The sequence below is a fragment of the Streptomyces sp. NBC_01306 genome, from assembly GCF_026340465.1.
Classification (GTDB): domain Bacteria; phylum Actinomycetota; class Actinomycetes; order Streptomycetales; family Streptomycetaceae; genus Streptomyces.
This window is the reverse complement of record NZ_JAPEPC010000003.1, coordinates 1-115,343: the sequence shown is the minus strand read 5'-3', so window position 1 is coordinate 115,343 and position 115,343 is coordinate 1. Positions and strand designations below refer to the sequence as shown.

Sequence of the window (115,343 nt, the reverse complement as noted above, 5' to 3'; positions counted from 1 at the left end):
TCTGTACGTGAAGAGCCCGGCCGCCCTTCAGGGCGAGGAAGGGCGGCCGGGCGGTCTGTGGGCGGTCCCCCGCCACACCGCGGCGGACACCGGGGCCCTCTCGCTCCCGCAGACCGCACCGGCCTCACCCGGATCGCCCGCAGCGGTTCCGGAGCGAATACGAATACTGCACACGGCGCCACGCGATGCGGTGGCCCTGGCGACTCCAGGCCTGGACTACGTTCAGCAGGCGAAGTCCACTGCCGACCCGACCTATTACCCCAAGGCCGAAGGCGTCCTCAAACGCTCACTGGCGAGCCAGAAGAAGGACAACTTCACCGCCATGGACGGGATGGCCGCACTCGAAGCCGGCCGCCACCGGTTCACGGATGCCCTGGGCTGGGCCAAGCAAGCCGTCACCGTCAACCCGTACAGCTCCCCGCTGTACGGGATGCTCGCCGACGCCTACACCCAGTTCGGCCGCTACTGGGAAGCCGCCGAAGCGACCCAGCGGATGGTCGACCTCAAGCCCGGAGCGCCCTCCCTCTCCCGTGCGTCGTACGTCGCCGAACTTCGGGGCGACGTCGCGACCGCCAGGATCGACACGCGACCGGGCCCTGAACGACTCCGCGGGCCCGGAGGACCAGGCGTTCGCCGACTACTACCTCGGCGAACTCGCCTTCAACAACGCAGACCCCGCCACCGAGCTGAAGGAAGCCGAGGCGGGTCTGCGGGTCGCGCCCTCCTACACCTCCCTGCTCCAGGCGAAAGCGGGGGCCGAGGCCGCGCTCGGCAGGACCGGTGCGGCCATCGCCGACCTCAACCGGAACCGTGCAGCGCGTCCTTCAACCCGAGTACATCCTCCAACTCGGTCAGCTCTACCAGTCCCTGGGACGCACTCACCAAGCAGGCCGACGAGCAGTACCGGATCTTCCGGGCCGAGCAGCAGCTCTTCACAACCAACGGCGTCGCCCTCGACTCCGACGCCGCCCTCTTCGAGGCCGACCACGGCGACCCGAAGCAAGCCCTAGCCATCGCCCGCAAGGGACTCAAGACCCTCCCCTTCCTGGAAATCCACGATGCACTCGCCTGGGCCCTGCACGTCAACGGCCGAGACCAGGAAGCACTCGACGAAGCCAACCAGGCACTCTCACCCGGAATGCGCAACGCCCTCTTCCACGCAAATCGATCCCGGTCGAAAGGCTGTCGTCCTAGCCCCCGACGTTGCAGCACCCGATGACGGGACGTTGGGGGGCCTCCAGCGGGTGAGGGCCAGGAAGTGCCGTTCGCCGATCGCCCACTTGGCGGGGACGGTATCCAGCCCGGAGGCTGATGGTGTGGGCCGCGGTGGTTCCTACCCGGGCCCACCAGAAGGGGGCACTGCGTCGTCCGCTTCCGTCGTGGAGCCGGCCCTGATCAACCCTTGGCATCCGGCCCGGCGGAGGACTTGGTGCCCTTCCTCCTCGCTCTCGTCGACCGTGGAATGGTCGAGGTCTGCCCATACATCCCTTGGACCACACCAGGCGGTACTGCCGGCTACCAGCCGGGCCCCCGATCCCACGCGAGGACCTCCCGGATGTGCTTGCCGCAGCCGAGGAATGTACTGGCGTAGAGCACTTGTTTTTCAGCTGCCGTATTCCTGGGCGAGAAGGTTCGTTGGCCCCTTCTGCGTGGCTCTGAGCCGTGGGAATTCGCTGGTCGAAACCGGGCCCGTACGGGATGCTGCACGCGTGAGCGAGCGAGAAGCCGCCGTTCGGGCTGTCGAAGAACAGCTGGAACGCGACTATCAGCAATGGCGGGCTGTGAGCACGGACGCGGTGAGGATGGCTGTGGTCCGTGTCAAGGAGCGAGCTGGTGTGGATCGTCTCCTGGCCGTCCGAGGAGTTCGCAAGCACTCGGAACTCGAAGTACCAGCTGGTCGGCAATGGGCCGTACCTGGTCGACCGCGTAGACGGGGGACTACACCAGATCGGCGTCGTCTCCGCGGTAACCGGGGAGTGGGAGAAGGACTACCGGGCCTGAATACGTGGGCTTCCGGTGCACACTGCAGTAGACGACCTGCACGATGCGCTCTGCGGAGTCGCCGCTACGCATGGACGCATGCACGCTGTGCGGACACTGCGCCAGAGGCTGCCAACGCTCTCGCCTGCAGAGGCCATCGAGTACGTGAGCGCCCTGCTGGACGGTGATGCGCCCGCGCGCCTCGTGGCCATCGCCACCAAGGAACTCGTGGAGCCTCTCAGCCCGGTACTTGCGGTGAAGACCACTTCGAGTGGAGCAGTGGTCCGAACCGGTCAGATACCCGACGGATGACGGGAAAGCCAGTCGGCGTGCCGATCGCGCACCCGGTCCCGTTCTGCGGACGTGGCGAGGAAGACGTCGGCGCCACCGTCGTAGGGGTGATGGATGCGCTGCATCCGGGTGTCGGTGATGAGAACGCCCGCCACCTTGTCGTCGGCGACGTCCCGGAGCGACTCGTCGATGCAGCCTGGCCGCCAGGACCGGCGGGCGGCGAAGAGGTGGCAGTACGTGCGGAACTCAGGGTGAGGATCGTCCTCCACCAGCAAGCTCTGCCAATAGCCCGTGATGGGTTGCGATGACGCAACCTCGGCTTCGGTCGTCCAGAGCGGAGTGATCACGTACACGTCCGCACCAGCGAACAATTCATCGAGGACGGTGTTGTAACGCTCCAGGACGATGGCGTACTCGCTCTCGTCGTCCGCGTACCGCTTCGACTCCGGCAGGCTGTGAAAACGTACCCAAACGTCCCGATACGGTTCTCGGAGCTTGTACCCAACCGGAGGGCAACTAGGCCAACGCCGCTGCCACAGCTCCGTCAAATCCGCCTGCCCGTCTCCAGACACCCGCCGCACTCGCCCCTCTCGCGTATGGACTTACCGACGACCACGATGCCGGAGCTCACCCCCGAGGGAAACCGACTTCTCAGCTGTCACTTCGCCGGCTGCTGATGCGGCCCGGTCCAGTCGCGCTTGACGAATTTCGTCCAGTCCGTCGCGCTGGGGCCGGTGAGGGCGGCGGACGAGGAGCGCAAGGAATGGGCTGGCCTCGTTTTGCACCGGCAAGGCAAGATCGGCCGTGTGATACGCCATCCCCAAGACGATGCCGAGTTGCTGGCCCTGGTGCGCCACTATGTCACGCCCGAGCGGCGCTACCTGAAGCTCGGCGGCAACTTGCTGCGCATGCAAAGTCCTGAGTACGACCGATTCATGCGAGACCTCCGTGAGGACGCGGGACTCATCACCTCAGATGAGATCGCCAAGCTTCTTGAGGGCGGCTGGCGCGAACGAAGAACTGCGGCTTGGCTCGTAGCTGTCTCCCGCCGGACCGAGTTCCGTGAGCGCCTCGGGGAACTCCTGCTGGCCAGCGAGGTCTGCTGTGCTGGGCTGGCCTATTGCGTGGCCTTGGCCAGTTTCGGAACGGCGGGCGACGCCGATCTGCTCGCCACCTACCTTGATCGCTACCTCCGTCGCCCTGACCTCGGATACGACCAAACCGTAGTCATGGGCGCTCTCCAGTTCATCGACCTGAACCTTGGAGGTGGTCAAGCCGACCGCTTCCGGGAACCGGGTGGCCTGTGGCAGCAGTGGCTCCAGGATGCACCTCACATGCAGGGCGACTCGGACCCCACCCCCTTCTACTTGAGTCTTATTCGCCGGCTTTGCGCGTTCGTCGACGAATGCGCCGAGGTGCTATGACCGCCCCCACCTCGTGGTGGCCACTCTCGACCATGGCCGCCGCCCGGGTAGCCACCGACCTCCCCAGGCCCTGGAAGAAGCCGACCGAGCCGAACAAACTGACACCCGCCCCGTCCGCAGAGGGTTCAGGAACCTACACGCGAAGACCGGCGCACCGAAACCGACCCGCTCCGGATCAGGCAGGCCGCCCGGCTCGAAGAACCGCCTCCCGGCCCTCCGCCACAACGTGGGCAGAGTCCTCGCCACCGGCGAGGCGTTCAACCGCCCTGCCCGCCATAAAGTCGGCACGAAACCGCGTCGAACTGCTCAGGCGTCCGATCGGTCGCCCCACACTGCTCGGGCAACATCTGCCGCATAAGGGCTGGTCACTCCCTCATCATCGCCAGCCGCTGCATCCTCCAGCAACTCCACGAGCGGACCGCGCAGTTCGATGCCAGCCCGGGGGCCCTGCCGCAACGACTCGACAGCGCGGTGGAGGAGCTCATCCAATTCCTCTTCGGACTCGGTGCGATGCGTCATGCCCCCGGAGTTCCAGTCTCACCAGACTGCACGCGAGCCTTAAATGAATTCCCAATCAGGAAATCAAGCGGCCGCCGTGAATGGTGGTGCGGCTTGATAGCACGCTCCGTCGCGGATCATGGCCCACAGAACATTGGCTCTGCGGCGGGCGAGCGAGAGCACGGCCTGCTTGTGTCATTTCCCTTCGGCGCGCTTGCGTTCGTAGTACGTCCGCGATGCGGGCACGAGATCGCAGGCTGGCCATGGACGAGGGGCAGAAGGCCCGCAGGAGGCCGCGGTGATAGCGGCTTGGTCGTCGCAACCGGCGACAGGCCGGCGAATGCCGCCAGCCGGTCGGGAGTGCCGAAGGCTTCCATATCTCCGCCGGTGGCAGCGCAGAAGGTGGCTCCGAGCATGGCGCCCATACCAGGCAGACTACGGGTCACCGGCCCTCGCACCACTGCAAGGCCGTCCATCGATGTGTCCGATGGCCCGCCTGGACGCGCAATCGCCGGTACCGGTGCCTTTACCTCGTCCTGCGCTCGTACGCGCCGCGACGAGGCAGCTGCAGAGGCAGAGTCAGAGTCAGAAGGGTGGCAGAAGGGTTCCTCGACGAGTGCGGTGATCAGCGGGCCACCGGGGCGGACGCGCGTGCCGGGCCGACTGCCCGCCCGGCACGCGCTACCGGCTCAGGAACAGCTGCAGTTGCAGCAGTTCGGCGGCGGAGCGCAGCAGAAGGACGCACTCGCTTCCGTCATGCCGTGACCCGCCGTCAGCGACTGGCTGTGCTCGTCCCCGGCCAGCGAGCCCAGGTCGAGGTCCAGTGCGAGGTCGGCGACCGCGGCAGCGAGCGACGGTGAACCGTTGCTGTTCTCGTTCATCAAAGCCCTCCTTTCGAACTAGTGGAGCATCAACAGACATGTTTGGGCGCCCAGTTCGGACACTAGCGTGACAGTTGGGAACTGTGAAGGGGATGGACTAGACCATTCGGCTCCGCTAGTGTCGGCCGCCCAGAGGCCGCGAGCACAGCTTCGTCCGGCGCTTTCACGCCTGTTCACGCCTGTTTCACGCCTGCGGAACCGCGTTCCCGCTGAGGAATCCCGATGGAGGTGGTCATGAAGCCGAGGCTGCTTCCCGACACCCGTCTGCTGCCCTCCGACCGGGGCGTGGTGATAAGTGGCCCCCAGCGCACAGCGGCCTTCGCACTGCCGGGAATCCACCCGTGGCTGGAGCGGCTGCGGCCGTTCCTGGACGGTCGTAGCAGCCTGGACCAGCTCACCTCCGACCTCCCGCCACAGGCCGCGCAGCATGTCCGCTCACTGGTGGAACTGCTGGCCCGGGAAGGGTTCGTACGCGATGCCACGGCGGATCTGCCACACGGGCTGAGCCCGCAGGTCCGTGCGCGCCACGCCGCACTGATCGACTTCATCGCGGCGCGCGCGGACTCGCCCGAGCACCGCTTCGAGCGGTATCGCGATTGCGCTCCCCTGGTGGTCGGCACCGGACGGATGGCAAGTGCGCTGGTCCTTGCCCTGCTCGCGTCGGGTGTGGCACATGTACGCCTGCGGCTGCGCACAGTGGAGGAGGGTTCCGGGGACCCGACAGATGTGGCACGGCTGCGCGAATGTGTCGCGCTGCTCCAGCAGGAGGGCGGGTGCTTCCGCTACCAGCAGCTGAGCGGAAACCTGTCCGGCCTGCCCGCGAACGCCGGCGTGGTGCTTCTCGGCTCTGACGCGTACGAGAGGGAGCCGGCGGACCAGGCCCGCGCGCTCGCGATACGTGCCGGGGTTCCGTACGGACAGGCGGTGGGACGGGGCGCACACATCGTCATCAGCACAGTGGGTGACCCCGGCGCCGCGCCAGAACCACCGGCCTCCTGCGTACCGCCCGGCAACGGGCGCGATCACCCCGCGGCGGGCGCCGCGTGTGCAGGGGATCCGGCTCGCGTGCGTGAGCCGAGTCCGTACCTCGGTGGCCCGGTCGCGGCCCTCGCCGCCAACCAGCTCTGTTTGCAACTGCTGTGCCGGACGGCCGGTCTGGACAACTCCGGCGGGGGCGCAGAACCGTCACCGGTGACCGATGCCGAGGTGCTGGACCTGACCACCGGCCGCTTTCTCGGCGCGGAGCCGGAATGACCGGCGGGATATCTCGCAGCCTCGCGGGCGAGAACCCGTTTCCCCTGGCGCTCTGGGCGGAGGCGGTCTACTCCCGCAGGGCCATCCCGGCCACCCTCGCCACGGGATCCCCTGCCCCGGGAACGGGCAGCGCGGAGCCCGGCCTCCTCCCCCACGGGCCGCGCCTTCCACTGGCGCCGCCACCGCTCCATCTGGCGCCCGCCCCCGGCTCCCCGGCCACCCTCGCCGACCCGGCCGTCCTCTCCGCGCTGCTGCACTACTCCTACGGTCTGCTCCAGCACGACCTGACCCCGGGCGGCTGGCCGCTTCACCGCGCGGTGGCCTCCGCACGGTGCCGCTACCCGAGCGAACTCACCCTGGTCTCCCCCACCGCGGCATTCCGGTTCGACCCTCTCCACCATCAACTGATCATGCAGAACGCATCAGTGACCAGCCGTCGGGCCGCTGATCCCGGGGCCTCCCGGTTCGCCGTGATCACCAGCCGGTTCGCCCGGACGGCGCGGCTCTACGGCGGCTACGCTCCGCGGCTGTGCGCCCAGGAGGCAGGAATGCTGCTGGGCGCGGTGCACCTGGTCGCCGCCGCACTCGGCCTGCGTACCCGGCCAGGACAGGACCAGGAGACACTGCACGGCCTCTGCACGAACCTGCTGCCCGCCGGGGCGGAACACCCCATGGGCTATCTGGAGATCCTGCGACCCGTGAAGCATCCGGGCGACCGGTCCTGGCCCCCGCCCGACCTGGCCTCCGTGCTCCGTGCCCGCCACTCCGGCGCCGCGCTGTTCGACCCGGAACCGGTGCTCTCCCCGAAAGCGCTGCTCACCGATCTCGGCGCCGCCCTCGCCGCGGCGCCGTTCACCGACTTCTCCTGCCACCTGCTGGTACAGCGTGTGACCGGCTTCTCCCCGGGCCACTACGTCCACAGCGACGGCCATCTGCGGCAGGTCAGCGACGGCGACCCGCAAACGTCGCTCGAACAGATCGGACAGACGGAGGGCCGGGTGTCGTTGAACTTCCGCTCGACTGCCTGTACCGCCTACATCGCCGTCCGGCGCGCCGCCGCCGTCGCGCGCTACGGCGCCGACGCCTTCCGCAGACTGCACCTGACCGCGGGCGCGGCGGCGCATCTGCTCTGCGTGGCCGCTGCCCGTCAGGGCCTGGCCGCGCGGGTCCACAACGGCTACGACGCCGCCGGTGCGGAACGCCTGCTCGGGCTGGCCCCGGGTGAGGAGACAGTGCTCTTCCAGGTGGCCATCGGCACGGCGCGGCCGGGCGCCGCCTTCCGCGTCCCGGTGGTGTTCTGATGAGCCGGAACACACCGCCCCCGACCGCGCCCCCCGCCGTCACCGCCCCCGTGGGCGTACGGATCGCCGGGCTGCCCACCACCGCGCTCGACGCCTCCCGCATCCCTCGCAGCACCGAACTCGCCCTGCGCGTCACGTCCTTGGACCAGCGGCTGGCCGACGACGCGGCGCAGCTCTGCGACGCGCTGTACGCCCTGATCGGCACAGCGCCCGCGCGCCCTTTCAAGGCCAGGCTGGTGGGCCTGCGCCGAGCCGTGCACCGGGGGGCCCGCATCAGCCCCCTGCTGGACGCGGCGGCCCCGCCGGAGGTGCTCGGCGGGGCGCTCACCGGGCGTCTCCACGCCCATGCCGCTCTGCGCCGTACCCGGGCCGGGCTTTTCGCGGAACTGGGGAACGTCCTGCCCGCGGAGACCCGTTCGGCGGCAGCGGCCCTTGACGCGCTCTTCCAGGACCCGGCGTTCGCCACCGGTCTCGACTACGCCAGTGCGGATCTGTACGAGGACCTGCTGCGCCGGGAGGCGCGCGACGCGGCCGGACGGCGGCCGCTGGACGGGGCAGCCGTCCGGCTCGCCAAGTACGCGGGCCGCGCGATGGCCAAGCCCAGCCCGTTGACGACCTTCGCCTCCAGCGGCTTCGGCCGGTGGGCGGCGGACGCCGGCTCCGGCGTACGCCTGGAGAGTTCCGGCCGGGCCTCTGTGGCAGAGGCGAGTCTGCTGCCGCTGTCGGGTATCGCCGCCGCTCTCGCCCACGTACCCGAGCTGGACGCGGCCGTCCGGCTGCGCGTCAACCCGTCGGCCACACCGGTGGCCTCGCCCGGGGGAGAGCGGTGGCTGTTCACCGTGCCGGGCCCGTCCGGCGAGGTGCGTGCCCTGCCCGCGACCCCGGCGCTGGCCGCGATCCTGGCGGCGGTCTGCGAGGCTGGCAGCCCCGAGCGGCTGCGTGCCCTGCTCCGCGCGCCCGGACCGGGGAGCACCACAACCGCCGACGCCGACGCTGTCGTCGCCCGGCTCGTCCGGACCGGCCTGCTGGAGATCCGCCTCGGCCCGCCCGACCAGGAGCTCGACGCCGCCACGCTCTGCGACTGGCTCGGGAGGCACCTGCCGGAGCCGCACGACGGCCACCGCCTCGCCCCGCTGCTCGCCGACCTGCGTGCCATCCGCGACCGGATCGACGCCGCCAGGACCGCCGGGCCCGGCTTGCACCGGGGCATCGCCGCCGCCCTGCAGCAGCACACCACGGCCGCCGCCCGACAGCTCGGACTGCTCGGCCGGAGCGAGCAGTTGGACCGCGGCCCGCTGTACTTCCACCACACGGTCGCCGTCGGCACGGCCGCCGTACTGGACCCGGCCGCCTGGCGGCCGGCTCTCTCCGACCTCGCTCACGTCCCCGCGCTGCTCGCCCCCTTCGACACCCTCGCACCGCCGCGCGAGGCACTGCGGGAGCACGCCGTGACCGCCTACGGCCCAGGATTCAAGCAGCCGTTCACCCGTTTCCTCCAGGACTTCGGCGCCTGGTGGTCCACAGCCGCGCCGCACGCTCCCACCGAGCGCGACGCCCGGCGGCAGGACGCACTGCGCCGCCTGATCGCCGGCACCCCGCCCGCGTCCGACGGCACCGTCCGTCTCGGCCCCCAGGCCGTCCGTGACCTCTGCGGCACCTGGCCCGACCCGGACACCTCCGGCGACCGCCATGCCTGCTACGTCCAGACGCTGCCCAACCCTGCCACCGGGCTCGGACTGGTACTCAACACGGTGACCTGCGGCCACGGCACCGGCCTGACCCGGATCGCCCGGCTGCTCGACACACCGGCCCCTTTCGGGGCAGCCCATGCGGGGCCTCCCGGCGACGGCCCCGCGGACACCCCCCTCTACGCCGAGTTCGACGCCGTCTTCAGCAGCGCTCTCAACCAGCGGGCACCTGCCACCCGTTACGCGATAGATCTGGACGGCGCCACCTCGCACCGGCCGCCCGAGCAACTGATCCGCCCCGCCGACCTGGACGTCGTGCACGACCGCCACACCCGTCGCCTCCACCTGGCCCACCGCACCACCGGCCGTGTCGTACGGCCGCTCCATCTGGGCCTGCTCGCCACACCGCTGCTGCCGCTGCCCGCCCGGCTGCTGGTGGAAGCATTCGGCCAGACCTCCTACGCCTTCTGGTCGGACTGGCCGCAGCTGTGGCGGCTGCTCCCGCCGGGGCGGACCGGCCCGCCCCTGCGCGACCCGGAGGCGGCGCCCGGACCGGGCTGGACGAAGATGCCCCGTCTCGCCCTCGGGGCCGTGGTGCTGCGCCGTGCGACCTGGTTCATCGACCCCGGCCGGGCACCCGCCCGCGCCGCCGGAGAGACGGACGCCGCCCACCTGGTCCGCGTGCACACCTGGCGCGCGGCGCTCGGCCTGCCGCAGCGCTGCTTCCTGCGCGTCCTCACCCCGCGCCCCGCCGACGGCTTCACCGGCCCCGCGCTGCACGACAAGGACCGCAAGCCGGTGTACGTCGATTTCGCCCACGCCCATCTGCTGCGGGTCTTCGAGCGGGCGGCGGCCACCGGCCGGCCACTGCTGCTCACAGAAGCCCTGCCCGACCTCCACGACGCACCGGCCCACCGGGACGGCCACCGCTACGCGGCCGAGTTCCTCATCGAGCTGCCCACCGCCCCGCTCCCTGCGGCGGACCGGCGGGAGCAGTCATGCTGACCCGTCCGCCCGGCGGCGTGCCGGGCCCGGAGCCGCAGGACCGCTGGGTCAGCGCCCATGTGTTCACCGGGCACCCGCTCGACCTGGTGGTGAGCACGCTGATCCCCGCGGCCGTCGCGGAACTGCGGCAACGCGGGCTGGCCGACCGCTTCTTCTTCCTCCGCCACTGGCACGGCGGCCCGCACCTGCGTCTGCGGGTCCGTCTCACCGCACCGGCGGCCGGGCCCGCGGTACGCACCGCGCTGAACGCACACGCCATAGCACTGTTCCGTACGCTGCCGCCCTCTCAGCCCATGCCCGCACACCAATACCGGGCACTGGCAGAGCAGTTGGCCGCCCTGGAACCGGACAGCGAGCCCGGGACCCTGGCCCCCAACGACAGTCTCGCCTTCCACCCCTACCGGCCGGAGCACGGCAAGTACGGCCATGGCGCCGCACTGCGGGCCGCGGAGGACGCGTTCGCCACCTGCAGCGAACTGGCCGTCGCCGCCGTACTGGCCGGCTGGAGCCCGGCACAGCGGACGGCGCACTGTTTCGCCCTGCTGGCCGGCACCCTGGACGCGGGTGCTCCGCCGGGGAAGCCGGCGCCGGAGGTGTTGGCCCAGTACAGGAACGGGCGTGCCGCCCTGCTCACCGTCGCCCGCGCCGCCCGCACAGCGCCACTGGCGGAAGCGGCACACCCGGCCCGCGCGGCAGCACAGTCGGCAGTGGCGGACCCGGCCGAGGCGGCCCCACTGGCGGAAGTCGCGCACCCGGCCAGGGCCGACCCGGTGAGCCGGTGGCTCGCGACCTGCCGCGGTGCCCAGCGACAGGCCGCCGCCCCTGCCCTGCTGGCCGGCCATCTGACCCACCTGGCCTGCAACCGTCTCGACGTACGGATCGGCCAGGAAGCCACCCTGCGGGCCCTGGCCCTGCTGGCCGTAGCGGAACTGACGGACGCGGAACTGACGGACACCGACCGGCCGCGTCCGGAAAGTGACCGGCCGCGCCGGCACAGCTCCCGGCGGCACCGGGGCAGCCAGGACCACGCCCCGCACGACGGCGCCGCCCCACCGTAAGGCCGTGGCCGCCCGCACCGAGAAGCACGGACAGCAGAGAACCGCAGAGAACCGCAGAGGAGGACTCCCGTGACAGCCATCCCGCAGCCGGAAGAGCCACAGTGGCGCGCGGCCCACATCGCCTACTTCGGCGACGACACCGACCAGCTGATCCTGCACGCCGTACGGCCGGTGATCGAGCGCTGCGCCGGTCACGTCGAATCGGCCTATGTGCTGCGGCACTGGCGCCGCGGCCCCCATCTGCGCCTGGTGGTCCGGGCCACCCCCGCCGTCTTCGCCGGGCTGGTGGAGCCCGCCGTCTGCGAACTGGTCGGCGGACATCTGCGGGCGCGGCCGTCCACCGCGGCCCCCCTCGAAGAGGCCGACCTGCTGCCCCTGCACCGCCGTCTCGCCGCAGCCGAACGGGAACCCGGCCCGCTGACCCCCTTCTACCGGGACAACTCGATCACCTGGGAGGAGCACGACCGCCGGATCGACGTGCTGGGCTGTCCGGTCGGCGCCGACGAACTGGCCCTCTTCTACCAGCGGACCAACAGCCTGCTGTTCGAGCACCTGGAATCCGTCGCCGCGGGACTGCCGCGCGAGACACTGGCCCTGCGCCTGATGCTCGCCACCGCGCACACACTCTGCCGGCACCCGCAGGACCCATCGATCCGTCGCGGGTTCGTCTCCTTCCGTTCGCACGCAGAGGGCTACCTGAGCACGGTCGGCCCCCAGGTGCGGGACGCCTTCGAGCAGCGGTACACGGCCAACAGCACAGTACTGACCGCGCAGGTGCGCGCCGTGGTCGCCGCCCTCGATTCCGGCGCGGCAGAGCCCGGGGCGCCGGACACCGGGAGATCGGAAACCGGGGCCGCGGCAGAGCCGGGCCCGGCGTCGGAACTGCACCGCTGGGTGGCCACGATCGATCCGCTGGGCACCCGCTGGACCGCTCTGTACGAGGCCGGCGAGATCCCGGAGACGGAGATCCCGGCCGACGAGGAGAACGGCATCGGCGAACTGCTCACGACCAGCCCGCTGCACCGGGCGATCAACGGCAGCGCCACGTACAAGCAGATGATGTACCGGGATCCGCGCTTCCTGCGCTACCGCCTGATGCTCAACTACACCTACCTCCACCTCTCCCGCCTCGGGCTGCCCGGCCTGACCCGCTATCTGCTCTGCCACCTCACGGCCAACGCGGTGGAGGAGGTCTACGGGGTCAGCGCGCTCGAACTGGTCCTGGCCACCGCCGCGAGCGCTCCCGCCACGCCGGAGAACGCGACCGCACCGGCACGGACACACCGATGAGGACCGCCCCGCCCGGTGCCTGCCCTGCGCACGCGGAGAACGCAGGAGCGGCAGCGCGCCGCTACCACGCACGGCACGGCGGTGTGCTGCCCACCATCGACCCGGCAGCGGGCAGCACCGCGCCCAAGCACCATCCGGGCGTGCCCGTCCTCCCCCTGCCGTTCCCGCCCACATTCCCTTCCCCTTGCGCCGACCACGGTCCGGCCGCCTTCCCGGAGTGTCTGGGCGCACTCCTCGCCCTGCTCAACGGCATCACCCGGGTCGACTGGACCGCCGCAGGCGTGGGTGCAGGCCGGCCAGTGCCGTCCGGAGGCGGCACCTACCCGGCCGAGGTGTACACGGCCACCGCCTCCGGCCTCTGCCACTACCTGCCGGCGGCTCACGCACTCGAACTCCTCTCCCCCGCCGACCTGCGCGACGACCTCACCCGCGCGCTGGACCGCCCGCCCCTCGAACAACCGCAATCAGTCCTGTTGATCACCAGCCGGCTGGACGCGAACCTGGCCCGCTACGGCCTCTTCGGCCACCGTCTGCAGGCACTCGACACCGGCGTACTGACCGGGCAGGCGCTCACCCTGCTGGAGTCGGCCGGTGCCGCACCAACGGCCCACACGCGCTTCACGGAGGAGGAACTGGGCCGCCTGCTCGGCCTCGACTCCGCAGCCGAGCGCGTCCATGCGGTCGTCACCGCCCGGACTCCGGGCGCGATCACGCCCGGCGCGCCGCTGCTGCGCCGCCGTACCGCCCGCTCCGGCTTCGAGCCGGTCCCCGTCCCGTCGGCCGCCCTGCGCGCGGTCCTGGAAGAGGCCGCCCGCCCGATCCCCCTGGACCATGCCGCCCCGGCCGACTGCGACCTCTACGTCGTCGCCCAGCGCGTCACCGGACTGGAGGCGGGCTGCTACCGGTACGACCCGCGCAGAGGCCGGCTCGTACCGGTCACCGGGGACCTCACGCCACGGGACCTGTTCCCGCCCGGCGGCCCCGGAGAACTGGCGGGCTTCGAAGCCGCCTGCGCCGTACTCGTGACCGGCGACTACGAGGCCGGCTACCCCGGACACGGCGACCACTGGTACCGGATGCTCAACCTGCGGGCGGGCGTCATCGGCCAGCGGATCGGCCTGGCCGCCGCGCGCGCCGGGCTCGGCGCCGGACTCCGCTGCGACGTCGACATCGCGGCCGCCGACACCGTACTGTCCACCCGCCCCGACCGGACCACGCTGCTCGCCGTGCTGCTGGGCCCAGAACGCGGCAGCGGGACACCGGCCTGTCATCTGCTCGGCAGGGAAGGCCCGTTGTGAACCAACCGGACCTCCCGACCGTACCGCCCCCTGCCCGGCCGAGGACACAGTGATCACCTCCGACTCCACACCTCTCCTGCGCCCCGACGTCTTCCTGACCCCGAGCGGCAACGGCACCGTCTATGTGCGCTCCAGCCGCGGCACCGACCTGATCGCCGCGCCCGGTATCGCCGGCTGGCTGGACCGGCTCACTCCGTTCCTGGACGGCACCCGCACCGTGGACCAGCTGCTCGACGGCCTCGACGCAGACCGCCGCACCGTGGTGCTGCGGATCCTCCAGCTCATCGACCGCCACGGCCTGTTGGCAGACCGGGCCACTCCCGGCCCGGACCAACCCGCCGCCGCCTACCCGCAGCTGCGTGCGCTGGTCCTCTGTGCCCCGGCCACGGTGGACGCACTGACGGACGCACTCCGTCTGACCGGGCTCTGCGCCATCACACCGGTGACCGACCACGCAGCAGCCCGGACCGCGGTGGCGGCCGGCGGCCACGACGCCATGCTGCTGCTCGCAGCCGGCGACGATCCGCAGTCCATCGCCCTGCTCGACGAGGAATGCCGCACCCACGGCCTGTGGTTCGCCGCGGCTGTCCGTGACACGCAGTCCTGGTGGCTTGGCCCCGGCCCGGAACGCACCGCAGGCGGCTGGCTCGGCGGCTGGCTGCGCGTACACGGCACACAGACCGCCCCGCGTATGCCCCAATACCCCAACGAAGCAGCCGACTTCGCCGCCACTCTGCTGGCACACCGCTTCCAGCAGGCCTTTCACGGCCCCTCCGCCGGCGCGGGCAACGAACCGGAACCGCTCGTCCGGCTGGACACCGCGACCCTGACCACCACCCGCCACCCCTACCGGCCACACCCCGCCACACTGCCCGCGACGCCGGAATCCGCGGCCCGGTTCCTCGCCGGGATCTCCGCGCTGCGCGACGGACAGACCGTCAGCCCCGGAGAATTCTCCCAGCGCGCCGCAGGCTGCATCGACCCGCGCAGCGGGCTGCTCGCACACCTGGAAGAAGGGGCCCTGCCACAGTTCCCCCGACACGCCTCCAGGGCCCTGGTCCGTGACCCGCACACCGGCCGGGCAACACACCCAGTCCACGCCACAGGCCCCGACTTCACCACCGCGCGCCTTCGCACCGCGCAACGTGCACTCGCGCTCTACGCACTGCTCGCCCTCGACCCTAGGCGGTTCGTCCCGGCCCCCAACGGACCCTCCCTGTGGGCCTGGTCTCCGGAACACGGCACGGCCCACCTGGTCCCGGCAACCTCCGTCACCGCGCTGGGCCCGCACGCACCCCGCGGTCTCGGCTCCGGCGCCACCTTCGAAGAAGCGGTGACAGCGGCGCTCCGCGACCTGCGCGGCCCCGCGCACGGCACACTGATCGTGCCGCTCGATCACGACCCGGCCGCCACCGGGATCCTGCCCTACCTCGTGAGAGCGGTGCGCTGCGATGACTGACGCCCCCCTGCCGGCCGCCACCCGGGTGCACCACGACGGCGGATTGCTCGGCCAGGCCCTCGCCCGCCGCACCGCCACCGCACCCCCACCACGGACCGGGACCCGGCTCCTGGCAGCCGACACACCCGACGCAGCATCAGAAACCGCGCGCGAACTCGCTACCGGCGGGCACTCGTTCCTGCTCGTCGTCGCAGAACTGGATCGCGTGGTCATCGGCCCGCTGGTCCGCCCCGGCACACCCGGCTGCCACCGCTGTCTCGCCACACGCCGCGCCGGAGCACGTACCGACGCGGCGGAAGAAGCAGCCCTGCGCACCGCCTACGGCAGCCGCCTCACCGGCACAGTCTCCCCGCTGCTCACCCCGATCGCCGCCGACCTCGCCGCGCACCTCGCGCTGAACCGGCTCAGCGCGGCGGCAGCCACCGAACAAGCCGTCACTATGGTCCGCCTCACCGACCTGGAAATCACCCGGCACCTCTATCTGCCCGACCCCCACTGCCACAACTGCGGCAACCTGCCCGACGACTCCCCCGCCCGCGCGACAATCCCACGCGTCCCCCGCCCCAAACCGGACCCCGAGATCCTGCGACTCCGGGACCTGCGCACCGAGCAGGCCGATCTGGAAGCCCGCTACGCCGACGACGAAACCGGCGTACTCAAGGGACTACGAACCCGCGGACTGCACACCCTGCCCTTCGCCGAAGCCAAAGTCGGCCCACCCGAGTCGGTCGACGGCGGTTACGGACGCGCACTCGACTTCCGCACCGCCAAAGTCACCGCAATCGCCGAAGCACTGGAACGGCTCGGCGGAGGCCGCCCAGGAGGACGGCGCACCGTCGTGCACGGCAGCCACCGCGAACTCACCACCCGCCACCCCGGCCGTGTACTGGACCCGGCAACCACCGGCAGCCACGAACCCCACCGCTACCAGGAACCCGGCTTCCCCTTCCAGCCCTACCACCCCGACCTCGTCCTGCCATGGGTCTGGGGCTACTCCCTCACCCGCGAACAACCGGTCCTGGTCCCCGAGAGCCTCGCGTACTACCGGCTCGGCCGCCACCACCCGCAGACCGCACGACCGTTCGTCTCCGAAATCTCCAACGGCTGCGCACTCGGCGGCTGCATCGAAGAGGCCGCCCTCTACGGCCTCCTGGAACTCGCCGAACGCGACGCATTCCTGCTCACCTGGTACGCCAGGATGCCCGCACCCGCACTCGACCTGCACACCGCGTCCGACCAGCGAATCGGCCTGCTCGCCGACCGGATCCAGGAACGCACCGGCTACCGCGTCGAAGTCTTCGACGTGACCGGCCCCGAAAGCATCCCCTGCTTCTGGGCCGCCGCCATCGACACACAACCACCCCCCACCCCCGGCACGGAACCCCCAACACCCCGCCCCAGTGTGCTGTGCGCCGGCGGCTCCGGACTCGACCCCGAACGAGGCATCTTCGGCGCACTGCACGAACTCGTCACCGCCATCGAGGCCTACCAGCTGATCTACCCACAACGCGCCAAGGACGCCGCCCGGATGCGCGAAGACCCCCACCACGTCCGCCTGATGGACGACCACGCACTGCTGTACTGCGACCCCGTCGCCGCCCACCGCCTCGACTTCCTCCTCAACCCCGACAACCGACCACCACACAAACGCCTGAACCTGCGCGAACTCGCGAAGCGTTACGCCTGGCCGCGCCACACCGACCTGCGTGCGGATCTCGATGAGTTGGTGGGCCGTTACGCCACGACCGGCCTCGAAACGGTCGTCATCGACCAGACCACCCCGGTCCACACCTCATCCGGGCTCTCCTGCGTCAAAGTCCTCGTCCCCGGCCTCCTCCCCATGACCTTCGGACACCACCTACGCCGCATCACCGGACTCAACCGGGCACTGACCGCCTCACACCACCTCGGCCACACCACCCGACCGCTCCGCCCAGAAGAACTCAACCCCCACCCCCACCCATTCCCCTGACCCAAGGGGCCCAGAAGCCCAGGGGCCCAGGACAACATCCACCCCAAAACCGGTGACCAGACAGGCCCACGTCCACTCAGGACCAATGCGTCAAATGGAACCGGACCAGTACCCCCACCCACGAGATATGGAACTCGAAGAGCTGACTCCGAATGCCGGACCGGACATGGCACTCCGTGACGACCTACGGGCGCAGCAGAACCGAAGACGCGGTTAGGCATGGAATCACGGGAAACCACCCCCACCCGCACAGGAAACAGACCGCACAGCCGTCGCGCGGCACCTCGGCCTTGAGACCATCCCCGCGGGCGCGGGGAGCAGACTGCGCGACCTACGGTTACGCCAGCATCAGCACTACCTCCCGACTAACCGCCGCGCACTCAACTTGCGGCCGAGACGGCCGGGCGTCGGCGGTCCTCGCGGGAGCAGATCCGCGCCAAGCGGGCTCCGCCGCCCCGCGCCACGATGGTTACCGCACCGGCACCTTCATGATCTCGAACGCGGTCTCCTCAGCTCTGGACGATGCCTCACTCGCGGCAGTCGCGCGCGCCGCCGACGAGTACGGTCTCCCCTGCGAAGAGTCTGCCCCGGCGGATATCCCGGGCTACCGGCCGCTGGACAACGACCGTGCCCTGCGCGCCTGGTACCTGCCCGAGAAGGGCTTCCCCGATGGACAGGCCTGGCTCGCAACCCTGGACACTGCCCCAGCCACGCAACCCAACACCACGCGGACGCCAGCCGGAACCCCCGCCGCACCCCGAGGCGGGGGCTGTCTCCTGAACACCCCCGAAGGCGCCACCACCGCTGCGGGCGCGGTGGTGGCCTCGGGTGCCTGGACCACCCCGATCCTCAAAGCCCTCAACCCGGAACTACCCGCCGTCCCGGCTCTCGCCACGGCCGACACCGTGCCGAGCGTGACCGACCCCGGGGCCCTGCATCACTCCTCGACACCACCCTGATGGACCGCGCTTACACCGGCATGCCTGACGGCTACGTTCCACCCCCGAGCCTTGCCCCCTCGCCTACGACAGCACCGGCCGGGCCCTCACCGGAGTGGCCGCCTCCCACCTCGCGCACCCATGACCCGGCTTGCGGAGAAGCCGTGGATCCCGCCGCGGTCAGGCGCAGGCCGGGCACAACCCACGGTAGGTGATCTCCACCGAGCCGACGGCGAACCCGAACCGCTCGGCCTCGGGCAGGTCACCGAGGGCATTGCCGGCCGGGTGGACGTCGCGGACCGTGCCGCAGCCGGAGCACACCAGGTGCTGATGGGGGCGGCGCGCGTTCGGGTCGTAGCGCTTGGCCCGGCCCACGGTGGAGACCTCCAGCACCTCGCCGAGCCCGACGAGTTCCCCCAGGGTGTTGTAGACGGTCGCGCGGGAGATCTCGGGAAGTCGCGCGGCGGCCCGCAGATGCACCTCGTCCGCCGTCAGGTGCACGTGGTCGCCGTCGAGGACCTCCGCGACGACACGGCGCTGCGAGGTCATCCGCCAGCCACGGCCCCGTAGACGTTGAAGGAGGTCGCTCATCTCGTTTCCTCTGCTCCGCTTCGCGGGGGACGGCCCCCGCGAAGGATCCGACGACGCAGCACCCCGGTCGTTATGGTTTTAGCGCACTTCTTGACTTGGACGAAGTCCATCGTAGGATCGATCCCGGCGACATCCAAGAGACAGGATGACTCCGGTACGGCAGCAGAGACACGTGACGGGACACCGCGGGTCGACCGCGCAGTGCCACCCGCCGGCCCAGCACCGTCCTCGTCGCACCGCCCGGGATCGTCCGGTCCGGTGGTCGTGAGGCGCCCCGGGCTGCCCGCGGTGAGGCCCTGGAACACAACGTGCCCCTTCTGCACGGCCCGAATCCTCCTCCCCCGTTCAGCGCCCCACGACCCGCCGGGTCCGGAAGGACTGCCCATGACCGAGAACCACGAGTCGCATGTCTTCGATCCGGTCACCCCGGATTCGCCCGAGACGGCCATCCCCGAGGTGCCCGAGGCGCAAGCGAGCGGCTGCCCCGTGGCCCACGGCCGCGCGGCGCACCCCACTCAGGGCGGCGGGAACCGCCAGTGGTGGCCGGACCGCCTCAACCTGAAGATCCTGGCCAAGAACCCCGCGGTGGCGAACCCGCTCGGTGCGGACTTCGACTACGCGGCCGCGTTCCAAGGGCTCGACCTGCCCACGGTGAAGCGGGACATCGCCGAAGTGCTCACCACGTCACAGGACTGGTGGCCGGCCGACTTCGGCAACTACGGGCCCCTGATGATCCGGATGGCCTGGCACAGCGCAGGCACGTATCGCATCAGTGACGGCCGGGGTGGCGCGGGCGCCGGTCAGCAACGCTTTGCCCCGCTGAACAGCTGGCCGGACAACGGCAACCTGGACAAGGCCCGCCGTCTGCTGTGGCCGGTCAAGAAGAAGTACGGTCAGGCGCTGTCCTGGGCCGACCTGCTGATCCTCACCGGCAACGTCGCGCTGGAGACCATGGGTCTCAAGACCTTCGGCTTCGCCGGTGGCCGCGAGGACGTCTGGGAGTCGGAGGAGGACGTCTACTGGGGCCCGGAGACCACCTGGCTCGACGACGAGCGCTACACCGGCGACCGTGAGCTGGAGAATCCGCTCGGCGCGGTCCAGATGGGCCTGATCTACGTCAATCCCGAGGGCCCCAACGGCAACCCGGACCCGATCGCCGCAGCCCGCGACATCCGCGAGACCTTCCGCCGGATGGCGATGAACGACGAGGAGACCGTCGCCCTCATCGCCGGTGGCCACACCTTCGGCAAGACGCACGGCGCGGGCCCGGCCGAGAGCGTCGGCGCGGACCCCGAGGGTGCCCCGCTGGAGGAGCAGGGCCTGGGCTGGCGCAACTCGTACGGGACGGGCAAGGGCGGGGACGCCATCACCAGCGGTCTGGAGGTGACCTGGACCAGCACCCCGACCAAGTGGGGCAACGAGTTCTTCCACAACCTCTTCGCCTACGAGTACGAGCTGACCAAGTCCCCGGCCGGTGCGCACCAGTGGGTCGCCAAGGACGCGGAAGCGACCATCCCGTACGCGCACGACGCGTCCAAGAAGCACAAGCCGCAGATGCTCACCACCGATCTGGCGCTGCGCTTCGACCCGGCCTACGAGCAGATCTCGCGCCGCTTCCATGAGAACCCGGACGTGTTCGCGGACGCCTTCGCGCGCGCCTGGTACAAGCTGACGCACCGCGACATGGGTCCGATCCAGCGCTACCTGGGCGCCGAGGTTCCCTCCGAGGTACTGCTGTGGCAGGACCCGCTGCCCGCGCGCACCGGTGAGCCGCTGGACGCCGCGGAGATCACCGCGCTCAAGGAGCAGGTACTCGCAACGGACCTGACGGTGGCGCAGCTGGTCTCGGCCGCCTGGGCCTCGGCCGCTTCATTCCGCGGCAGCGACAAGCGCGGCGGCGCCAACGGCGCCCGGATCCGCCTGGAGCCGCAGCGCGGCTGGGAGGCGAACGACCCGGACGAGCTGGCCCAGGTCCTGCGCGCTCTGGAAGGTGTCCAGGCATCCTTCAACGCCAAGGGCGGCAAGCAGGTCTCACTGGCCGACCTGATCGTCCTCGCGGGCAACGCGGCCGTCGAGCGGGCGGCCAAGGACGCAGGCGTCGAGGTACAGGTGCCGTTCACCGCGGGCCGGGTCGACGCCACTCAGGACCAGACGGACGTCGAGTCCTTCGCTGCCCTGGAACCCGTGTACGACGGCTTTCGCAACTACGCCGGCAAGGGCAGCCGTCTGCCCGCCGAGTATTTGCTCCTCGACCGGGCCAACCTGCTGACGCTGAGCGCCCCGGAGACCACCGTCCTGGTCGGTGGTCTGCGCGTGCTGGGCGCCAATACCGGCGGCTCGAAACACGGCATCCTCACCGACCGCCCGGGCACGCTGACCAACGACTTCTTCGTGAACCTGCTCGACCTGGGCATCACTTGGAAATCGACGTCTTCGGCGCAGGACGAGTTCGAGGCCCGCGACGCGACCGGCCGGGTCAAGTGGACCGGCACCCGCGCCGACCTGGTCTTCGGCTCCAACTCCGAACTCCGCGCCCTCGCGGAGGTCTACGCCGGCGACGACGCGCAGCAGAAGTTCGTGACGGACTTCGTCGCCGCCTGGGCCAAGGTCATGGACCTCGACCGCTTCGACCTGATCTGACCCCGGCGCACTCCAGTTGTGGGGTCGGTGCGCACACGCACCGACCCCACAGCACATCACAACAGCCCACCCTGCTCTCCCAAGGCAGCGGCCGAGCAGGCTCGCATGGCAGTCGGCCACCCGCGAGGGGAGAGCGACTCGCGGTCGAGGGCTACTTGCCGGCGGTCCGCCCGTAGAGATCGCCCTCGTAGTAGTCACTGGGGTCCGGGTTGTCATCCAGCTGCTTGTTGCGGACGAAGAACGCGCCCAGCTTCTTGAGCCACTGGTTCACCTCGCCGCTCCTGGTCTTCGCGGCCAGGTCAGCGGTGGAGAGGGTCTCCACATGAGAGGCGTCGGACTTGGCCTGGGCTTCGGTGACCTGGAGCATCTTGGCGGCGAGTGCGATGGACTCCTCCGGGTGTTGCTTGCGCCAGTCGTTGGCTTGCTGCAGCACCTTGATCACCTTGCTGTTCTTCGCCCCGGGCACTTTGTTGCCGGCGACGAACGCGGTGGGGAAGGCGTTCCCGGTGTCCTTGGTACTGGCTATCTCCTCAAGGCCCGGAACTTTCTTCTTGATGGTGTCGATGGCGGGGTAGAAGAAGCCGGCGCCGTCGATCTTTCCCGAGGAGAAGGCGGAGACGATGGTGGACGGGTCCATGTTGACCTTGTCGATGTCCTTCACGGTCATCCCGGCCTTCGCCAGGGCGATGTTGAGGATCATGTCGCCGGAGGTGCCCTCGGGTACGCCGACCCGCTTGCCCTTGAGGTCCTTCATGGACGTCATGCCGGGCTGGCCGATGACCCGGTCGGCGTACGTGAGGGTGTCGATGGCGATGACCTTGGCCTTGCCGGAGGCCGGCAGCCACATCGCGCCGGGCCCGATGTATCCGTAGTCGAGGTCACCGGCGCTCAGCGCCTGGACCTGCACCGGACCGTTGTTGAACGACTTCACGTGTGCGGTCAGGCCCGCCTTCTTCCACAGCCCCTGCTTGTCGGCGATCGCCAGCAGGCTGGCCCCGTTGTAGTCGCCGATGTAGCCGAACCGAACCGTGCTGTTGTTCTCGGAAGCGCTGTCGGAGCAGGCGCTGAGGGACAGCGAGAGCATGAACGCGAGGGGCAGCGCCGTGACGGCGCGCCTGATCGACTTTCTGGGCATGCGGAAATTTCCTCTCGGGGTGGTGCGCCGGTCGATTCTGCGAAGTTCCTGGTACGGAGGTTCAGGGCGCGGGCCCTGGGATGACGAGTCAGGCCGCCCGGGGCGGGGCTTCCTGGTGGTACACGGCGGTCCACACCCTGTTGCGGATATGCAGGAACTCCGGCGAGAGCCGGATTTCCTCGGTACGGGGATAGGGCAGATCCACGTCGATGACGCGATGGATGCGGCCGGGCCTTGCGGCCATGACGACGACCCGGCTGGCGAGGTAGACGGCCTCGTCCACGTCGTGGGTGATGAACAGCACGGTGCGCTTCTCCTGGCTCCAGGTCTGCAGCAGCTGGTCCTGCAGCTGCACCCGGGTCAGGGCATCGAGCGCCCCGAACGGCTCGTCCATCAGCAGCACTTGGGGATCGACCGCGTACGCACGGGCGATGGCACAGCGCTGTTTCATTCCTCCGGAGAGCGTCTTGGGCAGGGCCTCGGCGAACTCGTTCAGACCGACGAGGCTGATGGCCTGCTCGGTGCGCCGGTGCCGCTCGGCGGCGGGCACCGAGGCGATCTTGAGCCCGAACTCCACGTTCTGCCGTACGGTCAGCCAGGGGAAGAGGGCGTACTGCTGGAAGATCACCCCCCGCTCGGGGCCCGGCCCTGACACCGGGGTCCCGTCGACCAGGACACTGCCCGAGTCGGGCTCCTGCAGCCCTGCGGCCATGCTCATCAGGGTGGACTTGCCACAGCCGGACGGCCCCACGACTGTGACGAACTCCTGGTCCGCGATGTCCAGGCTCACCCCGCCGAGCGCGGTGAAGGACGCGCCCTTCAACGGGAAGGTCTTTACCACGTCACGGAAGGTGATCTTGCTGTTCATCGTCGCTCCTGCCAGCCGGTGAGACGTCGCTCGGCCAGCAGCAGCAGCCGGTCCATGACGAGCCCGAGTACGCCGATCGTGATCAGGGACACGAAGACCGCGTCCATGTCGAACCAGGTGGACGCCTTCTGCATCCGGTATCCCAACCCCTCTTGCGCGCCGATGAGTTCGGCGGCAACCACGGTGGCCCAGGACGCGCCGAGGCCGATCCGCATGCCGACCAGGATGAACGGAGTGGAGGCCGGGACGACCACCTTGGCGAAGATGGTGCGGTCCGAGGCGCCGAGCACCCGGGCCGCGTTGATGAGTGTCCTGTCGACGTCGATGACACCCTGGAAGGAGGAGAGGACGCAGGACATGAACGAGGCCAGGAAGATCACGGCGATCTTCGGCACCTCGCCGATTCCCAGCAGTACGACCGCCAGCGGAATGAGCGCGAGCGGCGGAATGGTGCGGAAGAACTGGATGTACGGCTCGATCAGGGCGCGCGCGATGGGGTACCAGCCCATGAGGAAGCCGACCGGGATGGCCACCGCCACGCCGAGGGCGTAGCCGAGGAAGACCCGGCGCAGGCTGGCGAACGTATCGGATGCGAGGGTGCCGTCGGAGATCATGGCGCCGGCCTTCTCCGCCACCCCCGTCGGCGCGGGCAGGTTCTCGACCAGCCCCAGGGCGGCCACGACGGCCCAGACGGCGATGCCTGCGGCCACCGCGACGACGTTGAGGAGCAGGGGCCGGTGCCGGGTACGGCGCGGCTGCTGCTGCGCTTCGGCGGCGGATTTCTCCGCAGGAGCGATCACAGCCATGAGTTCCTCGCTGGTGGCTTCACGCGTTCTCCTCGGGGACGGGCTGCGGGTAGTGGGAGAGCAGGGGGGATTCATGAAGAACGAGGGCGATGCCGCCCAGCGCGCTGCCCGCGTCGCCTAGCGTCGCGCGCCGTACGTCCACGTATGGGCGGGCCATCGGCATCAGGTGCTGCCGCAGGGCTCGTTCGACCGGCCCGAGCAGCGCGGGGCCTGCTTCCGCCAGCTCGCCGCCGATGACGATGACGCCCGGGCCGACGGCCTGGCAGACCGCGGCCAGCACCCCGCCGACGTCGTCGCCGACGCGCTCCAGCGCCTTCAGGGCGGACGGTTCGCCGGCAGCGGCGGCGTCGAGGAGCCCGGCGATGCCTTTGGCCCGGCCGCCGGCTTCGCGGTAGCGGTGCAGAACCGCGTCGAGCGAGGCACGGGTCTCCAGACACCCGGTCCCGCCGCAGTCGCACGGTCTGCCGGCCGGGTCCACGGTGATGTGCCCGAACTCGCCGGACAGGCCGTTGCGGCCGCGGTGCAGCGCGCCGCCCACGACCAGTCCGCCGCCGACGCCGTGTGACAACCGCAGGTAGAGCACGTCGCTGCTGTCCGCCGCCGCACCCCACACCGCCTCGGCGAGCGCCGCGAGGCGGGTGTTGTTGTCCAGGAGCACCGGCACACCGAACTGCTTGCGCAGCAGGTCCGGCAGGCCGTCGATGCCCTGCGCACGGGCGTTTCCGCTGCCGGGGTCGGTGATCGGTCCGACCACGCCGACGCCGATCGCGCTGAGTGCGTCGAGCTGGACGGTCGCCGACGCGGCGAGGAGACGTACGGCGATATCGACCCGTTCGGGCCAGGACAGGTCTGCGGCATGCGCCTCGCTCGCCGAACCAACCACCTCATGGGCGAAGTTGACGGCCGCGACGTGCACGGAGCGGCGCGCGAAGTCGATGCCGACCGCCTCCCCCGCCGCCGGGTTGAGGCTGAGTTTCTCGACCGGCCGCCCGCGCTTGCGAACCTCGACGTGTGGTGTGCCGGTGACCACGGAGCCATTGCCCACCAGCCCGGCGAGGATGTCGTGAAGCGTGGTGCGGGACAGCCCGCTGCGATCGCCCAACTCTGCGCGGCTCAAGGGGCCGTGCCTGCGGAGCAGCCCAAGAACCGCTTGCTCATGGCTGCGGCGCAGGCGCGTCAGCGGACCGTCGTGTTCGTGCATGCAGGACAGCATGTGAGTGCCGAGTATTTTCGTCAATAAGCCGAAACAAATTGTTCATATGAAGGCTATGTGTCAACAGCTGCCGCAACGGGTCCACCCTGACCTGCCGACATGTACGGTGCAGACGCGCCCGGCACCCCGCCGGGCGGCTTTTCGGCAACGCGAAACAGTAGATGCCTCCCTCGGCGGGGTCCCCCGTACGATTTGCGTCCACCCTCTTGACTTAAATCATCGCCGGGCCGGAACATGCGTCGCACGGCACCGTCGAGCACGCACCGGATGCCGAATCAGCCATCCCCAAGCGGAATCTGTCGAGGCGTCAAGGCGGCGTGCCCGAAATTCCGACGTCTCCGATGCGTCCGCCCGTCCCGGCCGACGCGCGAGCCGGACCGACCCGAAAGGCCCTCCGTGCGCCGCAACATGCTCTTCCTGATGACCGACCAACACCGGGTGGACACCCTGGGCGCGTACGGCAATCCGCACACGCGCACCCCGAACATCGACCGGCTCGCGGACGAGGGAACACGGTTCGACAGCTTCTACACTCCTACCGCGATCTGCACCCCGGCGCGCGCCAGCCTGCTCACCGGGGCGGCTCCGTTCCGGCACAAGCTGCTGGCCAACTACGAGCGTAACGTCGGCTATCTTGAGGATCTCTCCGACGGCCAGTTCACCTTCTCCGAGCAACTTCGTTCCGAGGGCTACAACCTGGGCCTGCTCGGCAAGTGGCACGGCGGCGTGCAGCGCACCGCCGCCGACTACGGCTTCGAGGGCCCCGACCTGGCCGGCTGGCACAACCCCGTGGACCACCCCGACTACCTCGCGTACCTGACGGAGAACGGCCTGCCCCCGTACCGCATTACGGATCCGGTGCGGGGCACCACGCCCAACGGCAGCCCGGGAAACCTCCTTGCCGCCCGCCTCCACCAGCCGGTCGAAGCCACCTTCGAGTACTACCTCGCCACGCGCACCATCGAGATGCTCCATCGCTTCGCCGCGCAGGAGGACCACGGTGACGGGGCGCCGTTCTTCCTGGCCACCCACTTCTTCGGCCCGCATCTGCCGTACATCCTCCCGGACGCGTACTACGACATGTACGACCCCGGGCTGGTCGAACTGCCCGCCTCCGTGGGCGAGACCTTCGCGGCGAAGCCGGCCGTCCAGCAGAACTACAGCAAGCTGTGGGCCTTCGACACCATGGCGCTGGAGGAGTCACGGAAGCTGGTCGCCGTCTACTGGGGCTACGTGACGCTCGTCGACGAGCAGATCGGGCGCATCCTCGACGCCATGCGCGAACTCGGGCTCGACGACCGGACAGCGGTCTTCTTCACCGCCGACCACGGCGAATTCACCGGCGCCCACCGGCTGCACGACAAGGGGCCGGCCATGTACGAGGACATCTACCGCATCCCCGGGCTGCTGAAGGTCCCAGGCGCCCCGCAGGGCCAGGTGCGCGACGAGTTCGTCTCCCTCACCGACTGCACCGCCACCATTCTCGACCTGGCGGGCAGCGCAACGGAGCCGGCCGTGGACAGCCGCAGCCTGCTGCCCCTCGTACGCGGTGAGCACCCGCAGTGGGACGAGCACCATCTCGCCGAGTTCCATGGTCACCACTTCCCGTACCCGCAGCGGATGTTGCGCACCAGAAGCCACAAGCTGGTGATCAACCCCGAGTCCTGCAACGAGCTGTACGACCTCGATGCCGACCCCGACGAGCTGCACAACCGCCACGACCACCCGGAACTACTCGGCGTACGCACGACACTGACCCGGCAGCTGTACGACCTGCTCCGCGAGCGTGGCGACAATTTCTACCACTGGATGACGCCGATGTACGACGTGGAGACGGACTACGACACCACGCTTTCCGCCTTCGAATCCGACGGGCCCGAAGCGCACTCCGGGGCCGGACAGTCATGAACCACATGCTGCCGACAGCACGCCGCAAGCCTTGACGACAAAGGGGACAGCCTGATGAAGAGATCCGAGAACGGAATGCACATCGGCCGACGGTCCGTACTGACCGGCATAGCCGGATCCATGGGAGTGGCCGCGCTGCCCACGGCCACTGCCGAGGCGCTGCCCGCGCAGACACAGGCGCACCCGACGTCTCACTACCCGCAGAACTGGCCCGAACCGGAGCCGTACGGACTCGCGGACGCCCGCCAGGACTTGTGGCCGCGGGAGGACAACTCCTTTGCCCTTCCCCTGGAACTCCGGCCCAGAGACAAGGAGTTGGGCCGCGTCTGGATGCGCGACGCCTACGTCAACTGCTTCGTCGTCGACGGCCGCGCGCTCTACGTCGCCACCGGCACCACCCGCGTGCCCGGCCTCGCCGTGGCCGGCCCCTGGAACGACGGCATCTTCGTGTGGACGGCACGGTCCCTGCACGGCCCTTGGCAACTGGCCGACACCACCGGCATCCGGCCCGGCGCCGAGCGCGGAAAGGTGTGGTCACCCGAGTTCGTCGGGGAGAACCGCCCCGGCCGCACGGTCGTCGCCCCGTGGCAGGAGTACTGGTACGACGACCAGTTCGGCAAGCGGGGTGAGGCGTGGGCGCCCGAACTGCACTACTTCCGCGGCAAGTGGTACCTCGTCGCGTGCATGGGCGACCACTCCCAGAAGGTCGGCTCATTCCTGCTGGTGAGCGACGGCGGAGTCGCGGGCCCGTACCGCCTCGCCGAAGGCAACCTCGAAAAGCCCTTCGGTGATTCGTTCATCGGCGGGCCCCCGTTCATCAAGCCCGGCGCGTACTACCACATCGACGGCAGCCTCTTCTCGGAAGGAGCCGACGCATGGCTGGTGCTGCACAACAACCTCTACGCCAAGTTCCGCGACGACATGGAGGACATCGTCCCGACGACGAACCTCCCGGCCTTCCAGCAGAAGCCGTACACACCGGAGCCGTACCTGGAGGGTGCCTACGTCTTCAAGCACGGCCGCAAGTACTACCTGGTCCAGGCCGCGTGGGACCGTACCTCGATCGATGCCTACGGCAGCCCCCGCTACACCTACGACGAGGCGGGCACCGGCCGGACGCAGTACCAGTACGACGCGATCGTCGCCGTCGCCGACCGTTTCGAAGGACCGTACTCCGAGCGCTGGACCGCGGGCGTGGGCGCTGGGCACAACAACTTCTTCACGGACCGCGACGGAGACCTGTGGGCGACCTTCTTCCGCAATCCGGCCGCCGGATACTGGGCCGACCCGTCCCGCACCGGCGATGCCGCGGTGGCCGGCGTCGTACGCCTGGAGTGGACCGGCCCGAAGGGCAACCGTCTGTACGTACGGCGCCGGAGCCAGGCAGCGCTTGAGAAGTAGTCACCGAGCACGCCGGCCACACGGTTGGGGTGGCCTCTGCCGCCAGGGGCAAGGTTCCCGGCACGGGAGTGTGCACCTATGGCTGCAGTGACCGCCGAGCAGGAGCACGTCGGCGCAGTTGCCGCACGGGTGGCTAGCGGCTCGTCTCGATTGCTTGGCTGGGTAATTGATCCGTCGAAGCCGAAGCGGCAGGCTGTCTTCGGGTCGTGATCATGGAGGTGGTTGTGGGGCATCGTCCGGAGGTGTTCGTCCGGCCAGTTGGTCTGGAGGAGGGCCGGCGGCTCCAGCGGATCAGTAGGACGGCGAAGGATGCGGTGAGGCTGCGGCGGGCGATCGTGGTGATGACGTCCGCTCAGGGCAAGTCGGCGCCGGACATCACCTCGTTGATGCAGGTCAGCGCCGGTTTTCGGCGGGTACGAGGGCTGGTCGCGCTCTCACCGGTGTGCAGCGGTGTACTCGTCACAGTGCCTCCCCGAGGCACTGTGGACCCGCCGGAACAGCCCGTGAACCCATCATAAGGACCGGCATGTCCGAAGAACTGGTAAGAGCCAGGCACTCCACGTCACCCGGAAGGAACCCCGCCCATGACCGTTCTCGCCTCCCCCATCCCCCGCTTCCACCTCGCCGTCCCGGTCGACGACCTGGCCGCCGCCCGCCGCTTCTACGGTGAGACGCTCGGCCTGGAGCAGGGCCGCAGCGCCGACACCTGGGTGGACTGGAATCTGCACGGCCACCAGTTCGTCACCCACCTCGCCCCGGCCCGCACCGAACAGATACACAACCCGGTCGACGGCCACGACGTCCCCGTACCGCACTTCGGGCTGATCCTGACCATCGACGCCTTTCACCGGCTCGCCGACCGGCTGCGCCTCGCGGACACGGAGTTCGTCATCGAGCCCTACGTACGCTTCGCAGGCGAACCCGGCGAGCAGTGGACGATGTTCCTGCTCGACCCGGCCGGCAACGCCCTGGAGTTCAAGGCGTTCGCCGACGACTCCCAGGTGTTCGCCGCCTGACATCTCCCGTGCGAGGTGAAGGGCTTCTGGAGGGGCTGCCCGCTGACCCATCGGGCAGCCCCTGTTCCATAGGTGGTCGCTCAGGAAAAGCCTGCTCGCCCCGCGGCCCACCTGCGGCGATCATGAAGAATCATCAGTTCGTCGAGGTCGCGCGCACTCTGGGGGTCGAGCTGTTGCCAGCCCGCGCAATGCGTCCGACCGACAAGGCGGCCTGCGCACGTGCCTTCGCCGGGATCCAGTCGTTGCTACTGGAACTCCTGCCCGATTTCTGCGGTGTTGATGTCGCGGACGGGGACCTGGACCCGCAGGGAGACGCTGTCTGGACGCTTACGGAGAGGGAGCACCTTCTGGCGACCTGGGTTGTCGCGGTGTGGCAGAACCGAAAAGTTGATCAGTATTCGCCTGCCTGGGACCCCGGTGGGCGGCACCACCCCCAACACGCTGTTCGCCGCCACGGCAGCCCGCGGTGGGAGCAGTCTGGAAATTCCTGATCCAAGCCTGTAGTACGAGTTGCTGCCCACCCACTTCGTGAAGATCGACCGCCGTCGCGGTGTGACGGTCGGCGGACTTTGGTACGAAGGCACCGGTCCGGTGCTGGATTCCTATCGAGGTCGGCTCTCCAGCCGCCGCGGGCGGCACGCGGGCAAATGGGCGATCAACCGCGATCCGCGGGACTGCCATGAGGTCTATTTCGAGGACCCCGAGCGCCCGGGACTCCGGCATGTGCTGAGCTGGAACGGGCTGCCACCGGGAGACGACGTCCCAGCTTTCTCCGATGCACGCGTACACGAAGTGCTCCGCGCGGCGGCCCGCTCCGGCCTCAAGCCACATGACGACGGCAAACTGCCGTCTGTATGGCTGGAGTTGATGGCCGCGCGCACGCCGGTCAGGGCCTGACCAACCCAGATGGCGGCCAAGCAAAGAGTGAGCGGGCCCGCGAACTGGCACGGGCTCGCGCCACTGTCTCTGACCGGCCGCCAGTCCCGTTGACGCTCTGCCTCCGCTGGCCGTGACGGTCCCGGACGGTCTCCACTAGGGCTTGTTGCGAAAGTGGATCCTGGCCGCCGAGTCCACCTCGTGCCGGTTCACAGGGCGATCACGATTTTGCCGTGAACGTGCCTCTCGGCCTGCGTCGTCACGGCTTCACGGATCTGCTCGACCGGGAAGGTCGCCGCGATCGGAACCGTGATCTCGCCGGCATGGATCGCGTCGGCGATCCGTTCCAGGGCGCCCGGACCCGCGTCGAGGGCACCCGCCTTGCGGACACCGGGCGGCGGGGCGGGGCCGTCGGCCACGACGGAGATCCGCTCGGGTGCCACGCCGAGCTTGAGGGCGGCCTCGGCCGCCTCCCTTCCGAAGAGGTCGGTTGCGGCGGTGATCCCCTCGGGCGCCAGGGCCCGCACCCGGTCCGCCAGGCCAGGGCCGTACGCCACGGGTTCCGCGCCGAGCCCGCGCAGGAATCCGAAAGTGCTCTCGGAGGCGGTGCCGAGCACCCGGGCACCCGCAAGCTTCGCCAGTTGCACGGCGAAGATGCCCACGCCACCCGCCGCTCCACCGATCAGGACAGTGTCCCCGGCGCGGAGTTCGATCGCGGCGAGCGCGGCGGCGGCCGTCAGGCCGGACACCGGAAGCGTGGCCGCCACCTCGTCGCCGATGCCATCCGGGGTGGGCCACAGGTCTGCGGCGGGGGTCTTGACCAGCACGAAATCGGCGACGGACCGGCCAATCGCCGCCCCGTACACCCGGTTGCCGGCTGCGAATCCGGTGGCTTCGGCGCCCACTTCGTCCACCACTCCGGCGAAGTCGCTGCCGAACCCGGCCGGCAAGGTGATGCCGAACCGCGCCGCCATGTCGGGCCGTGTGGTGATCTGCCAATCCATCGGATTCAGCCCGGCGGCAGTGACCCGGACGCGGACCTCGTCCGGTGCGGCGTGCGGCTCGGGTATCTCCTGCAGTTCGAGTACTTCGGGACCGCCGAATCGCCGGTAGCGGACAGCTTTACTCATCGGTGACCTCTCCTGACCAGTGATGGGACTTGGTCTTATCGACCGTACACCATTGATGGGACCAAGTCCCGTACACTGTTTCCATGACTCGCTGGCAACCCGACGCACCAGGACGACTCGCCGCCGCTGCCCTCGACCTCTTCGAGGAACAGGGCTACGAGAACACGACCGTGATCGAGATCGCGGAGCACGCCGGGCTCACCAAGAGCACGTTCTTCCGGCACTTCCCGGACAAGCGCGAGGTGCTCTTCGGCGGGGGCACGGTGGCCGGTCTCCTCGTCGAAGGGTTCGCCTCGGCGCCGCCGGAGTCCGGACCTCTCGACTCGGTGGCGGAGGCCCTCGATGCGCTCGGCCGGACGTTCTTCACCGCCGACCGCCGCGAGTTCAGCGGTCGGCGCCAGGCCGTTCTGAACGCCAATACGGAACTGCGCGAACGTGAAGCCCTGAAGAGGATCGAGCTCACCGCCTCGATGATCGAGGCCCTCAACCGCCGCGGAGTCCCGAGCCTGACCGCGCGTGTGGCCGCGCAACTGGGCACGCTCGCCTGGGAGATCGCCTACGACCAGTGGATCAGCACCGACAACAGTGAGGGCTTCGGCCCGCTGGCACGGCAGGCGCTCGCCGACGTACGCGCGGCCGGAGCCGTGCCCTAGGGTCTGTCGCGAAAATGCTGGTCACAGCCCACTCGTTGATGGCTGCGACCAGCGCTGTTGCCTCGTAACGCGCGGCCAGCTTGTCGTATCCCGCGGCTACCGCGCGGTGGCGTTTCAGTCGGTCGATCCCGCACTCCACCGCGTGGCGTTCCTTGTAGTCCTCCTTGTCGAAGGTCGGTGGTCGGCCGCCTCGGAAGCCGAACTTCTTGCGGTTGCGGACCTGATCGGCCTTCTCCGGGAGGGTGCATTCGATCCTGCGTCTGCGCAGGTAGGAGCGGTTCGCACAGGAGCCGTAGGCTTTGTCGGCTCGGCCCCTGTCCGGCGTGGTCCGTGGCCGCCCCGGTCCTGCGCGGGGGACCCGGATGCACTCCAGGACGGGCTGGAACTGCGGGCTGTCGTACCGGTGGCCGACTGTGATCCGCAGCGACAGCGGCTTCTGCCCCTGCTCGGTCGCGAGGTGGATCTTCGTGGTCAGACCACCTCGGGAGCATCCGAATCCATGGTCGCCCGGCTCGGTATCGATCCCTCCGGGAGGTTCGCGCTGGAGATCCCCTTTTTACGCGCGCCGGCGGCGTGCTGATGGGCCCGGCAGACGGTCGAGTCGACGCTCACATCCCAGGTGATAAGGCGTGAAGTGGTGTCCCGTGATGGAAAGAGAACGCGCCGTATCCGACGCGAACGGCCGCCGTCGGCAGAGGGAGACGGCCTTTCATTTTCCGGAAAAGAAGCCCGCCGACCTACAGCAAGTCAAGGAGACACGCACGGTTTCCGTACGCCTCGCTGAACCGGACCAGCTCCGTCCGGGTGAATAAACACTCCCTGAGGACCCACCCCGGCCAATCCAAAGCGCGCGTGGCCACGAATGCACTACCGGCAGACCTATCGAAAGGCGGCACCGAAACTGGCCTCATAAACCCAATAGAAAGCCGCACCGCGACATCTCAACGCGCCCTTCCCTATGCCCTGTTCAGGTCGGTATCCCAAGTGCCGCCATCATCTGACACCAAGGCCTTCCTACGCATGCCCCTTAGCTTGGGTTTCGAGCGGTGTTCCAAGGCGGCTGCCTGCGGGCATCTCAAGCTCGCTATTCTCGGCAGGGTGTGCCCACAGGCTGCGGGGATGAACGATCATGCGCTGTCGTCGTCCGGTGCCGGGCGACGACCACTCGCCTCCGAACTGCGGGTGAGTGCTCGCGCTGTCGTAGTGGATCACGCGAGTCGGATCCTTCTGATCCGGCACTGCGACAGCGGCCAGGAATTCCACGTGCTGCCCGGCGGACGTGTCGAGCCTGGTGAGACGGCTGCCGAAGCAGCAGTCCGTGAGGTACTGGAGGAGACTGGATTGCGGGTCAGTGTCGGTGAACTGCTCTGGGTCCGCGAGTACCTACCGGAGCAGAACTCCGGCAATCCGTATCACCGCACTCAACTGCACCAGCTTCAGCTGTACCTCAAAGCCCAACTGGAGTCCGAAGCCGCGTTGCCGGCGACAGCGCCAGACCGCACACAATCGGCCGTTGTCCGGCATCCCCTGGCCACGCTCAGCGAGCTGGCCCTGTTTCCGCTCGGGCTACAGACACCGCTGACCGCCCTTGGCGCTGGCCAGGCGGCGGACGCTCCCGTGTACCTCGGCGACCTGCTCTGATCTTGATATGCCGCCGGTCCGTGCGCCGCGCCGGCAGACCGGAGTACGGCGCGGACCTGAGCGGGCGGGACGGTGTCTACTTGCCCACCTGATGGGCGATCACGACACGACCTCACCCAGTGTTCGCCGCTGAGCTCAGCCAGAGGGTGAACCAGAGCCGCTCGGACCGCCTCTGCTGAGCACACCCGGCCGGATCGGCTACGACGCGTCGACGATCCGGTGCCGGAGATGCCCGTAGGTCCAGGCAGCGAGGCTGGTCGGGTGGTGGTCCGGACGGTTCGGCCCTGTTCGGGCACGAAGTTCTCGCGCAGGCCGGTCGATATTCCGAGCCCGGCCTCGACCAACCCCTCGGTCATCCCGGCCTCGTGGAGCTGTACGCGCGTGGCGTCGTCGGTGATCCGCTCGACCCTGGTCCGCCGACCGGTGGCGGCGGTGAGGATGCCGGCGACCTGTCGCCGTGTACCGGGACCTGTGCCAGGTTCCCGGGCAGGACGCGCCCGGAGAGTGGGCGGCCACCGACCCACAACCACCGAGAGCGCCCTCGTTGGGTCTGTCCACCAGTGGCGGGCCCCGCGCCCAGCCGGCGTGCTGAGCGGCTCGGCGCGTCGGCGAGCCTCCACCGCCTCCTGGACCTGGCGTTTCTGACGTGTGCAGTGGCCGCGGCGAGGTCGTCGACCGTGCGGTCCCGGTCCCCCACCTCGGCCGGGGAAGGTTGACCACTACGCGAGGGGGTTCCGCCCGCATGCTCGGCGGATTCCGGAACCGAGTTGTGAACCCGGATCCGGACGACCTGTTTGTCGAACGGAATGTCCGTCAGGTCGAAGGTTTCGCGAGGTGCCGGGTGCAGGGAACTTTGGGCGCCAGGACGCGGTAGCCGCTGCCGGGCGGTACGGCCCGGACCAGCCCGTGCCGCGCGGCCACGGCGAAGAGATCGCGGTCGACGGCGAGACGGAGCCGGTGATCGTGAAGTGGGCGGGTGGATCTCACACCAAATCTAGACGAGACAACCTCACCCAGGAACAGCGGGCCGCGGAAGCTGGGCGTCGACTGGGCGCGAGCGGCACGGCCCACGTCACACACGCGTGAACCTCATTCGCGAGCTGCGGTGTTCGTTGCGAATCTGCCCGAACGGCGGGGCGCGGCCCACCAGCACAACCAGCGGCGCTGCCCGGGCACTGTAAAGCGCGCGTGGAGGCACTTTGGAGGGCGTGGGGAGGTCAGTGCCCCGGGGCGCGCCGGGACGGGCTCGCAGCACGACGAAGCGGCGGCCCCCGGAATTCCGGGGGCCGCCGCTTCGTCGTGCTGTGCTGATCCTCGCGTGGTCCGCGTCCGCCTCAGGCGGACAGCCTCTTCAGCGTCCTCGATGTGACGGCGGCCCCCGCGAGCAGCGCCGCCATCAGGGTGCCGGTGATCGCGACGATGACGACACCCGAGTTCAGGTGCAGGCCCACGTCCGACGAGGTGGCCTCGGAGAGACCGGCCGCCATGCCGGCCAGCGGGGGCAGCGTCACCAGTACACCAAGGGCGGCGCCGATGACGATGACCAGGGCGGTCTCGCCGGCAGAGGTGAACAGGAGCTGGCGGACGGTGCCGCCGGCCGACTTCATCACCTCGAAGTCGCGGCGCCGGCCGTGGGCGGCCATGGCCATGGAGTTGGCGACGGCGATCACGCTGTAGCCGACGGCGATGACGATCAGCATCATGGCGAGCGACTCGGTGAGCTTGGCGTCGGTGTTGTAGTCGGCCAGGGCGTATGCGGCGGCGTCGTGCAGCGCGACTCCGGGGGCCGCGGCCGAGGCCTTGGCGTTGCCCGGGACGAAGATGTCGTCGGTGAGCGCGGCCGGGTCGTGGGCGCGGACCAGGTCTCGGGCGACCACGAAGTCACCACGGGCCGGGTCGTCGGGCAGTACCTGGGAGACGCGGAGGGTGACGGTGGCGCCGTCCGTGAACCGGACCGGGACCTTCTGGCCCTGCTTCAGCCCCAGGTCGCCGGCCGTCTTCTTGCCGAGGACCGCCTCGCCCTGCTTGTTCCACTTCGCGTCTCGGCTGCCCAGGACGTCCAGGACGGTGGACGCCCCGGGCCGCTCGCTGTTCTTGCCGTTCTTCGTCTCCACGAAGGCCCGGGTCGGCAGCGCCGCCTTCCCCACGGGGTTGTCGGCGACGACCTCGTCGGTGTTGCCGGGCGTGCCGTCCGGCGTGACGATCGTCTGGCCCGCGACCTTCAGCGCCTCACCGGCCGGGTAGGCGACCCGCATGGTCGACACCATGCCGCTGAGCAGTACCGCGAAGCCGACAGCGGCGATCACCGGGGCCACCAGCGAGGCGGCGCGGCGCGGGTTGGCGACCAGCTCGGCGCGGATGAGGACCGGGGCGGCCTTGCCGCCGCGCTGGAACGGTGCGGTCAGGAAGCGGCCGGCCGGGCCGATGAATGCCGGGGTGAGCAGGGCCGCCGCGACGATCAGCGTCATGGTGGCGAAGATCGCCATGTTGACGCGGTTGTCGGCGGTCGACGTGGCGGTGCCGATCGCGAGCAGGGCACCCAGGCCAAGGACGGAGAGACCGGCGATCCAACGACCGCGCCCCATGCCCTGGTTGGCCGAGCGGCTGTCGAGCAGCGCTTCGATGGGGGCGACCTCGGCGGCCTTGCGGCCCGCGCTCCAGGCGCCGATCACGCTGACGCCGATGCCGACCAGGGAGCCCGTGAGCAGCGGCCAGGCAGCGACGGTGATCTCCATGCCGGGCGGCGTCACGTCCAGGCCCTTGAGGATGGACAGCAGCAGCGGGGTGGCGGCCATGCCCGCCAGGCAGCCGGCGATCGAACCGGCGAGCCCGACCACGGCGGCCTCGCCGAGGATCATGTGGCGGATCTGCTGGGGCGAGGCGCCGATGGTGCGCAGCAGGCCGATCTCGCGGCGGCGCATCCCGGTGGACAGGACCAGCATGGAGGCGACTACGAAGACCGTGGTGAACAGCCCGAGGAGGGCCATGGCGCTGATGAGCTGGACGCCCAGGAAGCGCTTGTGCTCGATGTATTCGGGTTGCAGTTCGGACCGGCCGTCGCCGGAGACGACGCTGCCGTGGTCGCCGATGACCTTCTTCGCGCCGGAGACGATCACGCCGGTGTCGGCGCCCTTGTCGGGGATCAGGGCGATGGTGGCCACGCCCGGCTGGTGGCGGGCCGCGAACTGCTCGCTGAAGTAGTAGCCGGGGCCGTCCACCGTGCCGACGACCCGGAACTGCTCGCGGCCCTTGGTGATGTTGACGGTCAGCTCGCTGCCCACGGCGGCGCCGAGGTCACGGTCGACCACGACCTCGTTCGCGGTGGCGGGAGCGCGGCCGGAGACCAGCCGGTACGGCGCCATGCGCGCGCTGGCGAAGCCGTGCCCGGACTCGTCGGCGCCCTCGTCGGTGACGGGCGTGCCGTTCTTGATCGCCTGGGCGTAGAAGGAGCGGTCGACCACGGCATCGGCGACGCCGGGGATCTTCGTCAGGCCGGAGACGAGCGGCTCGGCCTCGGTCGGTGTTCTTCTGCGTGATCGCGGTGACATCGGCCGAGCCGTAGGCGAAGGTGGTGATCCCGGCGCCGGGGTCCAGAGCCACACCGGGACTCTGATCGTGGAGGCCGAGCGGGACCAGAAGTCGGCCTGAAGGCGGGGGCGAGAGTGCGAACAGCCTGTTCGTTCACCAAGCCTGCCTACGGCATGTCGTCCAGGTGCTGTCGGATGCTTTTCTCTTCCCCGGTTCGGTGCGAGTCCGGCTTCAGCGCACCTCCACCCAGGGCCCGTGACGCACGTCACGGGAACCCGTGAGACCGGTCGGACAGTACTCCACGTGACTCACTCAACCCATGCCCGTCTCCGCGAAGGTGACCCGGCCGCGCTCGCCGAGGCGTTCCGGGAGCACGCGGACGCCGTGTACCGCCATGCCCTGTGGTCCACGGGAAACTGGGCCACGGCCCAGGACGTCGTCTCCCTCACCTATCTGGAGGCGTGGCGCTCGCGCGAGCGGCTACGCCCGGAGGAGACCGGCAGTCTGCGCCCGTGGCTGCTGGGCATCGCCACCAATGTCCTGCGTAACACGGCCCGTTCGGCCCGGCGGCATCAGAGAGCCCTGGCCCGGATGCCGCGCGCGGACATCGTCGCGGACTTCGCCGAGGAGGTGACGGGGCGGCTGGCGGACGCCGAACGGCTGGCGGCGGCCAAGGCAGCGCTGGAGGGGCTGCGGCGCACCGAGCGCGAGGTGTTCACCCTGTGTGTCTGGGGCGGGCTGGACTACGCGTCCGCCGCCGAGGCCCTGGGCATACCCGTCGGCACCGTGCGCTCCCGGCTGTCCCGCGCCCGCGCCAAGCTGCGCGACTCCGCCGGGCGCCCGGCCGGCCGGCGCGACGGCACACAGGGCGCACCCGGTCGGGAACTTCCCCAAGGCAGCGGACAGATACAGCGCGTAAACAGTATTCCGGCTCGAACCACCCAGGAGAACCTCACATGAACGCCCTGTTCCGGAACCGTTCTGGCGCAACCACCCCGTCCTGGCGTCCGGCGGACCCAACCCACGAGGAAGAGAGCCAGGAGTGGCGGGAAGCCCGGGAGCGCACCGAGCTCGCCGCGCTGCGTGAGATGGTCCCGCCGCCCACCGCCCCCCGGCTTTCGCCCGCCCGTCACGCGGAGCTTGAAGCACACCTGATGAACGAGATCAACGACACGGCCGCCACGTCCGGCGCCGCAAAGTCCCGCTCCACCACCGGCCGCCCCTCGGTCTTCGGCCGGCTGACGCCCGGCCGGTCGATGTCCCTCGGGGCGGCGGCCGCCGTCGTCGCAGCGACCGTGGCGGGGTTCGCCGTCACCGGCAGCAGCGGTCAGACGGCCGTCGCCGCGCCCGCCCCGCTCACGGTGGAGAACTCCCGGGCCACCGTGGCGCTCGCCACCGTCGCGGAGCGGGCCGCCGCCCTCGCCGACTCCCCCGGCACCGCGCACCGCGGGACCCACCGCCAGGAGTGGGCACTGGGGATGTGGGACGACGGCAAGCACAAGCCGGAACAGATGCCGGTGACCGAGTCCCGCGACCGCTGGAACGCCGACGGCACCGGTGAGGCGCAAGACATCAAGGACGGCCGGATCGTCCACCGCACGCACTTGGCGGCAGGGTCATGGGAGAAGTTCGCCGACTTCCGGAGCACGCCCCCGACCACCGTCGGCGGCCTCGCCGACTACCTGGCGAAGGAGAACCCCGACACCCGCGCCAGCGCGTACTGGACGATGGACTCCGTGGAGGCGCTGCTCCGTGAGTGGACGCCCGGCCCCGCCCAGACGGCCGCGATCGACGGCCTGCTCGCCGAGCGGTCCGGCCTGCGTGCCCTCGGCCCGGTCAAGGACCGTGCGGGGCGCCAGGGCCAGGCGTACGGCGTGGACTTCAAGGGGACGGTGCGGTGGACGATCATCCTCGACGAGCACACCGGACGCATCCTGGGCACGGAGCTCTCCAGCATCAAGACCGACCCGAAGATGCAGCTCAAGCCCGGTGACGTCGAGCAGTACGACACCTACCTCGACTGACACCACCAGCACGCCCGGTCACAGCCAGGACCACGCCCCCGGGCCCCGCACGTCACACCGCGGAGCCCGGGGGCTTTCGCCGCCGGTCTCCGCGCGCTTTCCCGGCCCGTGGGCGGCCCCGCACCACGCCTTGGCGTGGGATCGTTGCCGACAACCGATACGGCCCGCTGATCTGGCCTCCGTAAGAGGTACGCCGCTGCGGCTTCACACGCACGGCTCGTCCGCTCCTACCTGGGTAGTTTGGTGACCATTTCCCTGGCCGCGTCCTTGGCCCACTTGCACACCGGGTCCTTGGACGTGGCTGAGTGCCCACGGGCCTCGGCTTCGGCCGTGGAGTGCTGTCCGAGGGGCACAATCACGTCGCAGAGGCCCGGACCGGTGGACCGCGTTTGCTTGGCCTGCCGGCCGTCAATGGTGACAGCGGTCTTCGGAGCACCGGCGCCGCCGACGATGACGTCTTTCCATGCCTTGGTGTCCCAGTAGTTGATGGTCACCGCGGGGCCGCTGGCCCCCTGGAACATGTAGTTGCATCCGCGCTCGCCGGTCTCCGGAATCGCGGGCACCGGCGAGTCCAGCTGGAACTTGCCCAGTTTCCCGCTCAACGCCTTGCACGGGTCCAGGCCCTTGGTGCCGGCCTGGGCCGCTTCGCGACCCTTGCCCTTGCCCCCGTTCGCCCCGCTCGCACCGCCTGCCCCGTTCCGGGCGGCACCCGGCGAGGCCTCGCCCGAGCCGCCGCCCGAGCCACTGGGGTTGGGCTTGTGCGGACTAGAAGCGTTGGTTCCGCAGCCGGACAGGCTCAGCGTCACCACCGCCGCTGCGAGCGCGCCGATCAGAAGATGAGTGGGGTTCCGCACGGTTACGCAGCCTTTCGTCAGCCTTTTCCCATCACGTACTCATGGGTTCCGTCATGGGCCGCGACCCTAGCAACGCCCCGTCTGCCACCCGGCCCTGAGGTCAGGCTCGCAAGCGTGCAGGCGTCACCTCCGGCACCAGCCCCCAGCTGTCGGCGCCCGCCCCTCCCCCACACCGGCCACCGCCACAACCGCTGACGAAGCACCAGCCGTTGGCCACTACGGCCCGTGCCCAACCTAAACTCTCCCCGCGCGCGGACGCAGCCGCCAGAAGGCCTCCCGGTCTCATGGTGCGGTGGCAGTAGCGGCACCCCTGTCGAGGATCTCGCCGGCTGTCTTCGTCCTTCGTCCGACCGGAACAATCGTGATCGGTCGTTCCGGTCGGCGAGCCAGGCCTGGGTGTCGCATTCCGAGGGCTTCGCGTTCGAGGGCTTGGACAAAGCGGTGGACGCCGCGCTTGAGTTTCGGCTGGATCAGCGGCCCCAACCTCTCCAGCACAGCGAGCCGGATATCTCCCAGGTCCGGGTGGGCCAGCAGATACCACACCGAAGCAGACCGGTTGCGGACTGCGCGTCGAACAGCTTGGAACCGGCGCCTATGGGGCCTATGGGGCCATTGAATGCGGGGGGGGTATAGATCCTGCCCATGCAGAGCGGTCCTCCGCGGCGGCTTGGACGGGGCGTCAACTTGAGTTGAGTTGGGCTCCCAACGGGTGACCGACCGTCACGTAGAGCGCTATTCCGGGCGTATGGCTGCAAAGCTTCAGTCGTTACGCCGCATTCGGAACTCTCCGTCTGCGAGATGCCCCCGGAAACCCAACCGGACCGCGTCCGCGTACCGAAGGAGAACTGATGTCCCTGCCTCGCGTCTTGTCCCGGACCCGATCGCGTGTTGTGGCCGTGTTGAGCGCCGCCGCAGTCGCGAGCGGGCTGGCGGTCGCCGTACCGGCGGGGCCGGCCTCCGCCGCGGGGGCGTTCGTGGTCAGCCAGGCGCAGTTCGATCAGCTGTTTCCTGGCAGGAACAGCTTCTACACCTACCAGGGCCTGGTCACCGCTCTTCGCACCTACCCGGGGTTCACCACCACCGGGAGCGATGCGGTGCGCAAGCGCGAGGCGGCGGCCTTCTTGGCCAACGTCAGCCACGAAACCGGCGGTCTGAGGTACGTCGTCGAGCAGAACAAGGCCAACTATCCCCACTACTGCGACCGGAGTCAGCCCTACGGCTGCCCCGCCGGCCAGAGCGCCTACTACGGGCGCGGCCCGCTCCAGCTGAGCTGGAACTTCAACTACAAGGCGGCCGGGGACGCCCTCCACATCGACCTGCTGCACAACCCGTACCAGGTGGAGCGGGACGCGGCCGTGTCCTGGGAGACCGGCCTGTGGTTCTGGAACAGCCAGAAGGGCGCCGGAACGACGACCCCGCACGACGCGGTGGTCAACGGACGGGGCTTCGGTGAGACGATCCGCAGCATCAACGGCGACCTGGAGTGCAACGGCAAAAACCCCGCCGAACGCAACGACCGGATCAACCTCTACAAGAAGTTCGTCGCCGTTCTCGGCACCGATCCGGGCGGCAACCTCTCCTGCTGACGTGAACAGGGTGGACGTTTTCACGGATCCCGAGCTGCTGGAACGGATCACCGCGCGGCGTGCGGAGCTGGACGAACGTGAGGAACTGCTCGCCAAGGAGTTGGCGGAGGTGCGGGCCGAGCGGGACGAGCTCGCCGTCGCGGAGCGGGTTCTTGAGTGGGTGAGCGAACAGCTTGCCGACGAACGCGCCTCGGCCGCGCCGGCGCCCGGGCAGGTGGGCGGACGAGCGGTGATGCTGGTCCCGCACCGAACGCCGGACGTGGAGGAGACCATGCTCCCGCCGGACTACCAGCGCATCCTTGCCACCGTGCGGCAGGCCGCCGGACCGGTCATGGCCCGGCAGGTCGGCGACGCCCTGGGAATCGATGTCAGTGCGCGGTCCAAGCTGGAGCCTCTGCGTGGGAAGCTGGTCAGACTGGTCGACCGCAGTTGACTGCGCAAACTGCCCGACGGCCGCTTCACCACCCGCCGGTGACCTGATCTGCCGCCCACGGCAGCGCGGCGCGGGCATAACGACCGCTCCCCCGGCGGCCGTTGGAATTGTGTGACGAAGCTAAAAAGCACGCCCGAGGACACCTGCCGTTTGTCTACCAGTGCCGTCTGCCACTGTCCATGCGGACCCTCAACCACCTCGCCGATCTGCTGCGGCGTCACCTGAAAGTAATCCGGTCCAGGTGGCGGATCCTGCCGCCCGGGAAGATCGCAGTGATCGTCCTGGCTGTGCTGCGCCACGACCAGCGCCTGGCCGACATGGCCGGCGGCAACAACGTGTCCGAGTCGACCGTCCGCCGCTGGCGCGACGAGCTGATTGCCCTGCTCGCCGCGCAGGCGCCGCGCCTGGACCGCGCCCTGAAGAAGGTCGCCCGGCAGGGCGGGGAGGTGGTCCTGATCGACGGCACCGTCATCGCCACCCAGCGCCGCACCGGGAATGCCGACCGGCGCAACTACTCCGGCAAACACCACCGGCACGGCCTGCGCTTCCTCGCCCTGACCGACGAGCGGGGCCGCCTGATCTGGATATCCGCCGCCCGGCCCGGCTGCACCCACGACAACACCGCCGCCCGCCGACCACCTCCTGGCCCACCTGCGCGCCGCCGGCCTCGGGGCCCTGGCGGACCTGGGCTTCCGCGGCCTGGACAACGGCGTACTCGACCCCGTGATCGTCACCGGCTTCCACGCCACCCGCACCCACAAGCTCACCCCCGGCCAGAAGACCGCCAACCGCGTCCTCGCCAACGGACGCGCACCGGTCGAGCACGGCTTCGCCCACCTCAAGAATTGGCGGATCCTCACCGAACTCCGCACCGAACCGGCCCGCGCCACTTGCCTCCTGCGCGCCCTGCTCGTCCTGACGAACCTCGAAGTCAACCGCTGAGGGATCCGCTCAGCAGGCAGTCGCCCACGGCGAATTGGAGTGTCCCGGTACCGGGCGTACTGGCCCATTGCCAGTGACCCATTGAGCCGGCCCCGTCCGGTCCCCTGGAACCGGTGTGCGTCAGGGCTGAATGGTTTCCAGGTCCGCGAGGAGGCTGGAGTGGGTCGGCTGCCACCCGAGGGCATCGCGGGTCTGGGCGCTGGACGCCGGCTGGTCCATGGCGAAGATCGGGCCGAACGGGCCGAAGTTCTCCTGCGGAACCTCCTCGACCGGCAGGCCCAGTCGCCGGCCGATGACTGTGGCGATGTCCCGCACCGCGTCGCCCTCGTCGCCGACGGCGTGCCAGGCCGTCCCGGCCGGTGCGGACTCAAGGGCCAGCCGGAACAGGACGGCTGCGTCGAGCGCGTGCACGGCCGGCCAGCGCTGGGTGCCGTCGCCCGGGTAGCCGGCCACCCCGGTGCGGCGCGCTTGATCGGTCAACAGGCCGGCGAATCCGCCCTGGCCCTCGTTGTGGACCGTGCGCGGCATGCGGACAGCCGCGCTGCGCACACCGCGCGAGGCAAGGTCCAGCAGTGCATTGACCGAACGGCCCCGACCGCCCACCGGTCCGTCGGTCGGCAGCGGATCGGCCTCGGTGGAGGCGCGTCCCGGCACCCAGGGCGTCCCGGAGACCGTGACGATCGGGCGGTCGCTTCCGATGAGTTCCTGCCCCAGCGTGGCGAGAGCGGCGCTCTCCTCGGCGATGGCCTGCGCGAGAGCGTCCGGACTGCTGTAGTCGCGTCCGAACGCCAGACTGATCACGCCGTCGCACTGCGCTGCGCCGGACCGCAGGACGTCGAGGTCCGCCAGGTCTCCTCGCAGCACCTTGGCGCCAGCACTTTCAAGGGCCTGCGCGGAGCCGTCCGAGCGAGCCAGTGCGAGAACGGTGTGGCCGTTGCCGAGGAGTTCGGCGACGACGGCGGAGCCGATGGTGCCGGTACCGCCGGTGACGAAGACATGCATGAGCTCTCCCTGAAAGTGATGGGACTGTTGTCCCATCACTGACCCTACACGGTGACGGGACAGGTGTCCCATCACCTCTCCTGGTCGCATGGCTAGATGGCAAGCGGGGGCGACCAGCGACTCGTCGTTACGGCCGTCGACCTGTTCACCGAGCAGGGGTACGACGCCACCACGGTGACGCAGATCGCCGAGCGCGCCGGAGTCACCAAGAGCACCTTCTTCCGGCACTTCTCCGACAAGCGCGAGCTACTGGTCGCCGGCCAGGAGACGCTCAGCAGGCTGCTCGCCGATGGCATTACCGAGGCCCCTGCGAGCGTCAGCCCGCTCCAGGCGGTAGCAGCCGGTTCGAGCGCGTATCGAGCGCCATGGGACCAGCGAACCGCGAACTCGGCCCCCGCCTCACAGCAGCCGTGGCAGCCAGCACCGAATACAAGAGCGCGACGCCCTCAAGAGCGTCGGTCTCGCGGCCGCCATGACAGCCGCGCTCATCGCCCGTGGCGTCCCCGACCCGACCGCGCACCTCGCGGGCGAGCTGGGAGTCCTCGCGTTCAAGCGGGGATACGCCCAGTGGTCTGAAAGTGATCGTGATGACACAGAAGGGCTCGCGCCACATGCATTGGCAACCCTGGAAGACCTGCGTGCGGCAACGGCATCGCTGGGCTGATCCATGCCGCTCGGCTGTCGGCGCCATGGGCGCTGCGGCGCCCGTCGACTGCCTCCGAGACGCCCAGCCCTTCCTGACAGACCTCCAAGCCAATCGCTGACAGATGACCTACTGCGCAGACAGTCACCCAGGACCAGCGTGAGCACCCCGAGAGCCGGTCACGCCAGCCCTTTGACCTGTGACTTCAAGTTGGCGGAGGCTCACTGGATGCACCTCAACACCAAATCGAGACGGACCGGCTGGACCCCGGACAGCTCGCCGCACCAGCTGAACTGGGCGTAGCACCGCCTCGGGCTGGTCGTTGAGCTGGCCGGTCAGCGAAGTGTACGAAGGCCCCCGGTCTCGGAGGCCTTTCTCTTATTCCGGCTCAACGGGTGAGGTGGGCGCGCTGCATCAGAAGCTGGAGCGTTCGTACGGATCTGGTAGCGGCGGTGAAGTCTGGCCGGTTGTCGGCCGCAGCCAGATCGGCTGGCCGTTTGTTTCGATGCCGGCGGCGTCCGGGCGGCAGTTTGGTCATCGCTCGGCGCGGAGCTCCACGAGCTGGAGGCCGGCCGTCCGGGCAGACGGGCCGGCCCGCACCGCTCACCTCTCCGGTACGGAAAGCCACTGGCCAGCACACGGTGTCATCTCTAGGCTGAGCACATGGCCCATGCGAAGACCTCGTACGTCTGCCTCTCATGCCGGGTCTCGTACAAGCAGCCCTACGACCGTACGAGGCAGCGGACCTGTCCACGCTGTGCGGCACCGATGATTCATGCAGGATCGGCGTTCGCCACGCCCCGGCGGCGGGACCTCGCAGCATGGCGGACTCTCACCGTGCTGCTGAATGCTGGCGTGGGCTTCCACAAGAGCTGTTGTGGCGGACCTGGCTACCGGCCCCGGACTCTCCGGGAGATACGCGAGCGGATGACACATGCCCGGCGCAGTGGCGAACCAGTCGCCGAGGCGCTCGGACGACGCAACGTGCCCTGACCGTGGCCCCGAACGTTCAGCCGGCAGATGAAGTGCTCATTCACATCCGGGGCCCGCAGGTTGTTCGGGGGCGGTCTCTACAGCTCGAACTCAAGGTCCAGCACGTCGTTGATCTGTACTTCATCCAGGGAGCCTGCGCGGCGGCCGCCGTCTGGAAGTACACCTCCTTGAGTGCTTCGGCGGTGAGTTCGCGCAGCCGGTCATCGCCTCGCCCCGCTGCTGGGCGTCGAAGAGGCGAGCCGCGTGCTGGGGCGGGAGGACGACGGTGAGATGCCGGATACGGTCCAGTCACCTCTCTTTCGGTGATCCGGTTACTGCCGCGCGAAAGCCGCCCAACTCCGCTCAGCGACACGATCACCCACCACAAGCGATCGCCAAGACCCCACACATCCACCGCCCCGGCCGACAAACCCGGAAACCACCAGGGGCCGCAGCCTGACCACTGGCTGTCCCTCAGAGGAGCCGCAGCAGTACAGCTGTGGTCCCCAGGGTCGGCACCACGACCGGCACAGAGCCGTCGGGATCAGGCTCCAGTCGCGCACCCGTGGCTCCCAGATAGTCGGCGGCTTCTGCCTCCGCCACCGGGAATCCCGGCGTGATCCGGCAGGTGACCGGCTCCTGCGCGTACGACTGGAGTCTGGCCAGCACCCGCCCCTGAGCGGGCACGGTGAGACCCACGATCCTGATCCGTGGATCGCTGACGGCCAGCAGTCCGTACGAGGTCCTCGGCTCCTCGATCGCCTCGCCCTTCGCGCGCACCGCCAGCAGGGGGCGGCTGCCGGCGGACGCCGTTCGCATGCCCAGTTCGGGGCCCGCGCAGTCGGTGGAGGATGCCACGCCCACGCTGTACCGGAAGACATGGTCGAAGGCCTGCTCCGAAGGGAAGTTGGTGTCCCAGATGTTGTTGTGCACCCAGGAGAAGAGAGTGCCGGGCTCCTCCTGAGCGAGTGACTGCGGGTAGGGAACGTAGGGAATCGCGATTCCGCCGATCTGCACCAGCGGGGCGTCCTGGGTGGCCACGGCTGCGACCGTCGTCCCCTCCTGGAAGCTGACCCAGCGCCGCACCGCGCGCATGTGCCGCGCCGATCCCGGCACTGTCGGAAGGCCGGTGCCCGTCATGCCCCCGGTGGCCTCCATCCGGACGACAGGGGCCTCCATGGCGAAGGGGAACGCGAAGAACGCGCTTTCCTTGGTCAGGGTCGCGCTCTTGGCGATCCGGTTCTCCAGATCGATGCGGGCCTCGCCACGCGGAAGATGGACCCGGACACGCAGGCGCTCGGTGCCGGCCGGTGCGCACTCGTAGACGAGTGTCTGACCGGTCGCGTCGGAGAAGCGGTCCACCAGCGCAGCCGGCGGGGCCGTGGTGCGCGACGCGAGCAGATGCATGGAGTCCGTGGCCGTGGTCTTGCTCGACTGGTGGTTGAAGCCGCCGGCCGTGGCGTACTCGTCGTACACATAGCCGTTCAGGCCGACCGTCGCGTCCTGGCGGACCAGTTCCCGGCCCGTCCGTTTGTCGGTGACTGATCCGATCCAGGCCGAGCGCAGATCAACGCGCACCCGCAGGAACTCGTTCTCCAGGACGGTGGAGTCTCCGGCGTCCGCTGCGGCCGGAGGAGCCGTATCGGCGGGTACGACGTCCACCCGCACCGCACCGTGCGCGGGCACGTCCCCGAGCCGGAAGAGCAGGAAGCGGCCTGCGGCCCGGTGCAGTTCGTTGGTCTGGGCCTCCTCGGTGTGCTCCAGCGGTGAGCCGTCTCGCGTGTCGAGCAGGTGGACACAGTCCTCCAGCGGGACTGTGCTCTCCGGAAGGAACAGCCGGACCGTCTCGGAGCGCTGCCAGCTGCAGGTGTTGGTGACGTAGTAGCCGGCGAGAGTGCCCTGGCGGGGCGAGAGCCGGGTGCCGAGCGCGGCGCCTGCGCCGTCGAGGAGAGTCCTCGCGTCGTCGTGGGCCCGCAGCGCCTGGGCGTACTTCCAGTGCCACTGCCGCTCGCCGGAGGCATGGCCGTGATCGCCGTGCGTCCACGGGTCGCCGCCTCCCCAGGTGTGCTCGTTGAACAACGAAGCGGCCCGGTAGACCGCGGGCGCGGACGCGGTGATCTCCGCGCCGCCGTGGGCTCCGAGGATCTCCGCGTACCCGGCCACCGTTTGGGCGTCGGCCAGTGCCGCCTGACCGTCGCGGGTGGCGGCCAGCGGGACGGCGCCCGCCCCGACGCCGTCCACCCACCAGTCGCTCCAATCGCCCTCGAAGGTCTCCAAGCGGTCGCCGAGGCGCGCCTCGGCGTCGAGGAAGAAGTCCTCGTTGCGTGAGGTGCGCAGGACGGGGAAGGCCCACTCTTCGTTCCACCGGCGCACGGTGTCGGCGATGATGCGGCGCGGCGGACCGTTGTCCGCGAACTTGCCCAGCACGCGCAGATGCAGGATGTCCCAGGGATAGGGGTCGCCCTTGAACTCCTCGTCCAGTACGGGGAACCCGGGGATGCCGCGCCCTTCGTGCGGGTACTGGTGGGTGGCCAGCGCCGAGAGATAGTTCGGCAGGAGGTCGTCGACGCGGGCGAAGGACTCGTCGAAGCCGAGGATCGAGCCCTCCATGTACGCGAGCCCGTGTGGGGTGTCGGTGCGCCACACCAGCACGCTGCGCCCGCTGGGTGCCTTCCAGCGGAACAGCCGGGGCAGTTGCCCGCCGCCGACGTGGTGCGGCACGGCGCGTCCGGCCCAGTTGTGGGCGACCGAGAGATAGCGGATGCCACTGTCGGCGAGGACGTCGGGCAGCCCCACTACCTGCCCGGGGACATCCGTCTGCATCGCCGTGGTGATGTCGATGCCGTGCTGGTCACGCAGCTCCCGTACCGGGCGGAGCAGTTCGTGGAGTTCATCGGTGGAGCATGTCTCGGTGTGCAGGTTGAACGGCATCGCGGCGAGCTCTATGCGGCCCTCGCGGACCCGCTCCAGGAACTCCGCGACCTGTTCCGCCGGACGGTTGGCCGACCAGTTCTCGTAGCTGAAGAACCCTTCGACGGCCCAGCGGAACCTGGACTCCTGGGGCCAGTCGTCCGTTGTACGGCACAGCTCCAGGAGCGAGTCGAGGTATTTGCGTCCCTCGGCGAGGACCGTGCCCTGCGGGTCGGTGTAGCCGATGTCGAGATGGGCGTGCTGGACCAGATGCAGGGTCCAGTGACGCTGCGGAGTGAGTTGTACTTCGACGCTCTCGCCCTCGGCCAGCTCGGGCAGTTCGATGAGGATCCGGACCGGGGAATCCACCTCGGGGACCAGGAGTCGGGTGGTGCCGTCGGGCCCGGGGACCAGGTCGCAGCGCAGGGCGCTTCCGGACACGGTGGTGACGCGGGCGACGGTGACGGGGCGGTCGGTCCGTACCCGTACGGACTGGAGCAGACCGCCGTCACCGTCGTGGCGCAGCAGCGGCTCGCAGGAGAGCCGGACGGGGCGTCCGCCGAGGACTCCGGTGGAGCTGACACCGCGGTCGCGCAGGATGTCGCGGGCTATGTCGGAGTCCCACCAGGAGGGGCGGGACAGATCTGGGCGGGGCATGGAGAGGGTTCTCCGCTCTGGCGTGGTGCCGGTCTGGTGCGTACAGCGGTCGGTGGTGACGTGCGGGTGTGCGGACGGCAGGAGGTGAAGAGGTCAGGAGCGATGGGTGGCGAGGCCGGCGAAGATCTGGACCATCGCGGACTGTTCGAGGGTTTCGGCGGGCGCGGTGGCGTCGTAGTCGCCGCCGCCCGAGGGCTGGAACCGGAAGAGCCCGGTCGAGGGGTCCCGGTTCTCCTTCCAGGTCTGCTCCGCGTAGGCGCTCTCCACCTGGCGGTAGGCCGGGTCGGGCCGTACGGCGTTCAGGATCCGCAGGTTGTCGAAGTAGATGGCGTTGAAGATCGCGGGCTGGTCATGCAGCCGGTCGCCCTGCTTCCAGTACGCGAGCGAGGCGTCGGCGTCCTGGACAGCTCGCTTGAGGTAGGAGCGGTCGCCGGTGGCCCGGTAGAGCGTGGTGGCAGTGCCGACCATGGCTCCGGAGTTGTACGTCCAGAGCGTGGTGTTGACGGTCCCGTCGTCGCCACGGCTGTTGTGGTAGAGCCCCGGAGCCTGGCGCAGACAGGACCAGTTCCACTCGTACCACTTCTTCGCGCTCGCCAGATAGCGGTCACCGGATGTCGCCTGGTAGAGCCGCGCGGCCAGTTCGGCGGCGAGCCCGGTGACGTTGGCGGCGCGCATGGTGTTGCTGGTGGAGTCGACCCAGTCCATGCCTCCTGGACAGGCCTTGGCCGGGTCGTCGTCCCAGCCACGGCTGACGATGTCGAAGCTCTGCTCCGCCCGGCCGAGGTATGTGGCATCCCCGGTGGCGCGGTACTGGTCCAGGAGGGAGAGTCCGACCACCGAGTTGTCGTCGTAGAAGACGTCCCCGCCCTGGCCGAGGGGTGCGGGGAGGTAGGAGTCGTAACCGGGGCGTCCGTCGCGGGGGTCGAAGTAGAGCTCAAGAGTGCGGAAGCGTTCGGTTGCGTCCGCCGTGTAGGACGTTCCGGACGTGGGGAGACCCGCCATGTCCACGGTGGCCGCCGTGGCTTCGCGCAGGGGCCACAGGTAGGAGTGGGCGTTGTCGGTGCTCTGCCGCGGGGTCTCCTCCTGGTAGAGCCCGTGATGGTCCGCTCCCTGGTAGAGGTTCTTCTGGAGTGCGTCGTACGCGTCTTCGGCGCGGCCGGTCCACGGGTTCGCCGCCGGCCCCGCGTTGGCGAAGGCCGGCGCGGTGCACAGTGCGGCGGAGAGCAGTGGGACGACGGCGAGGGTGAGAGCGGCGCGGGCAGAGATCTTCACCGGAGTGTGCCTTTCGGGGGATCGGCTCATGGCGTGGTGACTCGCGAGAAGGAGTACTGGTGGTGGCACGTCCTCGCGTCGGCGTCAGCTGAGCTTGAGGCTGCTGACGAAGAAGCGCTGGGCGGAGAAGAACAGAACGACGGTGGGCAGCGAGACGAGGAGGGCGCCGCCGAGGACGACCGGAGGGCCGACGTTGGAGTAGTTGCCCTGGAGTTCGGCGAGCGCGGCCATCACGGGGCGGATGTTGCGGCTGGTGGAGAGGGTGATGCCGAAGAGAAGGTCGTTCCAGACGGCCACGAACTGGAATACGAAGGCGGCGACCATCGCCGACTTCGACAGCGGTACGTGGATCTGCCAGAAGATCCGCCACCAGGACGCGCCGTCCAGCCGTGCCGCCTCGATCACCTCACCGGGAAGAGTCCGGGCGAAGTTGCGCATGATGAAGTACGCGAACGGGATCGCCACCGCGACGTACACCAGGAACAGCCCGAGCTGGGCGTCGTAGAGACCGGTGTTCGCATAGGCCAGGAAGAGGGGCCGCAGGAAGACCTGGAGCGGCAGCAGCGTGCCCGAGTAGATCAGCCAGAACCACAGGGTCTTGCGTTTCACCGGCATGATGACCGTCGCGAAGGCTGCGGTGGTGGCCACGAGGATCGCAGCGGCCGCGCTGGTCACCGCGTACAGCAGGCTGTTGCCCATGGCGGGCCCCAGCCTGGCCCGGGTCCACGCCTGGGACATGTTGTCGAAGAGCCCGAAGCCCCCGTGCGGCCACCAGTGCGGGCTGCCGCCGTACTGGGCGGCCGGCACGAGCGCGTTGACCACGAGCAGCCAGGTCGGCACGGCCCAGAGCAGGGAGACGACCACCAGGGTCGTGTTACGCAGGACGGTGCCCGCGGAGATACGGCGGATGGGCATGGTCAGGCGCCTTTCGGGGTCAGTTGGCGCCGCAGATAGAGCCAGGAGGCCAGCAGCACGATGACGGTGAGGACGACCGCGACGGCCGCGCCGGCGCCGGGACGCAGCGCGAGGAACGTCTCCTGGTACATCGAGACCGCGAGCGTCTCGGAGTTGCGGCCGGGACCGCCCTGGGTGAGGACCCAGATCAGGTCGAACGACTTCAGACCGTTGACGAGGCTGCTGCCGACGACGATCACGGAGACCGTCCTCAGCTGGGGCAGGATGACGTACCAGAATTTGCTCCAGCCGGTGGCGCCGTCCAGGGACGCCGCTTCCAGGGTCTCCGGCGGGATGGTCTGCAGGCCGACCAGAAAGAGGATCACGGCCACACCGGTCGACTGCCAGGTGTTGGCGACGATCATCACCAGGGTGTTGCCCGGCCATTCGAGCAGCCAGCCCTGGGCGAAGGAGCCCAGACCGAGCGCCTTGAGCGCCTGGTTGGCGGCGCCGTCGCTGGTGAGGATGAAGTTCCACACGACCGCGACGGCGGAGCCGGAGATCGCGTAGGGAAGGACCACCAGCAGCCGCGCCACCCGTGACCACCGGGCGCCGTCGGTCATGATCGCGATCCCCAGGCCGAGGGCCAGTGGAAGGGCGACCGTGCCGACCACCCACATCAGGGTGTTCTCGATCGACTTGGCGAGCACCGGGTCGGTGAAGAACAGCCCGTAGTTGGTGAACCAGGTGAAGCCCGAGACGCGGCCGTCACTGAAGAACCCCCGGTAGAGGGTCGCCGCGAACGGGGCCAGGAGCAGTGCGGAGACGAGCAGCACGGCGGGTGCCAGGAACCCTGCCCCCACGAGCGTGTCCCTGAGTCTGCGGTGAGGCCTGCGAGTCGGCGCGGCGGGTGGCGGGCCGGGGGCGGGAGGGCCCGGCGCCGGGGGCCGCCTGTCGAGTGCCGATGTCATGACTCGTCCTTGTTCCAGGCGGCCCACTCCTTGGACGCCCGGCTCGCCATGCTGCGCAGCAAGGCCTCCGGGGACATGGCCTGCGTCATGAAGGCTCCCAGGTCGTCGGTGTTTCCCTGAATGAGGTTGGGCGGCCCGGACTGTCCGTACCGGGGAAGCTCGGTCCAGTGCTCGCGCCGGGCCTGTTCTTTGAGGCGGGCGAGTACCGGGTTGCTGATGACCGCCTTCGGATTGGCCGAGCCGTCCTGGAGGAAGTCGGTCCATACTCGCTGGACCGACGGGTCCAGCCAGTGCGCGGCGTTGGCCATGGCGGCGTCGTGCGACACGGCCTTCTCCGGTACGGCGAGGACACCGGCCTCGGTGATGACGGACCTCTTGGTGGAGGCGTCCACGGGAGGCAGGACGAAGGCGTCGAAGCCTTCGCCGGGCTTCATTCCGGCGGCGGCCAGACCCTGGGACTGCCACGAGCCGTGCAGGAACATGCCGACCTTGCCGGTCTTGAGCGCGGCCGGGCCGTTGTTCTGGTCGAAGTCGGCCGGCGTCATCCAGCCCTTCTTCATGAAGTCCTGCCAGATCTGCAGGGCCTTCTTCGCCTGCGGATCGGTGTAGTTGGCCCGGCCCGCGATCAGATCGGCGTAGAACTGCGGGTCGACCTTGCTCAGGAGTTCCTCGAACCACTCGTACGCGGGCCAGTTGCCGTTCTGCGTGGCGACGAACGGCGTGATGCCCGACTTCTTGAGGACTTCGGCGTTGTGCAGCAACTCCTCCCAGGTGTCCGGGGCCCGGAGTCCGTGCTTGTCGAAGACCGCGGTGTTGTAGAACAGCACGTAGTACGACTCGTACAGCGGGATCCCGTACACGGCACCGCGGTAGGACATCGCGTCACGGAGGGTCTTCGTCACCCAGCCATTCCGCTCGTACGCGTCCCACATCTGTGTCAGGTCGCTGAGACTGCCCGTGCGGGCGAGCTGTTTCAGGTTGTAGCCCGACTGCCACTTGATCAGGTCCGTCGCCTTGGTCGTCTGCAGGGAGATCTGGGTGACCTGTGTGTAGGCGGTGGGGTTCGGGTTGGACAGGGGGCGAAGTGCGTAGCCGGTGAGCTTCTTCAGCTCGCGGCCTGCTGTGACGTATCCCTGGTCCCAGGTGGCGTTGTCGTTGGCCAGGGACGTGGTGCCCGGCATGGAGGCCGTGCTGTCGCCCCGTGCGCAGCCGCTTGCCAGTACGGCCGCGGCGCCGGCTCCGACACCGGCCAGCACGGTTCGGCGTCGGAGCAGGTGAGCCGGCTGTGTCGCCTCGCCGGTTGATCTCATGGGTTCCTTCCCTTCCCTCCGGGCCCCGGCAGGGAGTCCCTGGTGCCGGGGTGCGGTGTGGGAGATCGCTCCGGAGCGCACCACTCGTGTCCGTGCTCCGGGTTGCCTGGATGTTAACGACACCATGAGACCGAAACAAGGGGAGCTCTTGAAATTCACATCGAAGTGCTTCCTGTCAGCGGAAAGCCAGCAAGACTCGAACGCTCATCTTGTCCACCTCGAATGTTATCGATACCATTCAGCCGGTTGCCGGACTACGTCTTTCAGGAGCACCTGTGCACCAGCCCCGCCCTTATGAACGCGACCCGCGATACTCCCCCAACGGTGGCACCGTCGTCACCGGCTGGGCTGCAGCGGTCGCGAACGTGCCCACCGCCCCCACCGTGCTCGCACTCGACGGGCCCGCCGCCCTGGACTGGTCGGCGGCCGCCGACGGCCTCGCCGCTGCCCTGCGGTCCCGGGGCACCGAGGTCGCCGTGCTCGACATTCGCCGGCTCTGGTCCGCGACGGCCGTCGAGCGGCTCTGCGTGCCCGGCCCGGACGCCGACCCGTTCTTCCTGCCGCTCGCCGGGTTCTCCATGAGCGATCTGTTCGAGACGCCCCCCGCCCAGGAGCGTCCGCACGACGGCGTGCTGCTCGTCTTCGGGCCTGGCGCGGCCCTCTGCGGACCCGACCTGCTGTGGTGGGCCGATCTGCCCAAGCGGTATGCCGAACAGGCCATCACCCGGGGAGAGTTGCCCCTCGCCGCCAATCTTGGGCGCCCGGACGTGCCCGGGGAGCTGCGAAGCCTCTTCTACACCGACTGGCCGGTCTGCGACCGTCACCGCGACGCCCTGGCCCACCGGATCGACCGCTGGATCGACCTGCAGAACGAGCAGGACCCCGCGTCGCTGGACGGCGCCGCGGTTCGGGCCACCCTCGCCGAGCTCGCCACCGGGCCCGTGCGCACCAGGCCCTACTTCAACTCCACGCCGTGGGGCGGCCAGTGGGGCGTGCGCGAGCTCGGTTTCGTACCGCAGAACGGCAATACCGCTCTCGGCTACGAACTCATCGCCCCCGAAGCCGGCGTCCTGGTCGGGCAGGACGAGGCCGCTCAGGTCGAGCTCCCCTTCCAGCTCCTCTGCGAGCTCCACCCCCGGGAATTCCTCGGCCCCGAGGTCCACCGCCGCTTCGGCACGTCCTTCCCCATCCGCTTCGATTACCTCGACACCGTCGGCGGCGGCAATCTCTCTCTGCATCTCCACCCGCAGGAGCCGTACATGCGGGAGACGTTCGGCTGGCCCTACACCCAGCACGAGACGTACTACGTGACCGCCGGCGAACCCGGTGCGCAGGTCTACCTCGGGCTGCGGGACAGTACCGATGTGGAGGTCATGCGCAAGGAGGTCGAAGCGGCGGCCACGGACGGTGTTCCGCTGCGCGTGGAGAACCATGTGCAGAAGCACCCGGCGGAACCCGGCCAGCTCTTCATGATCCCGGCCGGGACCCCGCACGCGTCAGGTGAGGGCAATCTCGTGCTTGAGATCAGCGCCACCCCGTACCTCTACTCCCTGCGCTTCTACGACTGGTTGCGCAAGGGGATCTCCGGCGCTCCCAGGCCCCTCTCCCACGAGCACGCGTTCGCCAATCTCGACACCGCGCGGCGCGGGGACGACGTGGCCAAGGACCTGGTGCAGCAGCCGCGCACCCTGCGGGAGGGGCGAGGCTGGCGCGAGGAGGTCATTGGCGCGCTGCCGGAGATGTTCTACGCCGTGCACCGTTTCGTGATCGAGGGACCGGCGGCGGCCGAGGACGACACCGCGGGACGCTTCCACATCCTCAACGTATCGGCCGGTGATGGCGTCGTGGTGGAGACCGCGGACGGGCGCCGCCACGACCTGGCGTTCGCGGAGACCCTCACGGTGCCCGCCGCCGTCGGCGCCTACCGGCTCCAGGCGGTGGGCGATCGCCCGGTGCACGTCGTGAAGTCGCTGGTGACGCAGGCATGAGCCACATTCCGGTCCTGGAGGTCGGGGGTACGCATGTGACGGCGGCCGTCATCGACACCGACGCCGGGCTGCCCGTCCCTCGCTCGGTCGTACGGCATCCGGTCGCCGCCGATGCCGCGGCCGGGGAACTGCTTGACGCGATCGCCGGCGCCGCGGACCGTGCCGATGTGTGCGAAGGGGCCCACTGGGGTGTGGCCATACCTGGCCCCTTCGACTACGCCGCCGGAGTCGGCCACTTCCGGGGCATCGGCAAGTTCGAGTCACTGCACGGTGTGGACGTGCGCGCCGAACTCCTGAGACGGCTCCCGGGGCGCCCGCGCGGCATCAGTTTCATCAACGATGCCGACGCCTTCGCTGTGGGCGAGTACCGGGCCGGCGCGGCGGCCGGCCACGAAAGGGCCGTGTGTATCACGCTCGGCACCGGGGTCGGCTCCTCGTTCCTGGACGGCGGACAGCCGGTCGGCGGGGGCCCCGACGTCCCGCCGGAGGGGAGGGCACACCGGCTCACCGTCGGCGGGCTCCCCCTGGAGGAGGTCGTCTCCCGCAGGGCGATCCGCAGTTACTACACGGACCTCGCAGGAGGGGCGCACGAGGGCCGTGCACCGGACGTGCACGACATCGCCGTACTGGCTCGCGACAGCGATCCGTACGCGCAGCGGACTATCCGTCACTGCTTCGGCGCCCTGGGCCGGGCCCTGGCGCCGTGGTGCGAGCGGTTCGGAGCAAGTCTGGTGGTCGTCGGCGGGTCGATGACCGGCTCCTGGGACCTCGTCGGACCTGCCATCCGAGCAGGTCTCCAGGCGGCCACACCCGGGACGGCGCCACCGCTCGCCACCGCCCTGCGTCCCGCTGACGCCCCGCTGATCGGCGCCGCCCACTGGGCCCCGCACGGGTCAAGCGGTGCCACGTACGCAGGGACCTAGAATGACGGCGTCCTTGATCCCCCGGCCGTACGACGACTCCGCAGGAGGCAAGCCCATGGCGCAGCACCGAGCGAGCGACGCCGGTGCGCCGACGATGCGCGATGTCGCCGCCCGCGCGGGAGTGAGCGCCATGACCGTCTCCCGGGTGCTCAAGGACGACGCCCGGGTCAGCGGCACCACCCGGGAACGTGTCCTGGCCGCTGTCGAGGCACTGGGCTACCGGCGCAACGAGACGGCACGCAGCCTTCGTCTGGGTGGCAGCGGGATGATCGGACTGGTCGTCACCAACCTCGCCAACCCGTTCTACTCCCGCCTGGCGCTCGGTGTGCAGGAGGTGGCGTCCGAGCACGGGCTGCGAGTTCTTCTCAGCAACACAGCCGAACAGGCCGACCGCGAAAGGGGACTCGTGGAGGACCTGGCGTCCCGTCAGGTCGACGGCGTGATCGTCGTACCCGCGGGCAGCAGTCACCGCCACCTGGCGCCCGCAGCCCTGCGGGGCATGCCCATCGTCCTGGCCTCCCGCCCCCCGGCCGGTATGGATGCCGACTGTGTCCTGGTCGACGACTTCGGAGGAGCCGAACAGGCCACCGGGCAGCTCATCACCGACGGCCACCGCCGGATCGGATTCCTCGGCAACCCGCCCGCGCTCTACACCGGCGCCGAGCGGTTCCGTGGATACTGGGCCGCCCACGAAGCGGCCGGGATAGAACCGGACGAGAACCATGTGCGGCGCGGACTGACCGACATGGCCACCGCCGAAAGCGCCGCACGTTCCCTCCTGCAGGCACCTGACGCCCCGACCGCACTCTTCTGCACCAACAACCGCCTCACCCAGGGGGCCATCCGCGCGGTGCGCGCCCTCGGTACCTCGGTGGCCCTGGCCGGCTTTGACGACTTCGACCTGGCGGACGTCCTCGGGCTGCCCCTGACGATCGTGTCGTACGACGCCGACGAGATCGGCCGCCGGGCCGGCCAGATGCTCATCGACCGGATCAACCACTCGTCCGCGGAGCCGATCCCCGCGCGCAGAACTGTCGTCCCCACCCACGTCATCCGCTACGGGACGCACTGACCCGAGCCTCGTGCCGCTCTCTTCCGCGGCACCGGCTTGCCCTCTTCCGCCCCCGGCATTCCTCACGGAGCATCCATGCACCACGACCGCACCGTCACCGAACGCCGACTCGACCGTGTGCTCAACCAGCGGTTGCGGCCCGCCGTTCACGACCGCAGTGCCCCTCTCGACGTAGCGATATGGAACGTCACCGGCGAACCCGTACCCGTGTCCGAAGGGCTCCATGCTCAGTACGAGCCGGTCCGCACCGGCGCGCTGTGGGGCCCTGCCTGGTCCACCAGCTGGTTCCGGATCAGCGGCACCGTCCCCGCCGAATGGGCGGGGCAGCGTGTCGAGGCCGTCCTCGACCTCGGCTTCGGCACAACCCAGCCCGGCTTCTCCGCGGAGGGTCTCGTCCACCGCGCGGACGGCACCCCGGTGAAGGCGCTGAACCCCCGTAACACCTGGCTCGCGATCGCCGAACGAGCCGTCGGCGGAGAGGAGTTCACGTACTTCATCGAGGCCGCGGCCAATCCGGTGATCTTCGACTCCGGCGGCGAAGGCGACCCCTTCGTCCCCACCAGGTCCGGAGGGCTCGCCCCCTGGCTGCGCGGCGGCGAGGCGCCCGGCGAGCCGCTGTACCGGCTGAACCGGATGGACCTCGCCGTCTTCGACGCCCCCGTCTGGGAACTCGTACAGGACCTGGACGTCATCTCGGGCCTGATGCACCAGCTGGCCGAGGACTCCACCAGGCGCTGGCAATTGGTGCACGCGGTGGACCGGGCCCTGGACGCCGTCGATCTCCAGGACATCAGTGGTACGGCCGCCGCGGCGCGTGAGGTCCTCGCCCCCGCGCTCGCTTCGCCCGCGCATGCCGGGGCCCACCGCATCTCCGCCGTCGGCCACGCGCACATCGACACCGCCTGGCTGTGGCCCGTACGGGAAACCGTGCGCAAGGCCGCACGCACCGTTTCCAATGTCACCGCGCTGATGGACGACCATCCGGGTTTCCGTTTCGTGATGTCACAGGCACAGCAACTCGCCTGGCTGAAGGAGCAGCGGCCCGAGGTGTTCGACCGCGTGCGGGAGAAGGTGAAGAGCGGCCAGTTCCTGCCGACCGGCAGCCTGTGGATCGAACCCGACACCAATCTCTCCGGCGGGGAGTCCCTGGTCCGGCAGTTCGTCCACGGGAAGCGTTTCTACCTCGATGAGTTCGGGGTCGAGACCGAGGACATGTGGCTGCCGGACACCTTCGGCTACAACGCGGCCCTGCCCCAGCTGATGAAGCTCGCCGGCATCAAGTGGTTCCTCACCCAGAAGATCTCCTGGAACACCACCAACGCCTTCCCGCACCACACCTTCTGGTGGGAGGGCATCGACGGCACCCGGATCTTCAGCCACTTCCCGCCCGTCGACTCCTACAACGGCGACCTCTCCGGCGCCGACATCGCTCACACCGAACGGAACTTCCGCGACAAGGGAGCCGCCAACCGGTCTCTCGTGCCCTTCGGTTACGGGGACGGTGGCGGCGGCCCCACCCGCGAGATGCTGGCCCGGGCGCAGCGTCTGGAGAATCTGGAGGGCTCGGCCCGCCTGGAGATGGAGGGCCCCTCCGAGTTCTTCACCAAGGCCGAGGCGGAGTACGCCGACGCGCCCGTCTGGGTCGGCGAGCTCTACCTGGAGCTGCACCGCGGCACGCTGACCAGCCAGCTCGCCACCAAGCAGGGCAACCGGCGAAGTGAACACCTGCTGCGCGAAGCCGAGTTGTGGTCGGCGACGGCAACACAGCGCACCGGAGAGCCCTACCCGTACGAACTGCTGGACCGGGTGTGGAAGACGGTGCTGCTCCATCAGTTCCACGACATCCTGCCCGGCTCATCCATCGCCTGGGTGCACCGCGAGGCCGAGGAGACGTACGCGGAGGTCGCCAGGGAACTCGGCGTGGTCATCGACACGGCTCAGCGCGCCCTCGCGGACGGTCAGGAAGAAGGTGCGGGCGAGATCGTCTTCAACGCCGCACCACATGCCCGTGACGGCGTCCCTGCACTCGGCGGGGCACCTCGCCGGTGTCCGGCCCGCCCCGTCGCCCCACAGGCCGGGCCGGACGGTGGTCTCGTCCTGGACAACGGGCTCGTACGGATCGCCGTCGACGCCCGCGGTCTGGTCACCTCCGCCCGCGATCTGACGGCCGGACGTGAGGCGCTCGCTCCGGGTACGGTCGGCAATCTGCTCCAGCTCCACCAGGACTTCCCCAACCAGTGGGACGCCTGGGACATCGACGAGTTCTACCGCAACACCGTCCGCGATCTGACCGAGGCGGACGAGGTCGCCGCGACAGCAGACGGCATCCGGGTCGTACGGAGCGTCAATGCCTCCCGCATCACCCAGGTGTTCACCCTCATCGAGGGCAGCCGCCGTCTCGACGTCGACACCGTCATCGACTGGCGCGAGTGCGAGAAGATCCTGAAGGTGGCCTTCCCGCTCGACATCCGGGCGGCGGAGTCCAGCGCCGAGATCCCCTTCGGCCATGTCCGGCGGCCCACGCACACCAACACCAGCTGGGACAGCGCACGGTTCGAGATCTGCGCCCACCGCTATCTGCACCTCGCGGAACCTGGTTGGGGCGCGGCCTTGGTCAACGATTCCAGTTACGGCCACGACGTCACACGGGACGTGCGCCCCGACGGCGGAACCACCACCACGGCGCGGATCTCGCTGCTGCGCGCCCCGCTCTTCCCCGACCCGGACTCCGACCGGGGCGAGCACCGCCTGCGGTACGCACTCGTACTCGGCGCGGATCTCCAGGACGCGGTCCGTGAGGGTTACCACTTCAATCTGCCCGAGCGTGCCGTGCCCGGCCGGTCGGCCGTCGACCCGCTCCTGCGGGTCGACGGTGGGAGTGTCGTCATCGAGGCGGTCAAGCTCGCCGACGACCGCTCGGGGGATGTGGTCGTCCGTCTCTACGAGTCGGCGGGCGGGCGGGCGCGAACCACGCTCTCGGCAGGCTTCCCCCTCGCCGCGGCGCGGATCACGGACCTGCTGGAGCGTCCTCTCGGCGACGAACCCACCCTGGCCTGTGCAGACACCGAGGTGGCCCTGTCACTGCGGCCCTTCCAGATCCTGACGATCCGTCTGACCCCGGCGGACTGAAGTATCGAAGGAGCACTGGGCGACACCGCCGGACACGCAGTCGGGCGCGCTCACGGGCGGCGGCTACCGCCGGCGCGAGGCGCAGCTGCTGATCCCCAGGGTCCGGCAGAAACGCATGACCGTCGTCACCGAGGTGTCGGCCCGCTCACCGAGCACGCCGATGGACAGCTCCGAGGCCTGCGCGGGATCAGCCGGGGACAGCCTCGGACACGCGCCGTTCCGAAGGCGCCAGGGACGGCAGCGTCGCGCGGATACGCGCCAGGGTGTCGGCCGATGAGGTGTCCTCTCCCGATCGGGCCGATGTGCACTGTGGTTCCTGGCGGGCCATGGACCGTTCCTCCTGAGCGGCGGGATGGCAGGTCAGCCGCCCCTCGATGGTGCGTCAAAGATTTACGTACCGAAATTCCTCAAGTTATTCATTGACACACGGAGCCCTGTCTTCCGACACTCGCTGCACCGGGATCCGCTGGGCGGCGCTCGCCTGCCGGCGCCGGACCTCGACGCCCCCGCGAACCCCCATCCGTCCGCGCACTGCGTAACGACAGCCTCCCCACCGACCCCAGCCTGCCGGTGACATAGCAGGCCCCCACCTAGGAGTGAGTGTGCGCCAACTCGACCTCGTGGTGATCGTCATCTACCTGGTGGCGATCTCCGTGATCGGACTGCGCCTGGCAGGTCGGCAGAGAACGGCGAAGGACTACTTCGTCGGCGACAGCCATATGCCGTGGTGGACCGTTTCGTTCTCCGTGGTGGCCACCGAGACCAGCGTGCTCACCGTCATCAGCGTGCCCGGCGGCGCGTACAGCGGGCAGGGCTTCGGCAACGTCGAACTGGCCCTCGGCTACGTGATCGGCCGGGTTGTCGTGGCCACGGTGCTCATCCCCCTGTACAAACGGGGCGGCTTCGTCAGCGCCTACCAGTACCTGGGAAGCCGCTTCGGACTGAAACTGCAGGGCCTCGCCTCGGTGACCTTCGTCTTCACCCGGCTCCTCGCCGAGGGCGTCCGGCTCTTCGCCTCCGCGATCCCGATCAAACTACTGCTCGACGAGCTCGGCATGCACACGGGCTTCCGCACCATCATCATCGTGCTCACGGTGATCACCGTCGTCTACACCTACCTCGGCGGCATCAAGGCGGTCATCTGGACCGACACCATCCAGATGGGCCTGTACCTGGGCGGCGCCATCCTCGCCATCGCCGTGCTGTCCGCACACGTCGGGGGCGACGGCCTCTCACGCGCCCTGCACACGGGCCACTTCAAGCTCATTGACACCAACTTCGACCTGGCACACATCCTCACGAGCCCGTTCGCCCTGCCGACCGCGATCATCGGCGGCGCCATCTTCGCGATGGCCAGCCACGGCTCCGACCAACTGATCGTTCAGCGCATCCTGGCCACCCGCTCGCTGCGCGACGGCCAGAAAGCCATGATCGCCTCCGGTGTCTTCGTCACCGTCCAGTTCGCCGCCTTCTCCCTCGTCGGCGCTCTGCTGTGGTCCTACAACAAGGGCAAGAGCTTCCAGGAGCTCGGCCTGAGCAGCTCCGACAACCTCTACCCGAGCTTCATCCTGCACGGACTGCCCGTGGTGATCTCGGGTCTCCTCGTGGCCGGCATCATCGGCGCAGCCATGGGCTCGCTGTCCGCGGCGCTGAACTCCATGTCGAACTCGACGGTCGCCGACATCATCCACAGCTTCTTCCGCAGCGCTCCCTCCGAGGAGTTCCTGCTCAAGCTCGCCCGGGTGATGACACTGGTGTGGGCGGCGCTGATGGCGGTCTTCGCCTGCGCGTTCAGCACCAGCACGGGCAACGTCTACCTCACCGGTCTGACGATCGCCGGCTACACCTACGGCGCGCTGCTCGGTGCGTTCCTGCTCGGCCGGATTGTCCGGCGGGCAAACGAGACCGACTCCGTCGTGGCATTCCTGGTGACGATCGGCGTGATGACGTACCTCGTGCGCGGTGTGAAGATCGACGTCACCGTGGCCGGAGCCACCGTCCCGACAGCACTCGCCGCCCAATGGCTGGTGCCGGCGGGCGTGGTGGTCACGCTGGCCGTCGGCGCTGTCATGAGCCTGTTCCACCGCTCCCCCGAGACCGGCGCGGACGACGCTCCAGAGCCCCGTACCGACCGCGTCGAGGCCCCCGCGGCCAGGGAATGACGGAGCACCTACCTGCCCTTCGCGTCCAACAGCCCCTTGGGACAACCATGCCCCAACTGCAGCTCATCCCGCCCGAGTGGCAGACCGCAGACCAGGAGAAACCATGCGTGTGATCGGCTTGATGTCAGGCACCTCGTACGACGCCATCGAGGCTGCCGCCGCCGACCTCCGTCTGGACGGCGACACCCTGCTCCTACGTCCGCTGGGCCACCTCTCCGTCCCCTACCCGGACGACCTGCGGGACCTGATCGCCGCCACCCTGCCGCCGGCTGCCACGACCACGCAGACCATTTGCGCCCTGGACACCGGCATCGGCCGAGCCTTCGCCGACGCAGCCGGGCGTGCTCTGGGAGAGCTGTGCGACGGCGCCGCGGACCTCGTGGTCTCGCACGGCCAGACCATGCACCACTGGGTCGAGGACGGCGCCGTCCGCGGCACACTCCAACTCGGCCAGCCCGCCTGGATCGCCGAGGCCACCGGGCTCCCGGTCGTCTCCGACCTCCGCAGCAGGGACGTGGCCGCGGGCGGTCAGGGAGCCCCTCTGGTGGGCATGACCGACACATTGCTGCTGCGCGCCCTGCCCGGCACACCCGCAGCGCTGAACCTCGGCGGCATCGCCAACGTCACCGTCCTCGTACCCGGCGCCGAGCCGCTGGCCTTCGACACCGGGCCCGCCAACGCACTGCTGGACGCGGCCGTGCGACTCTTCACCGACGGCGCCGCCGCCTTTGACGAGGACGGATGCAGGGCAGCCGCCGGTCGGACCAGCCCCGAGCTGCTCCGCGTGCTCCTGGACGACCCCTACTACCGCAGGCCCGCCCCGAAGAGCACCGGCAAGGAACACTTCCACCTCCCCTACCTGCAGCGGGCCCTGGACGCGGTGCCCACACCCGCCGACGACGTGCTGGCAACCCTGACGAAGCTCACCGCCGTCACGGTGGCCGAGCCCTGCCGCGCCTACAACGTCACCGGCCTCGTCGTCTCCGGCGGCGGTACCCGCAACCCGGTACTGATGCGCATGATCGCCGAGGAACTGTCCGGCGTTCCGGTACGGCTCAGCGACGACCTGGGCCTGCCGTCCGACGCCAAGGAGGCCCTGGCCTTCGCCGTACTTGGCTTCCTCACAGCCAACGGTCTGCCCGGCACCCTCCCCTCGGGCACCGGCGCTCGCCGGGCGACGCTGCTGGGCAGCATCACCCCCGGCCGACAGCCGCTGCGACTGCCCGAACCAGCCGCACAAGCGCCTCACCTGCTGCGCATCACCCACACCACCCACTGACCGCCGCTCGACTCCATCGGGTCCGGGGTCATCTCATCCTGGAACCACAGGACACGACCCGGCCACGGCCTCGTTCGCCCCTGGGCGGTCTCCAACTGCTCCTGGGAGGAGCCGAGTAGCTTGTCGACCGCAGCGCCGGATCCGAAGACGTAGCGCCCGCCGCGGTTCCCATGCCCCGACCCCATCATTCACACGACATGCGAATCGGGTCCGAACGACTCGGCGCCCACGGACGGGTGACACCAGATCATTCAGAAATGGACATAACGCCTACCGAGCAGTCACGAAACCCGAAATCAAGAGCCCCCAAGCAGAGCCGCAGCTCGCCCTACCCCACCCACGGATGGGCTGCCTGAGGAAGAGAACCGCACGCGTTTGCGGGCAGGCGATAGATTGCCCGCCATGACTGAACTCAAATCCGTCACCTGGCCACCTGCCCCGATCAAGACCGAGCGGCTCGTGCTCCGCGAGTCCGAGGCCCGGGACCGTGCGTCGTTCATCGAACTGCTGGCATCGCCAGCGGTGCACACCTACCTCGGCGGCCCCCGGCGGTATGACGAGCTGGAGCGCGAACTGCCCGAAATACCCGAGCGGTGGCCCGGGAGTTTCGTCGTGGAACTCGACGGGGCGATGATCGGGCAGATCCTGCTCAGGAGAGCACCGGGGCACCATCGCCCGGCTGCCGCGGGAAAGGCCGATCTCGGCTACATGTTCCTACCGCGGGCGTGGGGATTCGGGTACGCCGCCGAGGCGTGCGCGGCGGCGCTCGACTGGTTCGACGGCGTCCTTCCCGGCGAGCCGGTGGTACTTGCCACCCAGACCGCCAACCTCGGCTCGATGCGCCTCGCGGCCAAGCTGGGATTCACCGAGGTGGAGCGGTTCCATGCCTGGGACGCCGAGCAGTGGTTCGGCCTGCGGCCCCCGGTCACGCCGCCCGCTTGAGCTCCGAAGATATGGTGCGCCGACCGCCAGCCTTCGCCTTCTTCGACGGCGTCCGGGTCCCGGAAGGCGCGCAGACCCTGTTCGGGGCCGCTGGCTTTGATGTTGAACAGGTAGCGGCCCGGGCACTCCAACTCCCGCCAGGGCAAGCGTTCGTCGGGCAACAGCGAAGGCCGACTTGATGCAGAGAAGATCAGCGAGGTACGTGCCGTTCATCCCGGCCGACTTCAGCTCGGCGAAGCCCTTGGAACCGATGTGCTCCACGAGCCGGCGCACCGGCCAACGGCGATCGGAAAACAGATGCATGCATCGCGAACCATGGCGGGGATCTGGACCGTGGTCACCGCGGCCAGTCAGGTTCGTGCGTCAGTAGGCCGCGACCAGGAGGGCCCGGTCGGCTCCGACGCCGTGATCACTCCGGCCACGGCGAGATCGTCTCATCTTGATCATGGTGCGAGGCCGCCGGCCTCTGACGGGACACATCTCGGTCGCCCGGACGGATTCGGCATGAGAGCCTCACGCCCGTGGCTACTGAAACCGAGGTGGGAGAGCTGCTGCACCAGCGCGGCTGGAGGACGCCGTTCACGGTCGCTGAAAGGGTGAACGCATGGGCCGCCCTGGTGAGCGCCATCGAGCACGGCTACGGCGACGACATCTACGAGTACACCAACGACCTCTACTGCCGAAACTGGCTTCACGAGGCGTGGCTCCTGCTGGACGAACACGTCGTCCAGCTCTGGACCCCGCGGATCAAAGCCTTGGACGCGCGGTACAAGGCCTCGACCATCGACGACGACGGCCAGGCACTCGAACACTTCCACAGGCTGCCCGGCCCCGACCTGTGGTGGTGGCGGCGCCACCCCCGCATCCTCACCGGAGACCTCGGGCGTTCGCTTCGCTCGGCCGGTGCCATCGGCGCCGACCCGGACACGGCACGACCCTCAGCCTCGTGGGATTACGGGACAGCGCTTAGGCCCCGTTGAGCTGCCGGCGCACCCAATGGCTGGCCAGGGGAAGCGCAGTCGGCGGCTGTCGCGGCCGGGGCGCCGTACCGTCACCGGCATTGCGGTCCCTGGGTGACAGAGGCCGGAGTGCGGCCCCGCCTCGTTCTGCTGGGACCGCACCAGATCTCCGTGCATCACACCCCCCTGTACCGATCGGCCGCGACACGAGTGTCTTCATCTCCCGCGTCCGGCAGTTCGATCAGGAGCTGCTCGGCTTGACTTCATCGGGAGCATCTCATCCCGGAGTCACAGAACTCGGCCCGGTTTGAGGAGCAGGGGGTGTTCCGGGCGGCCTCGGTACGGGTGTGCTCAGCTGTCCTGTACGAGGGCCGGTTTGGTCGACCACCAGCCGCCCGTGTCTGCCTCACGATGTCCTGTGGCGGTGAGTTGGAGGCCGTTCGTTTCCGGTGCCCACATCAGGGCCGTGATGCCGCCGATGAGCGAGACCGCTGCCATGAAGATCATGGACCAGCTCAGGCCGAGGTGATCCAGGGAGACCGGGAGCAGGAATGTGCCGATCGCCGCGCCGATGCGGCTGGCGGCGGAGGCCAGGCCGACTCCGGAGGTGCGGATCGAGGTGGGGAAGACCTCGTCGGGGTAGATGCCGGGGAGGATGCTCATGATCCCGTACGAAAACAGGTACCCGAAGAAGCACACGGTGGCCAGCCACACCGGGAGCACATGGCCCAGGCTCACCAGGAACAAGGCGAGTGCGCAGCCGAACATCGGCCAGACAAGGATCGTGCGGCGGCCGACGCGGTCGACGAGCCACCAGCCGGTGGCCGCGCCTGTCAGGGCGACGATGGTCCCGATCAGCGCGCCGACCAGGGCGTTGCCGCCCAGGCCGATGGCGCGCAGGACGGTCGGCTGGAAGAACGTAAGTGCGAAGTAGGGCAGCACGATGCAGATCCAGAAGGTGCATACGAACACGGTGCGGCGCAGGTATGCGGCTGAGAACAACTCGCGGTAGCGCGTCTGTTCGGTCTCTTCGGAGTTGAAGTCCTCGCTGTCCAGGGTGGTTCCGAGGTCGCGCTCGATGACGGCCACGGCCTCGTCCCTTCGGCCTTTGGAAATCAGCCAGCGTGGTGATTCGGGCAGGCCGTGGCGGATCAGGAGGCAGAAGACTGCGGGGACGGCGCTGGCGGCCAGGGTGATGTGCCAGGCTCCCGGCCATGTGGTGTTGATGATGTAGCCGAGGAGGTAGGCGACCACGTAGCCGACGTTCCAGAGGATTTCGAGGATCCCCAGGTAGTGGCCACGTTTCTCACTGGGTGCGAATTCGGCGAGGAGCGGAGAACCGATCGAGTAGTCAGCCCCTACGGCGAGACCCATGACGAGTCCGAGCGCGAAAACCATCCAGGGGGAAGTGACGAACAGCATCAGCAGGGCAGATGCCAGGAAGACCGAGAGGTCGATTGTGAACATCGGGCGCCGGCCCAGCCGGTCGGTGACGTAGCCGAGCAGCAGACCGCCGAAGAACGTGCCGATCAGTGTCGAGGAGGAGATCAGTGAGTTCCATGTCGAGGTGACGCCGATGTCGCGAGCCATCGCGCTGCCGGCGAGGGCGGACGCCACTGAGGCGAAGACGAAGCCGTCGACGAACATTCCGCCGCCTGTGGCGACGGTCAGGCGCCGTAGGAAGCGGCGGGTGTGATGACTGGGTCCGGCGGTTGTCGGCGGTATCGCGGCGGCTGTGCTCATGGGCGGGGCCTTTCGTGCTCTTCGGTTGTTCCGGTGGTCACGGGCGGATCGGTCGGCTGCGGCAGTCGTTGCACCACAGGTGACCGGGTGTCACGACACGATGGCGGCACACGGTGTGCTTGCCGGGGCCCGCGGCTTTGCGGGCTTGCCCTGGTACGGCTGTGAGTCCACCGCGCGAACACGTCGGTATGCATCACGGTGCAGCTCGCTCCAAGCTGGTCCACCGCCCGTCGTGCAACCGGGTCGTTCCCGACCGTGCGGGCGAATGCGTGGACGTGCACCTGCCCACTGCCCTGCTCTTTCATGCCGCCTGTGCGTCCGGTCTCGCTGTGCCCGTGTGACCGCTGTGCCCGCTGGGACAGCTCCGGAGCGGCCGACGACGATGGCCACAACGGCTCCTTCCTCTTCATGGAAACTTCCCGCGCTCAAGGCGGTCTTCACCGGCCTCGCGGCTCTCGCTGCTTTCCGTGGCATCCAGTCCGTACCCGCAGCCACGGACGCGACAACAGAGGGTCGAGCTGCGGACACCAGGCCGGCGAAGACATCCTCGCCAAGTGCAACAACCTCGGCCCGACCGGTCCCCTCTCAGGTTTCCCGCTCACCTACGGGCCGACCAATCCGGACAGTGGGGACAAGCGGCAGCAGTTGGACGGTGGATCCATCTGCTGGAATGCCTCGACGGGTGCACTCCCCGTATGGGGGTCATCGGCAACAACGGACAATGCCACGATCCTGGTCCACTTCCTGCGCCACCAGTTCAACTGGGACCAGCCACGCCCTGAACCTGTGAAGCCCGTGCCTGCCCCATGTGCGGGCAGGTTCGTCCGTACCGCCCGCACGCCATGGCACTCCCGGTGCCACTTCGAAATCCGTTCAACCTGGTCGAACACAGTCGGGTGCGCCTGCGTTCGACCAGTACCACTGAAGAACCTTCTTCGAAGGTATGAGTAGCATCCACACCACACCCGTTCAGACACAACGAAGAAGAGGTATTCATGACGAAGGCAAACGCAGCGACCGGTGTGAAGGCCGAGTACGCGCAGAAAGTCGCCGATGACCTCGCGGCCAATCAAAGTGAGCAGGACCGGGTTCGTGACGAACTGGCCCGGTTGCAGGACGAGTTGGTGCAGCTGGAGGAAAGCGGGCGGGTCCTCGTAGAGATGCAGGGCGTTCTCGGTATCTCCTCCAAGCCGACCGGCAAGTCCGTCAGGAAGACGGCCAAGGTACCCGCGGCTCGCATCCCCAAGAGTGAAGCGGCAGCCAAGAAGACCCCGAAGACGGGGCGCTCGTCGAAGAGCGCGGCAGAGCCGTCGACCCGCGGGAAGACCCGCACCACAAAGGCTGCTACCGCGCAGCGTGCGGGCGGGCCGTCCTGGATCGAGCTGATCGGCGCCTACCTCGCCGGCCAGAGCGAGCCGAAGTCGTCCACCGAAATCGCCGCCGGTGTGGCCGAGGCCCACCCTCAGCGCGGTGTGCAGGTGACCGTCGTGCGCAACACACTGGAGCAGGGCGTCGCACGTGGCGTCATCGAGCGCTCCAAGCAGGGGCGCTCCGTCTACTACCAGACCGCACCCGCCGGCGCTGAGGCCACGGACGACAGCAAGGCAACCGCGGTCTGACAGTTATGTCGCGATGCCGGTGAGGGTCGTTGGCGTCGGGTCGCTGGAGGATCTGTCCGGACTCCCCGGAGCCGAACAGAACGGCCATTGCCCGGGTCATGTTGTTGCTGACACCACAGGCTCACGCCCACGGGCTGGGCGAAGGTGAGGCCGTCGTGGACGCCGGGTTGATGGGCAGAGACGTGGCGCTGGACCTTCGCGAGCTGGACGGCCGCCCCCGCGCCTGGCGCGCAGGGTCGGCCTGTCCGGTCCGTTCAGTAGCGGTAGTGGTCCGGCTTGTACGGGCCCTCGACCTCGACACCGATGTAGGCGGCCTGCTCCGGGCGGAGCGTAGTGAGCTTGACGCCGAGGGCGTCGAGGTGGAGGCGGGCGACCTTCTCGTCCAGGTGCTTGGGCAGCACATACACGTCGGTCGGGTACTCGGCGGGCTTGGTGAACAGCTCGATCTGGGCCAGCGTCTGGTCCGCGAAGCGAGTTGGACATCACGAACGAGGGGTGACCCGTCGCATTGCCCAGGTTCAGCAGACGCCCCTCCGACAGCACGATCAGCACCTTGCCGTCGCCGAACGTCCAGGTGTGGACCTGCGGCTTGACCTCGTCCCGCACGACGCCGGGGATCCTGGCCAGGCCGGCCATGTCGATCTCGTTGTCGAAGTGGCCGATGTTCCCCACGATCGCCTGGTGCTTCATCCTGGCCATGTCGGCGGCCATGATGATGTCCTTGTTGCCCGTCGTGGTCACGAAAATGTCCGCGATCGACACGACGTCGTCCAGGGTCGAGACCTGGAAGCCGTCCATCGCCGCCTGCAAGGCACAGATCGGGTCGATCTCGGTGATGATCACCCGGGCACCCTGGCCGCGCAGCGACTCCGCGCAGCCCTTGCCCACGTCGCCGTAACCGCAGACCACCGCGACCTTTCCACCGATCAGGACATCGGTGGCACGGTTGATACCGTCGATCAGCGAGTGTCGGCAGCCGTACTTGTTGTCGAACTTCGACTTGGTGACGGCATCATTGACGTTGATCGCCGGGAACAGCAGCGTGCCGTCGCGGTGCATCTCGTACAACCGGTGCACACCGGTCGTGGTCTCCTCCGTCACCCCCCGGATCTCGGACGCGATCTTCGTCCAGTCGAGCGTACTGCGCTCCAACAGTGCTCGTACGACGGCGAGTTCGTCGTTCGCGGCCTCGGGGAGTTCACCTGTTTTCTGGTACTCGACGCCCTTGTGGACCAGGAGGGTGGCATCCCCGCCGTCGTCGAGGATCATGTTCGGGCCGCCGGTAGGTGTGTCCGGCCAGGTCAGTGCCTGCTCCGTGCACCACCAGTACTCCTCCAGGCTCTCGCCCTTCCACGCGAACACCGGAATCTCCGCGGCAGCAATCGCCGCCGCCGCGTGATCCTGGGTGGAGAAGATGTTGCAGGAGACCCACCGCACCTGCGCGCCCAGAGCCACCAGCGTCTCGATCAGCACAGCCGTCTGCACCGTCATATGCAGGGACCCGGTGATCCGCGCACCCGCCAGCGGCCGGGCCTGCGCATACTCCGCACGGATCGACATCAGACCCGGCATCTCATGCTCGGCCAGCGTGATCTCCTTACGGCCGAACGCGGCCAGCGACAGATCAGCAACCTTGAAATCGGTGAACTCAGCGGACATGAAAGCTCCTTGAAGACAGAACATTGCGATGAATGTCGACGGCCGCCGTCGAACGGTTGAGCGTGATGTAGTGCAAACCCGGCGCACCCTCGACAAGCAACCGGTCCGCCATAGCCGTGGCATGGTCAACCCCGATCCGGTACGCATCGCCGGGCCGCCCGCGGGCAGCTTCGAGGCGGTGCGCCAGATCTTCGGGGAACGCGGCGCCGGAGAGTTCCACGAAGCGGCGGATCTGGCGTACATCGGTGGCCGGCATGATCTCCGGGATGACCGGTGTCGAGCAACCGGCCGCGGCGACACGATCGCGGAACCTCAGATAGGTCTCCACGTCGAAGAACATCTGGGTGATGGCGTAGTCCGCCCCGGCCCGGCACTTGGCCACGAAGTGACCGATGTCGCTGTCCCAGTCGGGCGAACGCGGATGCCGCTCCGGGAACGCCGCGACGCCGATGGTGAAATCCCCCAGGGACCGCACCAGTTCGACCAGTTGATACGCGTGCGTGAAGCCGTCCGGGTGCGGCACCCACCACCCTGTCGGGTCGCCGGGCGGATCGCCGCGCAGCACAAGTACGTCGCGCACTCCGGCGTCGGCGTACCTGCCGATGATGCGCCGCAGTTCGGCCACCGAGTGCCCGACCGCGGTCAGGTGCGCGACCGGGCGCAGCGTCGTCTCGGCCGCGATCCGCTTGGTCACGGCGACGGTACGGTCCCGGGAGGAGCCACCCGCCCCATACGTGACGGAGACGAAGTCCGGGCCGAGCACCTCGACACGCCGGATTGCCTCCCAGAGGGTCGTCTCGCCGGCAGCTGTCTTCGGCGGGAAGAACTCGAACGAGAACGTCGGTGCTGTCGTCCGCCTCACTGTTCGCCCCTGGCTGCCCGGCCCTCGTTGACGTAGGAGGCTTCGGGGTGGTGGTGGACGACGACGACGGCCGGTGCCTGGCGCAGGGCGTCTGTCCGTCGGCGCCGGGCCACGCTCATGACACGCGCGCCAGCTGCGCCTCAAGGGCACGGGCGGCGTCGCTGCCGTACGTCTGGTCGATGCGGGTGATCAGATCCGACGGGGACAGCTTGTACTCCTGGGTGCCGACCGATTCCAGCACGGTGGTGGCCAGGGCGCAGCCGAGCCGGGCCGCCTGTTCCTGCGGCCAGTTCCATGCGGTGCCGGCGAGGAAGCCGGACCGGAAGGCGTCTCCCGCCCCTGTGGGGTCGGCGATCTCGTCGGTGAGTACGGCCGGTATCCGCAGAGTGGGCGTATCCGAGCCGGCCAGTGACACCCCGGCCTCGCCCCGTGTGGTGATCCAGGTACCGACCCGGCCCAGGAGGTGTTCCTCGGTCCATCCGGTGCGTTCGAGCAGCAGGGCGGCCTCGTACTCATTGGTGAACAGCCACCGCGCCCCGTCGACGAGTTGTCGGGCCTGATTACGGTCGAGACGGGCGAGCTGCTGGGAGGGGTCGGCGGCAACGGGGATGGTCAGACGGTGGGCGGTGGCGGTGTGGCGCAGCATGGCGGCGGGGTCGTCGGCGCCGACCAGGACGAGTGCGGGCGCCCCGGTGCGTTCCGCGATCGCGGCCAGATCGATCCGGGAGGCCTCGGCCATGGCACCGGCGTAGAAGGTGGCGATCTGGTTCTGGTCCTCATCAGTGGTGCACACGAAGCGGGCGGTGTGCAGGTGGTCGCTCACCTGGACTGCGGTGGTGTCGACGCCGTTCGCCCGTAGCCAGGCATCGTATTCAGCGAAGTCGATGCCCGCGGCGCCGACCAGGATGGGGTCGAGACCGAACAAGCCGAGACCGAAGGCGATATTGGCGGCGACGCCACCTCTGCGTACCTCCAGCCGATCGGCGAGGAACGACAGGGATACCCGCTCCAGTTGCTCTTTGATCAGCTGCTCGGCGAAGCGTCCGGGGAACACCATCAGATGGTCGGTAGCTATCGATCCGGTCACGGCGATACGCACGGAAAAGCACTCCTTGGACCTGATGAGGGCGGGGTTGGGCGGGCGGAACGGCTCGGGTGGCGGCGCCACGCAGGGAAGCGGTGCGCGGTGCGGTGCGCGGCCATGGGAAAGGCCGCGCCCCGGCGGCGGGAGTGCCCGGGCAAGCCCTGGCACTCCTGCCGCCGGGGCTCGCTCCGGGCGCTCTGCTGTCAGCCCGCTGCCGCTGCCTTGCGCAGAGCGTCGGCGCGGTCGGTGCGCTCCCAGGTGAAGTCCGCCAGTTCGCGTCCGAAATGGCCGTAGGCGGCGGTCTCGGCGTAGATCGGGCGCAGCAGGTCCAGGTCACGGATGATCGCGGCCGGACGCAGGTCGAAGACCTCACTGACGGCATTCTCGATCTTCCCGACAGCGACCGTGTGGGTGCCGAAGGTCTCGACGAACAGGCCGACCGGTTCGGCCTTGCCGATGGCGTACGCGACCTGCACCTCGCAGCGCTCCGCCAGACCGGCCGCGACGACGTTCTTGGCCACCCAGCGCATCGCGTACGCCGCCGAACGGTCCACCTTCGACGGGTCCTTGCCGGAGAACGCGCCACCGCCGTGCCGGGCCATCCCCCCGTACGTATCGATGATGATCTTGCGACCGGTCAGACCCGCGTCACCCATCGGGCCACCGATCTCGAAACGGCCGGTCGGGTTCACCAGCAGCCGGTAGTCCTCGGTGTCCAACTTGATTCCGTCGTCGGCGAGTTGTGCCAGGACGTGTTCGACGACGTGCACCCGGATGTCGGGGGTGAGCAGGCTGTCCAGGTCGATGTCACTCGCGTGCTGCGAGGAAACGACGACGGTGTCCAGGCGGACCGGCCGGCTGCCCAGGTACTCGATGGTGACCTGGGTCTTTCCGTCGGGGCGCAGGTAGGGGACGGTCCCGTCCTTCCGGACTTCGGTCAGACGGCGTGAGAGGCGGTGCGCCAGCTCGATCGGCAGCGGCATCAGGGTGGGGGTCTCGGTGGCCGCGTAGCCGAACATCAGGCCCTGGTCGCCTGCTCCCTGCTGGTTCAGCTCGTCGGTCTCCCCGCCGCCGGCGGCGCCCTTGAGCCTGGACTCGTACGCTGTGTCGACGCCCTGGGCGATGTCCGGGGACTGCGCGCCGATCGATACCGACACGCCGCAGGAGGCGCCGTCGAAGCCCTTGGCCGAGGAGTCGTAGCCGATGTCGAGGATCTTCTCCCTCACCAGAGTGGGGATGTCGACGTAGGCGGAGGTCGTCGCCTCGCCCGCGATGTGGACCTGACCGGTGGTGATCAGGGTTTCGATCGCGACGCGCGATGCGGGGTCGTGACGCAGGAGTGCGTCGAGGATGGTGTCACTGATCTGGTCGGCGATCTTGTCGGGATGTCCCTCGGTCACTGATTCCGAGGTGAACAGGCTGCGGGACATGACACTCCAGGACAGTGGTGGGCGGACACGGGCTGGTGGGTGCGGAGTTGGTACGGGGTTGCGCGGGTGCGGAGTTGCGGGGTGCGCCCTTCGTATATACGTCTCGTGGTGTTCTGGTCGCGGCGTCATCCGAGTACAGCGGCACGCGTGTCACCGGTCGGCGTGCGGGCCCCTGGTGGGCGGGGCTGGACTTTCGTTGTCCCGGTGCCACCAGGGGTTCGCGCGTTCCTGACGCCGGGCCGGTCCGGGGCGGCCGCGCGGGCGGTGTTATGTCGCGTACCGCATGCGTCGCGCGTTGCCGGAAGGGCCTCGGCAGCAGGCCGCCCCGAGCAGAATCAGCGGTTCGTGCCCTTTACTGCCACTGCACTACTACTGCGCTGTTACTGCATCGCTACTGCGCCGGTCCTGTCTTACGGAAGACCCAGTAGTCGGCTCCCTCTTCCGCGATGTAGTTGGCGTCCTTCAGCTTGAATTCCAGGGAAGCCTGCTCGGTGACCTCCTTCGAGCGGGAGAAGTCCTCAAAGCCTGTTTCAGTGGCATAGCTGCCGCGGGTGGACACCAGGATCAGCCCATGGGGCCGGGCGTATTCGATGAGCGTGAGCAACGCCGTCGGGCGCACATGGCCGAGGGTGAACACGCCGCTGCTGACGACGATGTCGTACTGGTCCAGACGCTCATCGCGTACCGGTGTCGAGAGGTCCACGCCGCCGTAGACCTTCCGGTAGGCGTTGGTCTTGATGGCCTCGGCAGCCATGTTCTCCGACAGGTCGACGCCGTCGATCACGTACTTTCCCAGAGTGCTCAGGACACTGCCGACGAGGCCGGTGCCACAGCCGGCATCGAGAATGGTTGTTCCCGGCCTCCCGTAGGCGGAGGCGAGCAGGTGAACGAAGTTGGCCGCGACCCGCGGCGCCACCCACTTCTGATCCGCCAGGTCCACGTCGTACCGCGTCGCCCAGTCCTCGTAGTAGCTCTTCAGGCCAGAGGAATTGTCGAAGAACACGTGAGACTGCTTGATGTTCGCGAAGGAATTACTCATGGAATTGACTCCCTGTCAGGATAAGCCAACGATCATGACCGTTCTTTTCTTGTCCCGCTAAGTCACTGCGGGCACATCTGATGCGTCCGATCTTTCGGTCCCGGTGCCCCCGCTGTCCCCACTGTCCCCTGTGCCGCTCGACCGTGAATTCTTCACGTCGAACACCATGTAGACGGCGATGCCGGTGAGGACGAAGAGGGCCCCGCCGACCTCCGTCCAGGTAGGCATCCGCTGTTCCATCGGCAGACTCAGGATCGCGCCGAAAATCGTCTCCGTGGCGAGCAGCGGTCCTACCAGTGGTACCGGGATGCCCTGTGCCGCCTTCACCCAGATGTATGTCCCCCACCAGGATCCGATGACGCCCAGGAACACGCACCACGCGATGATCTTGAAGAGCGGATACGGATCGAATGTCGCATCCGGTGTGGAGGCAATGGCGAAGGGCAGCAGCACCATGGAGGCACCGCCTGCTCCCATCGCCACCAGAGCGGCCCAGATCGTGGGGTCCGGCTTCGTCTCCCAGGTCCGCTGCGACTGGGCATTACGAACCACGAAGTAGGACCAGGTCAGCATGGCCATGATGGCCAGGCCTATCCCGAAGAGCGAGTCGCTCGCGCCACCTGAATGCTTCCCCTGAAGGAGATCCGAGACACTGAGGAGGGTGAGACCGACGAGAATCAGGATGACCGGTGCGACGAGCTCACGCCACGACATGCGCTTTTCTGCGAAGTTACCGGCCACCGCGATCGTGATCGGTGACGATCCCACGACGACTGCGGTGATGAATCCGCCGCTCGTTGTGGCGGAGTACGAGACACAGATGTAGAAGACGAAGTACCCCACGAAGCCGATGTAGAGGCCGAAGAGGGTCCGCCGGACGGGCATCTGCCTGAGCTGGCTCCAGTTTCTGCACAGGACGTAGAGGCCGCACAGGCCGAACAAGGAGTACCGGCCGGTGACCAGGAGCAGTTCACTCGCGGGCTTGACGGCGGCCGGAGCGACGAAGGCGAAGGCCCAGAGCAGGGCGGCCGTGAGCGCGGCGGCAACATTTTTTCGTGTACTTCCCATTACAGGGTCGGTTCTGGTGAGTGAATCCGACGGGTATCAAAGCCGTTCTGCATAAGCCAATCCGGGTTGTAGATCTTCGAGATGTACTTGTTTCCGCTGTCCGGCAGGACGGTGACGATCGTTGCCGGTTTCGTGAACGAACGGGCAACTTGCACCGCGCCCCACACATTCGCCCCCGAGGTGCCGCCGCAGATGAGACCCTCGCGCGTTGCCAGGTGCCGGCACGTGGCGAAGGCCTCGGCGTCGGTGAACTGAATCACGTCATCGACGACGGAAAAGTCCATGCATTTCGCCAGGTGGTCCTCGCCGGCGCCCTCGACGAAATACGGCGCGATCTGCGAAGGGTCAACAACGCCCTCATGGAAGTAGCGGTGATAGATGGAACCGGCCGGATCGAGGAGGACAGACCGCACGGACGGGTTCTTCTGCTTCAGGAACCGCGAAGTTCCGGAGATGGTGCCGCCTGTACTCCCTGATGCGACGAACGCCGTCACCGACCGTCCGAGTGCCTCCCAGATCTCGGGGCCCGTCGAACGGAAATGCGCCTCCGCGTTGAGCGGGTTGTCATACTGATTGAGCATGAACGAGCCCGGCGTCTCGGCGTGGATGCGCCTCGCGCACGTCACATAGTGCTTTGCCGAGTCCGGCGGGGCGGAGGTGGGGCAGACAATCACCTCGGCCCCCATTGCGCGCAGCGCGTCCTGCTTTTCCTGGCTGACCTTGTCCGGCATGGTCAGAATCGCACGGTATCCGCGTGTTGCCGCCAGCATCGCGATCGCTGCACCGGTATTCCCGGAGGTGTTCTCCACGATTGTTGCGCCCGGCCCGAGGAGACCGCGACGCTCGGCATCATCGATGATGTACCGGACGATTCGGTCTTTGATGCTGCCCCCCGGATTTACGAATTCGACTTTGGCGAATATCCGAACATCGGCCGGAACGTCAAAGGTGTTCAGTTCGACGAGGGGTGTCTTGCCAATGAACGACTGGATATTCATGCCGGCTCCTTAGTACTGCGGGAGGAATGTAGCCAGGCGTGCGGACGACACGAAAGGGTACGAACAGGAAAGCGCGCGGACGGCAAGGGGGTTCGGACACGGTGGGGAGAGGACAGCATGTGACCGGGAGCCGGCAGAGACCGGTGAGAATCCGGCAGTGCGGTGCATCGGGCCGTACACGGTCAGGACATGCAGTTGCTTCATCGATGACCGCGTGTCAGGACCACACCGGTGGTTGCCGAATTCCTGCTTCACCGTGTCTCCGCCAACAGGCCGCTCCGAAAAGGCGGTGAAACCGTGTCAGAGAGCAGAGTCAGGAATCTTGACAGAGTCAAGAATCGCGACCGTGTGACCGACCTTTTGGCCCTTCTCGACCAGTGCCAGGGCATCCACCGCCGATATCTCGTACGGCGACAACTCCTTCTCCATCTGGAGAGCCTGCGCACCGGCTGCCGCGGGGGACATTCCCGCGAAGGCATCGCGCAGAACGCTCACCGGGTAGAAGTGGAACGGCCCCATCCCCTCCTTCTCCCACTGGGCATAGCCGCCGACCACCTCGTGCGGCTCGGACTGGATCTTCCACGTATAGGTCAGGATGCTGCCGTTGTAACCGGCGGCCCCGGCCAGAGACAGGATCTCGGACAACGGAATCCGCGCACCGATCGACGACAGCACCCGGCCACCGACCCGAAGGACCGGATGTGCCTGCTGCAGGGCCAGATAGTGCAGCGTCACAAGGTTCTTCTCCGCGAAGCCGGCAATCTCCTCAACGCGCTCCGCGATGAACGTCGAACTGGTCTGGCCATCAGCCAGATCACCGCTCCCCGCCATCGGGATATTGGGGAGGTTCTCGTAGATCACATCGACCTGCGACACCTTGCCGGCCAGCGGGGAGAGAATGTCCCCGGCGCCCCCGATCAGTTCGACATCCTGATCCAGGAGGTTGCTCTGAATGTTTTCCCGGGCGTGAGCGAGAACATCTTCGTGAAGGTCGGTGAAGCCAACGCTACGCGCCTGCAAAATCTCCACGGCCGCCAGGGCATCCAGTCCCGCACCCGTCCCGATCGTGCAGAACCGCGGAGCCAGGACACCCATCCGTGCAAGCGTCTTGAACGCCGGCACAGCAACACTGGCGACCCAGTCGGCGCGTGGCTCATCCGCCTTCGGCAGGTATGAATGGTCCGACAGCCTGAGCCCGATGGATGACTTGATCCGCTCCGGCTCCCCGACCTGGAAAAACTCGCTCGGCGACACAACCAGTTCGGCATAGTCGATGTGTGTACCCATCTCGGCCTCCTTCGACGTGGCGACAGCGCTGCTTCTACGAGAACTTCCGGCCCGCCCGGGCCAGCGGACAGCCGAAGGGCACACGAGGCGTCCTGCAACCGAAGGAACCAGCAGCAACCGGATCGCGCCCTTCACGAGGAACGGCGCCCCTGCGGCGGAAGTGACTTCACTATCGTCAACTCCCGCAAAGCTGTACAGGGTTGCCCTGTTGCCTCTCCCGAGGCAACAGCAACAGGACCATCCAGGGCCTGAAACCCGGAGCTGCCGCACAAGTCCCTTGACCCGGATGTGTTCACCGGTGACAGACCACGCCGAACGGCCGGTGGGCGAAGGGCCGTCAGGACACCTCGCGCAGGGCTGCAATGGCGGTGCGGCGGGAAGGGCAGCGCAGCGAGGACAGCGGCGCGGCCGGCCCGGCTGTCTGCCGCCCCCGCATGCACTGCACTTCGGACACCCTGCGAGCCAACGTGTGCCAGGGCTCGGCCGCGTGCTCCTTCACCAGTCAGCGCCAGGCCCCGGCTGCAGGCTCCCTCGCCCCCTCGGAGGAAACCACCCCCGTCACTTACCAGGCACGTCGGAAGGCTGCAACTGGAAGGGCCTTTCCAGCCACCCGGGAAGTGGGCCGTTGACACCGGGAAAATCAACTCCGTAGCATGTAACTATACCGGTTGGTATAGCTCACCGTTCCGCTCACGCGAAGGAGATGCACGCGTGTCGCTCCATCAGTCCGGCCAGGCGACTCCGGGGGCCCTGAACCTCCCCGGACCGCGCGCTGTTGATCCACCGCAACGGCACCAGGAAGGCAGCCGGTGCACGAGAACAGACCCGTCGCCCCGCGCAGGAGGAGAGGGCCTGTGAAACCCGTATGCATCAGCGAGGATGCCGAGCTGCAGCGTGAACACCTCTCGGCTGCCTGCCAGTCCCTGTACCGGCGCGGCTGGATGCCCGGAACGTTCGGCAGCGTCTCGGTCAGGTCGGGTGAAGCGGTCATGATCACCGCAGGCGACCTGAGCAAGAGGGTGATGACCGATCAGGACACGGTGATGGTCGACCCGTTCAAAGGGCTGCCGCTGCTCGGAGAGAGCGAATGGCCGCCCGCCGAAACCCCGGTACACCTCGCGCTCTACCGGCGGCTGCCCGGCTGCGGAGCAGTGATCCACGCACACGCACCGTGGTCCACAGCACTTGCCACCCGGACCGCCGGCGCCGACCGCACCGGCCAAGTGGTCTTCGAGGAAATGGAAATGGCGAAGAGCCTCGACGTACCGGACCCCCGCCTGGTCGTACTGCCCATCGTCGCGAACCACCTGGACGCGTCCCTCATCGCCGACGACGTGACGGCCCTCCTCGATGATCCGGCCGCCGACACCCCGCCTGCTCTGCTCATCGACCGCGACGGCATGTTCTCCTTCGGCCGCGACATCGACGAAGCGCGCAACAGGCTGGAGTGCGTCGAGGAACTCAGCCACCTGCTCCTGCTGACGGGCGCCGACGAGCCCGGCACGGCCAAGGTGAGTGCCCGGTGACGCTGCTGCAGATCATGCCGGAGGACGCACCGCAGACGATCACCGTGCACAGCGACGACCTGGACGTCATCCGCAAAGAACTGCTCAGAATCGGTGTGCGCTTCGCGCGATGGCACGCCGCCCGCCGGCTCCCCGCCGACGCGGACGACTCCACCATCATGAATGCCTACCGGAGCCACATCGATCACGTCAGCGCCGAGAGCAACCACCGGGTCGTCGACATCGCACGCATGACCCCCACCTCGCCCGGTCCCGGCCAGCCCCGGCACAAGGAGCACTTCCACGACGAGGACCTCGTGCGCTTCGTCGTAGCTGGAGCCGGCTGCTTCTACCTCCACGTCGCCGGTCAGGTACACGCGATGCTCTGCACAGCAGGAGATCTGCTGTCCATACCCAGCCGGACGAAGCACTGGTTCGACGCAGGGACACGACCGAACTACACCGCGGTCCGCTTCTTCCAGGATGACAACGGCTGCGCCGCCCGGTTCCTGCCGGACAGCATCGCCGCCCGGTTCCCGGCCTTCGACGAACTGACAGTCGCACCATGAGCGACACAGCCGCCCTCCCAGCCGTCCGATGTCCCAGCCCCGAGCGGCACGAGCAACGTGACAGGCCCGCGCCGCCACATGGACGACGCAGAACCGCATAGCGGAACGCAGAGGACGCAGAGGAACGTGGGCACGATGTTCCGTCCCGGCATCTGCGCGCCACAGATGTTACCGGCGGACAACTCCCGGCCCCTGGGGCGGGGCCCGGGCTCTGACAACGTCGTCATCCGGATACCCACCAGCACATCCGACGCCGAGTGCGCCGGTGGACACCTGGATACACATAGGCAGCCCCGCCCGAGCCAGTTCGCAACCACGACCTGGACCACCGAGCCTGCAGCCCCCGCCGCCTGCACCGAGCGGGTCGGGAGCCCAATCAGCATCTGAAGTACGCACGGCATCCCACCAACTCCGCTCCGGAGCTGGCCGCTCTAGACGATCTGTACGATTCTGGGGGCTTGAAGTGGTACGGGAACCAGCGCAGGGATCAACAACAACCCGGCCTTCCCACACGGATGCCGGCTACCCGCCGCGTACCGGCGGTCCCGCAACATTCGGGCAACTGCTCCGGGCCCACCGCACACAGCGAGGACTCTCCCTCACACAACTCGCCGCCCTCGTACACTTCAACCGGGGCCACGTCAGCAAGATCGAAACCGACAAACGACCTCCCTCGGTCAGCTTCGCAGAGGCCTGCGACCGGGAACTCGACGTCGGAAACACCTTCACCACCATCGCCTCAGCCCTCGAAGCCGCCTCCCGCCATCAGCAAGGATGGATCCAGCCCGCCCAACTTCCCCCGGCCAAAAAGAACTTCGTGGGACGGCGTGACCACCTGACCCGCCTCGAAAGGTTACTCCCCGGCGACCAGCACTCCCTTGCCTTACCCGTCGCACTCATCAGCGGACCACCGGGCGTCGGCAAAACCGCACTCGCAGTACAAGCGGCACACCGGGCCGTCAACGACGGCCACTTCACCGACGGGCAACTCTTCGTCAACCTCCAGGGCCCCGAGCCAGGAACCGCAGCAGCCCCCCACGACGTCCTCGAAGACCTGCTCCGCGCCGTGGGCGTACCGACCGACCGCATCCCCACAGACCTGGACCAAAGGGCCGCCACCTTCCGGTCCTTCCTCCACGGCCGCGAAATACTGCTCGTCCTGGACAACGCCGCCAACGCCCAGCAGATCTATCCCCTGCTGCCCGGCTCACCAGGATGCGCCGTCATAGTCACCAGCCGCTCACGCCTGCCGGGACTCATGTCCCGCGTCGACGCCACCACCCTCCCACTGGCAGAACTGTGCCAGCCCGAAGCCGCCATGCTGATCCGCGCGATCATAGGCGACACACGCGCCGACGCCGGCCCCAGCGCCGTAACCGTCCTGGCAGAACGCTGCGGACACCTCCCCCTCGCACTGGTCCTCGCCGCCGAACACATCGTCAGCCACCAACACCACAGCGCCGACACGCTCGCCACCGAACTCAAACCCGAACACGCCCGCCTCAACCTCGCCGAAGGCGACATCGCACTCCGCAACGCCTTCGACACCAGCTACAGAGCGCTCGACGAACAGAGCGCCCGTATGTTCCGCCTCCTAGGCATACTCCCCGGCCACCTCATCGACGCCACCACCACCGCCACACCCGCAGGCATCACCCACAATGAAGCCGCACGACTCCTCCACAGCCTCGCCAGCGCACACCTCATCCGAAGCCAGGACGAACACCACTACCACATGCACATCCTCCTACGAGCCTACGCAGCCGACCTCGCACGGAAACTCGACACCCAACCCCAACCCACGAAGGCAATACACCCCACAGCCAAACCAGCAGCCACACCCACCCAACCCTCCCTCGTCGCCTAAGGGCTGTCCTGTAAATAAGCTTTGGCTCACCTCGGGCGTGCTTGGCCGCCGTGTGTCCCGCTCGTTGTCCGGCGAGAGCGAGGTTGTGCAGGCGGGCGATGCCGCGCATGGCGTGGTGGACTCCGTCGCCTTTGAGGCGGCAGTCGCGGAGGATCTTCCAGGTCTTCATGCGGGCGAAGGTGTGCTCGACGCGGGCCCGGCCCTGCTTGTGGGACCAGTAAGCCGCGACCAGCAGCGCCCGCTCCTCCAAGGAAAGGCCCCACGGCCGACCCTTGCGGACCGTGGTCGCACCCTCGCGCCGCAGCACGGTCACCAGCTTTACGAAGGCGCGCGGGCTCATCCCGGTGAACGGGGCTGTCCTGGACGGCTCCCACGCCGTGATCACACCAGCCACGCCGGGATCATCGCACCGTAGCGTGCCCCGCCAGCAAGCCTCCCCACCTCAGCGGAACTCGTGGACCAACTGGATCTCGCCGACGATGTGGGCGTTGAAGTCGTCCAGCTCCTCGGCTGGAACCCAGAGCTCAAGGATCGTCTGCCCGCCGGCCTGCTGGATGGGATACCGGCTCAAGAACTCCGACTCGACCTCGAAACGAGTGACGAAGCCTGCGCCGTCGTGCTTCACGTTCCAGTCCCGGGCGATCCTGATCGCGTAGTCCTCGTTCAGGACCGGGTAGAAGATCGGCTGCTCGGGCAGCCGGGGTGGCCAGGCACGCCAGTTCAGCTCCCGAACCAGATCCAGCTCCTTGGGGCCGGTGGGGCGCCACAGGGTCGTCGTTGCTTGCCGGCTGGTCATGTGCATCGCTCTCTGAACGTAGACCGCTGGTATGGCGGGTCGAGAGACCGGACGATACCGGCACCGCGAACTCAGTAGCTACACAGTTTCCGCAGCGTGGGCAGCTCCGTGACCAGCAGTTACGGGACAGTCCTCAGAGCCCACGACAGACAAACAAACGAGTCATCCAGCTCGGGACACGGACCACCGGTCCGACAGCACAACAGCCGCCCGACAGCCCCCATCGGACGGCAGAACCACGTCCGGGCAGCGGAGCGGCTTTCGGACGGCAACGGCAGGACGGACGCGCTGAGCTGAACCCGCCGTAGCCCAGAACAAACAACAAGAGCAAACTGAACACAAGATCATTTCAGTGAAGGGACTGAGCCCTCCCCCGCCAAGTGGCCGTGTCTCCGGTGACCGGATACCCCGGCACTGCTGAGCCGTCACGGGTCACTCGGCAAGTGCCCTCTCGATCAGAACAGCTGCCACCTGCTCAGCACGGTCAACAGCGTTATCCACCGACCGCATCGAATCAGCGATACAAGCCCCCTCATGAAGGATCAACACCTGCGCCGCCAGCGCAGCAGGATCCTGGGCACGGGCCTGCGTCGCGAGATCCTCCAAGTACGCAAAGAGCCAAGCCTTCTGATCACGGGCAACCTCTCGGCCCGGATGATCCTCAGGCAACTCCACAGAAGCATTGATAAAGGCACACCCCCGCGAGTTCCGCTCACGCATCCAGTCACGCAAAGCACTGAACGTCGCGAGGATCTTCTCACCGGGGGGAGCATCATCATCGTTCGCGTGCTTCACCAACGTAGAACGCCACAGACCATCGCGAGCACGCAGATACGCGACGATCAGATCTTCCTTCGAGCCGAAGCAGTCATACAGGGTCTTCTTGGTGACACCCGCCTCGTCCGCGATCGCCTCCACGCCCACAGCGCGGATCCCCTGCTCGTAGAACAGCCGCGACGCGGTCTCAAGGACCCTCACACCAGCCGGCGTCAGGTGCCTCATACCCCGCCGCTTACCTCTCCGGCCCACGGTCTCACTGTTAATAGTCACCACCGAACGGTACACCCAACGGTATACTTACGACAGTTGTCGCACCGCCCCGGAATCCCGGCACCAATAACCGGGGCGCCGGACGGAACCCGCCCTGCCCGGCGCCCCGAAGCGACGGAACCACACCACTCCCTCTGCACCCCGGCACCGGGACAGCTACCCCATGCGCCATCCATGCGCAAACCAATGGAAATTGGACACCCACCCGTCGGCGGCGGACTCATTCCCGCCGACTCCCAGGGTGGCGACACGCCGCCGACGGTGTAATGCCGTTCCCCGACCGCCGGACCCGACCAGGCTGTACACGGTCACCGCTCTACCGGAATATCGCCGGGCACGACCACCTGGGCACAACTCACCAACACCGTGCCGCAGTAAAACACTTCGGGCCACACCACACCCGATATCCACAATCCCGAACACCACAATGGGGAGGCCCCATGGACCGGGCGAACAACATCGAAGCCATCGTCTTCGACGTCCTCGGCACCATGGTCGACGAACCGGGCAGCCTGCGAACAGCCATCCGCAACGCACTGCCCGCAGCCGACGACACGACCATCGACCAACTCCTCACCGTATGGCAGAACCACGTCGCCAACGAACAGCAACGCATCCACGAAGGGACCCGCCCCTACGCCAACTCCGACATCATCGACCGCGAAGCAGCCCACCACGTAGCCGCCCGCTCCGGCCTCACCGACCCCGACACCATCGAACAACTCGCGACAGCAGGCCAGCGCATGAAACCCTGGAACGACTCCCCCACCGCGCTCGCCAGCCTCGCCGCGAACTTCCCGGTACTCGCCCTCACCCACGCCAGCCGTGCATGCCTGCTGCGCCTCAACGCGCACGCCGGTCTCCGCTGGCACCAAGCCCTCTCAGCCGAAGACGCCCAGGCCTACAAACCCGCGCCCCAGGTGTACCAACTCGCGCTCAACGCCGCGCAATGCCCACCCCAACACGTCCTCATGGTTGCCGCACACGCCTGGGACCTGCGCGGAGCCCAGAGCCACGGAATACTGACCGCCTACATCCACCGACCCACCGGAAACCCCCCGAGCAAGACCGACACCTTCAACTGGCACACGAACAACCTCACCGAACTCACCCACGCCCTGGCCACACCATAGAAGCACCAGCACTCACCAGTCGTGAACGGAACCGTCTCGCAAGCTGTTGACCGGCAGGTACTTGCGCTCGTACGGGAACCTCGCAGCTGCTGTCTCGTCGAACTCGACGCCGATGCCGGGCTCGTCGCCGGGGTGCATCAGGCCGTCCTCGAACGTCCAGGAGGTGTGGAACACCTCCTCGTAGCCCGGCAGATGGGCCATGTACTCCTGCATGCCGAAGTTCGGGACGGACAGGTCGACGTGGAGTGCTGCGGCGAGCGAGGCCGGGGAGAGGTCACCCGCGCCGTGTGAGCCGGAGCGCACCCCGTACAGCTCGGCCAGAGAGAAGATCTTACGGAGGTGGGTGATGCCGCCCGCGTGGGAGACGGAGGTGCGGACGTAGTCGATCAGCCGGTTGGTGATCAGGTGCTGGCAGTCCCAGATGGAGTTGAAGATCTCGCCGACCGCGAGCGGCGTCGTGGTGTGCTGGCGGATCAGGCGGAACGCCTCCTGGTCCTCGGCCGGAGTCGGGTCCTCGATCCAGAAAAGGCGGTACGGCTCCAGGGACTTGCCGAGCCGGCCCGCCTCGATCGGGGTGAGCCGGTGGTGCACGTCGTGCAGGAGCTGGAAGCCGTAGCCGAACTCCTCGCGGACAGCGGCCATGTACGTCGGCACGAAGTCCACGTAGGCGCCCGTGTCCCAGACTTCCTCGGTGGGAAGAGCGCCATCGGCAGGCTCGTACGTCGCACCGTCTCCCTTACGCATGCCGTAGACCCGCTCCAGCCCCGGCACCGCCGCCTGCGCGCGCACCGCGCGGAAGCCCTTGTCGAGGAAGCGTCCTACGTCGTCGAGGAGTTCGGGGATCGTGTTGCCGCTGGCGTGGCCGTAGACGGTGACGCCATCACGGGCCGCGCCGCCGAGCAGCTGGTACACCGGCAGGCCCGCGACCTTGCCCTTGATGTCCCACAGGGCGACGTCGACGGCGGCGATGGCGGTCATGGTGACCGGGCCGCGCCGCCAGTAGGCACCCTTGTACAGGTACTGCCACAGGTGCTCGATACGCGCCGGGTCCTTGCCGACGAGGGTCGGGCAGACGTGGTCGCGCAGGTAGGAGGCGACGGACAGCTCACGGCCGTTGAGGGTGGCGTCGCCGATGCCGGTGACGCCGTCGGAAGTGGTGATCTTCAGGGTGACGTAGTTGCGGCCGGGGCAGGTGACAAAGACCTCGGCTGAGGTGATCGTGGCCATGGGGTGCCGTTCTTCTCGTTGGACGGGAAGGTCGCTTCGTAGGGAGGGAAGGTCGCTTCGTGGGGCGGGGTGAAAGTGCGGGTGATGCCGGCCGCCGCACGGGGCGGCGGTCGGCACCGGCTTCAGGTGCGGGCCCAGCGCAGGGCGGCTTCGACTCCATGTGTGTGCAGTGTCCGCGCAGTCTCCGTCACGGCGCTCGCGAACGCACCGTCCCGAGCTGCCTGTTGGGGCAGCAGTCCGCCCTCGGCGAGGATCAGTCTCGCCGCCTCGCCGGGTTCAGGAGCGCGCCGGGTCAGTTCGGCCAGGCGCACCCGTGCTGCGTCGTGGACCGTGCCGAGCACCTGCTCGTCGTAGGCGTCGGCGCAGCCGGTGACGATGCGCACGTACGCGGCAACGCCGAGGGCGAGCACGCGCGGCACACGCCCGGCGGCCAGCGACTCCTCGATGACACCCGCCCAGCGCACCGGGATCTTCAGTGAGCCGTCGGAGGCGACCTGGGCGGTGCGGTGGCCGAGGGCCGGGTTGGCGAAGCGTTCGAGGAGTTCGGCGATATACGCCTTGCCCGGCATGCCCTGCGGTTCGGTGACGGTCGGCAGGATCTCGTCCCGCATGGCCGCCTCGACTGCGGTGCCGATCAGGTCGTCGGTGACGGCCTGATCGATGGAGCGATGGCCGCGCAACAGGCCCAGGTAGGCGAGGAGCGAGTGCGCGCCGTTGAGCAGGCGCAGCTTCATCAGTTCGTACGGGGCCACGTCATCGGTGAAGACGGCGCCCGTGGCCTCCCAGGCGGGCCGGCCCGCACGGAAGTCGTCCTGCATCACCCACAGTCTGTACGGCTCGGCCGGCACCGGCACGGTGTCACGGACGCCGAACGCGCGGGCGACCAGGGCGCGGTGCTCGTCGGTGGTGGCGGGCGCGATCCGGTCGACCATGGTGCTCGGTGTGGACACGGACGTGTCGACGTACGCCTGGAGGTCTTCGCGTTCGGCGGCGGGCAGTGCGGCGATGAACTCGCTGATCAGGCGGCGGAGTTGGCTACCGTTGTCCATGAGGTTGTCGCAGCACAGGACCGTGACGGGTGCGGCGCCCGTGCGTAGCCGCTGCTGCAACCCGCGCACGGTGAGGCCGAGCGCGGTCCGGGGGGTGGTGCCTGTCAGGTCGGCGCGGACCAGTGGGTCGTCGAGGTCGAGATGTCCGTCGGGGCCGAAGGTGTAGCCTTTCTCGGTCACCGTGAGGGAGACGATGCGGGTCCTGGTGCTGCCGATCGCGGCGACGACATCGGCGCCCTGCCCGTCGGCGGCGAGGCCGGGGTGGTGCACACCGGGGACTTCGGCCGCGACGCCGCCGTCGCGGCGCAACGTCAACACCGTGTACAGGCCGCTCTGTTCGGCCATGCCGGTGAGTACCGGGCGGGTCCCGCGGCCGGGGCTCGTGGATACTCCGGTGATACCCCAGGGCCCGTCGGCGTGGCGCAGCGCGTCGGCGGTGTAGACGGCCTGGTGGGCGCGGTGGAAGTTGCCGAGACCCAGGTGGACGATGCCGGGCTCGGGCAGGCTCGGCGGCAGTGTGAGACCGGGGACGGGCAGGCACGTTCGGGAGAGGCGGGGCAGGGTGCGGATGTCCATGGTCAGACCTCGCCGCCCGGCTCGATCAGGACTTTGAGCTGTGTGCGGTCGGTGAGTGCGGTATCGAGGGCCTCAGCGGCCCGCTCCAACGGGAAGACGGCGGTGACCAGTTCGGCCGGCTGGATCCGGCCGGACGCGGCGAGCCGGACAGCGGCCGGGAAGTCCCCGGCCGCGTACCGGAAGGAGGTGACCAAGGACAGCTCCTGGCGCTGCATCCAGGCCAGCGGGAGGTCGGTGAGTGGCCGGTTCGGGTTGCCGACGACGACCGCGGTGCCGCCCGGGCGCAGGGCACGGATCCCTGACACCAGGGCGGGTCCGACGCCGGAGCAGTCCAGGACGAGGTCGTAGCCGTCCGGGTCGGCGAGGGCGTGCGCCCGCTCCGGGTCGGGGGTGAGGTCGGCGGCGTCCACGGTCGCCATGCCGTGCCGGGCGGCGAACTCCCGCCGGGCAGCGGCCACATCGGACACCGTAACGGATCCGGCTCCCGACGCGGCGGCGACCTGCGCGACCAGCACGCCGATCGGCCCGGCTCCGGTGACCAGGACCCGTGCGCCCGGTTGGAGCCCACTGCGCCGGACGGCATGCACGGCCACGGCGAGTGGCTCGACGAGCGCACCGAGCCGTATGTCCATGGTTGCGGGCAGCGGGTGCACGAAGTCTCCCGGAACGCATACGTACTCGGCGAGCGCGCCGTCGGTGGGCGGGGAGCCGAAGCAGGTGCCCAGGGGGCAGAGGTTGTAGCGTCCTGCGCGGCACAGGGCGCAGCGTCCGCAGGGGTGCGCGGGCTCGACCGCGACGGCCGTGCCGTGCGGCAGATCGACCGCGCCCGCGCCGCGCCCGACGACGACACCGGCAGGTTCGTGACCGGGCACGGTGGGTTGCCGCAGCACGTTCGGACCGTTCTCGCCGTGAGCGTAGTAGTGCAGGTCCGAGCCGCGCAGCCCGACCGCGCGGACGGCGACGAGGACCTCACCCGCCGTGGGCTCGGGCAGCGGCCGGTCTTCGATGCGCAGGTCCTTGGGTCCGTGCAGCACGGCGGCGCGGTGCGTGGTCCTGTCCACGGGGCGAGCCTTTCTGTCGTACGGGGTGGGGGCGGGCCGGAACTCCGGAACTAACGGGCCTGCAGCGGTTCGACGCTCTTGATCACGAACGCGTAGGTGAGGGCGCCGACGATCGAGAGAGCACCGGAGACGAGCAGCGGCACGAGGTAGGAGCCGCCGGACGACGCCAGCAGGTAGCCGGTGACGATCGGGCCGAGAGCGCCCGCCACGTTCGAGGCGAAGTTCTGGATGCCGGCGAGGGAAGCGACGTGCCCGGCGGTGGGTGCGACGTCGGCGGGCAGCGAGGCGACGGACGCGGTGGCGAAGGTCAGCGACGCGTAGCTGAGCGAGAGCAGCGCGAGGGCGCCGGCCGCGGTCGGCACGACGACCGCGAGGGCGATCACGGATGAGCAGAGCGTGCCGGAGACCAGGCAGGTCTTGCGGACCTTGGTGGTGGACCAGCCCTTGCGCAGGAGCCGGTCGGCGGTGAAGCCGCCGAGCAGCGAGCCGGCGATGGCTACCAGCCCCGGGACCGTCCCGAAGAAGCCGAGCTTGAGGAGATCGAAACCGCGCTCGTCGACGAGGTAGCTGGGGAACCAGGTGATGAAGAAGTAGACGACGTAGTTGAGGCAGAAGAAGCCGAGCATCATGCCCCAGACCGTCCGGTACCGGAACAGGTCGCGCCAGCGCACCTGTGCGGCGGCCGCGCTCTCGGCGGGGGTCTCCTCGACGCGGGCGCCACCCGCCTCGATGTAGGCGCGCTCCTCACCGGTGAGCTTCGGGTGGTCGGCAGGCTCGTGGTACAGCCGCCACCAGCCGATGATCCACAGGAAGCCGAGCAGACCGCAGGAGATGAAGGCGACGCGCCAGTGGAAGGCGGAGACGAGCAGGGTGACGAGCGGCAGCGCGATGGCGGTGCCGACCCGGGCACCGTTGTCCCAGACACTGTTGGCAAGGGTCCGCTCGTGCCGCGGGAACCAGCGCGAGACCGCTTTGGCGGGGGCCGGGTAGCCGGCGGCCTCACCCGCGCCGAGCAACAGGCGCGCCCCGACCAGTGTGCCGACGCCACGCACCAGGCCCATACCGACGGTAGCGACCGACCACCAGATGGCGCCGATGGCAAAGACCCTCTTGACGCCGAACCTGTCGAGCAGCGCACCGGCGGGCAGTTGGCACAGCGCGTAGGTGAGGAAGAAGGCGCTGAGGATGAAGCCCTGGGTCTCTGGTCCTATGTGCAGGTCCTTCGACATGGTGGGCAGCGCGACGCTGAGCGTGGAGCGGTCGAGGTAGTTGACCGCGAGACCGCCGAAGCACAGCAGGGCGATGCTCCAACGGACGTTCTTGCCACGGCCTCGGGGCCGGGTGGGGTGGGCCGTGCCTGGGGAGGCCTGTGTGGCCTCGGATTCGGTGACGGGGTGCGTCGTCATCGGGGACCTCCGGTCGCCATTGGCCGGTCGGAGGCGTCGTGGACATCGGGCACGGCGGCTCCTTCGTGCGGGGACGGGGTGTACGGGTGGGGTGGGCTGCGGCTCGCGAGACCGAAGGGGGTACGGGGACTCCCGACGACATTTTCTACCCTCTCGATGGCTTACATACAAGCCTTGTATGTAAGAATCTCCGCAGTTGAAAGTGAGAAGGTGACGTCATGGCAGCCCCGCAGCGATCCACAAGATCCACCCCGCGCCGCACTCCCGCCGCACCGGCCGCGCCGGCGAAGGAGTCGGTCCGCGTCCGCGTGCACGCACTCCTGCGGTCCCGGATCACTTCCCTGGAGCTGCTGCCGGGCACCCCGCTCTCCGAGAACGAGCTCGCGGCCGAGCTCGACGTCAGCCGCACCCCGGTGCGCGAGGCCCTGATCCTGCTCGGCGAGGAATCGCTGGTCGACGTCTTCCCGAAACTCGGTACGTTCGTCTCCCGCATCAGCGTCGACGCCGTACTGGAGGCCCAGTTCATGCGCGAGGCGCTCGAACTGGCCGCGCTGCGCGAGGCGGTGGGGCGCGCCGACGCCGAGGACATCGCGGCGCTGCGCGCCATCCTCGACGCCCAGCGCGCAGCGCTCACGACCGCGGACCCGGACGCGTTCTTCGAACAGGACGAGGCGTTCCACCGCCGCCTGATGGAAGCCAGCGGATACCGCACGCTGTGGCGCACGGTCACCACCGCCAAGGCCCACCTCGACCGGGCCAGGCGCCTCAGCCTCCCCCTCCCCCACCGCATCGAGAACCTCATCGCCGAACACACAGCGGTGGTTGACGCACTGGAGCAGCGTGACGCCGGGAGCGCAGAGAAGGCGTTGCGCGGACATCTCCAGGGGGTCTTCGAGGACACCGGGACGATCCAGGCGAACCGCCCGGAACTCTTCGCCGAGCCGCACGGCGGGACGGCGCCCGCCCGCCCCCGTGTCCATCCCGGACTGCGGACCTGACGACAGCCCCCCCCGGCCGGGGGGGGACACAGCGGGACTGACGTCCGCCGGGCACCCAGACCCGTCGGTCCGCCGTCAGGTCGGGGGGGACCGCCCTCAAGGTGGCGTAGAGCTTCTCGCCAGGCCGGTGGGAGCGCAGGGTCCCGGTCCGGCGGCGGAACTCTCACCACCGGTTGCCCGACGTCGCCCCGTTGCGCGTGCTGATCGGCTCCCCAGGCCATCGCAGGCCGTCGGTCAACTGCCGCTGGGGTCCGCGTCAACGAGCAGGGCGACCAGCCGCTTTGCCTGGTCCTGGGGGTCCAGCGTGCCGGACCAGCTGGTCATCAGGAGGTGGTGGACGGTACCGACGAGGGCAAGCGCGACCGAGGTGGTGTCGGTGCTGTCCGCGATGCGGCCGAGCCGCTGTTCGGCCTCCAGGTAGGCGTTGATCGCATCCTGGATCGCCGTGAATCCCGGCGCGCCGCCCGCCAGCGCCTGGCGAACCCGGAGGAACGTGGCGGGACGGGTCATGGTGACCCCGATGACCGCGGGATCCAGGGAGGTCAGAAGTGCGAGCGCGGCCGCGGTGAGGTTGTCGGACACAGTGGCATGCCCTGCTCGCTCCGGGAGTTCCCCGGCTTCTTGTGCAGTGCGCGCGAACCGGCTCAGGCACAGTTCGGCGACGAACTCGTCGAGCCCGTCGAAGTGAGCGTGCAACAGCCCCTTGGCGCAGCCCGCCTCGCCAGTGATCGCCCGGCTGGTCAGGGCCGCCGGGCCCTCGCGGGCCAGGACCCGCTCCGCAGCGTCGAAGAGCCGCTCACGAAGGTCGGGGATCGCCACTCCACGCGGTGACATAGGGCCTCTCCTGGTACGGGATGACGTCATGCGGCGCACCCCGGCGCACAAGGGGATTGCCAGTATGGGCGCACGCCCATACTGTTTGGGCGCATGCCCATTCTAGTCTCTGCAAGCGCATCATCCAGCAGGAGGTCCCGAATGCAGAACATCGCCAACACCGGTCAGTCGAAGGCGTGGAACGGTTACGAGGGCACTCACTGGGCCCAGAACCAGGATCGCTGGGACGCCGTGAACGGAGGTTTCAACGACCCCCTGCTCACCGCCGCCGCGATCGAGGAGGGCGACCACGTCCTGGACATCGGCTGCGGAGCCGGAAGTACCACCAGACTGGCCGCACGCCGAGCTCGGAGCGGCCAGGCCCTGGGGCTGGACCTGTCGGCGCCGATGCTGGCGCGAGCACGCGAGGCCGCACAACACGAAGGCCTCGGCAATGTGACCTTCGAGGAAGGGGACGCCCAGGTCCACGCCCTCGCACCAGGCGCATTCGACGTCGCGATCAGCCGCTTCGGGGTGATGTTCTTCGCTGATCCCGTCGCCGCCTTCGCCAACATCGGACGCGCTCTGCGCCCCGGTGGCCGCTTGGCGTTCGTCTGCGCCACAGCGGCCGACGGCAATGAATGGCTCCAGGCCATCGCGGCACTGCGCCACCTGCTGCCCGTGGGGGAGTTCGGTGCGCAGGGAAGCCCGGGAATGTTCTCCCTGGCGGACCCGGACCGTACCTGCGAAGTGATGGCCGCCGCCGGTTTCGAGCACATCGGCGCAGCGCACACGGAGGCGTTCGGGACATGGGGGCAGAACGCCGACGACGCGGCCGCCTTCCTGCTCGGTTCCGGCCCCGGACATCATCTGATCAGCCAGGTCGCGCCAGAGGTCCAGGAGCGCGCCCGTCAGACGCTCACGGACACTCTGCGCCGCCACGAGGAGGCCGGTGCGCTGCGACTGCGCAGCACCGCCTGGCTGGTCACCGCCGACCGGCCGAAGTAACGAGTCACCCTGCGAACGCTGTTGGGCCGACGGGGCAGAACGCAGGATGCCACATGGCAGTACGGGACCTGCGCGGCCTTCAGGCCCACGTGTTGCCTCGCCCGGTCTTCGGCCACGCGGGGTGGCTTCCTCCGTGGGGCCCTGCTCCTGCCCCCTACCCCCTACCCCACGGTCCAGCTGATGCCGCCGATACCGGTGCTGTAGAAGGCGCAGTGCCCGGACGACTCGCCCACCTGACCCGGCTGCACGGTCACGGAGTTCCCCGTCACGTCGGGGGCCATGCCACAGATGATGTTGGCGTGGAAGGTGACGGGGCCGGGTGCCGGCGCGCGGACCACGTGGCGACCCGGCCTGTAGCGGTCCGGGGGCGGCACCTACGCTTCACGGGGAAAGGGCTGTCGTGAACAGTGGCAGGAACAGCGCTGCACCGCACCGGCCGCAGAAGAAGGACCCATGCCCACGCTTGCCGCACTCGTCCGCACGCTCGGAACGGATCTCGCCCCGGTCCGCCCGGCGGTCCCGCCGCCGCGCGAGGTCACCGCAGTGCATGTCAGCGAACTCGCCGACCCGACACCCTATCTCTCGGGGGGCGAACTCCTCCTGACAACCGGGATGTGCTTGTCCGGCCGCACCGCCCAGGCACGCGCCTACACAACCCGGCTCGCGAGCCGGGGCGTTGCCGCTCTCGCCATCGGCCTCGGGCCCTCCCACCAGCGCGTGCCCGAGGCGCTGACCGAGGCCTGCGAGGCAGTCGGCCTGCCTTTGCTGGTCGTGCCGGGACCCACCCCCTTCCTGGTCGTTGCCCGCACCTACTGGTCCCTGGTCGCGGCCGCCGGTCAGGAGCAGCTGGCCTCAGCGCTGGTCTCGCACCGTGAGCTCGTGCGGGCGGCGGCCGGGCCCAACCCGGTGCCGACCGTCGTCCGCACGCTGGCCGGCGCAGTAGCAGGATGGGCTGCCCAACTGAGCGCGCAGGGAGAGGTGGTGGAGGTCTGGCCACGGGGGCGCCGGGCCAGCGCCCGCAAGACCAGCGCAGAGGTGGCCCGGCTCCGTGTCGCCGGTCCGCACTCCTCGGCCACGTTTCCGCTCGGGACCGATGACGTACTGCTCCAGCCCCTGACGAGCCGGGGTCGGCTCACCGGCTTCGTCGCCGTCGGCTGTCCAAGGCCCATGAACGGCCCCGACAGGCAGCTGACGCTGACCGCCTGCGCCCTGCTCGCCCTGCAGAGCGAGCAGCACCGACGCCTCGTGGCGGGCACCCGGGCGACCCGCGCTTGCGTGGGCCGGCTCCTGATGGCGGGATTCGTCGACGCGGCCCGGGCCCTGGCAGCGGAACTGGCTCTGCCGGCGATCGTTCCACGTATGCGGCCTCTCGTGCTGGCCATCGACACCGGCCCGGGCGGCGAGGAGGTCCTCGACTCCCTGGAGATGTCTGTGGCCAGGGAGAGGCGGCACTTCCCGGCCGTTGTGGAAGCGGACCGCATCTTGATCCTTATCGAGCCGTGCGACGCCCCAGCCGTCGCGGCCGCCGCACGGCCACTGCTGGCCGGCCGCGTGCGAGCGGTGCTGGGCACCGAGACCGACGTGGCCGAGCTGCACCGGCAACTGCCGGCCCTCAACCGCACGCTGGCGGGCGTTCCCGCCGGAACGCTCCGCGACCTGGCCGGCCAAGGCGTCGCCGCCGCGCCCACCCTGGAGCCCCTGCTCGCTTACCGCCACGCCGACCTTGTGGGGACTGTGGCCGCCTATCTGCGCCACCGCGGACAGTGGGAACGCGCGGCAGCCGACCTCGGAGTGCACCGCAATACGCTGCGCCACCGCATCGGCAGGGCCGCCACGCTGCTGGACGCCGACCTGGACGATCCCGATGTCGCCAGCCGGCTCTGGCTCACCCTGCGAGAAGACGGACTGGCCTGACCCGGACCGGGTGTGTTCGCCGTGTGCCCCATGCCGGGGCCCGTGCTTTCCGAAGAGCGCGCGGCTTCGGAAGGGGCCGGCCAAGATCCCGGCCGGGAGTGTCGAGCGTGGGCGCGGGCTCTCGCTGATCGCCGCACGCGTCCCGCATGTGGGCGTTCTGACCGCAGTCCAGGAATTCTTGTGCGGATCGTCCCATGATTTGCCGGCCCACCGGTGCCTAGGTTGACAGCCACCACACGGCCTCTGGCTTTCGGAAGGACCTCCCGTGACGACCGATGTCACCTCCCGGCCGCACCCCGCGGCCGGACTGCCAAGCGTTCCAAGTGCTCCAAGTGCCCCGCCCGTGCAGGGATTCGAACCGCGGCGCGGTCCGCTCTCCCCGCGCTCCTCTACGGGCGCGGTACGGAGGGTGTCATGACCGGCCCCCTGGAAGGTGTCCTGGTGGCGGACTTCAGCCGCGTGCTGGCCGGACCGCTGTGCACGATGACCCTGGCCGATCTGGGCGCCACCGTGGTCAAGGTGGAACGGCCCGGTTCCGGCGACGACACCCGTTCCTGGGGCCCGCCGTGGTCGGCGACGTCCAGCACCTACTTCGAGAGCGTCAACCGCTCCAAGCTCAGTGCCGCGCTCGACCTCTCGGACCCCGGCGACCTTGCCCTGGCACAGGAGCTGGCCCGGCGCGCCGACGTGCTGGTGGAGAACTTCCGTCCGGGAGCACTCGACCGCCTCGGTCTGGGCTACGAGCACGTCGCCGCGGCCAACCCAGGCGTCGTGTACTGCTCGGTGACCGGGTTCGGCAGCGGAGAGGGCTCCGACCTCCTCGGCTACGACTTCGTCGTGCAGGCTGTGGGCGGGCTGATGAGCATCACCGGTGAGGCCGACGGAGAGCCCACCAAGGCGGGTGTCGCCCTGGTGGACGTGCTCACCGGCAAGGACGCCGCCGTCGGCGTACTCGCCGCGCTGACGGAGCGCACCCGGACGGGTCGCGGTTGCCGGGTGGAGGTCAATCTCCTCTCCAGCCTGCTGGGGTCACTGGTCAACCAGGCGCAGAGCTGTCTGGAGACCGGCCGCTCTCCGGAGCGGATGGGAAACCGCCACCCTTCGATCGCCCCGTACGAAACGCTGCGCTGCCGGGACGGGCTGCTCGCGGTGGCGTGCGGCAACGACGGGCAGTTCACCCGTCTCGCGGCGGCTCTGGGCCGGCCGGAGCTGGCGGACGACGCCCGTTTCGCCACCAACGCGGCCCGGGTCGGCCACCGGGCCGAGCTGGTCACGGCACTGGAGAAGCTGCTCGCTGCCGACGAATCCGCCGTCTGGCAGCAACGCCTCACCGAGGCGGGAGTCCCCGCGGGGAAGGTCGGCACCGTGGCCGACGGCTTCGCACTCGCCGAGCGCCTGGGCCTCTCCCCCACGGTCACCCCGGCCGGCGGCACACCCGTACCGCGGCACGCCGCCACCTACTCCACCGGCCTGGTCCGGCCGCCGACACCACCCCCGGCACTCGGCGCCGACGATTCCGTGGTCCGGGCCTGGCTGTCCGAACCCGGCAGCCCGCCCCTCCACCGTCCCACGAACGAAAACGAGGTGACCTCATGACTCGATCGAACTCCCCGCGCACCAAGGCCGACCCGCTCGACCTGGCCGATATCGACGACCTGCTCAGTCCGGACGAGAAGGCCGTGCGCGCCGCCGTCCGACAGGTATGTGAGTCGTCGATCGACCCGTATGTCGCGGGGTGGTTCGAGGCGGGCGAGCTGCCCGCGATACGCGAACTCGCCAAGGAACTGGGCACCCTCGGTCTGCTCGGCATGCACCTCGACGGCTACGGCTGCGCGGGCATGAGCGCGGTCGACTACGGTCTCGCCTGCCTGGAGCTGGAGGCGAGCGACTCCGGAATCCGCTCGCTGGTCAGCGTGCAGGGATCGCTGGCGATGTACGCGATCCGGCGGTTCGGCAGCGAGGAGCACAAACAGCGGTGGCTGCCGCAGATGGCCTCCGGTGAGGCGATCGGCTGCTTCGGCCTCACCGAACCCGACCACGGCTCCGACCCCGGCAACATGCGCACGCGTGCCCGCCGCGACGGCGCCGACTGGGTGCTGGACGGCAGCAAGATGTGGATCACCAACGGCTCGGTCGCGGATGTCGCCGTGGTGTGGGCGCAGACCGGGGAAGGCGTACGCGGGTTCGTCGTGCCGACCGGCACGCCCGGCTTCTCCGCCCACACCATCAAGCACAAGATGTCGCTCCGCGCCTCGGTGACCAGTGAGCTGTCGCTGGACGGGGTCCGGTTGCCGGCGGCTGCCGCCTTCCCGGAGGTACGTGGTCTGCGCGGACCGCTGTCCTGCCTCAACGAGGCCCGCTACGGCATCATCTGGGGTGCCATGGGGGCAGCCCGCAGCGCCTTCCGGACGGCGTTGACCTATGCCGGGGAGCGTTCACAGTTCGGACGGCCGATCGGCGGCTTCCAGCTGACCCAGGCCAAGTTGGCCGATATGGCCGTGGAGCTCACCAACGGCACCCTGCTGGCCCTGCACCTGGGCCGCCGCAAGGACGGGGTGGGGCTGCGCCCGGAGCAGGTGAGCCTGGGCAAGCTCAACAACGTGAACAAGGCCCTGGAGATCTGCCGTACGGCGCGGACCGTTCTCGGCGCCAACGGGATCTCCTTGGAGTTCCCGGTGATCCGGCACATGAACAACCTGGAGTCCGTGCTGACTTACGAAGGCACTCCGGAGATGCACACCCTGGTCATCGGTCAGGCCCTGACCGGTCAGGCCGCCTTCCGCTGACGGCGCCACGGGACGCGCTCGCGGCGTAGCAGCGGGGCGGCGAGGTCGTCGGGCGGAAGGCCGACCACCCCGTCGCCCGGCCGTGGGCGCGAGGCATTCAGCAGACGTCAGGCGGACCGGGACGGTTCGGAAGCCTCCTGCTTCCCCGTACGGGCATGCTCGGTTCCGCCGGAAGCCGGGGGCCGCCCGGGCACCGACGGCGTCTCGATGCGCCAGGCGATGCGCTCTCGGTCCTGGACCAGACAGCGGTAGACGAAGAGCACGACGGAGAGCAGCAGGATGCCGACGCCCACCAGGGTCTCCGTGGCGCCGCCGTAGCCGGCGAGGGACGGGTGGGTGACGCCGGTCGCGAGGATCAGCAGATTGAAGGCGAGCAGCAGCCAGGCGACCGGGACCCAGATCCGTCCACGGCGGATGGGGCGGGGCCAGTGGGGGCGGTCCCGGCGCAGCAGCAGGAAGGCCGCGACAGCCAGCGTGATCGCCACCAGGTAGCCGAAGTTGCTGGCCACCAGGATGGCCAGGGGCTCCCCGAGCAGCAGTACGACCAGGCTGTTGATGACCGCGTCCAGGGTGAGAGCCCTCCCGGGCACGCCCCAGCGGTTGAGGTGATCGAGTTGGCGGAGCGTCATTTTCTCGCGGGCCAGGCCGTACAGGGCGCGGCCGCCGTCCGCGGTGGTGGAGACCATCCCGAAGAACATCGAGACGATCAGTACCAGCACCCCGAGCGTGGAAAAGCCGCCGAGCGCCCGTTCCAGAGCGACCGCGAAGGAGCCGACCGGGTCGGCGCGGAAGGCGTCCTCGCCGATGGAGCCGATCATGGACAGTGGCACGACGAAGAAGATTCCCAGGGCGACCAGTGAGGTCCAGCGCAGCGCCTTCGCGGTGTCGCGGACGGTGTCCTGGTACTCCGGTGCGAACGAGGCGCAGATCTCGGTGCCGTAGGTGGACCACGCGGTGACGTAGAACCAGACCGCGAGCGTCATCCAGTTGCCGCCGTGGTACCAGGTCAGGCGCTGGACGTGCCAGGTGCCCGGGTGCAGCAGCGGCGCCGCGGCGACCACCACGAGCGCGGCGATGACGATCGCGGCAATGACCTTGCTCGTACCGGCGGCCAGTCTCGCGCCGAAGAAGTTGCACGCCCACCCGCTGGCGATGGCGGCCACGGCGACGAGTTCGGAAACTCCCAGGGGGTGGCCGAGTACATGGGTCGTGCCGGAGTGCGGGAACCACTGGGTCCGCACCAGGGCGCCGATCGCCGCCGCGTTCACCGCGATGCTGAACGACCAGCCGATCCAGTAGCCGAACGAGGCGACCGCTCCGAGCGGAGCGAAGTACCGTTTCCATCCCTCGATGGCGTAGCGGCTGACGCCACCCGACATTCCGGGGAACATCGCGGCGGTCTCCGCGAACAGCATGTTCTGCAGCAGGCCGACGACCGCGCCGCCGACCCAGAGCGCGATGGCGGTCCAGCCGCCGACCGCACCGATTCCGTAACCGACCGTCAGCAGCAGGCCGTTGGGGACGACCAGTGCGATGGCGAAGCCGTCGCGCCAGGTGAGCGTCTTGCGCAGCTCTGTGGCGTCGTTCTGATCCTGGTGCACGCCGATCACCCGTTCCTAGGGAGCACATCATTGTGTCGCCCGTCACAATAATGCTTTATTATTGGCTGGGAAGAGCCCGGAGGGACTTCCGATCAGCGGGGAGCGGCATGGACGCACAACGGGAACGCATTCTGCAGGCGGCGGCGGAGGTACTGGCCGAACGCGGCTTCGACGCGGGCCGGTTGCGGGACGTCGCCACCACGGCCGGACTGTCCATCGGCTCCCTTCAGCACTATTTCGAGACGCGCGACGCCCTGTTCCTCGAAGCCTTCGCCTGGTCCATCGACGATCTGATCGAGCGCTGGAGGAGGGTCGCCGTCGAGGCCGGCAGCGCGTGGCGCCGCTTCGAGCTGCTGGTCCAGGCGCTCACCTCGGACCCGGACCTCACCCGGCGCTGTGCGACCTGGACCGAGTTCTGCGCCAGCGCCTCCCGGCGGGAGGAACTCCGGGACGGGGTGCGCCGGGTGCACGCCGAGTGGCAGACGCTGATGTCCGAGATCGTCCACACGGGCCTGCGCAGCGAGGAGTTCACCCCGGTGCTGCCGGTGGACCTCGCGATCGGGTCACTGGTGGTGATGGTCGACGGCTGCGAATTGGCCGTCGCGTCCGGGGGCGGGCTCACCGCAGAACGCTACGCCGAGCTGCTGCTCGGTACCGCGCGCGCCGTACTCGGCGTACGCGCCTAGGTCTCAGGGAGGACGTCCATGGCAGTGCAGTTCCCCCATCTGTTCAGCCCGCTGCGCATCGGCCCGGTGACGGTGCGCAATCGAATCCTGTCCTCGGGGCACGACACCGTACTGGTCCGGGACGGCGCGGTCACCGAGGACCTGATCGCCTACCACGAGGCGCGCGCCGCAGGCGGAACGGGCCTGATCGTGCTCCAGGTCTCCGGGGTGCACGAGTCGGCCCGCTACACCACCCACGTACTGATGGCCACGGAGGACGACTGCGTCCCTGCCTATGCCCGTCTCGCCCGGGCGGTGCACCAGCACGGGGCGAAGGTCTTCGGGCAGCTGTTCCACCCCGGCCGGGAGATCCTGGAGTCCAAGGACGGCAGCGCACCGGTCGCCTGGGCACCGTCCGCCACCCCGAGCGAGCGCTTCCATGTCATGCCGCGTGCCATGACCGGGGCCGAGATCGAGGAGGTACTGGACGGGTACGGTCAGGCGGCCCGCCGGCTGCGCGAGGCCGGGCTGGACGGTGTCGAGGTCGTCGCCAGCCACGGGTACCTGCCGGCGCAGTTCCTCAACCCCGAGGTCAACGTACGCAGCGACGGCTGGGGTGGCGACGACCAGGGCCGGCTGCGGTTCCTGCGTGAGTCGCTGCGCAGGGTACGGAAACAGGCCGGGCCCGGTTTCGTGGTCGGTCTGCGCATCTCCGGCGACGAGTTGAGCCACGACGGCCTCGGCGCCGAACTGGTCCTCGCGGCCGTCGCCGAACTCGACGCCGAAGGTCTGCTCGACTACGTATCGGTCTGCGCAGGCAGCTCGGCCAGCCTGTCCGGTGCGCAGCACATCGCCCCGCCCATGTTCCACGAGGCCGGCTACACGGCGCCGCTCGCGGCCAGGGTACGTGCCGTGGTCGGAGTTCCCGTCATGGTGGCCGGGCGGATCAACCAGCCCCAGGAGGCCGAGCAGATCATCGCGGGCGGGCAGGCCGACGCCTGCGCGATGACCAGGGCGCTGATCTGCGACCCGGAGCTGCCGGTCAAGGCAGCCGAGGACCGCACCGAGGAGATCCGCGCCTGCATCGGTTGCAACCAGGCCTGTATCGGGCATTTCCAGCTCGGGTACCCGATCTCGTGCATCCAGCACCCGGAGACCGGGCGCGAACGCCGCTTCGGAGTGCTGCCGACCATCACCCGACGGAAGAAGGTGCTGGTCGTGGGCGGCGGACCGGCCGGTCTCAAAGCGGCGGCGGTGGCCGCGGCGCGCGGCCACGAGGTGGAGCTGCACGAAGCGGGCCGGCGCGTCGGTGGCCAGGTGCTGCTCGCCGAACAGCTGCCAGGGCGGGCCGAGTTCGGTGGGGCGATCACCAACCTGGAGGGCGAGGCACGGCGTTCGGGAGTCCGCATCCTGGTGGGGTCGCGGGTGGATGCCGGGACCGTGGCCTCCGTGGCTCCGGACGCGGTGGTACTCGCGACGGGCGCACGCCCGCGCACGGCGAAGCTGGAGCTGATCGACGACCCGGTGGTACTGGACGCGTGGGAGGTGATCCGGGGCGGTGAGGTGCCGCGCGGGCGGATCGTGGTCGCGGACTGGCGCGGCGACTGGATCGGCATCGGGGTCGCACTCCGGCTCGCCGGCCAGGGCCGGAAGGTGACGCTCTGCGTGACGGGCTTCGCGGCGGGCGAGCACCTGCAGCAGTACGTCCGCTCCGCCATGCTGGGGCAGGCGGCGCGGGCGCGCATCGACATCGTGCCCAACGTGCGGCTGTACGGCGCGGATTCCGACACCGTCTACCTCCAGCACACTCTGACGGAGGAGCCTGTGCTGCTCGATGGCGTCGCGGCCGTGGTGCTCGCCCAGGGCCATGTGCCGGTCAACGAGGTCGATCCCGTGGCCGTCGGGATCGCGCCCGGACAGGTCTTCACCATCGGCGACTGTGTCACTCCGCGCACCGTCGAGGAAGCGGTGCTGGAGGGCCTCACCGTGGCAGCCGAGTTGTGACCCGGACTGTCACAGGCGGCAAGTAACCTCAGGATCATTCGTGCCCGAGGGGCACAGCGTGCGCGGCGGTCCGGCGTCGAGCGGGGCGGCGTACGCCTCCGGTACACCGTCGCGGGACGAGGTCCAGGCGAGCAGGGCGGCGTCCGGCGAGATGCAGAGGTGGCCGACTCGGGCCCGGTCGTCGGTCGGGCGCCGGGCTCGGACACCGGCTGCCGGGATGCTCCATACCTCGCTGTCGGCGTGAAGACCAAAGGGTGAAGCCGATCCCGCCCGGCGTTGGGACAATCGGACGCACTGCGCGGGACGCCAAGGGAGCACTCACCGGCGATCGGGCTGAACGGGCGGAACAGGCGGAACGGGGTGAACCGGCGGGGCGGGCTCGGCAGGTTGGGCGGGCCTGCCGGGCAGAGGTTCGTCAACGTCGATCCCTCCCGAGTGTTGCGCCGTCATGGACAGTGCAGGCAGGGCCGGTTCGGGCAGGGTTCGCAGGAGCAGCCAACTCACCACCGGAAGCACCACCAGCGGAGCCAGCGCCGTACGAAGGGATGTCGCGTCGGCGACAGCACCGATGAGCGGACTGGCGAGACCACCGATGCTCACGGTCAGGCCAAGAGTGATCCCGCTGGCCGTGCCGACCCGGGAGGGCAAGTAGTCCTGACCGAGGGTTACCTGGAGCGAGAACGGTACGTAGAGGCCGGCGGAAGCCAGCGCCACGAACAGGTAGAGCACCGGACCCGGGACGGTCACGATCCCGGCCACGGCGACCGCCGTCGCGAGATACGACCAGCGCGCCACGGTCACCCGGTCCCACCGGGTGGCCAGCTTGCCGCCCAGCACGGAACCCACCGCACCGCCCAGGTAGAGCACGAACAGTGCGGCGGTGCCCGCCGGCGTACTGCCTCCCATGCGCTGCCTGGCATAGAGCGAGATGAAGGTGCTCAGTCCGATGAAGACGATGGAACGGCAGACCACCACGAGTGAGAGCTTGACGAACGAAGTACGGTCATCACGCCCCGCCTTCGCCGCCGCACCGGCACGCCCCGCCCCGTTCCTCTCCAGCGCCCGCAATGCCGGCAGACAGAGCACACTGCCGACCACGGCCGGAATCACGAGCAGCGGCGAGAGCCGCAGGCCACCGGTCACCACGACGGCCGACACCATGAGCGGCGCCGCCGCAAACCCGAGGTTGCCGCCGAGAGAGAACCACGCCATACCGCTGTGGCTGCCGCCGCCGGCCAGCCGCGCGACCCGAGCCGACTCGGGGTGATAGGCCGCCACTCCGAGCCCGGACAGCGCGACGAACACCAACGTCAGCTTGTACGAGCCACTCACACCGCTGAGTGCGATCCCCACGCCGCCGAGCAAGGTGCTCACCGGCAGCAGCCACGGCATCGCCCACTTGTCGGTCAGCAGACCGAACACGGGCTGGGCCACCGATGACAGCAGTGACGCGGCGAGGACAATCCCGGACACGGCGGCATAGCTGTAGGCACGTTCGGCAACGAAGAACGGCACAAGCGCGGCCACCGCACCCTGGTACACATCCACGCAGGCGTGACCGACAGACAGCAGAGGGATCAACTTATTCCTGGACACACATCCATGCTCGGCATCCCGGGGCTGTCGCACTTCCAATATTCTGCCAACCAGTGCCGGAAAACCGCCACGCATCGGAGACGGCGTTCTGGAGGCGGCCGGCACATCCCTCCTGACGCGAGGGGAGCTCGGGGTCGCGCGCTTACCCGGGAGGTAATTGCCGAGCGCTCACGACGCCGCCGAGAATGGCGTTGTCCGCACCACCGCGATGCGGACCCCGTAGATACAGCTACAGAAGCCCGAAAAGACCCGGCGGAACACCGTAGTTGAGCAGTGGAGAGGAAACGCACGTGCCCACAACAACCACGCCCATGACCACCCGCACCCTGGTGGAGGAGCTGCTGCGCCGGATCGGTGAGGGCGACCCCGAGCGGATCGCCGAGCTGTACGCCGAGAAGGGCGACTGGAAGCTGGACTGGCCGGAGGCCGAGCACGGGCGCTCGGCCACACCGTGGATCCGCCACCGGTCCACCCGGGCCGATGCCGCCGCGCACTACCGCGAGTTGGCGGAGCACCATGTTCCCGGGCTCGCGGCCACCGAGATCGAGCGCATCCTCATCGACGGCAGCGACGCGGTCGTGCTCGGCGAGATCCGCCAGACCGCCCTGCCCACCGGACGCGCCTACCGGGCCCGGTTCGCACTGCACCTCACGGTCGAGGGCGGCCTCGTCACCCGGCACCACGTCTACGAGGACAGTCTCGCCGTCACCCAGGCGTTCGAGACCTCGTGATGCGCGACCGCCGGAATCCCCTTGGTGACACGCCAGTCCCGTGCCAGGATCTGGCGTATGTCAGTTCGATACCCGCGCCCCCCGCCGAACCGTCACCGCACCACGGGATGAGACGACTTCCGGGCCGAGCCGAAGGCGTGTACGTACCTGCTCGACGCCCCCGGCAGGTGGACGGACCAGGCTGGACGGCCGGGGCGATGTGGATATCGACGCACTCGGACCGCTGAACGTGCCGATCATCGCCGATGTCGAATGCGGTCATGTCCCGCCGTATATGCCGATCGTCAATGGCGCACGCGGCAGGGTCGTGCACACGTCGGACCGCAGCGAACTCACTCAGACACTGGACTGATGTTCGCACGTCCACCACTACGTCATCGGCGGGCGCCCGCCCGGGGGTACGGCCTTCGGAACCGGCAGTGTCCGTCCCACCCGGGCGAGCGGTGACAGGACCATCAGCAGCGGCGACACCATCATGCCGGCGGCTGTCACCAGGAGACTCGTGCGCAGCCCCCACTGCTGGACGAGACAGCCACCGAGCAGAGAGCCCAGCGGGGTCAGGCCCATGCCGGCGAACGTGATCGTCGCTGTGACGCGACCCTGCATCCCCTCCGGAGTAACGGCCTGCCGGAGAGACATGGCCGTGACGTTCACCAGCTGGCCGAAGGTGCCGAACACGAAGTTGACCGACAGGAGCGCGGCCATCGTCCCCCCTGAGGGACCGTGCAGCAGGGGCACACACAGCGTCGCCCCGTCCCCGAGCACCGCAGCGCCCACAAGCACGGCGCCATGACCGAACCGGCCCGGCAGCCGGGCGGCGAGCAGCGACCCCAGGAGCGCGCCCGGACCCGTCGCAGCAAGCGCCAGGCCGACGGCGGCCCCCGAAAGGTGCAGTTCCCTCGGCAGGAAGAGCAGATAGGCGGTCATCATGGCGGCGAAGGAGAACTGGAAGGCGGCCGAGGCGAGGCCCACGATCCGCAGCCAGGTATCGCCGACGACGAAGCGCAGACCCTGATGGATCCGCAGCCATACCCGAGGGGGTTCCGGATTCTCCGCCTTCACCGGGGTCGATGCGACCGACGAGGCCGACGGGACCGCTTCGCGGCGCCGGATCCGCCCGATCGACAGGACCGACAGCACGAAGAACCCAGCGCTGCACGCGGCCCCGACGGGCGCCGACAGAAGCGACACCATCGCACCCCCGAGTGCGGGGCCGCCCAGCTGAGCCGCTGACCGGCAGCCCTCCAGCGCGCTGTTGCCCCGTACCAGTTGATCGCGTCGTACCAGCCGTACGAGAGACGCCTGGTACGCCACATCGAAGTACACGGACAGGGTTCCGGCAACGAAGGCGACCACGAGCAGTGCCGGCAGGCCGAGTCCGCCCAGGAGGCCGGCCAGCGCGGCGCCGCCCAGCGCCAGTGCCCGGCCCGCGTCCGTCAGCACCATCACCGTGCGGGCCTGCCGTCTGTCGACCCAAGCGCCGGCGAAGAGCGAGAACAGCAGGATCGGCGCCTGCCCCACCGCGCGGAGGACGCCCAGCCGGCCGGCGTCCGTGTCGAGCGTCAGTACGGCGATCAGCGGCAGGACCACCAGGCTTGTCTGCTCGCCGATTTGGGAGGATGCCTGGCCGAGCCAGAGCCTTCGGAAGTCCCGGTCCCTCCACAGGCGGGACGGAACCGGCCGGCCGGCATCGGATACAGCTGAGGAATCGGACGACACAGTGTGCCCCTTGGGGGTACCGAGAACGAGGCCCGCCACCCGGCGCACGGCAGGTGCACCGGCGGTTCAGGGAGGGGAAGGCTCGCTGTGCCGCGGATCTGAGGCAGCACGCGATGACAGGCCGCTCAACGGCCTACGGCGTCAACGCGCGCTCGGGCGACCGGGCATGGGCTGGCTCCTCGTCGGTCTCGGTACCCGCACATTAGCCCGCGGCGGCCCGGCACGAAAGGCAGTCACGAAAGGCAGTGGGGAGTTGGTCGTCGACGAACCGGCGAGCGGAACACCGCAGCCGGATACGCGCGCATCCGGCACGGGGATACGGATGTGACCTGTCCCGCGATCCACGCGGTTCGGGAACCCCGGCGCGCCCTCGGCCATCTCCCTCACCGGACCGGGGCCCGGGGCGGGCAGCAATGCCCCTGCGGCTCCTCGTTATCCGGAGACGAGAATCTGATGAGCCTTACGGGGACACCCTTCTTCCTGACGTCGATCGTGCTGGTGGCGGCGGCACTCGCGTTTCCGCTGCTGTTCTGGGGGCGGATCCGCGGTCCCGGCGCGGTGCGGCACACCGCGCGACTGGCCATGCTGGTCGTCGTCCAGGCCACCGGGGTGCTCCTGGTGTTCGTGATCGTCAACAACTCCAACGGCCTCTACGACAACTGGGCCGACCTCCTCGGCACCGGCAACCACGTGCATGCCGCCGCCGATCTCGGCCCGGACGGAACCGGCGGCAAGTCAGTCAGGAGCGAGCCACGGATCAAGCAGAAGTTCCACCCGGCCGGCGACCCCCGGATGGGCCCCGGAGTGCAGGTGACCCAGCTCAAGGGCCGGATCTCCGGTGTTGAGGGCGAGGTCTACGTCTGGCTGCCGCCGCAGTACGGTCAACCGGCCTACCGGCACCGGAACTTCCCGGTGGTCGAAGTGCTCCCCGGCTACCCCGGTTCCGCACGGGCCTGGTTCGGGAGCCTGCACGTCAACACGCAGCTCGCACCGATGATGCAGCGCGGTGACGTGGCCCCGTACATCATCGTCGCGCCCCGGACGACGCTGCTGGGCAACGTCGACACCGGCTGCGCCAACATCCCCGGCAAGGTCAACGCCGACACCTGGCTCAGTGTTGACGTACACAAGATGGTGACGGACAACTTCCGGGCCGAGCGCCGGCCGGCCGGCTGGGCCGTCGCGGGCTACTCGGCCGGCGCGCACTGCGCGGTCGAACTGGCTGTCCGGCACCCGGACCGCTACCGTGCCGCGATCGGTCTGTCCGGCTACAACGACCCGGTCGGCGAACCTGCCTCGCTCACCGCTCGGACACTTCAGCTGCGTAACCGGAACAACCCGTGGAAAATCCTCCGGCACGACCGGGTTCCGCCCAGGGTGGCGCTGTTCGTCTCCGGTGCGTCCGGTGACGGCTACCAGGGTGCGGTGGCCCTCAGGCAGGCGGCCAGACGCCCGACGACCGTCCAGGCCGTGAGACTGCCCGCCGATGCGGGCGGGCACGCCACCGTGGTCTGGAGGCAACAGGTTCCGGAGGTTTTCCGCTGGCTGACGCACCAGGTGCCGATGCGCTGACAGGAAGCACCGACGAGCGCCCAGGCCGGCCCAGGTCGGCCCCGGCCAGTCCAAGTCGGTCCAAGCCGGCCCAGTCTGCTCAGGTCAAACGCGGTCGGCCAGTCCGACCGCGCATTCCCGGAAGACGGGAGCGTCCCGCCCAGTGCGGCGGGACGCTCCCGGGACCCGAGCCGCGCGGCTACAGAGTGCGCTCCAGGCGGTCGGCCAGCAGCTTGACGAAGCGCGACGGATCGCTCAGCTCGCCGCCCTCGGCCAGCAGCGCCATGCCGTGCAGAAGCTCCGCGGCCTCTTCGAGGCTGCTGCGGGCACTGTCGTCCGTCCCTTCCGCGTACGCCTTGTTCAATCCGGTCACCAGCGGGTGCCCCGGGTTGAGTTCGAGGATGCGCTTGACGTGCGGAACCTCCTGGCCCATGGCGCGGTACATGTTCTCCAGAGCCGGCGTCACATCATGCGTGTCCGAGACGATGCAGGCCGGCGAGACGGTGAGTCGCGAGGAGAGGCGCACCTCCTTGACGTTCTCGCTCAGCCGGTCCGTCATCCAGGTCAGCAGGGCCTCGAACTCCTGCTGCTGCTTCTCGCGTTCGGTCCCGGCCTCCTTCTTCTCCTCCTCGGTGCCGAGGTCGACTTCGCCCTTGGCAACGGACCTCAGTTGCTTCCCGTCGAACTCGGGAACCGCCTCGACCCACACCTCGTCGACGGGGTCGGTGAGCAGGAGTACCTCGATGCCCTTGGCCCGGAACGCCTCCATGTGCGGGGAGCTCTCGATGGCCTGGCGGGACTCGCCCGTCAGGTAGAAGATGTGCTCCTGGCCGTCCTTCATGCGTTCCACGTACTGCCGCAGGGTGGTCGGCTCGTCCTCGCTGTGGGTGGTGGCGAAGGAGGAGACACCGAGGATGGCGTCGCGGTTCTCGAAGTCGCTCAGCAGTCCTTCCTTGAGGACGCGGCCGAACTCCCGCCAGAACGTGGCGTAGCGCTCCGGCTCGCCGGACATCATGTCCTTGACCGTCGACAGGACCTTCTTCGCCAGGCGGCGGTGCATCAGCTGGATCTGCCGGTCCTGCTGGAGGATCTCGCGCGACACGTTGAGCGACAGGTCCTGCGCGTCGACGACACCCTTGACGAAGCGCAGATACGGCGGCATCAGTGCTTCGCAGTCGTCCATGATGAAGACGCGCTTCACGTACAGCTGGATTCCGCGCTGGTAGCCCTGCGTGAACAGGTCCTGCGGTGCGTGGGCGGGGATGAACAGCAGCGCCTGGTACTCGAAAGTGCCCTCCGCCTGCAGCCTGATGGTTTCGAGGGGGCTGTTCCAGTCGTGGCTGATGTGCTTGTACAGCTCGTGGTACTCGTCGTCCGTGACCTCGTCGCGCGACCGCGCCCAGAGGGCCTTCATCGAGTTCAGGGTCTCGGGCTCGGCGGGGGTGGCCTCGCCATCGGCCCCCTCAGCCCCTGTCTCCGTCTCCCCTTCCGTGCCGCTCGCGTCGGCGGCCGCGGAATCGGAGACGAGCCTGACGGGCCAGGTGATGAAGTCCGAGTAGCGCTTGACGATCTCCCGGATCTTCCACGGGGAGGCGTAGTCGTACAGCCGGTCCTCGGAGTCCTCCGGCTTGAGTCGGAGTGTGACCGCGGTGCCCTGGGGAGCGCCTTCGACGGTTTCGATGGTGTACGTACCCGCGCCGGTCGACACCCAGCGGGTGCCGTGGCTCTCGCCCGCACGGCGGGTCAGCAGGGTGACCTCGTCGGCCACCATGAAACTGGAGTAGAACCCGACTCCGAACTGACCGATCAGTCCGTCGGCAGCGGCGGCGCCCTCCGCTTCCTTCTCCTTGAGCTCCTGCAAGAACTTGGCCGTGCCCGAGTTGGCGATCGTGCCGATGAGCTGGACCACTTCGTCGTGCGACATACCGATGCCGTTGTCGCGCACGGTGAGCGTACGGGCCTTCTCGTCCGGCTCTATGGCGATGTGGAGATCGGACACGTCCGCACCGAGAGAGTCGTCGCGGAGGGCTTCGATACGAAGTTTGTCGAGCGCGTCGGAGGCGTTGGAGACCAGTTCGCGCAGGAACACGTCTTTGTTCGAGTAGATCGAGTGGATCATCATCTGGAGAAGCTGACGCGCTTCCACCTGAAACTCGAACGTCTCAGTCGGCATAATCCATGCTTCCTTCTCAGGTCATCAAGTGACGGGGACTGACCTGGGAACTCTAGAACAGCCGACGGCGGTTCAGGTCCCGATCGCCGTCCGGGGCACAGCCGCTCGCAGTGCGGGCAAGGGCCTTCGAACGGCACCGACCTCACTCGGCACAGACCCGCAGGTACGCCTTGCGCCATACCTTGCGACGTGATTCACTCCATAGGTACGAAGACAGTCGTACCAATCCACTGCGCACGGTCAACTTCAGGAGCCGCGTCATGAATCCGGAACGCAAAGTCGCCCTGGTCGTCGGGGCGAACGGAGTTGTCGGCCGCGACACCATCCAGCACCTCCGCGATCTCAACGACTGGGAGATCATCGGGGTTTCCCGGCGCGGAGGCACGGACACGGGCCGAGTGCGCTACATCGCCGTGGATCTGCTGGACGCCGATGACGCCCGCCAGAAGCTCGGCGGGCTGACCGAAGTGACGCACATCTTCTACGCGGCGTTCCAGGACCGGCCGACCTGGGCGGAGCTCGTACCCCCGAACCTCGCCATGCTGGTGAATTCCGTTGACGCCATCGAGCCGGTGGCGTCCGGTCTGCGGCACATCAGCCTGATGCAGGGCTACAAGGTCTACGGCGCGCACCTCGGCCCGTTCAAGACCCCGGCACGGGAGAGCGACGCGGGACACATGCCGCCGGAGTTCAACGTGGACCAGCAGTCCTTCCTGGAACGCCGGAGCCAGGGCAAGCCGTGGACGTGGTCGGCGATCCGCCCTTCGATGGTGGGCGGCGCCGCTCTCGGCAACCCGATGAATCTGGCCCTGGTCATCGCCGTGTACGCGTCCATCTCGAAGGAGCTCGGCCTGCCCCTGCGCTTCCCGGGCAAGCCCGGCGCCTACACCAGCCTCTTCGAGATGACGGACGCCGGCCTGCTCGCGAAGGCGACAGTCTGGGCGGCGACCGACGCGAACGGAGAGGGACAGGCCTTCAACATCGCCAACGGCGATCTGTTCCGGTGGGAGGAGATGTGGCCCAGGATCGCCGCGTACTTCGAGATGGATGTCGCCCCGCCTCTGCAGATGTCTCTCACCACCGTCATGGCGGACAAAGAGGCCCTGTGGAACGAGATGTCGGCCCGGTACGGTCTCGCGCACTCATACGAGGAAGTCTCCTGCTGGAACTTCGGCGACTTCGTGTTCGGACTCGACTACGACATGTTCGCCGACACATCGAAGTCACGGCGGGCAGGCTTCCACGAGTACGTCGAGACCGAGCAGATGTTCATCAGCATCTTCGAGGAATTCCGCAAGCGGAAGATTGTCCCGTAACTCCCCGGGAATCACTCACCATCGACCGCCATCACCCAGTGTTGCGGGACCCTGGGCCGTCGACCAGAATGCGGGCATGACGGGTGAACAGAGGCCAGCTGACGACTCTTCCGGGAACGGCACGACGCCCGCACTGCGGGCGTCCGACCGCGAGCGGGACCAGGTCGTCGAAATTCTGCAGGTGGCCGCGGGCGACGGCCGGCTCACCGCGGCCGAGCTGGACGAGCGCCTGGACGCCGCACTCTCCGCCCGCACCCTGGACCAACTGGCCGAGCTGACCGCCGATCTGCCCTCGGAAGGAATGCCCCCACAAGCCAGGGAACTGGTCCGCATCGACCAGCGTTTCGGCGATGTCACCCGCACCGGCCGCTGGCTGGTTCCGCGCCGCATGGAGATCCGGCTGATGTTCGGCGATGCGAAGCTGGACTTCACCGACGCGGTGATCACCCACAGCACCCTGCACATCGATGTCGATCTGCGCATCGGGGGAAACCTGACCCTGGTGACCCGGCCGGGCATCGTGGTCGACATTGACGACCTGGAGCGCAGCAGCGGCGACGTGAAGATCCGGCCGGCATCAGGCCCGGACGCTCCCGTCACCCTTCGTGTGCAGCTGTCCGGGCGGTCCCGCGGTGGCGACATCACCGCCCGGCCCCCATACCGCAAGCCCTCGGAGTGGCTGCGCCGCCGCACGCCGAAGAGTATCGGCCGCTGAACTCGGGGGCTCGGACACGACCCGGGCGACGGGATGCGTTCCGGGTCGGGCAGGGCGCCGGGGTGTTACGCCTGCGGACGGGCGGTCCCGGTATTCTGGGCGAGCAACTCCAGCAGGCCGGGGAACCGCTGCTCGACCTCCAGCCGCCTGAGTCGCACCCCGCGGCGGTTGCCGTAGTCCATATCCGTGACCAGCCCAGACTCGCGCAGCACCCGGAAGTGATGGGTACAAGTCGACTTCGAGACCGGCAGGTTGAAGGATGCGCAGGTGCGCTCCGCATCCCCCGGCTCGACGATCAGCTCCGTCACGACGCGGCGGCGCAGCGGATCGGAAAGGGCCGTCAGGACCTTACCCAGGTCCATTTCCTCAAGGCTCGGATGCCCCAGCTCGTCCGCCATGATCCCTCACCCTCGGATACGGATTGCTTCGTACCGCGTAGCCCGACCTGCCGCTGCAGGTATCACCGCCACCATACCTAAGACGGCAGGGATTCCATCCCGGGCGTGGGAACGACCCCGGCCTCCGGCGCTCGGCTCCTCGGGCCCGAGGAGCCGAGCGCGCGGATCGGCGGCTCAGCAGCTCACCGAATCCAGCGGATCAGAGATCAGGCCAGGATCAGGGCCAGGGATCAGGAGAAGACAACTGAGCGCAGCTTCAGCCGCTCCGAGGCGTGCCCTCCGTGGGGCCGGAGGGAGAAGTGGTCGCCCCGGCAGTCGGCGCCGGTGAAGACGGTGGCCGTGGCATCGGTGAAGTTGCGCGGACTGTGGGCGGAGGGCGTGAGCCACTCGTCCGCCACCTGAGGGAGCGTGATGCACTCCCGGCTCGGCGGATCGGTCAGGTGCCCGAGGTGCGGGGCGCCGCTCGGGTCATGGAATACGTAGGTGAAGTCGCCCTCCGCAGCCTGGGCGGAGCCGGAGAAGGTGAGCGTGAGGGCCGCCGCGCCGAGTGCGGCGGTGAAGATGCGGCGGAAGGTGCGGCGCGGACGGGGCTGAGCGTTCATATGGACTTCGAGTTCCCTTCATGACGGTGTGTGCGTGCGATCCCGATCTGCCCAGACGCACACAGCGTGATGCATCCGTCACTCCAAGGAGTGATCATGGAAGGGAGTGATACGGGAGTGACCTGGGAGCGCGCGGCCCCCTGAACACATCGACAGGTGCGGACACTTGGGTATTGACGCGTCGCCGCCTGGGTAGGGCAAGCTCCAGCAGCCGCCGACCCCGCGCGTTTCCCCAGGGCGCCATCCGGCGGCTTCCGCACCGGAGACAACCGGAGACAGCGGCGACCGATCCGCTCCGCACAGGATCCTGCCCCTCCCCCAGCCCCATGGCCTTCGCTTCGCGGACCATGTCCGGATTCGAGATGGAGAACTCCACCGTGGTCAACCCCGAGCCCGCCGCCCCCGAGCCCATCACCTTCGGGCCCATCACCTCCGGGCCCATCGTGCTCGACCCCACCGGAGCCGCATCCCACGCCGAACACCGGGAGCTACGCGCGCAGGGCGCCGCCGCCCGCGTCGACATCCTCGGCGTCACGGCGTGGGCCGTTACCGACCCCGCACTGCTGAAGAGGTTACTGACCAGCCCTGACGTCTCCAAGGACGCGCGGCAGCACTGGCCCGCGTTCCCCGGAGTCGTACAGACATGGCCACTCGCCCTGTGGATCGCCGTCGAGAACATGTTCACCGCCTACGGCAGCGAGCACCGCAGACTGCGGCGGCTGGTCGCCCCCGCCTTCAGCGCCCGGCGGATCACCGCACTGAAGCACCGCATCGAGGCCCTCACATCCGAGCTGATCGACGCCTTGGAAGAACGGGAAGAAGCGGAGGCCGGGGAACCGGTCGACCTCCGCACGCGTCTCGCACACCCGCTGCCCATCCGTGTCATCAGCCATCTGATGGGGCTGCCCAGTGACCGGAGCGAAGAGTTCCGGGCAGTTGTCAACGGTGTCTTCGACACAACCCTCTCGGTGGAGCAGGCCACCGCCAACACAGGCCTGCTCTACGAGGTTCTGGACGACCTCGTCGCCGCGAAGCGGACCCGGCCGGCCGACGACATG

90 protein-coding genes and 9 pseudogenes (1 of these 99 running past the window's edge) are annotated in these 115,343 nt (G+C 68.9%); 55 read left to right on the top strand and 44 right to left on the bottom strand.

The features are described from left to right. Together OG385_RS36115 and OG385_RS37430 are read left to right on the top strand one after the other, a co-directional pair. On the top strand, nt 1-1,219 hold the 3' portion of the coding sequence (locus OG385_RS36115) for a lipopolysaccharide assembly protein LapB (protein WP_266862293.1). The gene continues 8 nt to the left of window position 1, outside the view; the window shows 1,219 of its 1,227 coding nt (coding positions 9-1,227); the start codon falls outside the window, past its left edge; it ends in the stop codon at nt 1,217-1,219. A 596-nt stretch (nt 1,220-1,815) separates the two neighbouring features. After that, complete coding sequence (locus OG385_RS37430) at nt 1,816-2,001, top strand: YrhB domain-containing protein (protein WP_323183972.1); 186 nt, start codon at nt 1,816-1,818, stop codon at nt 1,999-2,001. 272 nt (nt 2,002-2,273) lie between these two features. On the opposite strand, the gene OG385_RS36105 is transcribed toward OG385_RS37430, so the two are convergent. After that, the gene (locus OG385_RS36105; RefSeq protein WP_266862291.1) at nt 2,274-2,819 is read right to left on the bottom strand and encodes a hypothetical protein; all 546 of its coding nucleotides are present in this window, start codon (nt 2,817-2,819) and stop codon (nt 2,274-2,276) included. 258 nt (nt 2,820-3,077) lie between these two features. On the opposite strand from OG385_RS36105, the gene OG385_RS36100 reads away from it, so the two are divergent. Beyond that, entirely contained in the window at nt 3,078-3,695 is a 618-nt protein-coding gene (locus tag OG385_RS36100) for a DUF6000 family protein (protein WP_266862484.1), read from the top strand. Between the two features lie 50 nt (nt 3,696-3,745). Beyond that, a pseudogene (locus OG385_RS36095) lies at nt 3,746-4,053 on the top strand (hypothetical protein); the annotation flags it as partial. Between the two features lie 224 nt (nt 4,054-4,277). Here the strand turns inward: OG385_RS36095 and OG385_RS36090 are convergent. Then, nucleotides 4,278-4,630, bottom strand: a pseudogene (locus OG385_RS36090) (transposase); the annotation flags it as partial. A 252-nt stretch (nt 4,631-4,882) separates the two neighbouring features. Continuing rightward, nucleotides 4,883-5,074 carry a thiomuracin/GE37468 family thiazolyl RiPP peptide gene (locus tag OG385_RS36085; protein ID WP_266862289.1) on the bottom strand — a complete coding sequence of 64 codons (192 nt, stop codon included), beginning with the start codon at nt 5,072-5,074 and terminating at the stop codon, nt 4,883-4,885. Nucleotides 5,075-5,308: 234 nt separating this feature from the next. Between OG385_RS36085 and OG385_RS36080 the strand changes: the two genes are divergently transcribed. The 9 genes from OG385_RS36080 (at nt 5,309) to OG385_RS36040 (ending at nt 18,358) form a co-directional block, all read left to right on the top strand. Next, nucleotides 5,309-6,328: a hypothetical protein gene (locus tag OG385_RS36080; protein WP_266862287.1), complete on the top strand. Its 1,020-nt coding sequence runs from the start codon at nt 5,309-5,311 to the stop codon at nt 6,326-6,328. Continuing rightward, entirely contained in the window at nt 6,325-7,629 is a 1,305-nt protein-coding gene (locus OG385_RS36075; protein ID WP_266862285.1) for a nitroreductase family protein, read from the top strand. Before OG385_RS36080 ends, OG385_RS36075 begins: the two co-directional genes overlap by 4 nt. Then, nucleotides 7,629-10,322, top strand: coding sequence for a lantibiotic dehydratase (locus OG385_RS36070; protein ID WP_266862283.1), 2,694 nt, complete (start codon nt 7,629-7,631; stop codon nt 10,320-10,322). Before OG385_RS36075 ends, OG385_RS36070 begins: the two co-directional genes overlap by 1 nt. Continuing rightward, nucleotides 10,316-11,380 (top strand): lantibiotic dehydratase C-terminal domain-containing protein, encoded by a 1,065-nt coding sequence (locus OG385_RS36065; protein ID WP_266862282.1) that lies wholly within the window; start codon nt 10,316-10,318, stop codon nt 11,378-11,380. Before OG385_RS36070 ends, OG385_RS36065 begins: the two co-directional genes overlap by 7 nt. 69 nt (nt 11,381-11,449) lie before the next feature. Then, nucleotides 11,450-12,670, top strand: coding sequence for a thiopeptide maturation pyridine synthase (locus OG385_RS36060; protein ID WP_266862280.1), 1,221 nt, complete (start codon nt 11,450-11,452; stop codon nt 12,668-12,670). Beyond that, nucleotides 12,667-13,968, top strand: coding sequence for a nitroreductase family protein (locus OG385_RS36055; RefSeq protein ID WP_266862278.1), 1,302 nt, complete (start codon nt 12,667-12,669; stop codon nt 13,966-13,968). Before OG385_RS36060 ends, OG385_RS36055 begins: the two co-directional genes overlap by 4 nt. Before the next feature lie 49 nt (nt 13,969-14,017). After that, nucleotides 14,018-15,427 carry a hypothetical protein gene (locus OG385_RS36050; protein ID WP_266862277.1) on the top strand — a complete coding sequence of 470 codons (1,410 nt, stop codon included), beginning with the start codon at nt 14,018-14,020 and terminating at the stop codon, nt 15,425-15,427. Beyond that, nucleotides 15,420-17,399 carry a TOMM precursor leader peptide-binding protein gene (locus OG385_RS36045; RefSeq protein WP_266862275.1) on the top strand — a complete coding sequence of 660 codons (1,980 nt, stop codon included), beginning with the start codon at nt 15,420-15,422 and terminating at the stop codon, nt 17,397-17,399. The genes OG385_RS36050 and OG385_RS36045 overlap by 8 nt, the downstream gene beginning before the upstream one ends. A 488-nt stretch (nt 17,400-17,887) precedes the next feature. Next, nucleotides 17,888-18,358, top strand: coding sequence for a hypothetical protein (locus tag OG385_RS36040; protein WP_266862273.1), 471 nt, complete (start codon nt 17,888-17,890; stop codon nt 18,356-18,358). A gap of 159 nt (nt 18,359-18,517) precedes the next feature. Here the strand turns inward: OG385_RS36040 and OG385_RS36035 are convergent, their stop codons facing one another. Beyond that, nucleotides 18,518-18,928, bottom strand: coding sequence for a Fur family transcriptional regulator (locus tag OG385_RS36035; protein ID WP_266862271.1), 411 nt, complete (start codon nt 18,926-18,928; stop codon nt 18,518-18,520). A 384-nt stretch (nt 18,929-19,312) separates the two neighbouring features. Here OG385_RS36035 and katG point away from each other — a divergent pair, with 384 nt between their 5' ends. Beyond that, complete coding sequence (katG, locus tag OG385_RS36030) at nt 19,313-21,568, top strand: catalase/peroxidase HPI (protein WP_266862269.1); 2,256 nt, start codon at nt 19,313-19,315, stop codon at nt 21,566-21,568. Between the two features lie 151 nt (nt 21,569-21,719). Here katG and OG385_RS36025 read toward each other — a convergent pair whose 3' ends face one another. The 4 genes from OG385_RS36025 to OG385_RS36010 all read right to left on the bottom strand — a co-directional run bounded on the left by OG385_RS36025 (nt 21,720) and on the right by OG385_RS36010 (nt 25,590). After that, complete coding sequence (locus OG385_RS36025; protein WP_266862267.1) at nt 21,720-22,703, bottom strand: aliphatic sulfonate ABC transporter substrate-binding protein; 984 nt, start codon at nt 22,701-22,703, stop codon at nt 21,720-21,722. Nucleotides 22,704-22,791: 88 nt separating this feature from the next. Further along, nucleotides 22,792-23,571, bottom strand: coding sequence for an ABC transporter ATP-binding protein (locus OG385_RS36020; RefSeq protein ID WP_266862265.1), 780 nt, complete (start codon nt 23,569-23,571; stop codon nt 22,792-22,794). Beyond that, on the bottom strand, nt 23,568-24,377 hold the full coding sequence (locus tag OG385_RS36015) for an ABC transporter permease (RefSeq protein ID WP_266862263.1): 810 nt from the start codon (nt 24,375-24,377) through the stop codon (nt 23,568-23,570). Before OG385_RS36015 ends, OG385_RS36020 begins: the two co-directional genes overlap by 4 nt. 19 nt (nt 24,378-24,396) lie before the next feature. Continuing rightward, the gene (locus OG385_RS36010; protein WP_266862261.1) at nt 24,397-25,590 is read right to left on the bottom strand and encodes an ROK family transcriptional regulator; all 1,194 of its coding nucleotides are present in this window, start codon (nt 25,588-25,590) and stop codon (nt 24,397-24,399) included. 408 nt (nt 25,591-25,998) lie between these two features. Between OG385_RS36010 and OG385_RS36005 the strand changes: the two genes are divergently transcribed. The 4 genes from OG385_RS36005 to OG385_RS35990 all read left to right on the top strand — a co-directional run bounded on the left by OG385_RS36005 (nt 25,999) and on the right by OG385_RS35990 (nt 30,812). Continuing rightward, on the top strand, nt 25,999-27,498 hold the full coding sequence (locus tag OG385_RS36005) for a sulfatase-like hydrolase/transferase (protein WP_266862482.1): 1,500 nt from the start codon (nt 25,999-26,001) through the stop codon (nt 27,496-27,498). Between the two features lie 54 nt (nt 27,499-27,552). Further along, nucleotides 27,553-28,899: a family 43 glycosylhydrolase gene (locus OG385_RS36000; protein WP_266862259.1), complete on the top strand. Its 1,347-nt coding sequence runs from the start codon at nt 27,553-27,555 to the stop codon at nt 28,897-28,899. Between the two features lie 584 nt (nt 28,900-29,483). After that, entirely contained in the window at nt 29,484-29,915 is a 432-nt protein-coding gene (locus tag OG385_RS35995) for a VOC family protein (protein ID WP_266862257.1), read from the top strand. Nucleotides 29,916-30,443: 528 nt separating this feature from the next. Beyond that, a complete protein-coding gene (locus tag OG385_RS35990; protein WP_266862255.1) occupies nt 30,444-30,812 on the top strand; it encodes a hypothetical protein in 369 nt (122 codons plus the stop codon). A gap of 188 nt (nt 30,813-31,000) precedes the next feature. Here OG385_RS35990 and OG385_RS35985 read toward each other — a convergent pair whose 3' ends face one another. Next, the gene (locus tag OG385_RS35985) at nt 31,001-31,921 is read right to left on the bottom strand and encodes an NADP-dependent oxidoreductase (protein WP_266862253.1); all 921 of its coding nucleotides are present in this window, start codon (nt 31,919-31,921) and stop codon (nt 31,001-31,003) included. Nucleotides 31,922-32,004: 83 nt separating this feature from the next. Between OG385_RS35985 and OG385_RS35980 the strand changes: the two genes are divergently transcribed. Further along, complete coding sequence (locus OG385_RS35980; RefSeq protein WP_266862251.1) at nt 32,005-32,574, top strand: TetR/AcrR family transcriptional regulator; 570 nt, start codon at nt 32,005-32,007, stop codon at nt 32,572-32,574. Here the strand turns inward: OG385_RS35980 and OG385_RS35975 are convergent. Next, on the bottom strand, nt 32,492-32,998 hold the full coding sequence (locus tag OG385_RS35975; protein ID WP_323183987.1) for a hypothetical protein: 507 nt from the start codon (nt 32,996-32,998) through the stop codon (nt 32,492-32,494). The genes OG385_RS35980 and OG385_RS35975 overlap by 83 nt on opposite strands. A gap of 695 nt (nt 32,999-33,693) precedes the next feature. Here OG385_RS35975 and OG385_RS35970 point away from each other — a divergent pair. Continuing rightward, nucleotides 33,694-34,215, top strand: a complete 522-nt coding sequence (locus OG385_RS35970; protein WP_266862249.1) for an NUDIX domain-containing protein — start codon at nt 33,694-33,696, stop codon at nt 34,213-34,215. An 813-nt stretch (nt 34,216-35,028) separates the two neighbouring features. On the opposite strand, the gene OG385_RS35965 is transcribed toward OG385_RS35970, so the two are convergent. Together OG385_RS35965 and OG385_RS35960 are read right to left on the bottom strand one after the other, a co-directional pair. Next, a complete protein-coding gene (locus OG385_RS35965; protein WP_266862247.1) occupies nt 35,029-35,202 on the bottom strand; it encodes a hypothetical protein in 174 nt (57 codons plus the stop codon). Nucleotides 35,203-35,549: 347 nt separating this feature from the next. Next, complete coding sequence (locus OG385_RS35960) at nt 35,550-37,763, bottom strand: ABC transporter permease (RefSeq protein WP_266862245.1); 2,214 nt, start codon at nt 37,761-37,763, stop codon at nt 35,550-35,552. 283 nt (nt 37,764-38,046) lie between these two features. On the opposite strand from OG385_RS35960, the gene OG385_RS35955 reads away from it, so the two are divergent. Then, nucleotides 38,047-38,703, top strand: a complete 657-nt coding sequence (locus tag OG385_RS35955) for an RNA polymerase sigma factor (RefSeq protein WP_266862243.1) — start codon at nt 38,047-38,049, stop codon at nt 38,701-38,703. Beyond that, a complete protein-coding gene (locus tag OG385_RS35950) occupies nt 38,700-39,767 on the top strand; it encodes a CU044_5270 family protein (RefSeq protein ID WP_266862241.1) in 1,068 nt (355 codons plus the stop codon). The genes OG385_RS35955 and OG385_RS35950 overlap by 4 nt, the downstream gene beginning before the upstream one ends. Before the next feature lie 227 nt (nt 39,768-39,994). Here the strand turns inward: OG385_RS35950 and OG385_RS35945 are convergent, their stop codons facing one another. After that, entirely contained in the window at nt 39,995-40,621 is a 627-nt protein-coding gene (locus OG385_RS35945; protein WP_266862239.1) for a hypothetical protein, read from the bottom strand. An 848-nt stretch (nt 40,622-41,469) separates the two neighbouring features. On the opposite strand from OG385_RS35945, the gene OG385_RS35940 reads away from it, so the two are divergent. The 4 genes and pseudogenes from OG385_RS35940 (at nt 41,470) to OG385_RS35925 (ending at nt 43,582) form a co-directional block, all read left to right on the top strand. Continuing rightward, nucleotides 41,470-42,207 (top strand): chitinase, encoded by a 738-nt coding sequence (locus OG385_RS35940; protein WP_266862237.1) that lies wholly within the window; start codon nt 41,470-41,472, stop codon nt 42,205-42,207. A 10-nt stretch (nt 42,208-42,217) separates the two neighbouring features. Beyond that, nucleotides 42,218-42,640, top strand: a complete 423-nt coding sequence (locus OG385_RS35935; protein ID WP_266862235.1) for a hypothetical protein — start codon at nt 42,218-42,220, stop codon at nt 42,638-42,640. Nucleotides 42,641-42,819: 179 nt separating this feature from the next. Then, nucleotides 42,820-43,215: pseudogene (locus tag OG385_RS37425) on the top strand (IS5/IS1182 family transposase); the annotation flags it as partial. A 67-nt stretch (nt 43,216-43,282) separates the two neighbouring features. Next, nucleotides 43,283-43,582, top strand: a complete 300-nt coding sequence (locus OG385_RS35925) for a transposase family protein (protein ID WP_323183986.1) — start codon at nt 43,283-43,285, stop codon at nt 43,580-43,582. A gap of 120 nt (nt 43,583-43,702) precedes the next feature. Here OG385_RS35925 and OG385_RS35920 read toward each other — a convergent pair whose 3' ends face one another. Continuing rightward, nucleotides 43,703-44,584: an SDR family oxidoreductase gene (locus OG385_RS35920; RefSeq protein ID WP_266862232.1), complete on the bottom strand. Its 882-nt coding sequence runs from the start codon at nt 44,582-44,584 to the stop codon at nt 43,703-43,705. Nucleotides 44,585-44,672: 88 nt separating this feature from the next. Between OG385_RS35920 and OG385_RS35915 the strand changes: the two are divergent. Both OG385_RS35915 and OG385_RS35910 read left to right on the top strand, forming a co-directional pair. Further along, nucleotides 44,673-45,248: pseudogene (locus OG385_RS35915) on the top strand (TetR/AcrR family transcriptional regulator). Between the two features lie 642 nt (nt 45,249-45,890). Then, nucleotides 45,891-46,220 carry a deoxyxylulose-5-phosphate synthase gene (locus tag OG385_RS35910; RefSeq protein ID WP_266862231.1) on the top strand — a complete coding sequence of 110 codons (330 nt, stop codon included), beginning with the start codon at nt 45,891-45,893 and terminating at the stop codon, nt 46,218-46,220. 77 nt (nt 46,221-46,297) lie between these two features. On the opposite strand, the pseudogene OG385_RS35905 reads toward OG385_RS35910, so the two are convergent. From OG385_RS35905 to OG385_RS35880, 6 genes and pseudogenes are all read right to left on the bottom strand, one after another. Further along, a pseudogene (locus tag OG385_RS35905) lies at nt 46,298-46,505 on the bottom strand (XRE family transcriptional regulator); the annotation flags it as partial. Between the two features lie 168 nt (nt 46,506-46,673). After that, nucleotides 46,674-49,766: a glycoside hydrolase family 38 C-terminal domain-containing protein gene (locus OG385_RS35900; RefSeq protein ID WP_266862229.1), complete on the bottom strand. Its 3,093-nt coding sequence runs from the start codon at nt 49,764-49,766 to the stop codon at nt 46,674-46,676. Nucleotides 49,767-49,859: 93 nt separating this feature from the next. Further along, nucleotides 49,860-51,038 (bottom strand): glycoside hydrolase family 76 protein, encoded by a 1,179-nt coding sequence (locus OG385_RS35895; RefSeq protein WP_266862227.1) that lies wholly within the window; start codon nt 51,036-51,038, stop codon nt 49,860-49,862. An 84-nt stretch (nt 51,039-51,122) separates the two neighbouring features. After that, nucleotides 51,123-51,953 (bottom strand): carbohydrate ABC transporter permease, encoded by an 831-nt coding sequence (locus tag OG385_RS35890; RefSeq protein WP_266862225.1) that lies wholly within the window; start codon nt 51,951-51,953, stop codon nt 51,123-51,125. A gap of 2 nt (nt 51,954-51,955) precedes the next feature. After that, nucleotides 51,956-52,795 carry a carbohydrate ABC transporter permease gene (locus tag OG385_RS35885; protein ID WP_266862223.1) on the bottom strand — a complete coding sequence of 280 codons (840 nt, stop codon included), beginning with the start codon at nt 52,793-52,795 and terminating at the stop codon, nt 51,956-51,958. A gap of 104 nt (nt 52,796-52,899) precedes the next feature. Beyond that, nucleotides 52,900-54,213 (bottom strand): ABC transporter substrate-binding protein, encoded by a 1,314-nt coding sequence (locus tag OG385_RS35880; RefSeq protein WP_266862221.1) that lies wholly within the window; start codon nt 54,211-54,213, stop codon nt 52,900-52,902. A 275-nt stretch (nt 54,214-54,488) separates the two neighbouring features. Between OG385_RS35880 and OG385_RS35875 the strand changes: the two genes are divergently transcribed. From OG385_RS35875 to OG385_RS35840, 8 genes are all read left to right on the top strand, one after another. Next, nucleotides 54,489-56,201 (top strand): class I mannose-6-phosphate isomerase, encoded by a 1,713-nt coding sequence (locus OG385_RS35875; protein ID WP_266862219.1) that lies wholly within the window; start codon nt 54,489-54,491, stop codon nt 56,199-56,201. After that, on the top strand, nt 56,198-57,124 hold the full coding sequence (locus OG385_RS35870; RefSeq protein WP_266862218.1) for an ROK family protein: 927 nt from the start codon (nt 56,198-56,200) through the stop codon (nt 57,122-57,124). Before OG385_RS35875 ends, OG385_RS35870 begins: the two co-directional genes overlap by 4 nt. Before the next feature lie 55 nt (nt 57,125-57,179). Further along, the gene (locus tag OG385_RS35865; RefSeq protein WP_266862216.1) at nt 57,180-58,196 is read left to right on the top strand and encodes a LacI family DNA-binding transcriptional regulator; all 1,017 of its coding nucleotides are present in this window, start codon (nt 57,180-57,182) and stop codon (nt 58,194-58,196) included. Between the two features lie 75 nt (nt 58,197-58,271). Further along, nucleotides 58,272-61,325, top strand: a complete 3,054-nt coding sequence (locus OG385_RS35860; RefSeq protein WP_266862214.1) for a glycoside hydrolase family 38 C-terminal domain-containing protein — start codon at nt 58,272-58,274, stop codon at nt 61,323-61,325. A 602-nt stretch (nt 61,326-61,927) separates the two neighbouring features. Next, nucleotides 61,928-63,487, top strand: a complete 1,560-nt coding sequence (locus OG385_RS35855; RefSeq protein WP_266862212.1) for a sodium:solute symporter — start codon at nt 61,928-61,930, stop codon at nt 63,485-63,487. A 103-nt stretch (nt 63,488-63,590) separates the two neighbouring features. Beyond that, the gene (locus tag OG385_RS35850; protein WP_266862210.1) at nt 63,591-64,766 is read left to right on the top strand and encodes an anhydro-N-acetylmuramic acid kinase; all 1,176 of its coding nucleotides are present in this window, start codon (nt 63,591-63,593) and stop codon (nt 64,764-64,766) included. Between the two features lie 402 nt (nt 64,767-65,168). Further along, nucleotides 65,169-65,708, top strand: a complete 540-nt coding sequence (locus OG385_RS35845; RefSeq protein WP_266862208.1) for a GNAT family N-acetyltransferase — start codon at nt 65,169-65,171, stop codon at nt 65,706-65,708. A 521-nt stretch (nt 65,709-66,229) separates the two neighbouring features. Next, nucleotides 66,230-66,688: a hypothetical protein gene (locus OG385_RS35840; RefSeq protein WP_266862206.1), complete on the top strand. Its 459-nt coding sequence runs from the start codon at nt 66,230-66,232 to the stop codon at nt 66,686-66,688. Nucleotides 66,689-67,018: 330 nt separating this feature from the next. Here the strand turns inward: OG385_RS35840 and OG385_RS35835 are convergent, their stop codons facing one another. Continuing rightward, a complete protein-coding gene (locus OG385_RS35835; RefSeq protein ID WP_266862205.1) occupies nt 67,019-68,410 on the bottom strand; it encodes an MFS transporter in 1,392 nt (463 codons plus the stop codon). A gap of 303 nt (nt 68,411-68,713) precedes the next feature. On the opposite strand from OG385_RS35835, the gene OG385_RS37490 reads away from it, so the two are divergent. Next, the gene (locus OG385_RS37490; RefSeq protein WP_353963183.1) at nt 68,714-69,361 is read left to right on the top strand and encodes a hypothetical protein; all 648 of its coding nucleotides are present in this window, start codon (nt 68,714-68,716) and stop codon (nt 69,359-69,361) included. A 44-nt stretch (nt 69,362-69,405) separates the two neighbouring features. Beyond that, entirely contained in the window at nt 69,406-70,029 is a 624-nt protein-coding gene (locus OG385_RS35830) for a hypothetical protein (RefSeq protein WP_266862204.1), read from the top strand. Between the two features lie 254 nt (nt 70,030-70,283). On the opposite strand, the pseudogene ahcY reads toward OG385_RS35830, so the two are convergent. From ahcY to OG385_RS35785, 9 genes and pseudogenes are all read right to left on the bottom strand, one after another. Next, nucleotides 70,284-71,688: pseudogene (ahcY, locus tag OG385_RS35825) on the bottom strand (adenosylhomocysteinase). Further along, complete coding sequence (metF, locus tag OG385_RS35820; RefSeq protein WP_266862202.1) at nt 71,678-72,550, bottom strand: methylenetetrahydrofolate reductase [NAD(P)H]; 873 nt, start codon at nt 72,548-72,550, stop codon at nt 71,678-71,680. Before metF ends, ahcY begins: the two are co-directional and overlap by 11 nt. After that, nucleotides 72,547-72,669, bottom strand: a complete 123-nt coding sequence (locus OG385_RS35815) for a hypothetical protein (protein ID WP_266861401.1) — start codon at nt 72,667-72,669, stop codon at nt 72,547-72,549. Before OG385_RS35815 ends, metF begins: the two co-directional genes overlap by 4 nt. Then, the gene (locus OG385_RS35810) at nt 72,666-73,649 is read right to left on the bottom strand and encodes a carbohydrate kinase family protein (RefSeq protein WP_266861403.1); all 984 of its coding nucleotides are present in this window, start codon (nt 73,647-73,649) and stop codon (nt 72,666-72,668) included. Before OG385_RS35810 ends, OG385_RS35815 begins: the two co-directional genes overlap by 4 nt. A 188-nt stretch (nt 73,650-73,837) precedes the next feature. Next, nucleotides 73,838-75,064, bottom strand: a complete 1,227-nt coding sequence (metK, locus tag OG385_RS35805) for a methionine adenosyltransferase (protein ID WP_266861405.1) — start codon at nt 75,062-75,064, stop codon at nt 73,838-73,840. Nucleotides 75,065-75,455: 391 nt separating this feature from the next. Continuing rightward, nucleotides 75,456-76,103 (bottom strand): class I SAM-dependent methyltransferase, encoded by a 648-nt coding sequence (locus tag OG385_RS35800; RefSeq protein WP_266861407.1) that lies wholly within the window; start codon nt 76,101-76,103, stop codon nt 75,456-75,458. Between the two features lie 57 nt (nt 76,104-76,160). Further along, entirely contained in the window at nt 76,161-77,171 is a 1,011-nt protein-coding gene (locus OG385_RS35795; RefSeq protein WP_266861409.1) for a DMT family transporter, read from the bottom strand. Then, nucleotides 77,171-78,169 (bottom strand): PLP-dependent cysteine synthase family protein, encoded by a 999-nt coding sequence (locus tag OG385_RS35790; RefSeq protein ID WP_266861411.1) that lies wholly within the window; start codon nt 78,167-78,169, stop codon nt 77,171-77,173. The genes OG385_RS35795 and OG385_RS35790 overlap by 1 nt, the downstream gene beginning before the upstream one ends. A 300-nt stretch (nt 78,170-78,469) precedes the next feature. Continuing rightward, entirely contained in the window at nt 78,470-79,456 is a 987-nt protein-coding gene (locus OG385_RS35785) for a class I SAM-dependent methyltransferase (protein ID WP_266861413.1), read from the bottom strand. Between the two features lie 854 nt (nt 79,457-80,310). Here OG385_RS35785 and OG385_RS35780 point away from each other — a divergent pair. From OG385_RS35780 to OG385_RS35770, 3 genes are all read left to right on the top strand, one after another. Then, nucleotides 80,311-80,982 (top strand): class II aldolase/adducin family protein, encoded by a 672-nt coding sequence (locus OG385_RS35780; protein ID WP_266861415.1) that lies wholly within the window; start codon nt 80,311-80,313, stop codon nt 80,980-80,982. Then, nucleotides 80,979-81,530: a cupin gene (locus tag OG385_RS35775; protein WP_266861417.1), complete on the top strand. Its 552-nt coding sequence runs from the start codon at nt 80,979-80,981 to the stop codon at nt 81,528-81,530. The genes OG385_RS35780 and OG385_RS35775 overlap by 4 nt, the downstream gene beginning before the upstream one ends. 463 nt (nt 81,531-81,993) lie before the next feature. Further along, a complete protein-coding gene (locus tag OG385_RS35770) occupies nt 81,994-83,397 on the top strand; it encodes a helix-turn-helix domain-containing protein (protein WP_266861419.1) in 1,404 nt (467 codons plus the stop codon). 67 nt (nt 83,398-83,464) lie between these two features. Here OG385_RS35770 and OG385_RS35765 read toward each other — a convergent pair. The 3 genes and pseudogenes from OG385_RS35765 to OG385_RS35755 all read right to left on the bottom strand — a co-directional run. Further along, a pseudogene (locus tag OG385_RS35765) lies at nt 83,465-83,791 on the bottom strand (transposase); the annotation flags it as partial. 48 nt (nt 83,792-83,839) lie between these two features. Further along, on the bottom strand, nt 83,840-84,199 hold the full coding sequence (locus OG385_RS35760; RefSeq protein WP_266861421.1) for a hypothetical protein: 360 nt from the start codon (nt 84,197-84,199) through the stop codon (nt 83,840-83,842). Nucleotides 84,200-84,625: 426 nt separating this feature from the next. Continuing rightward, on the bottom strand, nt 84,626-85,195 hold the full coding sequence (locus OG385_RS35755; RefSeq protein WP_266861423.1) for a TetR/AcrR family transcriptional regulator: 570 nt from the start codon (nt 85,193-85,195) through the stop codon (nt 84,626-84,628). Between the two features lie 488 nt (nt 85,196-85,683). Here OG385_RS35755 and OG385_RS35750 point away from each other — a divergent pair, with 488 nt between their 5' ends. Continuing rightward, nucleotides 85,684-86,376 carry a haloacid dehalogenase type II gene (locus OG385_RS35750; protein WP_266861425.1) on the top strand — a complete coding sequence of 231 codons (693 nt, stop codon included), beginning with the start codon at nt 85,684-85,686 and terminating at the stop codon, nt 86,374-86,376. Nucleotides 86,377-86,388: 12 nt separating this feature from the next. Here the strand turns inward: OG385_RS35750 and manD are convergent, their stop codons facing one another. From manD to OG385_RS35730, 4 genes are all read right to left on the bottom strand, one after another. After that, nucleotides 86,389-87,603 (bottom strand): D-mannonate dehydratase ManD, encoded by a 1,215-nt coding sequence (gene manD / locus OG385_RS35745; RefSeq protein ID WP_266861427.1) that lies wholly within the window; start codon nt 87,601-87,603, stop codon nt 86,389-86,391. A gap of 122 nt (nt 87,604-87,725) precedes the next feature. Next, complete coding sequence (locus tag OG385_RS35740; RefSeq protein WP_266861429.1) at nt 87,726-89,228, bottom strand: mannitol dehydrogenase family protein; 1,503 nt, start codon at nt 89,226-89,228, stop codon at nt 87,726-87,728. Between the two features lie 2 nt (nt 89,229-89,230). Then, nucleotides 89,231-90,289, bottom strand: coding sequence for an NAD(P)-dependent alcohol dehydrogenase (locus OG385_RS35735; RefSeq protein ID WP_266861431.1), 1,059 nt, complete (start codon nt 90,287-90,289; stop codon nt 89,231-89,233). Between the two features lie 50 nt (nt 90,290-90,339). Beyond that, nucleotides 90,340-91,695, bottom strand: a complete 1,356-nt coding sequence (locus tag OG385_RS35730; RefSeq protein ID WP_266861433.1) for an MFS transporter — start codon at nt 91,693-91,695, stop codon at nt 90,340-90,342. Between the two features lie 218 nt (nt 91,696-91,913). Here OG385_RS35730 and OG385_RS35725 point away from each other — a divergent pair, with 218 nt between their 5' ends. Next, complete coding sequence (locus tag OG385_RS35725) at nt 91,914-92,693, top strand: GntR family transcriptional regulator (RefSeq protein WP_266861435.1); 780 nt, start codon at nt 91,914-91,916, stop codon at nt 92,691-92,693. Between the two features lie 234 nt (nt 92,694-92,927). Here the strand turns inward: OG385_RS35725 and OG385_RS35720 are convergent, their stop codons facing one another. Further along, a complete protein-coding gene (locus OG385_RS35720) occupies nt 92,928-93,527 on the bottom strand; it encodes a TetR/AcrR family transcriptional regulator (protein WP_266861437.1) in 600 nt (199 codons plus the stop codon). Between the two features lie 141 nt (nt 93,528-93,668). On the opposite strand from OG385_RS35720, the gene OG385_RS35715 reads away from it, so the two are divergent. From OG385_RS35715 to OG385_RS35700, 4 genes are all read left to right on the top strand, one after another. Next, nucleotides 93,669-94,514, top strand: a complete 846-nt coding sequence (locus OG385_RS35715; RefSeq protein ID WP_266861439.1) for a class I SAM-dependent methyltransferase — start codon at nt 93,669-93,671, stop codon at nt 94,512-94,514. A gap of 453 nt (nt 94,515-94,967) precedes the next feature. After that, nucleotides 94,968-96,428, top strand: coding sequence for a PucR family transcriptional regulator (locus OG385_RS35710; protein ID WP_266861440.1), 1,461 nt, complete (start codon nt 94,968-94,970; stop codon nt 96,426-96,428). A 414-nt stretch (nt 96,429-96,842) separates the two neighbouring features. Then, nucleotides 96,843-98,024 (top strand): CaiB/BaiF CoA-transferase family protein, encoded by a 1,182-nt coding sequence (locus OG385_RS35705; RefSeq protein WP_266861441.1) that lies wholly within the window; start codon nt 96,843-96,845, stop codon nt 98,022-98,024. Next, a complete protein-coding gene (locus OG385_RS35700; RefSeq protein ID WP_266861442.1) occupies nt 98,021-99,214 on the top strand; it encodes an acyl-CoA dehydrogenase family protein in 1,194 nt (397 codons plus the stop codon). The genes OG385_RS35705 and OG385_RS35700 overlap by 4 nt, the downstream gene beginning before the upstream one ends. A 107-nt stretch (nt 99,215-99,321) precedes the next feature. Here the strand turns inward: OG385_RS35700 and OG385_RS35695 are convergent, their stop codons facing one another. Further along, nucleotides 99,322-100,815: an APC family permease gene (locus OG385_RS35695; RefSeq protein WP_266861444.1), complete on the bottom strand. Its 1,494-nt coding sequence runs from the start codon at nt 100,813-100,815 to the stop codon at nt 99,322-99,324. A gap of 107 nt (nt 100,816-100,922) precedes the next feature. On the opposite strand from OG385_RS35695, the gene OG385_RS35690 reads away from it, so the two are divergent. Next, nucleotides 100,923-101,501, top strand: coding sequence for a TetR/AcrR family transcriptional regulator (locus OG385_RS35690; RefSeq protein ID WP_266861446.1), 579 nt, complete (start codon nt 100,923-100,925; stop codon nt 101,499-101,501). 18 nt (nt 101,502-101,519) lie between these two features. After that, entirely contained in the window at nt 101,520-103,484 is a 1,965-nt protein-coding gene (locus OG385_RS35685) for an FAD-dependent oxidoreductase (protein WP_266861447.1), read from the top strand. 318 nt (nt 103,485-103,802) lie between these two features. Here the strand turns inward: OG385_RS35685 and OG385_RS35680 are convergent, their stop codons facing one another. Further along, nucleotides 103,803-105,080, bottom strand: coding sequence for an MFS transporter (locus tag OG385_RS35680; RefSeq protein ID WP_266862151.1), 1,278 nt, complete (start codon nt 105,078-105,080; stop codon nt 103,803-103,805). Between the two features lie 311 nt (nt 105,081-105,391). On the opposite strand from OG385_RS35680, the gene OG385_RS35675 reads away from it, so the two are divergent. Next, entirely contained in the window at nt 105,392-105,811 is a 420-nt protein-coding gene (locus tag OG385_RS35675; protein ID WP_266861448.1) for a nuclear transport factor 2 family protein, read from the top strand. Nucleotides 105,812-105,877: 66 nt separating this feature from the next. Then, a pseudogene (locus tag OG385_RS35670) lies at nt 105,878-106,163 on the top strand (hypothetical protein); the annotation flags it as partial. A gap of 17 nt (nt 106,164-106,180) precedes the next feature. Here the strand turns inward: OG385_RS35670 and OG385_RS35665 are convergent. Further along, nucleotides 106,181-107,530, bottom strand: a complete 1,350-nt coding sequence (locus tag OG385_RS35665; protein WP_323183953.1) for an MFS transporter — start codon at nt 107,528-107,530, stop codon at nt 106,181-106,183. A gap of 453 nt (nt 107,531-107,983) precedes the next feature. On the opposite strand from OG385_RS35665, the gene OG385_RS35660 reads away from it, so the two are divergent. Next, the gene (locus tag OG385_RS35660) at nt 107,984-109,102 is read left to right on the top strand and encodes an esterase family protein (protein ID WP_266861450.1); all 1,119 of its coding nucleotides are present in this window, start codon (nt 107,984-107,986) and stop codon (nt 109,100-109,102) included. A 178-nt stretch (nt 109,103-109,280) separates the two neighbouring features. On the opposite strand, the gene htpG is transcribed toward OG385_RS35660, so the two are convergent. Next, nucleotides 109,281-111,254 carry a molecular chaperone HtpG gene (htpG, locus tag OG385_RS35655; RefSeq protein ID WP_266861452.1) on the bottom strand — a complete coding sequence of 658 codons (1,974 nt, stop codon included), beginning with the start codon at nt 111,252-111,254 and terminating at the stop codon, nt 109,281-109,283. 260 nt (nt 111,255-111,514) lie between these two features. Here htpG and OG385_RS35650 point away from each other — a divergent pair, with 260 nt between their 5' ends. Beyond that, complete coding sequence (locus OG385_RS35650) at nt 111,515-112,570, top strand: SDR family oxidoreductase (RefSeq protein WP_266861454.1); 1,056 nt, start codon at nt 111,515-111,517, stop codon at nt 112,568-112,570. A gap of 76 nt (nt 112,571-112,646) precedes the next feature. Then, a complete protein-coding gene (locus tag OG385_RS35645) occupies nt 112,647-113,285 on the top strand; it encodes a DUF1707 domain-containing protein (RefSeq protein ID WP_266861455.1) in 639 nt (212 codons plus the stop codon). Between the two features lie 65 nt (nt 113,286-113,350). Here the strand turns inward: OG385_RS35645 and OG385_RS35640 are convergent, their stop codons facing one another. Beyond that, a complete protein-coding gene (locus OG385_RS35640; RefSeq protein ID WP_266861456.1) occupies nt 113,351-113,683 on the bottom strand; it encodes a helix-turn-helix transcriptional regulator in 333 nt (110 codons plus the stop codon). Nucleotides 113,684-113,913: 230 nt separating this feature from the next. Further along, nucleotides 113,914-114,285: a hypothetical protein gene (locus OG385_RS35635; protein ID WP_266861458.1), complete on the bottom strand. Its 372-nt coding sequence runs from the start codon at nt 114,283-114,285 to the stop codon at nt 113,914-113,916. A 425-nt stretch (nt 114,286-114,710) separates the two neighbouring features. Here OG385_RS35635 and OG385_RS35630 point away from each other — a divergent pair. After that, nucleotides 114,711-115,343, top strand: a pseudogene (locus OG385_RS35630) (cytochrome P450); the annotation flags it as partial.

What these genes read in the sequence shown, in the direction of transcription:
- OG385_RS35785 (WP_266861413.1), bottom strand. Translation starts at nt 79,456, where the DNA reads ATGGGTACACACATCGACTATGCCGAACTGGTTGTGTCGCCGAGCGAG.
- manD (WP_266861427.1), bottom strand. Translation starts at nt 87,603, where the DNA reads ATGGCCACGATCACCTCAGCCGAGGTCTTTGTCACCTGCCCCGGCCGC.
- OG385_RS35790 (WP_266861411.1), bottom strand. Translation starts at nt 78,169, where the DNA reads ATGAATATCCAGTCGTTCATTGGCAAGACACCCCTCGTCGAACTGAAC.
- OG385_RS35675 (WP_266861448.1), top strand. Translation starts at nt 105,392, where the DNA reads ATGACCACCCGCACCCTGGTGGAGGAGCTGCTGCGCCGGATCGGTGAG.
- OG385_RS35645 (WP_266861455.1), top strand. Translation starts at nt 112,647, where the DNA reads ATGACGGGTGAACAGAGGCCAGCTGACGACTCTTCCGGGAACGGCACG.
- OG385_RS35960 (WP_266862245.1), bottom strand. Translation starts at nt 37,763, where the DNA reads ATGTCACCGCGATCACGCAGAAGAACACCGACCGAGGCCGAGCCGCTC.
- OG385_RS36070 (WP_266862283.1), top strand. Translation starts at nt 7,629, where the DNA reads ATGAGCCGGAACACACCGCCCCCGACCGCGCCCCCCGCCGTCACCGCC.
- OG385_RS35830 (WP_266862204.1), top strand. Translation starts at nt 69,406, where the DNA reads ATGACGAAGGCAAACGCAGCGACCGGTGTGAAGGCCGAGTACGCGCAG.
- OG385_RS36085 (WP_266862289.1), bottom strand. Translation starts at nt 5,074, where the DNA reads ATGAACGAGAACAGCAACGGTTCACCGTCGCTCGCTGCCGCGGTCGCC.
- OG385_RS36045 (WP_266862275.1), top strand. Translation starts at nt 15,420, where the DNA reads ATGACTGACGCCCCCCTGCCGGCCGCCACCCGGGTGCACCACGACGGC.
- OG385_RS36040 (WP_266862273.1), top strand. Translation starts at nt 17,888, where the DNA reads ATGATCTCGAACGCGGTCTCCTCAGCTCTGGACGATGCCTCACTCGCG.
- OG385_RS36010 (WP_266862261.1), bottom strand. Translation starts at nt 25,590, where the DNA reads ATGCTGTCCTGCATGCACGAACACGACGGTCCGCTGACGCGCCTGCGC.
- OG385_RS35980 (WP_266862251.1), top strand. Translation starts at nt 32,005, where the DNA reads ATGACTCGCTGGCAACCCGACGCACCAGGACGACTCGCCGCCGCTGCC.
- OG385_RS35910 (WP_266862231.1), top strand. Translation starts at nt 45,891, where the DNA reads ATGGCCCATGCGAAGACCTCGTACGTCTGCCTCTCATGCCGGGTCTCG.
- OG385_RS35730 (WP_266861433.1), bottom strand. Translation starts at nt 91,695, where the DNA reads ATGACGACGCACCCCGTCACCGAATCCGAGGCCACACAGGCCTCCCCA.
- OG385_RS35850 (WP_266862210.1), top strand. Translation starts at nt 63,591, where the DNA reads ATGCGTGTGATCGGCTTGATGTCAGGCACCTCGTACGACGCCATCGAG.
- OG385_RS35860 (WP_266862214.1), top strand. Translation starts at nt 58,272, where the DNA reads ATGCACCACGACCGCACCGTCACCGAACGCCGACTCGACCGTGTGCTC.
- OG385_RS35700 (WP_266861442.1), top strand. Translation starts at nt 98,021, where the DNA reads ATGACTCGATCGAACTCCCCGCGCACCAAGGCCGACCCGCTCGACCTG.
- OG385_RS35800 (WP_266861407.1), bottom strand. Translation starts at nt 76,103, where the DNA reads ATGAGTAATTCCTTCGCGAACATCAAGCAGTCTCACGTGTTCTTCGAC.
- OG385_RS35740 (WP_266861429.1), bottom strand. Translation starts at nt 89,228, where the DNA reads ATGGACATCCGCACCCTGCCCCGCCTCTCCCGAACGTGCCTGCCCGTC.
- OG385_RS36075 (WP_266862285.1), top strand. Translation starts at nt 6,325, where the DNA reads ATGACCGGCGGGATATCTCGCAGCCTCGCGGGCGAGAACCCGTTTCCC.
- OG385_RS35870 (WP_266862218.1), top strand. Translation starts at nt 56,198, where the DNA reads ATGAGCCACATTCCGGTCCTGGAGGTCGGGGGTACGCATGTGACGGCG.
- OG385_RS36035 (WP_266862271.1), bottom strand. Translation starts at nt 18,928, where the DNA reads ATGAGCGACCTCCTTCAACGTCTACGGGGCCGTGGCTGGCGGATGACC.
- OG385_RS35725 (WP_266861435.1), top strand. Translation starts at nt 91,914, where the DNA reads ATGGCAGCCCCGCAGCGATCCACAAGATCCACCCCGCGCCGCACTCCC.
- OG385_RS35685 (WP_266861447.1), top strand. Translation starts at nt 101,520, where the DNA reads ATGGCAGTGCAGTTCCCCCATCTGTTCAGCCCGCTGCGCATCGGCCCG.
- OG385_RS36025 (WP_266862267.1), bottom strand. Translation starts at nt 22,703, where the DNA reads ATGCCCAGAAAGTCGATCAGGCGCGCCGTCACGGCGCTGCCCCTCGCG.
- OG385_RS35890 (WP_266862225.1), bottom strand. Translation starts at nt 51,953, where the DNA reads ATGCCCATCCGCCGTATCTCCGCGGGCACCGTCCTGCGTAACACGACC.
- OG385_RS35995 (WP_266862257.1), top strand. Translation starts at nt 29,484, where the DNA reads ATGACCGTTCTCGCCTCCCCCATCCCCCGCTTCCACCTCGCCGTCCCG.
- katG (WP_266862269.1), top strand. Translation starts at nt 19,313, where the DNA reads ATGACCGAGAACCACGAGTCGCATGTCTTCGATCCGGTCACCCCGGAT.
- OG385_RS36080 (WP_266862287.1), top strand. Translation starts at nt 5,309, where the DNA reads ATGAAGCCGAGGCTGCTTCCCGACACCCGTCTGCTGCCCTCCGACCGG.
- OG385_RS35710 (WP_266861440.1), top strand. Translation starts at nt 94,968, where the DNA reads ATGCCCACGCTTGCCGCACTCGTCCGCACGCTCGGAACGGATCTCGCC.
- OG385_RS35900 (WP_266862229.1), bottom strand. Translation starts at nt 49,766, where the DNA reads ATGCCCCGCCCAGATCTGTCCCGCCCCTCCTGGTGGGACTCCGACATA.
- OG385_RS35705 (WP_266861441.1), top strand. Translation starts at nt 96,843, where the DNA reads ATGACCGGCCCCCTGGAAGGTGTCCTGGTGGCGGACTTCAGCCGCGTG.
- OG385_RS35795 (WP_266861409.1), bottom strand. Translation starts at nt 77,171, where the DNA reads ATGGGAAGTACACGAAAAAATGTTGCCGCCGCGCTCACGGCCGCCCTG.
- metK (WP_266861405.1), bottom strand. Translation starts at nt 75,064, where the DNA reads ATGTCCCGCAGCCTGTTCACCTCGGAATCAGTGACCGAGGGACATCCC.
- htpG (WP_266861452.1), bottom strand. Translation starts at nt 111,254, where the DNA reads ATGCCGACTGAGACGTTCGAGTTTCAGGTGGAAGCGCGTCAGCTTCTC.
- OG385_RS36055 (WP_266862278.1), top strand. Translation starts at nt 12,667, where the DNA reads ATGAGGACCGCCCCGCCCGGTGCCTGCCCTGCGCACGCGGAGAACGCA.
- OG385_RS37490 (WP_353963183.1), top strand. Translation starts at nt 68,714, where the DNA reads ATGCCGCCTGTGCGTCCGGTCTCGCTGTGCCCGTGTGACCGCTGTGCC.
- OG385_RS35760 (WP_266861421.1), bottom strand. Translation starts at nt 84,199, where the DNA reads ATGCACATGACCAGCCGGCAAGCAACGACGACCCTGTGGCGCCCCACC.
- OG385_RS36065 (WP_266862282.1), top strand. Translation starts at nt 10,316, where the DNA reads ATGCTGACCCGTCCGCCCGGCGGCGTGCCGGGCCCGGAGCCGCAGGAC.
- OG385_RS35660 (WP_266861450.1), top strand. Translation starts at nt 107,984, where the DNA reads ATGAGCCTTACGGGGACACCCTTCTTCCTGACGTCGATCGTGCTGGTG.
- OG385_RS35750 (WP_266861425.1), top strand. Translation starts at nt 85,684, where the DNA reads ATGGACCGGGCGAACAACATCGAAGCCATCGTCTTCGACGTCCTCGGC.
- OG385_RS35640 (WP_266861456.1), bottom strand. Translation starts at nt 113,683, where the DNA reads ATGGCGGACGAGCTGGGGCATCCGAGCCTTGAGGAAATGGACCTGGGT.
- OG385_RS35755 (WP_266861423.1), bottom strand. Translation starts at nt 85,195, where the DNA reads ATGAGGCACCTGACGCCGGCTGGTGTGAGGGTCCTTGAGACCGCGTCG.
- OG385_RS35865 (WP_266862216.1), top strand. Translation starts at nt 57,180, where the DNA reads ATGGCGCAGCACCGAGCGAGCGACGCCGGTGCGCCGACGATGCGCGAT.
- OG385_RS35720 (WP_266861437.1), bottom strand. Translation starts at nt 93,527, where the DNA reads ATGTCACCGCGTGGAGTGGCGATCCCCGACCTTCGTGAGCGGCTCTTC.
- OG385_RS36005 (WP_266862482.1), top strand. Translation starts at nt 25,999, where the DNA reads ATGCTCTTCCTGATGACCGACCAACACCGGGTGGACACCCTGGGCGCG.
- OG385_RS35985 (WP_266862253.1), bottom strand. Translation starts at nt 31,921, where the DNA reads ATGAGTAAAGCTGTCCGCTACCGGCGATTCGGCGGTCCCGAAGTACTC.
- OG385_RS35815 (WP_266861401.1), bottom strand. Translation starts at nt 72,669, where the DNA reads ATGAGCGTGGCCCGGCGCCGACGGACAGACGCCCTGCGCCAGGCACCG.
- OG385_RS35970 (WP_266862249.1), top strand. Translation starts at nt 33,694, where the DNA reads ATGAACGATCATGCGCTGTCGTCGTCCGGTGCCGGGCGACGACCACTC.
- OG385_RS35845 (WP_266862208.1), top strand. Translation starts at nt 65,169, where the DNA reads ATGACTGAACTCAAATCCGTCACCTGGCCACCTGCCCCGATCAAGACC.
- OG385_RS35940 (WP_266862237.1), top strand. Translation starts at nt 41,470, where the DNA reads ATGTCCCTGCCTCGCGTCTTGTCCCGGACCCGATCGCGTGTTGTGGCC.
- OG385_RS36020 (WP_266862265.1), bottom strand. Translation starts at nt 23,571, where the DNA reads ATGAACAGCAAGATCACCTTCCGTGACGTGGTAAAGACCTTCCCGTTG.
- OG385_RS36015 (WP_266862263.1), bottom strand. Translation starts at nt 24,377, where the DNA reads ATGGCTGTGATCGCTCCTGCGGAGAAATCCGCCGCCGAAGCGCAGCAG.
- OG385_RS35835 (WP_266862205.1), bottom strand. Translation starts at nt 68,410, where the DNA reads ATGAGCACAGCCGCCGCGATACCGCCGACAACCGCCGGACCCAGTCAT.
- OG385_RS36000 (WP_266862259.1), top strand. Translation starts at nt 27,553, where the DNA reads ATGAAGAGATCCGAGAACGGAATGCACATCGGCCGACGGTCCGTACTG.
- OG385_RS35715 (WP_266861439.1), top strand. Translation starts at nt 93,669, where the DNA reads ATGCAGAACATCGCCAACACCGGTCAGTCGAAGGCGTGGAACGGTTAC.
- OG385_RS35650 (WP_266861454.1), top strand. Translation starts at nt 111,515, where the DNA reads ATGAATCCGGAACGCAAAGTCGCCCTGGTCGTCGGGGCGAACGGAGTT.
- OG385_RS35950 (WP_266862241.1), top strand. Translation starts at nt 38,700, where the DNA reads ATGAACGCCCTGTTCCGGAACCGTTCTGGCGCAACCACCCCGTCCTGG.
- OG385_RS35920 (WP_266862232.1), bottom strand. Translation starts at nt 44,584, where the DNA reads ATGCATGTCTTCGTCACCGGCGGTACCGGCACCATCGGCTCCGCCGTC.
- OG385_RS35635 (WP_266861458.1), bottom strand. Translation starts at nt 114,285, where the DNA reads ATGAACGCTCAGCCCCGTCCGCGCCGCACCTTCCGCCGCATCTTCACC.
- OG385_RS35880 (WP_266862221.1), bottom strand. Translation starts at nt 54,213, where the DNA reads ATGAGATCAACCGGCGAGGCGACACAGCCGGCTCACCTGCTCCGACGC.
- OG385_RS35690 (WP_266861446.1), top strand. Translation starts at nt 100,923, where the DNA reads ATGGACGCACAACGGGAACGCATTCTGCAGGCGGCGGCGGAGGTACTG.